We start from the raw sequence: 110,064 nt of genomic DNA, 5'->3' as shown, positions 1-110,064 counted from the left end.
TGCCGTGACGGCGTAAGCCCCGCCGCGGCGGCGCTCAGTCCCGCTCGAGGCGCGCGATCAGCGGGCGCGGCCTCAGCCGCGGCGAGAAGATCGGGCCCGCAATCAGCCGCTCGCGCCGCACGAGGTCGCCGGCGCGCGCCGCCCGGACCCCGATCACCCGCTCGCCCTTGGCGGCGAGGCGCTGCGGCAGACCCGCATGGGGTCGCCGCAGCCGGGCCAGCGCGACGTCGGGCCGCACGGTGCCGACGAACCGGTCGAGGCTGCGGATCCAGCCCTCGGCCGGCACGTCGCCCGCCTCGAGGCACAGGACCCAGTCCCGGCGCGCCACGCGCGCGCCCGCCGCCCAGGGGCTCGTCCCGCGCGGGCGCACCACCACGGCGGCGCCGGTCGCCTCCGCGACCGCCTCGATCGCCTCGCTGGCCGCGCCCGCCACGATCACGGCATCGCCCACGAGCCCGGCCGCCACGCCGGAGACGAGCGCGCTCAAGGTATCCGCGAGGCGATCGATCGCGTCCGGATCGGCCGGTCGCGCCACGTGGGTCAGGGCGGAGATCATGCGCGCCCTTAACCCATTTTTGTCGTGTTGGAACAGCCCATTGCGCCGCTTTCGCCGACGCCGGGCCGCGCGCCTTCGAACGCGTGGGGGGCAGGCCGCAACCTGCCCGGAATTTAGGCGCAGACACGGCGTTTGTTCCTGTTATGTTCGAAAGATCCAGTCCGCGATCCCGTCGAGCCCGAATGTCCGTGCGCAAGCAGGCCTCATCCGAATCAGCGCCGCGCCGGCTCGCCGCGACGACGCCCGCGGCCGAGGCCCGGCGCGGGCGCGGCGCGACGGCCAATCCGGCCGGCCGCTTCGAGGCGAGCCGGCGGGAAGCGTTCGACGACGGCTGGGAGCCGGGCGAGGTCCCGCCCCGCCGCACCGAGGTGAGCCCGGAGCGGACGCGCCGGATCCTGACCCGCAACGATTCCCCCGACATCCCCTTCGACCGCTCGATCAATCCTTATCGCGGCTGCGAGCATGGCTGCGTCTACTGCTTCGCGCGGCCGAACCATGCTTATGTGGGCCTGTCGCCCGGGCTCGATTTCGAGACGCGCCTGTTCACCAAGCCCGACGCGGCGCGGCTCCTGGCCCGCGAGCTCTCGGCGCCGGGCTACAGCCCGCGCACCATCGCGCTCGCCACCGCGACGGACCCGTACCAGCCGATCGAGCGCGAGCACCGTCTCACGCGGGCGCTGCTCGCGGTGCTCGCCCGCTTCCGCCACCCGGTCGGAATCGTGACGAAATCGAACCTCGTCACCCGCGACATCGACCTCCTGGCCGAGATGGCGCGGGACCGCCTCGTCAAGGTCGCGGTCTCGATCACCACCCTCGATCCTGTCCTGGCGCGGCGGATGGAGCCGCGCGCGCCGCATCCGCGCAAGCGCCTGGAGGCGATCCGGGCGCTCAGCCAGGCCGGCATCCCCGTCATGGTGATCGTGGCCCCGGTGATCCCCGCCCTCAACGATCACGAGATCGAGGCGATCCTCGCCGCGGCGCGGGCGCAAGGGGCGGGGGAGGCGAACCACGTCCTGCTGCGCCTGCCGCACGAGCTCGACGCGCTGGTCTCGGACTGGTTCGCCGAGCATTATCCGGGTCGCCGCGAGCACGCTTTCGCGCTGGTGCGTCAGGCGCGCGGCGGCAAGGCCTACGATGCCGCCTTCGGGCGCCGCATGGTGGGGGAGGGGGCCTATGCCGAGCTGATCGCGCAGCGCATGCGCCTCGCCAAGGCACGCCTCGGCTACGCCGCCGCGCGGGTCACCCTGAACACCGAGGCCTTCGCGCCTCCGGGCGCGCAACTCGCCCTGTTCTGAGTCCTCACGGCCCGAAGGCGCGGGTGAAGCTGACGCGGTGGTGGGGGCTGCGGCCGCGCCGGCTGAGGCCGGCGAGATGCGCGGCGGTGCCGTAGCCGACATTGCGCTCCCAGGCGTAATCCGGATGGCGGCGGGCCAGCGCCCGCATCAGCGCGTCCCGCAGGGTCTTGGCGACGATCGAGGCGGCGGCGATCTGGGGCACCAGCCGGTCGCCGCCGATGACGGCCCGGCAGGCCTGGCTCAGGCCCGGGATGGGATCGCGTCCGTCGACCAGCACGGGGGCGTCGAGCCCGAGCTTCAGGACGGCGCGCCGCATGGCGTCGAGGGTAGCGCCGCGCACGTTGAGCCGGTCCACGAGGGCGCGCGAGCCCGCCGCCACGGCGACGCGGGCATGAGTCCGGATCAGGGGCGTCAGCGCCTCGCGCAGGGGCTGCTTCAGGCGCTTGCTGTCGTCGAGGTGGGCCAGGAGATCGGCCGGCAGCGCGGTGGGGTCGAACCAGACGGCCGCCACCATCACGGGGCCGCACAGGGCCCCGCGGCCGACCTCGTCGCAGCCGATGACGGCGGGGTAGCTGGCGGCGCGGGCCGGGTCGAAGGGAGGCATGGGCGGGAGCGGGGCAGGAGGGAAGCCGGGCCCGCAGCCTTGGCAGCTTCGGCACCCCGCGTCACGGGCGCCGGCGACCGCATCCTCAGCCGAGTTCGATCTCGCGGCGCTCCGGCGCCCGAACGGCGTGGCGCGGCACCGGTCCCCGCGGCACTGGGCCCCGCGGCACCGGGCCCCGCGCGTGGGCGGCCGCGATATTGGCGTAGAACTGGCGCGCGCTCTCGGCCCAGGTATAGCGCAGGGCCTCGGCCCGGCAGCGCTCGCGCGGGATCGCGAGCGCCCCCAGGGCCGCCGCCCGCAGATCCCGGTCGAGCACGCCCGCCCCCGTCCCGGCGATGACGTCGAGGGGGCCGGTCACCGGATAGGCCGCCACCGGCAGGCCGCAGGCGAGGGCTTCGAGCAGCACGATCCCGAAGGTGTCGGTGAGGCTCGGGAACACGAAGGCGTCGGCGGCGGCGTAGATCCGGGCGAGCGCCGCGCCGGTCTGCGTGCCGAGGAAGCGCGCCTCCGGTGCCAGCGCCTGGAGCCGGGCCCTGTCCGGCCCGTCGCCGACCACCACCTTGGTGCCCGGCAGATCGAGGCTCAGGAAAGCCGCGACGTTCTTCTCGACCGCGAGCCGGCCGACGAACAGGAAGAGCGGCCGCGGCAACCCGGCGAGCGCGTCGGAATCCTGCGGCCGAAACAATTCGGTGTCGACGCCGCGGGTCCAGCGCATCAGGTTGGTGAAGCCCCGCCCCGCGAGGTCGCGTTCGAGGGAGGGCGTCGACACCATGGTGCCGCTCGACGCCCCGTGGAACCGGCGCAGCCAGGCATAGCTCCAGGCCTCCGGCACCGGCGCGCGGGCCGCGAGATATTCGGGGAAGCGGGTGTGGTAGCTCGTCGTGAAGGGCCGCCCCTGCGCCAGGCAGTAGCGCCGGGTCGCGTAGCCGACGCTCCCTTCCGTGGCGATGTGCACGTAGGTGGGGGCCAGGCCCGCCCAGCTTTCCGCGACCTTGCGCCTCGTGGCGTAGGCGAGCCGGATCTCGGGATAGCCGGGCAGGGGCACCGAGCGGAAATCCTGGTGGGTCAGGAAGACCGGGTCGAAACCGAGATCCCGCCCCGCCGCCGCCATGTGCTCGAGGGAGCGTACCACGCCGTTCACCTGCGGCGCCCAGGCGTCGGTGGCGATCAGAAGCCTCATGACACGCACCGAGCCCGCATGCGGCCGCCGGCGGGACGATCTGAGGCGCGGGTCCCCTCTCCCGTGCGGGAGAGGGACAGGGTGAGGGGTGCGCGCTGTCCGGAGAGGCCGCATCCCTCACCCGTTCCGCTATCGCGGATCCGACCACTCCCGGACGGGAGAGGTGATGCGCTCGGACGTCCGCTCCATGGCGTCGGTCCGAGAGCCGGCAGCCTCGGGATGATGCGGCGGGTGTCGGAACAGGTGCGGGCGGCACGACCGGCCCCCTCTCCCGTGCGGGAGAGGGTTGGGGTGAGGGGTGCGACTTGTCCGGAGAAGTTGCATCCCTCACCCGTTCCGCGATCGCGGATTCGACCACTTCCGGACGCGAGAGGTGGCAGGGCGGGCATCACGCGACCGCCCGCCGGCCGGCCTGGGCCGGCTCCGGGATCCGGGCGCTCTCCGCCTGAAGCGCCTGGCGGGCGCGCAGGATACTCGGGTAATGCAGCACCTCCATGGTGCCGTCGTAATGCTCGACGATGGCGGTGCAGGATTCCACCCAGTCGCCGGTGTTGAGGTAGCGCAGCCCCTCGATCTCGCGGTTGGCCGCGTGGTGGATGTGACCGCAGATCACCCCGTCGGCGCCGACGCGCCGCGCTTCCGCCGCGAGGAATTCCTCGAACTTGCCGATGAAGTTGACGGCGTTCTTGACCTTGAGCTTGGCCCAGGCCGAGAGCGACCAATAGGCGAGGCCGAGGCGGCGGCGGACCTTGTTCAGCCCCGTATTGATGAAGAGCGCGAAGGTGTAGGCGCCATCCCCGAGATGGGCGAGCCAGCGGGCGTGGCGCACCACCATGTCGAACTGGTCGCCGTGGATGACGAGGTAGCGGCGCCCGTCCGCCGCCTCGTGGATGCGGCTCTCGGCGATCTCGACGCCCCCGAAGGTGGTGCCGATATAATCGCGCAGGAACTCGTCGTGGTTGCCCGGCACGTAGATCAGGGTCGAGCCCTTGCGCACCTTGCGCAGGAGCTTCTGGACCACGTCGTTGTGGGCCTGCGGCCAGTACCAGCCCGAGCGGAGCTGCCAGCCATCCACGATGTCGCCGACGAGGTAGATCTCGTCCGCGTCGTAATCCTTGAGGAAATCCAGCAGCAGCCCCGCCTGGCAGCCCTTCGTACCCAGATGCATGTCGGACAGGAAGAGCGTCCGGACCCGGGTCGCCTTCTCCGCGTCTTCGGCCACGAGCATCTCCCGGCGGCTGCGAGGCCCCGAGCCAAACCGGATTCCCGTATCAGTTTGATGACGCCTTGCCGGCGCGGGATCCCGTGGTCACCGCATGAATGCGCGGCGACACATCTTGTTGCGTTGCAGCATTCATTGTGCAGTTGCACAGTCTAGGGTTACGTCCTCCGTCAATTTTTTTGAGGCATGCCAAAGTTTTTTCAGTTTTCCTTCGCTGGCGAAGGCAGTCATAATCGCCCGCAAGGAGACCGCCGGGCTTGCCCGGTGCCGGAAAACGGCCAAAGGGATCGCCGGCGACAGGAAGGAAGGTGTCCATGGACCGTCGGAGCGCTTGCATGCGCGGCCCGGCCGACGCATTGAGGCTCTGGCTATTCGGAGGCGACCGGCATGCAACCATGCCGCGAACGCGGGCGGTTTTTTCCGCCCTGCCGCTCCGCACAGCACCATGATCTGACCTGGGGGCGGACGACGTCGACGGAATGGAAAGCGGCCCTCGATCCTGGCCCGGCCTTTTCCACACGGCGAAATCCGCGAAGACCGGACCCTCCCGTCCGCGACCACCTTCGGGCCCTTCGGCCGGGGGACCCGCCTTCACGACGATCACGGCATCCACGAGCGACGCCGCTCACTGACATCATCCCTGGCGCCGGGCGGACGGTCCGGCCATCGAGTTAGGAAATCGGAGGAAACATCATGGCGGCAACCAGACGGCCGGGTCGTAATCATCTGTTCGTGCCGGGCCCGACGAACATCCCCGACCGCGTCCTGCGGGCGATGATGGTGCAATCCGAGGACCACCGCTCGGTCGATTTCCCGTCGCTGACGAAGCCCCTGTTCCAGGACACCAAGAAGGTCTTCGGCTCGACCGACGGCACCATCTTCCTGTTCCCGTCCTCCGGCACCGGCATCTGGGAATCGGCGCTGTGCAACACGCTGGCACGCGGCGACAAGGTGCTGTCCTCGCGCTTCGGCCAGTTCAGCCATCTCTGGATCGACATGGCCCAGCGCCTCGGCCTCGAGGTGATCGTCCAGGAGGAGACCTGGGGCACCGGCGCGAACCCGGCGCGGATCGAGGAGGCGCTGCGCGCCGACAAGAACCATGAGATCAAGGCCGTCATGGTGGTCCACAACGAGACCGCCACGGGCGTCACCAGCGATATCGGCGCCGTGCGCAAGGCGATCGACGCGGCCGGCCACCCGGCCCTGCTCTTCGTCGACGGCGTCTCCTCGATCGGCTCGCTGCCTTTCAAGGCCGACGAGTGGAAGGTCGACGCGGCCATCGCGGGCTCGCAGAAGGGCCTGATGCTGCCGGCCGGTCTCGGCGTCGCCTGCATCAGCCCGAAGGGGCTGCAGGCGGCCGAGAGCCAGGCGGGCAAGAACGACCGCCTCGCCAAGGTCTATTTCGACTATGCCGACCAGCTGAAGGCGAACCCGACGGGCTACTTCCCCTACACCCCGCCGCTGCCGCTGCTCTACGGCCTGCGCGAGGCCCTGGCCTGCCTGTTCGAGGAAGGCCTGGAGAACGTCTATCACCGCCATCACGTGCTCGGCGAGGCGACCCGCCAGGCCGTGGCGGCGTGGGGCCTCAAGACCTGCGCCAAGGATCCCAAGTGGAACTCCGACACCGTCACGGCGATCGTCGTGCCGGAGGGCGTCGACGCCGCCAAGATCATCAAGCACGCCTATGTCCGCTACAACCTCGCCCTCGGCGCAGGCCTGTCGGAAGTGGCCGGCAAGGTGTTCCGCATCGGCCATGTCGGCGACCTGAACGAGCTTCAGCTCCTGGCCGCCATCGCGGGTGCCGAGATGGCGATGCTCGACAACGGCGTGAAGGTGACCCCCGGCTCCGGCGTCGCCGCGGCCTCGAGCTACCTGCGCGAGAACCCCCTCTCGAAGGCGTAGTGGACAACCGGGACGGGGTCGCTGCGCGGCGGCCCCGTCCCGCTCATACACACGGACGAAGGCCGGGCGGACGCCACCCCCGGCCGCCCGGGTTCTGAAAGGGGTTCTCCATGACGCACAAGATCGTCTTCCTCGACCGCGAATCCCTCGACGCCACCGTGCGCGAATTCAACTTCCCGCACGAATACACGGAGTACGAGTCGACCTGGACGCCCGACGAGATCGTCGAGCGCCTGAAGGATGCCGACATCGCCCTGATCAACAAGGTGCCGATGCGGGCCGACACCCTGAAGCGCCTGCCCAAGCTCAAGCTGATCGCGGTGGCCGCCACCGGCACGGACGTGGTCGACAAGGCCCAGGCCAAACAGCAGGGCATCACGGTCGTCAACATCCGCAACTACGCCTTCAACACGGTGCCCGAGCACGTCATCGCGCTGATGTTCGCGCTGCGCCGGGCGATCGTCCCCTACGCCAATTCGGTGCGCCGCGGGGATTGGTCGAAATCGACCCAGTTCTGCTACTTCGACTACCCGATCTACGACATCGCCGGCTCGACGCTGGGCATCGTCGGCTACGGCGCCCTCGGCAAGTCGATCGGCAAGCGGGCCGAGGCGCTCGGCATGAAGGTCATCGCCTACGACGTCTTCCCGCAGGAGGGCCTCGTCGACCTCGAGACGATCCTGACCCAGTCCGACGTCATCACGCTGCACGCGCCGCTGACGCCCGAGACGAAGAACATGATCGGCCGCGCCGAGCTCGCGAAGATGAAGAGCAGCGCCATCCTGATCAACACGGCCCGCGGCGGGCTCGTGGACGAGGAGGCCCTCTTGGCCGCCCTGAAGGACGGCACCATCGGGGGCGCGGGCTTCGACGTGGTGGCGCAGGAGCCCCCGAAGGACGGCAACATCCTGGCCGATGCCGACCTGCCGAACCTCATCGTGACGCCGCATGTCGCCTGGGCCAGCAAGCAGGCGATGCAGATCCTCGCCGACCAGCTCGTCGACAATGTCGAGGCGTTCGTCGCCGGCAAGCCCCAGAACGTCGTCGAGGGCTGAGGACGCAGCCCCCGCCCGTCGCCTCAAGGTGAGGCACGGGCGGGATGCGGGCCCTCGGGCCCGTCCGACCCTGATCGAACAGAACCGGGTGCCTGCGCCCGTTCGGGAAACGCTGAACCGCGCCGTGACGCGGATTGAAGGGACAAGAAAATGAAGAAGCTGCTCTTCCTGTTCGACACGGATGCGGTGCCGAGCGTGTTCGACACGGTCGTCGGCTATGACGGCGGGGCCGACCACATCACCGGCTATGGCGGCGTGACGCCGGAGAATGTCGGCGCGCTGGTCGACGGCACGATCTACACCCGCGGCGGCTCGGAGAAGAAGTCGACGGCGATCTTCGTCGGCGGCGGCAACATGGCGGCCGGCGAGGCGGTGCTGGAGGCGGTCAAGAAGCGCTTCTTCGGCCCCTTCCGGGTCTCCACCATGCTGGACTCGAACGGCTCGAACACGACGGCGGCCGCGGGTGTCGCCCTCGTCGCCAAGGCGGCGGGCTCGCTCCAGGGTAAGAAGGCGGTCGTGCTCGCCGGCACCGGCCCGGTCGGCATGCGCTCGGCCGCGCTGCTGGCCAAGGAGGGCGCCGAGGTGATCCTGGCCGGCCGCTCCATGGACAAGGCCAAGGCCGCGGCCGATTCCATCAACAAGCGCTTCAACGTCCACGTCTCGGCGGCCGAGACGCCGGATTCGGGCTCGCGCGCCAAGCTCGTGCGCGGCCAGAACCTCGTGTTCTCGGCGGGCGCCATCGGGCTCGAATTGCTGCCCGAGGAAGCCTGGAAGGACGAGGCCAGCATCGAGTTCGTGGCCGATTACAACGCCCAGCCGCCGCTCGGCTTCGGCGGCATCGAGGCCATGGACAAGGGCAAGGAGCGCAACGGCAAGCGCGCCTTCGGGGCGCTGGGCATCGGCGGGCTGAAGCTCAAGCTCCACCGCGCCTGCGTCGGCCAGCTCTTCGACAACACCGAGCAGGTGCTCGATGCCGAGGAGATCTACGCGCTCGCCAAGAAGATGGCCTGAGGCGGAGGAGGGGATATGGCCGAGATCGAGACCATCCAGAACTTCCTCGACGGGCTGGCGAGCTCGGCCCCGACCCCCGGCGGCGGCGGTGCCGCCGCCATCTCGGGCGCCATGGGGGCGGCCCTGGTGGCGATGGTGTGCAACCTCACCATCGGCAAGAAGAAGTATGTCGAGGTCGAGGGTGAGCTGAAGGAGATCCTCGGCAAGTCCGAGGCGCTCCGGGCCGAGCTCACCGGCATGATCGCGGACGACGTGACGGCCTTCAACGCCGTCATGAGCGCCTACGGCCTGCCGAAGGAGACCGACGCCCAGAAGGCCGCCCGCGCCGAGGCGATCCAGGCGGCGCTCAAGACCGCCACCGACGTGCCGCTCGCCTGCTGCCGCGCCTGCCGCGCCGTCATCGACCTCGCCGAGACGGTGGCCCAGAAGGGCAACCTCAACGTCATCTCGGATGCGGGCGTCGCCGTGCTCTCGGCCTATGCGGGCCTGCGCAGCGCCGCCCTCAACGTCTACATCAACGCCAAGGGCCTGGATGACCGCAGCTTCGCGCAGGAGCGCCTGACCGCGCTGGAGACCCTGCTCGGCGAGGCCGGCGCACGCAACGAGGCGGTCTACGAGGTGGTGAAGGCCAAGGTGAACTGACACGGTGCACTGACAAGGTGAACTGAGCCGGCACAGCGATCTCGTCCCCGGCTGTTGCGGTCGGGGACGGGCAAGAACTGAATACAAAAGCATTCCGGCTGCCCTCAAGGCAGACTTAAACAGAATGCAAAAAAATATAAAAACAGGAGCACTTTCCGCGAAAACAAATTTGCGGGATGATCCTCCGACGGAAACGCCAAAAAGGAGGTCTCAGATGGACGTTCACGAGTATCAAGCCAAAGAGCTGCTCGCGGGCTTCGGCGTCGCCGTGCCCAAGGGGGCGGTGGCCTTCAGCCCGGACCAGGCGGTCTACGCGGCGACGGAACTCGGCGGCTCCTTCTGGGCGGTGAAGGCGCAGATCCATGCGGGCGCCCGCGGCAAGGCCGGCGGGATCAAGCTCTGCCGCACCTACAACGAGGTCCGCGACGCGGCCAAGGACCTCCTCGGCAAGCGCCTCGTCACGATCCAGACCGGCCCCGAGGGCAAGCCCGTCCAGCGCGTCTATGTCGAGACCGCCGACCCGTTCGAGCGCGAGCTCTATCTCGGCTACGTCCTCGACCGGAAGGCCGAGCGCGTCCGGGTGATCGCCTCCCAGCGCGGCGGCATGGATATCGAGGAGATCGCCGCCAGCGAGCCCGAGGCCCTGATCCAGGTGGTGGTCGAGCCGGCGGTCGGCCTGCAGCAGTTCCAGGCCCGCGAGATCGCCTTCCAGCTCGGCCTCAACATCAAGCAGGTCTCGGCGGCCGTGAAGACGATCATGAACGCCTACCGGGCCTTCCGCGATTGCGACGGCACCATGCTGGAGATCAACCCGCTCGTCGTCACCAAGGATGACCGGGTGCTGGCGCTCGACGCCAAGATGTCCTTCGACGACAACGCCATGTTCCGCCGCCGCAACATCGCGGACATGCACGACCCCTCCCAGGGCGACCCGCGCGAGGCGCAGGCCGCCGAGCACAATCTCAACTATATCGGGCTCGAGGGCGAGATTGGCTGCATCGTCAACGGCGCGGGCCTCGCCATGGCCACCATGGACATGATCAAGCACGCGGGCGGCGAGCCGGCGAACTTCCTGGATGTCGGCGGCGGTGCTTCGCCCGAGCGCGTCGCGACGGCCTTCCGCCTCGTCCTCTCCGACCGCAACGTGAAGGCGATCCTCGTCAACATCTTCGCGGGCATCAACCGCTGCGACTGGATCGCCGAGGGCGTGGTCAAGGCCGCCCGCGAGGTCCAGATCGACGTGCCGCTGATCGTGCGGCTCGCCGGCACGAACGTGGAGGCCGGCCAGAAGATCCTCTCCGAGAGCGGGCTCGACCTGATCACCGCCGACACCCTGACGGAAGCCGCCCGGAAGGCCGTCCAGGCCTGCAGCGCCGCCAAGAGCGGCCACTGACAGCGCGTCCACGGAACCGGCTTGAGCGGAGACATATCATGAGCATTCTGATCGACGAGAAGACCCCGATCCTCGTCCAGGGCATCACGGGCGACAAGGGCACCTTCCACGCGCGCGAGATGATCGAGTACGGCTCGAACATCGTCGGCGGCGTCACGCCCGGCAAGGGCGGCAAGACCCATGTGGGCGTGCCGGTGTTCAATACCGTCAAGGAGGCCGTGCGCGAGACCGGCGCCACCACCTCGATCACCTTCGTGGCGCCCCCCTTCGCGGCCGACGCCATCATGGAGGCGGCCGATGCCGGCATCCGGCTGATCTGCTCGATCACCGACGGCATCCCGGCCCAGGACATGATGCGGGTGAAGCGCTACCTGATGCGCTACCCCCGCGAGCGCCGCTCGATGGTGGTCGGCCCGAACTGCGCCGGCATCATCTCGCCCGGCAAATCGATGCTCGGCATCATGCCGGGCCACATCTACCTGCAGGGCAATGTCGGCATCATCTCGCGCTCGGGCACGCTCGGCTACGAGGCCGCCTCGCAGATGATGGCGCAGAATATCGGCATCTCGACCTCGGTCGGCATCGGCGGCGACCCGATCAACGGCTCGTCCTTCCTCGACCACCTCGCCCTGTTCGAGCAGGATCCCGACACCCACGCGGTGCTGATGATCGGCGAGATCGGCGGTCCCCAGGAGGCCGAGGCCTCGGCCTGGATCAAGGCGAACATGTCGAAGCCGGTGATCGGCTTCGTGGCCGGCCTCACGGCCCCGAAGGGCCGCCGCATGGGGCATGCGGGCGCCATCATCTCGGCCACCGGCGACAGCGCCGCCGAGAAGGCGGAGATCATGCGCTCCTACGGCCTCACCGTGGCGCCCGATCCCGGCTCCTTCGGGGTGACCGTCGCGCAGGTGATGAGCAAGCGCGCGGCCTGAGCGGCGCGAACGCGTTCCTTCCCCCTCGGGGAGGGGCAGGGATGGGGGTGGTGACGGCACCGACGAGCCCAAGCCGGCACGGCCCCCATTCCGATACCTCCCCACCCAGGCCGGGCCCGCCCAGGCTGGGTGAGGGGGGCTGCCGCCGCGCCGCCGCGCGGGACAGGCCCAGGAGACCAACCCGATGACCCAGACGCTGCACGCTTCGCCGGGCGCCGCCGTCGATCCGATCTTCGCCCCCCCGGTGATCACCGGCACCTCCTCCAAGGAGGCGCTCGACATCCTGTTCCACGCCCTCCTGGACGTCGCCCGTCGCCACGAGCCCGAGCTCGAGGCGGTGCTGCACGGCCACGCCAACATCTCGGAATTCACCCCCGAGATGCTCGCCCGCGCGCTCCAGGTGCAGGGGATCTGGTTCCAGCTGCTCTCCATCGCCGAGCAGAATGCCGCCATGCGCCGGCGCCGCCACATCGAGCGCAACGAGGGCCGCGAGGCGCTCGGCGGCAGCTTCAGCAAGATCCTGTGCGAGGCGGCCTCTGCCGGCATCCGGGCCGAGCAGATTCACGGGCTGCTGAAGGACCTGCGCATCCGCCCGACCATCACGGCGCACCCGACCGAGGGCAAGCGCGTCACCGTGCTGGAGAAGTTCCGCCGCATCTACCTGCTCTTGCGCGAGCTGGAGCTGCCGCGCTGGACCGAGCGCGAGCGCAACGGCCTGATGAACGACCTGCGCGACCAGATCGAGCTGGTCTGGATGACGGGCGAGTTGCATCTCGAGAAGCCGACCGTCGAGCGCGAGGTCGCCTGGGGCCTGCACTTCTTCGACGAGACCCTGTTCGAGATGCTGCCCGAGGTGCTCTACTCCCTGGAGGAGAGCCTGGCGCAATATTACCCGGACGAGAAGTTCGAGGTGCCGGCCTTCTTCCAGTTCGGTTCCTGGATCGGCGGCGACCGCGACGGCAACCCCTACGTCACCGCGAGCGTCACCCGCACCACCCTCCAGCGCAACGCGCTGGCGAGCCTGCGGCGCTACCGCGACGGCGTGAACGGGCTCGGCCGCATGCTCTCCCTGACCGAGCGGTCACTTCCGGTGCCGGAAAGCTTCCGGCGCGAGCTGTCGCATCTCCTCGCCGAGAGCGGGGACGGCAAGGCGATCGCGGGGCGCAACCCCGGCGAGGCCTTCCGCCAGTTCCTCACCTGCATCCTGCGCAAGCTCGAGGCGACGATCGCCCGCAACGAGGGCGCGAAGTCGACGGGCCCGGATTACCCGAGCGCCGACGGCCTCATCAACGACCTGCGCAGCCTGGAGCAGGGGCTGGCCGACGCGAAATGCACCTCGCTCGCGGTCGACCTCGTGCGGCCGGTGCGCCGCATGGTCGAGATCTTCCGGTTCTCCACCGTGCGGCTCGACCTGCGCGAGAACACCACCCGCACCACCAAGACGCTGCAGGCGCTCTGGCAGCAGCAATACGGTCCGAAGACGCCGCCGGACGTGGAGCACCCCGAGTGGAAGGCCTGGCTGCTCGCCGAGCTCGCCAAGCCGCGCAACCCCGACCGGTCCTTCGACGACCTGCCCGACGAGGCGCGCGAGACGCTGGAGACCTTCGCGCTGGTCGGCGAGATGCGCGAGCAGCTCGACCGCGAGGCCTTCGGGGCCTTCGTGCTCTCGATGACCCGCTCGGTGCCCGATATCCTGGGCGCCTACCTCCTGGCGAAGGAGGCCGGCATCTTCCTCGACACGGCGGGCACCGAGATCTGCCCGCTCCCGATCGTGCCCCTGTTCGAGACCATCGACGACCTGCGCGCCGCGCCCGTGATCATGAAGGAGCTCCTGAGCGTGCCGGTCGTGCGCCGCTCAACCCGCTGGCAGGGCGGGGTGCAGGAGGTGATGATCGGCTACTCGGATTCGAACAAGGACGGGGGCTTCGTCGCCTCGAACTGGGAGCTCTACAAAGCGCAGTCGAAGCTCACGACGCTGGGCCAGCATCTCGGCGTGCCGATCGCCTTCTTCCACGGCCGCGGCGGCTCGGTGAGCCGGGGCGGCGCCCCGACCGCGCGCGCCATCGCGGCCCAGCCGCCGGGCTCGATCAACGGGCGCTTCCGCACCACCGAGCAGGGCGAGGTGGTCTCGTTCAAATACGCCAACCGGGGCACCGCCGCCTACCAGATGGAGCTTCTCGCCTCATCGGTCTTCGCGCATGCCCTCAACTCGGAGCGCGAGGCCGCCTCCCTGCCGCGGGCCGAGTTCGACGACGTGCTGGAGGCGTTCTCGGGCGCCAGCCGGGCGGCCTACGTCAACCTGATCCAGCATCCCGACCTCGTCACCTATTTCGGCGCCGCGAGCCCGCTCGACGAGATCGCGCTCCTCAATATCGGCTCGCGGCCGGCCCGGCGCTTCGGCGCGCGCTCGCTCAGCGACCTGCGGGCGATCCCCTGGGTGTTCGCCTGGTCGCAGAACCGGCACGTCATCACCGGCTGGTACGGCGTCGGCTCGGGGCTGCGAAGCTTCCTCGACGTGCGCGGCGCGCAGGGCGAGGCGCAGCTGAGGCGGATGTTCCGGGATTCGCGGCTGTTCCGCCTGATCATGGACGAGGTCGAGAAGACGCTCCTGATGGTCGATCTCGAGATCGCCCGCGACTACGCGAGCCTCGTCCCCGACGGGGCGGCGCGCGAGAACATCTTCGCGATGATCGAGGCCGAGTACCGCCTCACCTGCGAGATGGCGTTGCGCGTCAGCGGGGACCGGGCGCTCGCCGAGCGCTTCCCCCTGTTCCGCGACCGGCTGAACGAGCGGCTGCCGACCATCAACCAGGTCAGCCGCGAGCAGGTCGAGCTCCTGCGCCGCTTCCGCGCCGAGGAGGACGAGGACCAGCGCGAGGCGGTGAAATCCGCCCTGCTCCTGTCGATCAACTGCATCGCGGTCGGCTTCGGCGCCACCGGATGAGCCGCGACGGATCCGGAACGATCCGGCGGCGCTGTCTCGCGGCCCGCCGGGTGGCGTGTTGAAAACCCACCGGCCCTCGCCCTAGCTGCGCGCCCGCAGGGAACCAGTTTCCACCGAGCCCAAGCTCCACAAGCCCAAGCTCTACAAGCCCAAGATCCACAAGGAGAGACCCATGAGCTTCACCCTGATCCAGCAGGCCACCCCGCGCCTGCACCGCTCCGAACTCGCGGTTCCGGGCTCCAACCCGACCTTCATGGAGAAGTCGGCGGCCTCGAAGGCGGACGTGATCTTCCTCGACCTCGAGGACGCGGTCGCCCCCGACGACAAGGAGAAGGCCCGCACCAACATCATCCAGGCGCTCAACGAGATCGACTGGGGCACCAAGACCATGATGATCCGCATCAACGGTCTCGACACCCACTACATGTACCGCGATGTCGTCGATATCGTTGAGGCCTGTCCGCGCCTCGACATGATCCTGATCCCCAAGGTCGGCGTCCCGGCCGACGTCTACGCCATCGACGTGCTGGTGACCCAGATCGAGCAGGCCAAGAAGCGCCAGAAGGCGATCGGCTTCGAGGTGCTGATCGAGACCGCGCTCGGCATGGCCAATGTCGAGGCGATCGCCCAATCCTCGAAGCGCCTCGAGGCGATGTCCTTCGGGGTGGCCGATTACGCGGCCTCGACGCGCGCCCGCTCGACCGTCATCGGCGGCGTGAACCAGGATTACAGCGTGCTCACCGACAAGGACGAGGCGGGCAACCGCCAGACCCATTGGCAGGACCCGTGGCTCTTCGCCCAGGCCCGCATGCTGGTGGCCTGCCGCGCCTACGGCCTGCGCCCGATCGACGGCCCCTTCGGCGACTTCTCGGATCCCGACGGCTACCTCTCGGCGGCCCGCCGCTGCGCCGCCCTCGGCTTCGAGGGCAAGTGGGCGATCCACCCGAGCCAGATCGACCTCGCCAACGACGTCTTCACCCCGTCCGAGGCCGAGGTCGGCAAGGCCCGCCGCATCCTCGAGGCCATGGAAGAGGCCGCCAAGGCCGGCCGCGGCGCCGTCTCCCTCGACGGCCGCCTCATCGACATCGCCTCGATCCGCATGGCCGAGGCGCTGATCGAGAAGGCCAACGCGATGTCGGCGAAGTAAGACGCCTTCCCCTCTCTCCCGGACCGGGAGAGGGGGCCCGTCGCGGCGGGTGTGCCGGTTCGCAGACCCGCCGCGAACGTCCGGGCCCGCTGCCGAGCGCCCCGGAGCAGGGGCGGATAGCGGAGCGCGTCGCATCTCCGGAACCGGAGACCGGCCCCGTCGCGCCGATCCGCCTCGATCCGTGCGGAGAGCCGGCCGCACCAGAGCGGAGGCAGAGGCCATGACCCTCCCGACCCCGGACCTCTCGATCCTGTCGGTCTCGAGCATCGATCCGCTGATCGCGATCGGCGTCGTCATCGCCACGGGCGTGACGGATGCGGCCTACGTCTTCTTCAACGCGGCCGTGGCGGCGCGCCACCGGATGCGCGCGGCGAACTGGAGTGCGATCTGGTACCTGCTCTCCGCGTTCGCGGTCATCAGCTACACGCAGAACGCGTTATACGTTCTGTTCGCGGCACTCGGTTCCTGGCTCGGAGCCTACGCCTCGGTGACCTGGCTCTCCCGTCGTCCCGATGACGGAACCGGCCGTCACATCCATCCATCCCGCTGAGGCCGCCCCGCGCGGCCACGCTTCGAGGAGACGAATCCATGCACGTGACGATTGAAGAAGCCCAGAAGGCGATCGAGGCCGCCCGCGCCAAGGCGGTGCAGCTCGATACCCAGATGTGTATCGCCGTCGTGGATTCGGGCGGCAACCTGAAGGCCTTCTACCGGATGGACGATGCCTGGGTCGGCTCCATCGACATCTCGCAGAAGAAGGCCAAGACCTCGCTGTTCTTCGGCATGCCGACCGGGGCCATCGGCCAGCTCTCGCAGCCCGGCGGGCCGCTCTTCGGCATCGAGCACTCGAATGACGGGCTCATCACCTTCCCGGGCGGCATCCCGATCGTCGACAAGGACGGGGTGATGTCGGGCGCCATCGGGGTCAGCGGCTCGACGGTCGAGAACGACCACGCGGTGGCCGAGGCCGGCGCCAGCGCGATCGGGGCGACCGAGCTGCCGGCGCATCCCTGGCGCACCTGAGCGGACCCCGCGCCGAACGGGGTGTCGGGCGCCTCCGGAAAACCTGCGGTTAAGCATGTGGCCCTATCACGGAGCCGAGAGCCAACCGCAGGAGAGACGGGGAGCGACGATGATGCGGGAACAGGTCGCCGACGCGCTGAGGCGGATCGTCGCCTCGCAGGTCGAGGACATCGAGCGCGCCGTCAAGGACGGTCACAAGACCATCGCGCTGAACGAGCTGGCGGACCTGAACCGCCAGCTCAAGGCCTTCGCGGCCGCCCTCAAGAAGGTCCCGCTGCGGGCCTGATCGCGGCGGCCCTGCCGCGGCGGCCCTCGGGCCTACCAGCGCGGTCCGCCCCAACGCCCCTCGGGGATCTCGCCCGGCGGGACCGGGTGGGGCGGCCCGTAGCCGCCGGCGGCGAGCGGGTCCGGCCCGAAGCGCGGGCCGCGGCCGAAGCCCGGCCGCTCGTCGCAGACGCGGACCCGGCGCACCACCTCATCCCCATAGGCATCGAAGCGACGCTTCACGAAGGTCCGGCATTCATCGGCCGGCGGTGGGTCGAAGCGCGGGCCGGCGCTGAAGCGCGGCCCGTGGAAGACGGGCTCCGGCGGCGGGGGAGGGGGGCGCCGCACCACCTCATCCTCGAGATCGGGGCGCGGCGGCGGATAGGGACCGTCGAAATCGGCGGCGAGCGCCGGCCCGGCCAGGAAGGCCAGGGCCGCGAGCCCGGCAAGGCGCGACAGGAACTGGGGCAACACGGGTCTTCAGCCTCCGCGAGGCGGGCCGGCGGGGTCGCGCGGCCCTGCGAAGCCAGGATCCTAGGGGCCGCTTCTTGAACGCTTCCGGATCTTTCGCGTGGGTTTCCGTTCAGATCGGACCGCGCACCCTTGACCGAACCACCCGGCCCGTGGCGTGTTCTTGTTCTGTTCGCCAGACAGGATCAGCGATGCCCCCGCGACCGAGCGCAGAAATCCCGCAATCGCCGACGATCGAGGCGATCGCCGCCGCCTATCTGGAGGCCGCGAAGGGAGATCCCGCCCTGGCCATGCGGCGCATCATCCAGGATGCCCTCACGGATCTCTGCGAGGCCGAGCGCCGGACCCTTCGCCGCGACCGGCTGATCTCGCACGGCTACGTGCGGGGCACCTTCGAGGCGCGACGCTAAGGAAACCCTCATCGATCCCGGCCGGAGGACGCCGCGTCCTCCATCTCCCGATTTTTCTCGGCGTCCTGGCTTTCCTCGATGTCCCGGTTCTCCTCCACCTGCGGGGCGACCTGCCCGTAATTGAGCACCGCGACCAGCGCGACGCCGCCGAAGACGTTGCCCAGGAGGGTCGGCACGAAGAACTTGCCGACATATTCGGCCATCGTGGCGGTGCCGCTCGCCACCAGGAAGAACGCCTCGACCGAGCCCGCCACGACGTGGGCGAGGCCGCACATCGAGACGAGCCAGGTCATCAGGAAGATCACGAACGGGGCCGCGGTGCCGGTGGCCGGCAGGATCCAGACCATCAGGGCGATGATCCACCCCGCGAAGATCGCCTTGATCAGCGTGGTGCCGAAGGGGAACGCCACGGCGTGGTGGCTGATCTCCGCGAAGGCGGCCGTGACCCCCGGCCCGAACGCGTCCGAGCGCGCCAGGACCGTCGCGATGGCGGCGGTCGCCAGGATGTTTCCGGACAGGACGATCGCCCACAGGCGCAGCAGCCGCAACGCCGTCTTGACCGACCGGTCGTGCAGCAGCGGCAGGACCGGCGTGATGGTGTTCTCGGTGAACAATTGCTGGCGCCCCAGCACCACCACTAGGAAGCCGACCGCGTAGCCCATGGTGGTGATGAGGGCGGTCCACTCGCCCGAGGGCAGGTGGGCCTTGAGCACGCCGGGCACGATCAGCGAGAGCGCGATGCTCAGCCCCGCCGCCACCGCCGAGAGGAACAGCGCCACGCCGTGGCGGCGGAGTTCCTCGTCTCCCTCGTGGCGGATCACCTCGTGCAGGATGTAGGCGTCCGGCCGGACCATCGCGTTCACGGCGTCGATCATCGCGTCGCGCTTGGCGGCCGCCTCGGCCCGGTCCTTCGTCATCGCTCCCGTTCCGCCCCGCCTGCCGGGCGCATCCCGCGCCGCCTGAAGTCGATGGCCCGGAGCGATGCTCGCCCCAGGCCCGCACCCGTTACGGCCGCAGGCGCGCGACCAGCGCCTCGATGGCGCCGCGTGCCCGCATGACGGCCTCCGCATCCTTGCTCCGCACCACGATGCGGTTGAGGAAGCCGCCCTGCGTCATCGACGGATAGGAACCGATCGACACGCCCGGATGCGCGGCCGCGACGGCGGCGAGGTCCGACGCGTAGGCGCCCTCCGGAAGATTGCCGACCTCGATGGTCTCCGAGACGACCTTCGCGCCGGTGGTCAGCGTCGGGCCGATATTGTCAAGCATCGCCTGCATGATGGCCGGCACGCCCGCCATCACGAACACGTTCTCGATGCGGAACCCCGGAGCCTTCGAGATCGGGTTCGCGATCAGGTCGGCGCCGGCCGGGATCCGCGCCATCCGGAGCCGCGCCGCGTTCAGGTCCTCGGGCTTGATCCGCTCCAGCAGCATGGCGCGCGCCCGGGGATCCACGTCGATCGACACGCCGAACGCCTCGGCCACGCAATCCGCCGTGATGTCGTCGTGGGTCGGGCCGATGCCGCCGGTGGTGAACAGGTAGGTGTGGCGCGCCCGCAGGGCGTTCACCGCCTCGACGATCATCGGCGCTTCGTCCGGGACGATCCGGACCTCCCGAAGCTCGATGCCGATCGCCGTCAGGTAATCCGCGATCGTGCCGATATTCTTGTCCTTGGTCCGGCCGGACAGGATCTCGTCGCCGATCACCAGGATGGCGGCGGTGACGGCGGGGGGCGTGTTGGTCATGGGATCCGGGCGGCGAGAGCGTTTGCCGGCTGGCAAGTAGTGCGCCGGGAACCGGCGGCCATATGCCCAGGCCGACGCCTGTTCAGAGCACGCTCCGGAGGCTACGCAGGCGCTCTCTCCGGGACGCTCCCGAGACTCTCCGGAAATCTTGAGAACGCCCGAGGCTCCGATGCGCTTTCCCGCGCCCCTGATCGAGGGGCGGCTCGTCCAGCGCTACAAGCGCTTCCTCGCCGACATAACCTTGCCGGATGGGCGCGTGGTCACGGCGCATTGCGCCAATCCGGGGGCCATGCTCGGCCTGAACCTTCCGGACTCCCGGGATCTGCTCTCGGAATCCACCAACCCGGCGCGAAAGCTGGGCTATTCCTGGGAGCTCGTGGAGGCGGACCTGCCGGGCGGCCCGCAATGGGTCGGGGTGAACACGCTGCGCCCCAATGCCCTCGTGGCCGAGGCCTTCCACGCCGGACACTTCGCGCCGCTCGGCGGCTACACGCTGCTGAAGCCGGAGGTCCGCTACGGGCGCGCGAGCCGCGTCGATTTCGTGGCCGGGGGCGAGGGCCTGCCGCCCTGCTACGTCGAGGTGAAGAACTGCCAGCTGATGCGCCGTCCGGCCCTCGCGGAATTTCCCGATTGCGTCGCGGCGCGCAGCGCCCGCCACATGGCGGACCTCGCCGGGATCGTCGCGGCGGGCGGGCGCGCGGTTGTGATCATCGTCGTGCAGATGCGGGCCGAGGCCTTCGACGTCGCCCGCGATCTCGATCCGGCCTTCGACCGCGCCTTCCGGGATGCCCGCGCCATCGGCGTCGAGACCTACGCGTATCGCTGCCGCATCGATCCGGAGGACGTCACGGTGGCGGACGAGATCCCGATCGTGACGCCGCCCTGATCCGTCAGGCCGCCCTGACCCGTCAGGCCGCTCTTATCCGTCAGGCAGCACTCGCGCCGGCGCGCTCGAACACGAGATTGAGGCGCGTGCGGGCGACCACCCGGTAGCCGTGCGTGCCGAGGAGGCGCGGCAGGTCGAGCTGCCACTGGTCGATCCCGTTCTCGACGAGCAGAAGCTTCGGCAGCAGCGATTCCGGCGCTTCGCGCAGGAAAGGCTCCAGGACGAGGTCCTCGGCGCCCTCGACATCGAGCTTGACCGCGTCGATCCGGGTGATGCCCTCGGCCTGGACGAGCCCGAGGAGCGTCACCGCCGGCACCTTGATCTGGGCACCCTCGTTGGTGCCGACGATCTTCAGGCTCGATTCGCCCCGGTTTCGCGGATCGATGAACAGGGTGAGCTCGCCCGCCTTGTCGGCCACCGCGCAGGCGATCGCCTTCACGGTGCCGAACGGGTTCTGGGCGATGTTGTAGGTGAGCCGGTCGAACACGTCGGGCTGGGGCTCGACCGCGAGGACGCGCGCGCGGGGCCCCGCGAAGGCCGCGACGAAGAGCGCGTAGGCCCCGATATTCGAGCCGATATCGAGGAAGACGCAATCGGCCGGCAGGCGCGCCTTCAGGATCGCGCGCTCTTCCGGATCGAAGAATTGCGGCGTGAAGAGCACCTTCTTCTCGCAATTGTTGTTGTAGGGATGCAGCCGCATCCGGGCCCCGTAGCGCTCGACGTCGAGGGGCTGCCCGCGCAGGAGCGAGATCGCGATCCGGCGCAGGAACAGGGCGAGCCTGCGCCCGGTCCAGGTGCCGGCGGGAATCCGGCCGGTGCGCTCCGCGATCCGGGCGACGAGCCCCGCGGGCGCGTAGGTTCCGTAAGGTTGCATGTCTTTCATCGGCAGGCGTGATGCCAGCCCCCTTGTTCGGCTGCAAGCCGTACCCGCATTGCCCAGGCCGGCCGTGCTGCTCTATTCGGGCAGGACACCGCTGAGACGAGGCCGAGACACGATGCAGACCTTCGATTCCGACGGCGTGGCGATCGCCTTCATCGACGTGCCGGCGGTCGGCGGCAGCGGCGACCCGATCCTGCTGATCCACGGCTTCGCTTCGAACCACGCGGTGAACTGGGTCAACACGCTCTGGGTCAAGACGCTGGCCCAAGCGGGCTACCGGGTGATCGCCCTCGACAATCGCGGCCATGGCGAGAGCCAGAAGCTCTACGACCCGGCCCTCTACAGCTCCGAGGCGATGGCGGGGGATGCGGTGCGCCTGCTCGATCATCTCGGCATCGCCCGGGCCGACGTGATGGGCTACTCGATGGGGGCGCGCATCACCGCCCATCTCGCCCTCGACCATGCGGGCCGCCTCCGCTCGGCCCTCCTCGGAGGCCTCGGGATGCACCTCGTCGAGGGGCGCGGCCTGCCGGGCGGCATCGCCGAGGCGCTGGAGGCGCCCGCCGGCACGCCGGCCCCGAACCCGACCGCGCAGGCCTTCCGCATCTTCGCCGAGCAGACGAAGAGCGATTTGCGCGCGCTCGCCGCCTGCATGCGCGGCTCGCGCCAGACCCTGTCGCGGGCCGAGGTGGCGCAGATCGCGCTGCCGACCCTGGTCTCGGTCGGCACCCTCGACACGGTGGCGGGCTCCGCCTCCGGCCTCGCCGCCCTGATCCCGAATGCCCGCGCCCTCGAGATCCAGGACCGCGACCACAGCAGCGCGGTCGGCGCGAAGGCGCACCGGGACGGCGTCCTGGCCTTCCTGGCCGCGCGGCCCTGATCCGACGGCCTCAGCTCTTCAGCCGGTAGCCGGTGCGAAAGATCCAGGTGACGAGGCCGAGGCAGATCGCCAGGAACAGGCAGGTCATGCCGACGCTGATGCCGAGGCTGACATCGGCCTTGCCGAAGAAGCTCCAGCGGAAGCCGCTGATCAGGTAGACCACCGGGTTGAACAGGCTCAGGGCGCGCCAGAACGGCGGCAGCATCTCGATGGCGTAGAAGCTGCCGCCGAGGAACGTCAGCGGCGTCACGATGAGGAGCGGCACCAGCTGCAGCTTCTCGAAGCCGTCGGCCCAGAGCCCGATGACGAAGCCGAACAGGCTAAAGGTGACGGCGGTCAGCACCAAGAAAGCCAGCATCCAGACCGGGTGCTCGATGCGCAGGGGCACGAACAGCGCCGAGGTGGCCAGGATGATCAGCCCGATCAGCATCGATTTCGAGGCCGCCGCGCCGACATAGCCGATCACCACCTCGACCGGCGAGATCGGGGCGGACAGGATCTCGTAGATCGTGCCCGCGAAGCGCGGGAAGTAGATGCCGAAGGAGGCGTTGGCGATGCTCTGCGTCAGCAGCGCCAGCATGATCAGCCCCGGCACGATGAACAGCCCGTAGGGCACGCCGTCGACCGCGGTGACGCGCGAGCCGATCGCCGCGCCGAAGACCACGAAGTAGAGCGAGGTGGAGATGACCGGCGCCAGGATGCTCTGCATCGCCGTGCGCCAGAAGCGCGCCATCTCGAATCCGTAGATGGCGCGGACCGCGTGCCAGTTCATGCGCGCTCCTTCACGAGGTCGACGAAGATGTCTTCCAGCGAGCTCTGGCTGGTCCGCAGGTCGCTGAAGCGGATGCCGGCCGCCGAGAGCGCCGTGAGCAGCCCGGTGATCCCGGTCCGCTCGCCCTTCGTGTCGTAGGTGTAGATCAGCTCGTGCCCGTCGCTCGCGAGTTCGAGGCCGTGCTCGGCGAGCGCCGGGGGGACGGCGGGGAGCGGCGCCTGGAGCTGGAGCGTGAGCTGCTTGCGCCCGAGCTTGCGCATCAGCTCGGCCTTGTCCTCGACCAGGATGATCGCCCCGCCCCGGATCACCCCGATCCGGTCGGCCATCTCCTCGGCCTCCTCGATGTAATGCGTCGTCAGGATCACGGTGACGCCCTGCTCGCGCAGGCGGCGCACCAGGCGCCACATGTCCTGGCGCAGCGCCACGTCGACGCCGGCCGTCGGCTCGTCGAGGAACAGGATCTGCGGCTCGTGGCTCAGCGCCTTGGCGATCAGCACCCGGCGCTTCATGCCGCCCGAGAGCGCCATGATGCGGCTGTCGCGCTTCTCCCAGAGCGAGAGGTCGCGCAGCACCCGCTCGATATGGGCGGGGTCCTTGGGCAGGCCGAACAGCCCGCGGGTGAAGCTCACGGTGTTCCAGACGGTCTCGAACGCGTCGGTCGTGAGCTCCTGCGGCACGAGGCCGATCTTGCGCCGGGCTGCCCGGTAATCGGTCAGGATGTCGTGGCCGTCCGCCGTCACGCGCCCGGAGCTCGGCGTGACGATGCCGCAGACGATGTTGATCAGCGTCGACTTGCCGGCGCCGTTGGGGCCGAGCAGCGCGAAGATCTCGCCGCGCTCGATCGCGAGGCTCACGTCCTTGAGGGCGACGAGACCGGAGGCGTAGACCTTCGACAGGTTCGAGATCGAGATGATCGCCAAAGAATCGGCCTCGCTGGGCGGGAGGACGGGAGGGGCCGGTGCGCGGATCGCGCGCCCCTCTCAGAAAAAAAGCCGCCCGGAGGCGGCTTTGGTCGGCTCAGGTCCGGCGCGATCAGGCCCGGAGGCGGTTCCGGACCTCGCCGAGGCTGAGCCGGACGAGGTCCTGCGCGGCCTCGCCCTGCATCCGCTCGCGCAGGATCGTCTCGGAGACCTTGACGGCGGCGTCGGCTGCGGCGGCCCGGACCTGGGCGGTCGCCTGGGCCTCGGCCTGGGCGATCTTCGTCTCGGCGGCCTTCGTCCGGCGCGCCAGGAACTCGTTCATCCGGGCATGGCCCTCCTCGGCGGCCCGCTCGGCCTCCTGGCGGGCGCTGGCCACGATGGCCTCGGCCTCGCGCTCGGCCTCGGTGCGGCGGCGCTTGTAATCGGCCAGGACGGCGGCGGCCTCCTCGCGCAGGCGGCGCGCCTCGTCGAGCTCGGCACGGACGCGCTTGGCCCGGCCGTCGAGCCCCTTGGTCATCATGCCGAAGCCGCCGACCTTCCAGACGATCGCCATGAAGATGACGAAGGCGACCGCGACCCAGAACTCTGCTGTCAGCAACATGTGCGTCGATCCCGTATCAGTGCGCGGTGACGGCGCGGTCGAGGGCCCGGTCGAGGGCGGTCTGGTCCGGGGCCTGGCCGGTCAGGCGCTCGACGATGGCGGAGGCGGTCTCGCCGGCGATGCCGCGGACATTGCCCATCGCCTCGGTGGTGCGCGTGCGGATGGTGGCCTCGGAGGCGGCGAGCTTCTGGTTCAGCTCGGCCTCGAGCGCCTTGCGCTTGGTCTCGGCCTCGGCCGCGAGGGTGTTGCGGGTGCCCTGCGCGATGTCGCGGGCCTTCGCCTGCGCGTCGCTCAGCGACTTCTCGTAGGCGGCGCCGGCCGTGTCGGCCTCGGCCTTCATCCGCTGCGCCTCGTCGAGATCCGACGACAGCCGGTTCGAGCGCTCGTGCAGGATGGCCTGGATGCGCGGCAGCGCGATCTTGTCCATCAGGTAGTAGAGGAGGCCGAACGCGATCGCGAGCCAGATCAGCTGCGACAGGAAGGTATGCGTCTCGAAGGGCGGAAAGGCGGCGCCGTGCGGCGCAGGATGCTCGGTGTGAGCGCCCAGCTGCGTGTCGGCGTTGGGCGAGGGATGCGTAAGGGGGTTTGGCTGCGCCATGACCTCGTCCGTGATCTTGCTACACGTGATCTGGCTTCACGTGACCTTGGAAAGAACGAGCGCTCCGCGTGTTCGGAGCGCTCTCCCTTGAGCCGGCCGGCGTTCCCGCCGGCCTCCGCGGCTTCGCCGCGGAGGCCATGTCTCGACCGTCTGTCTCGACCGTCTCAGACGGCGAAGAGCAGGAGGAGCGCGATCAGCAGCGAGAAGATGCCGAGCGCTTCCGTGAGGGCGAAGCCCAGGAGCAGCGTCGCGCGCTGGCCGTCGGCCGCGGAGGGGTTGCGAAGCGCGCCGGCAAGGAACTGACCGAACAGGTTGCCGAGACCGATACCCGCACCCGCCATGCCGAGGCAGGCGAGGCCGGCGCCGATGTACTTCGCAGCGACGGGATCCATGAGTAACTCCTGATAGGTTTTGAAGAACGAGAGTTCGTTTTCGGCGGGAGGAGCCGACCGTCAGTGGCCGGGGTGAAGGGCGTCGTTGAGGTAGATCGCGGTCAACGTCGCGAAGACGTAGGCCTGCAGCGCCGCAACGAGGAACTCGAGGGCCGTCAGCGCGATCGTGAGGGCGAGCGGGAGGGGCGATAGCACGCTCCAGGCCCCCGCGGAAAGCAGGGCGGCGACGAAGAACGCGAAGATCTTCATCGCGATGTGGCCCGCCAGCACGTTCGCGAAGAGACGAACCGAGAGGCTGATCGGCCGCGACACGAAGGAGATGATCTCGATCGGCACGAGGATCGCCAGGAGAGGCTTCGGCACGCCCGACGGCACGAACAGGCCGAAGAAGTGGCTGCCATGCTTCATCACGCCGTAGCCGATGACGACGCCGATCACGAGGGCGGCCAGCCCGAAGGTGATGATCAGGTGGCTGGTGACCGCGAAGGCGTAGGGGATCATCCCGAACAGGTTCAGGATGAGGACGAACATGAACAGCGAGAAGACGAGCGGCATGAACTTCTTGCCGCCGTCGCCGGTCGCCTGGTGCAGCGTATCGGCGATGAATTCGTAGAAGATCTCGGCAAGCGACTGCATCCGCCCCGGCACCACCGAGCGGCTGGCCGTGGCCGCGATGGTGATCAGCGCGATGACGCCGACGGCGGCGAACATGTAGAGCGCCGATTGCGTGAAGGCGATCTCCTGGCTGCCGATGTGCCCGAGAGACACGAGCGGCTTCAGCTCGAACTGGTGGATCGGGTCTACATTGACCGCCATGCCCGCTTCCGTCCCTTGCCTGTCTGCGGGCACCTCCGGGGATCATCCCGCGGCGGCCACCCGTGAAGCCCTTTGGTCGCTCACGATCCCTTGCGGTCGTCCGGCCCGGAGCGCGATCCGCTGAAGCCGGATGTGCGCATCACGTTGTAGACGCCCGTCACGAAGCCCAGCATCAGGAATACGATCATCCCCCAGGGTTTCGTCCCGAGAAAACGATCGAAGATCCAGCCGAGGATGCCCCCTGCGATCACGCCCGCGATGAACTCCGTGGAGAGTTGCATCGCGCGCCCGAGCGGGGATGGCCCATCGGACGACCCGGAGCGCGACGAAGGATCGGGAGAGGCCGACGGCCGCTTCCGTTCAATCTGCGTCTCGAGACGTTTGAGCCTCGCGGAGAGATCGCTGTCCGGTGCCGTTCCCCGCCCCTTGTCGCCCTCGTCCTTTGCGTCGTTGCCGCTCACGGCGAAAACTCACATTGGCAAGAGCGAGAGGAACCGGCTGGAACGCCCCTTCAAGCGCGGCGCACCATAGTTTCGCCCACCTTGGGTGTCAAGGCGAGCGAAATGCAATTCAAGCCATTGATTTATATCAAGAATTGCGGTTTCGGCCCTGCCGCGCCGAAACCTTCATGCGCGGGACGCCGCCGCGGGTTCGCGGGCGTCGCGCGGCCCCCGGCGGGCGCCGCGCGGCGGATCAGGCGCCGAGGATCGGCTTGATCACCTTCTCCAGGCCGTCGATCGAGATCTCGCCCTTGTAGCGCTCGCCGTTGATGAAGAAGGTCGGGGTGGAATCGACCTTGAAGGTGTCGAGCCCGCGCTGCTTCACCGCGTTCACGGCGCTGTAGATCTTCTGGTCCTTGAGGCAGGCCTCGAACTTCTCCTTCGAGAATCCGGCCTGACGCAGCATCTGCTCGAGGGCGTCGACGGGCGATTGCGGCTTCTGGACGAAGGCCCAGGCGGCCTGCTGGTCGAAGAGCAGGTCGGTGATCGGGTAGTACTTCGCGTCCCCGTCGCAGCGCGCCAGCATGAAGGCGGCGGTGGCCAGGGGGTCGAGGGGGAACTCGCGCAGGGTGAAGCGCACCTTGCCGGTGTCGATGTAGCGCGCCTTCAACTCGGGCCAGGTCTGGCGGTGGAACGCCGCGCAATGGGAGCAGGTCATCGAGGCGTACTCGATGATCGTGACCTTGGCGTCCTTGGGCCCGAGCCAGACGTCCCCGAGCGGGCCGGGCTGCATCAGCGCGGCCACGTTCTCGCTCTGCGCGAAGGCCGAGAGCGAGAGCTTCGGCAGGAGGATGGCCGCGCCGACCGCAAGGCCGGTCGCTTTGATGGCGTCGCGCCGGGTGATCATGATCGTGACGAGCTCCGGTGACTGGGTGCGGGTGGATGATCGGGCTGCGGTAGAATCTCGCGCGGGCCCTGGCAAGGCGCCGTGCCGTCGCTACCCCGCCTGGCCTCGCGGCCGCGTCATCGTTTCGGGCCCGCCGCCACGACGGCGGTGCCGAGGCGGTCGAGGGCATCGCGCAGGCCCTCGTCGCCGATCTGCGACACCGCGAGCGCGACCTCGCCCCGGCGGGCCGGGTCGATGGACGGGGCCGCATGGCGCCGCGCGCCCCGGTCGATCCGGCCCTGCTGCATCACGATCTTGCCGATGCAGGCCCAGCCGTAATGCGCGTTGATCCGCTCGATCACGACGGGGGCGAGATGCTGGAGCTCGATCGCGAACACCCCCTCGACCCGCACCACCAGGGTGCCGGATTCCGGGCGCCCGTCCTCGTCCTTGCGGCGGCGCCTGGGCCATTCGAGCCTGGAGGGCTGGCAGTGGCGGGCGAGGCGCGGGCCGACGATGTCGGGCCAGGCCGCCAGGATGTCGGTCGAGGCGAAGCCTTGCGCCGCGAAGGCGGGCCCGATGCAGGCCTCGAGGAGTTCAGCAAGCGGTTTGACGCGCGCCATGGGATGGACTTGCCCTCGGGGGCTCCTGGCCTCGGGACCCGGAGAGCCGCGATGATACGCCAAGCCGGGCCGCGACGGGAGCGCTTTGATCGGCCCGCCGGCCCGGCTATGCACGGAACCGCATGTCAGCGCCCGATGCGACGATTCCGGGGCCTCGGGCCGCCGACCTCCTCTGCTGGTACGACCGGCATCGCCGGGTCCTGCCCTGGCGGGCGCTGGCGGGCGAGCGCCCCGACCCCTACCGCGTCTGGCTCTCGGAGGTGATGCTGCAGCAGACCACGATCGCGGCGGTGAAGCCCTATTTCCAGCGGTTCTTGGAGCGCTTCCCGACCGTCGAGGCCCTGGCGGAGGCGCCCGAGGAGGCCGTGATGGCCGCCTGGGCCGGCCTCGGCTACTATTCCCGGGCGCGCAACCTCCATGCCTGCGCCAAGGTGGTGGCGGCCGCCGGGCGCTTCCCCGACACGGCCGAGGCGCTGCGCAGGCTCCCGGGGATCGGCGCCTACACGGCGGGCGCCATCGCGGCGATCGCCTTCGACCGCCAGGAAGCCGCCGTCGACGGCAATGTCGAGCGCGTGATGACCCGGCTCTGCGCGATCGAGACGCCGCTGCCCGCGTCCCGGCCCGAGATCCGCCGGATCACCCAGGCCCTCGTCCCCGCCGACAGGCCCGGCGACTTCGCCCAGGCCGTGATGGATCTCGGCGCGACGATCTGCACGCCCAAGCGCCCGGCCTGCGCCCTCTGCCCCTGGCTCGGACCCTGCCGCGCCCGGGTCTTGGGCCTGCAGGAGACCTTTCCCCGCAAGGTGAAGGTCGTGAAGGGCACGCTGCGGCGGGGGGCCGCCTTCGTGGTCGTGCGCGGCGGCGACGAGGCCGTCCTGCTGCGCACGCGCCCGGCGACCGGCCTGCTCGGGGCCATGGCGGAGCCGCCGATGAGCCCCTGGGAGCCGGATTACGACCCGGCCCGGGCCCTGCTCGACGCGCCCCTCGATGCCCGCTGGAAGCGCCTGCCTGGCCTCGTGCGGCACGGCTTTACGCATTTTCCCCTGGAATTGACGGTGTTCCACGCCCGCGTCGGGCTGGCGACGCCGGCCCCGGAGGGAATGCGCTTCACACCCCGGCGCGACCTCGACGCGGAGCCCTTGCCCGGGGTGATGAAGAAGGTCCTGGCCCACGCGCTCAATCCGCCGGCCGAGCCCGCGCCGGCGCGGGCGGCAAAGCCGAAGCGGGAGCCGGCGCCGGCGCCGCTCCTCGCCGCAGCCGAAGTGACGATTCCCGAGCCCGAGCCGCTGCCGACCATCCGCTCGGTGCCCAAGCCGAGGCCGCGCGAGGCTCGGCCCGAGCTTGCCCGGACAGAGGCCGACGACGGACCCATGGATTTCGCCGATGACGCGATGGCGGCGGAGGAGGGGGCGCTCGCCCGGCCGGCCGCGCGCCCGAAGCCCGCGCGGGGCCGGCCCCGCGCATCGAAGCGCTGAGGCCGCCCGGCAGCGATCAGGCGGTGGCGCCCATCTGCGTGCGCATCTTGGCCCGGAAGGTGTCGATGACGACGCGCTGGCCGTTCCGCTCGGCGTGCCAGAAATCCCAGCCGTTGCAGGCGGGCAATCCCTGCACGAGGGCGCCGATCTTGTGGATCGAGCCGCTGACCGGGCCGACCATCACGGTGCCGTCCGGGCGCACCACCGCCTTGAAGCGCCCGCGGGCGTCGCTGAGCGTCTCGCCGGCCCGGACATGGCCGGCCTCGATCACGCTGAGGAAGGGCACCCGCGGCTCGGCCCGCTTGGCCGGCGCGAGGGCGAGGGTCGCCTGCGACAGGGGCTCGACCGCCGCGATCCGCTCGCGGGCGGCATCCGCGTAGACCGTCTCGCGCTCGATGCCGATGAAGCGCCGGCCGAGGCGCTTGGCGACTGCGCCCGTCGTGCCGGTGCCGAAGAACGGGTCGAGCACCACGTCGCCGGGGTTCGTCGCCGAGAGCAGCGTCCGGGCGAGGAGCGCCTCTGGCTTCTGGGTCGGGTGGACCTTCCGGCCGGCGGCGTCCTTCAGGCGCTCATCCCCGGTGCAGAGGGGGATGAACCAGTCGGAGCGCATCTGAAGGTCCTCGTTGCCCCCCTTCAGCGCCTCGTAATGGAAGGTGTACTTCGCGTTCGGGTCGCGGGAGGCCCAGATCAGGGTCTCGTGCGCGTTGGTGAAGCGCTTGCCGCGGAAATTCGGCATCGGGTTGGCCTTGCGCCAGACGATGTCGTTGAGAATCCAGAAACCAAGATCCTGCAGCGCGCTGCCGACCCGGAAGATGTTGTGGTAGGACCCGATCACCCAGAGCGAAGCATTGGGCTTCATCACGCGGCGGCAGGCGGTGAGCCAGGCGCGGGTGAAGCTGTCGTACTGCGCGAGGCTCGAGAACTTGTCCCAATCGTCGTCGACGGCGTCGACGCGGCTCTGGTCGGGGCGCAGCAGCGCGCCCTCGCCGAGCTGGAGATTGTAGGGCGGGTCCGCGAACACGCAATCGACGCTGGCAGCCGGCAGGCTGTCCATGGCGGCGATGCAGTCGCCGATGAGGATTTCGTCGAGGGGAAGACGCTGGACGGAGGGTACGAGACCCATCCGTGGCGCCGACGCGGCCCGCCCGGTACGCGAGACTTGTTTCCGGGCGGCGGCGCCGGCGACCACGGTACGCGGGGAGGCCATGGCAAACACCGGTTACGCGACTGACCGGGGGACCATGCGGCCGTTAGGGTAAAGGTCGGGTTGCCACCCGGAACCCCTTCCGTCTCGATTTGGGGCTGCAGAATTTGCCGGGTTGCCTGGCGATGCTGTCGTTTTAACCCGGACCATCCGGAGAAGCCCGGGCCTTTGACTGTCCGCGACCCGTGGCGGCCGGACGGCGCCCGCTCGCATCCCCGAGATTCCGGATTCCGCACGCGAGCGCCGCGTGAAATGCGGGCAAACGCGCGGCCGTCATATGATTTGTTCCATCGCAAAACGAGGGGCAGGGCTTCGCTGAGCGCAGGCCTCCGGCGTTCGCCGCCAGATCATCCGTGACTTCGCGATCACTTCAGAGCGAAGTCGTTCGATGTATCGCGACGCTCGCTCGAAGAAAAAATCATGAAATCAAATCTATCGCGATACTTGGCGCAAAAACTGCTCAGCCTGCGTGGAGATTTAGCCTGGAGGACGTCTCGCCGCGTCGCGAAGATCGCGTCTCATTTTGGCCCCGATCGGCTTCATTTTCCCCGCCATCGCAAACAACAAAGGGAATGCGAATGCACATGAAGCCTGTTCGTTGGTCCGCAGCTGCTCTCCTGGGTACCCTCGTCTCCCTCGCCGCGCTGAATCCAGCCACGGCCCAGAGCGGAGCCGCCTCCTGGTACGGCAGCGGGCACCAAACCGCGAATGGTGAGCGCTTCAATCCGAATGGAATGACCGCCGCTCATCGCAGCCTGCCGTTCGGCACGCGTGTTCGCGTCGAGAACAAGCAGACGGGGCGCTCCGTGGTGGTGCGCATCAACGATCGCGGGCCCTTCGTCCGCGGCCGGATCATCGATCTGTCCCGCGGTTCGGCGCGCGCGCTCGGCATGGGCGGCACGAGCTACGTCTCGCTGCACGTCGTCGATTGAGCATCCCTCCGGCCGGCGTTGCCTGAACCGTCGGTCGGCCCCATCTGACGTGCCGCAGCACGAAGGATGGTACTTCTCGGATGACTAAGCCCCTGATCGTCGAAATTCCGCATGAGCTCGGTCGCGACGAGGCGCGGCGCCGGATCGAGACCGGCGTCGAGCAGGGGCGAGCCCTCTTGGGCAAGAGCGGCGTCACCATCGGCAATCTCACCTGGACCGGGGACCGCCTCGATTTCGCGCTGTCCGCGCTGACGCAGAGCGTCGACGGTCAGATCGATGTCGGCCCCGAAAGCGTGCGCGTGGAGGTGCGGCTTCCCCTCCTGCTCGCGTTGTTTGCCGAGAAGATCCGCAAGTCACTCGGCAAGGAAGGCAATCTCCTCCTCACCAAGAAGTAGGTCGCGGCGGAACCCGCCCGGGGCGGGGTCGTTGCCGACGACACGTCATGCTGGCTCAGGAGGAGCGACCGCTCATGTCGAATCCAGGTCCGATCCCCGAGGCGCCCGTCCCGGATACGCCCTACGAGCCGCCGCAGGTCCCGCAACCGAGCCCCGGGCCGGAAATCCCCGGCGAGACGCCGACGGAAGCCCCCGGCGATCGTCCGGCCGAGATACCGATCAACGATCCGGGCACCTCGCCGCAGATCACGCCGGATCCCTCACCCACAGGCCCTGCCAACCCAACGGCATGAAGCGGGCACGAGAGCCGCGCCGGGGCTGACCCGGAAGCAGCATTTGTTTGCGGGCACGCGCGCTGTCATAAGCCCGCCCATGGCCGCACCACCTCTCCTTACGCTCCAGGACGTCGCGCTCACATTCGGTGGTACGCCGCTGATCGAGCGCGCGGACCTCGCCATCTCGCCCGGTGAACGCACCTGCCTCGTCGGGCGCAACGGGTCGGGCAAGTCGACGCTCATGCGCATCGCTGCCGGCTTCGTCGAGCCGGATCGCGGCGTGCGCTTTCTGCAGCCTGGAACGACGGTTCGGTATCTCGCCCAGGAGCCTGACTTCTCAGGGTACGAGACGACCCTCGACTTCGTCGAGGCTGGGTTGGCGCCGGGCGACGAGCACCACCGGGCTCGCTATCTTCTCGAGAGCCTCGGGCTGACCGGCACCGAGAATCCTGCCCGCCTCTCCGGCGGCGAGGGACGCCGTGCCGCCCTGGCCCAGGCCCTCGCGCCCGAGCCCGACATCCTGCTCCTCGACGAACCGACGAATCATCTCGATCTGCCGGCGATCGAGTGGCTCGAAGGCGAGTTGAAGAGAACCCGCGCGGCCCTCGTGCTGATCAGTCACGATCGTCGCTTTCTCTCCGCGCTCTCGCGCACCACCGTCTGGCTCGATCGCGGCATCACGCGACGGATCGAGCAGGGTTTCTCGACCTTCGAGGCGTGGCGCGACGCGTTCTTCGAGGAGGAGGAACGCGACCGGCACAAGCTGGACCGCAAGATCGCGGCCGAGGAGGATTGGCTTCGCTACGGGGTGACGGCCCGCCGCAAGCGCAATGTTCGGCGCCTTGGCAACCTCCACGACCTGCGCAAGCAGCGACGCGAGGACCGCCGTCCCGTCGGGACCGCGAACATAACCTCGAGCGAGGCGGAAGCCTCCGGCACTCTCGTGGTCGAGGCGTGTGACATCGCGAAATCCTACGGGGACCGCCGCATCGTCGACGACCTGTCGCTGCGAATCATGCGGGGCGATCGCCTCGGCATCGTCGGCGCGAATGGTGCGGGCAAGACGACCCTCATCAATCTCCTGACTGGGGCGCTCGCGCCGGATTCCGGCAGCGTGCAACTCGGGTCCAATTTGAAAATGATGCTGCTCGACCAAGCGCGAGCCGTGCTTGAGCCGAATCAGACCGTGACGGAAGTCCTCACCGGCGGGCGCGGTGACACCGTCACGGTGGGGGGGCAATCCCGCCATGTCATCGGCTATCTCAAGGACTTCCTGTTCGCGCCTGAGCAGGCCCGCACGCCGGTGAGCGTTCTGTCGGGTGGCGAGCGCAATCGCCTCCTCATCGCACGTGCGCTGGCACAGCCCGCCAATCTTCTCGTTCTCGACGAGCCGACGAACGATCTCGATCTTGAGACACTCGACCTGCTGCAGGAAATGCTCGCCGATTATGCCGGCACCCTGATCCTCGTCAGCCACGATCGCGACTTCCTCGATCGTGTCGTCGGCAGCGTCCTGGTGAGCGAAGGGGAAGGGCGCTGGATCGAGTACGCCGGCGGCTACACCGACATGGTCGCGCAACGCGGCGAGGGTGTTCAGGCACGCATGGTGGCGCCGTCCGCGAAGACAGAGCCACGCGAGCGAAATCCGGCGGCCGCTGCCGCTGCGGCAGCCGCGACCCGAGCAAAGCTCGGGTTCAAGGAGCAGCATGAGCTGAAGACGCTTCCGGCACGCATCGAGAAACTTGAGGCTGCGATTGCGCAGCTTCGCGACATTCTGGCGGACGCCACCCTCTATGCACGCGATCCTGCCCGGTTCGAGAAGGCCTCGGCGATGCTGGCCGACGCGGAGACCGGACTCGCTGCGGCCGAAGATCGTTGGCTCGCCCTCGAAATGCTGCGGGAGGCGCAGGGCGCGTAAGGGCCGCACCCCGCTCTTGGGTCGAGTCTATCGCGCACCCGCACGCGGCCTTTATCTGAGATCGAGCCGCGTTTGTGGGCATCGGATTGCGCGCGATCTTGTGAAGACGGCAAAACATGTTCGCTGCGGCGCGAAGCGTTGGATTTGGGCACGATGCTCCAAATTTAAACGTTGCGGGCCTGCAACAGCCTCGTTCAAAGGCGATCTGCAACCGTTGCGGCTCACGAAACCGTGTTGCCCGCTGCGCGCCCCTCGCTCATGGTGACTTGGAGACAGGGAGAAACATCCCGTCTCAAGGTTAGGCCAGTGCCCGTGCGGGGAGGGCCCTACCTCCAAGGGATACAAGGATTGCGGCGACAGGCGCTCTCACGAAGAGGAGCCGATGCCGTGGATAAAGTCCGGTCCCACGGGTCTCGAAACTTTTGGAGGTTTCACAATGAAGCTCGTGAAGAGCCTACTTCTGGGATCGGCGACGGGGCTGACCGTCGTCGCTGGTGCGCAGGCTGCCGATCTCCCCGTCAAGAAGGCCATCCCGGTCGAGTACGTCCGTGTCTGCTCGGCCTACGGCGCAGGCTTCTTCTACATCCCCGGCACCGACACCTGCCTGCGCGTCTCGGGCCGCGCCCGCTTCGAGGCCGGCTACGTCCCGGGCTACAACCGGAACACCACGACCGGGGACACCACGCAATATCGTGGCCTGGCCCGCTTCAACCTCGACGCCCGCACGCAGACCGCCTACGGCACCCTGCGCGCCTTCACGCGTCTTGAGGTGGCGAGCCGGACCGGTCAGCACATGACCTCGGGCACGCAGCAGCGTTATGGCAATGCCTTCCCGGCGCTCGGCCCCGACACGTTCGGTCGCGCTCAGCAATACGTGAACGTCGACAAGGCCTTCGTGCAGTTCGCCGGCCTCACCGCCGGTCGCGCCTCCTCGTTCTTCGACTTCTACGCCCACGACTTCGAGATCATCGCCCTCTCGGGCGGCTCGGACACGCCTTCCACGAACCTGCTCGCCTACACGGCGAAGTTCGGCGAGGGCTGGTCGGCCACGATCTCGATGGAAGACCCGACTTTCCGCTTCCAGCCGATCTTCGCGGGCTACGCGGCGAACACCGCCGGCATCAACAGCGTCGTCAACGTCGCTCCTGGCGGAACCGCTGGAAATTCCGGCTTCAACATCTTCGCGAACGCGACGGCTTTCTCGCCGGTCTTCATCACCAACGCGGCCGGCGTGCCGGTGGCTCTCGCGAACTTCGACGTCACGCAGAAGAACCGCACGCCTGACTTCGTCGGCGCTCTGCGCTACGACGCGGCCTGGGGTTCTTTCCAGCTCTCGGCGGCTGTTCACGAGGTGGGTATCGGTAGCGCCCTGAACCTGACGGGCGTCGGCGGCGGTGCTGCGCCGACAATCGCGAACGTCGCGCGTCCGAGCAATGTCTACGGCTGGGCTGTGCAGGGTGGCGTCAAGCTGAACCTGCCGTTCATCGCTCCGGGCGACACCCTCTACCTGCAGGGCGCCTATGCCGACGGCGCGATGGCCTACTCGGGCTTCAACTCGACGGTGGCCGGCGAACTGATCGCCTCCTCGATCATCCCGATCGTCGGCGGCGTCCAGCCCTACATGTCCGACGCGGTTCTGAACCCGGGCACCGGCCGTCTCGAGACGTCGCAGAGCTGGACGGTCACGGCCTCCTACCTGCACTACTGGTCGCCCGAATGGCGTTCGGCCTTCTTCGGCTCCTACGGTGAGGCCTACCAGCCGCAGGGCGCGCGCACCCAGCTCGCTCGCATCGGCTTCGCTGGGCTCCCGAACATCGGTACGGGGACGGCGACGGCCTTCAACCAGCTCGCCTTCAGCAACATCCTGCGCGACACCAACATTTCCTACGCTGGTGCGAGCTTGATCTGGTCGCCGGTGAAGGACCTCGATATCGGTGCGGAAGGCGCCTACCTGCGCTACGGCCTCAACAATGGCCGCATCGCGGATGGCAATCGCCCGGGCTTCACCGCTGCCGGTGCGACGACAGTTGCTGGCGTTCCTGTCCGGACGGTCTCGTCGACCGACGGCTTCTACGCTCGCTTCCGCGTTCAGCGCGATTTCTGAGGCGTAGGGCCGGCCGCATCGAGCTGGCCCCATATCTCAGATCCGCTCAGCCTCTTCTCAGAGCCCCGGCCCTCTCGCCGGGGCTCTCCTCGTTTTTCCGCATGTCGAAGCCGGACCAAAGAGGCGCCCGGCCTTCAAGATGCCGTGAAGGTGCGCTGAGATCGCGCGGTTCCTGCGGCTTTTCCTGTGTCGGGGCCCGTCGTGCCATCGTTCCGCTTGCAACACCTTGGTCGGCATCGCGCCGGCTGGCTGCTTGGATTGCCCGCCTTGGTCCTGCTCTGGGGCGCAACGGTCCACTGGGGGGAGCCGCGCTTCGAGAATTCCCTCGCCGCGGCCGCTGATCGGGTCGTGGAGACGACCGGAGCCATTGGATCGGAGCCTTGGCTGCGGGTGGAGGCGCGGGGACGCGACCTCATCGCCAAGGGCGAGGCACCGGCCGCAGACATGCGCGACAGCGCGCTCGAACGACTCACCGAGATCTCGGGCGTGCGCCGCGTAGTGTCGGGAATCGGGATCGTGCAGGAGGCATCGCCCTTCGCCTGGACTGCGACCCGGGCAGAGCAAGATCGGATCGCTCTCACGGGGAGCCGGCCGGTCGAGATCGGGCGCGCGTCGCTGGCCGGCAGCCTCAAGGCGGACCTTCCGGATACCTTGATCCTTACGGACGAGGCCAAGGCTGCCCGGGGGGCACCGCCGGACTTCCTGGCTGCCGCGAGCTACGCCGTCGCGCGCCTGCGCCAACTCGCCCGCGGCGCGGTCGCGACCGTGAAGGACACGACCCTCTCATTCGAGGGCGAGGCCGTCGGCGTCGCGGAATACGATGCCTTGCGCACCGCCTTCGCCAACCCGCCGCAAGGCTACAGCATCGGGCATGTCGACATCCTGCCCCCGGTCGTCTCGGACTTTCGCTTCGCGGTTGAGCGTGCGAGCGCGGGCGGCCTCGTGCTGACGGGCTACGTCTCGTCGGAAGCCGAGCGCGTGCGGATGCGGGACCTCGCGGCGGATACGGCCAATGGCACCTTCGTGGACGATCGCCTGCAGACTGCGCGCGGCCTTCCTGCCGGCCTCGACGGGCCCGCTCTGATCCGCCTTGCCTTCGCGGTCACGGCACTCCTGCAGGAGGGAGCCGTTCGCTTCGAGACGGATGCGCTCAGTGTGTCCGGCAACGCGCTCGACGCGCAGGCGGTCGGTGAGATCGAGGCACTGATCCGGGATCAGAGGCCGACGGGCGTTACCGCGGGTCGGGTCAGCCTGCATGTCCTGCCGCTCACCTCCTATCGCCTCACGATTCGACGCGAAGCGGAAAGCGTCACGATCACGGGTCATTTGCCGGATGTTGCCGCGCGCGAGCGCCTCCTCGCCGCCCTGCGGCCCCGATTCTTCCGCGAACGCATTGTCGACAAGACCCGGCTCGCCCAGGGCGCACCTGATGGTCTCGTCCGTGCCCTGGAGGTTGCGATGCCGAGCCTCGCCACCCTTGCATCGGGGGAACTGGCTGTGAACAATCGCAATCTCGGGCTGACGGGCGAGAGCCTCTACACCGAAAGTGCCCGCCGCATCGCCGCGACGCTTCCGCAGATCATGCCGTCGGGCTGGACCGCGCAGGCCAATGTTCAAGCCCGAAATCCCACCGAGCACCGCGCGGCCGAGACCTGCCGGTCCCAGTTCGCGTCGGATGCGGCCACGCCGCGCCTGCGGTTTGAACCGGGCAGCAGTGCCTTGCGGCCGGAATTCTACCCGGTTCTGGATGATCTTGCGGCCCTGGCAAAGGCCTGTCCCGATCTGCGCATCACGGTCACGGGGCATGTCGACCCGGCGCCGCCCCCGAACGCGCCGAAGCCGGCGGCCGCGGAGGCAAAGCCTCCAGAGCCCGCGCCCATGACGAACGCCGCACTTCCGCCCGCAGGCAAGGCGAAGGAGCAGCCGAAATCGGCGAAGAATCCCGGAAAGGATCAGGCCAAGACGGCCGGCAAATCGACCAAGCCCGCGAACGCCGCTAAGTCCGAGGATCAGCCGAAGGACGAGGAGCCGCCACCGGATCTGCCGCGGCTCCGTGCCCTGGTCATCGTCGAGTACCTGCTCCAGGCAGGCATGGCGCCGGATCAGATCACGGCCGTCGCGCCTGAGCCGACGGCCGCGCGGCGTTTCGACGTGAGCTTCGCCCTTCGCTGAGGGTTAGGGCTCGGGTGGGTTGCGCGAGCCTTGAATGAGCCAAAGCCCGGTTCCAGTCCTGCGCTGCGGCTCGCCACCAGCGTCCTGCGCTTGCCTCCATCCGGAGATCACGTCAGGACAGCTGGCCGCCACCCTATCCCAGATCGAGGGCTGCGCCCCGTTCCCGCCAAGTCGAGGTTTTATCCGTGATCGCGCTGCTGTCGGCCCTCTGGCCGGGCCTTGCCGGAGCGTTCGTGCTCGGCCTCGCCGTCGGCGGCCTGACCGGCTTTCCGAAGCGCCGCGCCATTCCGCTCGGACTCCTGGGCGTGGCCGTCCTGCTTGCCGTGATGGCGCAATCCGGCTTCCTGACCGGAGATGCCGGCCTGTCGGTCGAGACCGCGGCCGTGATGCTTCCAGCCTATCTGGGTGGCTGCCTGGGCGGTGCCTTCCTGTCGAGCCTCCGGCAAGGCAGCGCCGAGAAGTCTCGCGGCTGACCCCTACTGCCGGGCGCCCCGATGCAGGTCGCCCTCGATCAGGAGCGCGCTCTTGCCGTCTAGCCGGCTGCGGTAGACCTGCAGATTCTCCATCACCCGCTGCACGTAGTTGCGGGTCTCCGTGAAGGGAATCCGTTCGACCCAATCGACAGGATCCACCTGGCCCTTGCGTGGATCGCCGTAGGCATCGATCCATTTCTTCACATTGCCGCCGCCCGCATTGTAGGAGGCGAAGGCCAGGATGTAGGAGCCGCGCCAATCCTCCATCAACTCGCCGAGATGGGCTTGGCCGAGGCGGGCATTGTAGGCCGGATCGCTGGTGAGACGGTCCTGATCATAGGCGGCGGCGACCCGGCGCGCCGTCCGCTGGGCGGTGGCTGGCATCATCTGCATCAGCCCCCGCGCGCCGACGCCGGACTGTGCCCGCGGATCGAACTGGCTCTCCTGGCGCGCGATGGCGAACACCATTGCCTTCTCCACGAGCGGCACCGCCGAGAATGCCTCGTAGCTCGGGATCCCGATTGTCGGGTAGGCATGGGCATCGAGGGGGAGGCCGCGCTGCACGGCGAGCTTGCCGATGGCCACGAGGGCACGCGCGTCCTTCATCTCGACCGCGAGATCGCCGAGCGCCTGCAAATCGCTCGGGTCCGTCAGCTTCTGCGCCGTGTCGATGTAGAGCGGGAGCGCCAATTCCTTGAGCGACGCCGCGCCGAGGAGACGCAGGGCCCGGATGCAGAGCCGATCCTCGAAGGCTGTCCGCGCCGCAGAATCGTGGTCGCTCGGGGCCCGGAGGGGCAGGCTGGTCTGGCCGAGCTTCGCCCGGGCGAGCTGCCCGTAATAGGCGATCGGCTGCAAAGCCGCCTTCTCGTAGAACGCCCTGGCCTGGGCAGGTTCCTGTTGCGCCTCGGCGGCGCGGCCCTGCCAATAGGCTGTCCGGGCCAGCGAGATCGGTGTTTCCGCGATACGGGCGGCCTGCGCGAAGTGGCGCGCCGCCGTCGCAGGATCGTTGCCGAAGCGCAGCGCGATCCAGCCCGCATGAAACTCAGCCTCGATCCGCTTCTCCACCGTGCGGGCGCTGTGCCCGCTGGCCACGCTGTAGGCGGTCTTGGCGTCACCGAGATCGAGGAGCTTGCGGGCCACGATCCGGCGCTCGACCCACCATTCGTCACCGTCGACCAGCACGTCGGGATTGGTCGGCGCCGTGGCGAGCACGGCCGCGGCCTCCGCAGGCTTGTCGGCCCGGCGCAGATACTGCGCCCGCGACAGGATGAAGGACGCGTCGTTGCGCAGAGAGGGCGGAACGGCGTTCAGGGCGGCCGGTGCGCCTGAACTCTTGTCCTCGACGGCCCGGCGTGCCCGCACGAGGCTCGCGTAGGATCCGCCCGCATAGCCTGCAGCTCGGCCCGCAGCCTCCCAATCTTCCTTCAGGAGGGCGCGCTCCATGCGGTAACGGTGGTCGACCCGCGTGAGCACGCCCGGAAAGGCATCCAGCACCTTCGCTTCCAGCGATCGGCCGAATGTTTCCTCGCGCCACATTTCACGCACGAGGATAGCCGCGTCCGCATCGAGGGAATCGGCCTTGAAGGCGAGGGCAAGGGCGAACTTGCCGGGGGCGCTCGCGGGTCTTGCCGTCGCGAAGAAGGCGCGCGTCGCCGCCGGGCTCTTGCGCTCGGAGAGCAGCGACTCCTCCGCCCGGCGCCGCAGCAGGGGACCGGCCGGCCAGGCGGGATGGGCGCGGGTGAAGGAGACCGTGCGCTCGAATCCGATGCCCGCCCCGGCACGGATCGCCGTCCATTCCAGCAGGGTGCGGGTCGCGGGATCCGTGAAGCCGTCGCGCAGGCGGTCGCCCTCCGCCACCTTGCCCTTGCGGTAGGAATCGATCGCCTGCCGCAGAAGCGTGACGTCGGTGTCGCCGCTCCGCGCCGCGCGGTTCGGATCCGGCACCTCCGGCACTGGCGCTGCCGGCGTGAGGCCGGCATCCGGCAGCGGGAAGGCGATCGGCGTATCGGGATCGGCCGAGGCATAGGCTGCCGCGGCGGCCGGGATTGCCTTGTCGGCGTCCGACGCCTTCGGCTCGATCTTCAGGGCGTCGGCGGCGGCGGCGTCGAGGGGCGGCTGCGCGTCCTGGATCTGGCTCGACGGCGCAACGGCGTCGCTCGCGGGCGGCGTCGGCTGGGACGCCGCCTCGCCACCGTCGGAGCCGGCTCGGGCCGCCAGCACGGTGAGGGCGACGCTGGCGGTCAGAGCGAAGGCAAGGGACGTGAGGCGCGAGCGTGTGAGAGAGGCCATGGCTCCGATCAGTCCCCGACGCGAGCGGACGAAGCACATGCTCGCCCCGGTCCTCTAAAGAAGTCATTAACTGCGTTCGCAGAGCGTTTGCGCGGGCGTGTCGGAAGGCCTATGTCTGCGCCGCCGCATGAGGCGGGAGGCCGGGTATCCGGCGCAGGAAACGACCGGCCGGGAACGCCAGGATGACCGCTACCAATGCCCGACGCCTGAAGGGCTCCATGACTGCGCTCGCGACGCCGTTCCGGGAGGGGGCCTTCGACGAAGTTGCTTGCCGCGCCTTCGTGAGCTGGCAGATCGCGCAGGGCACCCACGGCCTCGTGCCCGTGGGAACCACCGGCGAGACCCCGACCCTGAGCCATGCCGAGCATGATCGCGTGGTCGAGGCCTGCATCGACGAGGCGGCCGGCCGCGTGCCCGTCGTGGCCGGCGCGGGCTCCAATTCGACCGCGGAAGCCGTCGAGCGCGCGCGTCATGCGGAGAAGGCCGGGGCGGACGCGGTCCTCATCGTCACGCCCTACTACAACAAGCCGACGCAGGCGGGGATGTACGCCCACTTCAAGGCCGTCAACGACGCCATCGGTATCCCGATCATCATCTACAACATCCCGGGCCGCTCCGTGGTCGACATGAGTGTCGACACCATGAAGCGCCTGTTCGAGCTCAAGAACATCGCCGGCGTGAAGGATGCCACGGCCAAGCTCGACCGAGTCAGCCTGCAGCGCCAAGCCATGGGCGAAGATTTCGTCCAGCTTTCTGGCGAAGATGCGACGGCGATCGGCTTCAATGCCCATGGCGGCTGTGGATGCATCTCCGTGGTGTCGAATGTGGCCCCGCGCCTCTGCGCCGATCTGCAGGAGGCGACGCTCGCTGGTGATTATGCCAAGGCCTTGCAGATTCAGGACAAGTTGCTGCCGTTGCACACCAGCCTGTTCCTCGAGACGAACCCGTCGCCGGTGAAGTATGCGCTGGCGAAGCTCGGCCACATGGCGGAGGATGTACGCCTTCCACTCTTGCCGGTGGGCGAGGACACGCGCCGCATCGTCGATGCCGCGCTTCGTCATGCTGGTCTTCTCGAGGTCTGAGACGCTCGAACCTCGCTGACCGCGCATCGACGCCCCATATAAACGCGCTCGGCCACACGATGCGGCCGACCTGACCCTGCGATGAGATGGCTCCGAAACCCGATCCCGCCCGCCGCGTCGTCGCCGACAATCGCGCCGCTCGCTTTCATTACGCGATCTTGGAGACCCTTGAAGCCGGCATCTCGCTCACCGGCACCGAGGTGAAATCCCTGCGCAACGGCAAGGCAACGATCGGTGAGGCTTATGCGGGGCCTTCCGGTACCGACTTGATGCTGTTCAACGCCTACATCCCGGAATACCTGGAGGCGAACCGCTTCAATCACGACACCAAGAGGCCGCGCCGACTGCTCCTGCATCGCCGTCAAATCGACAAGCTCATCGGCGCGACGCAGCGTCAGGGCTATACGGTGGTTCCGCTGAAGATCTACTTCAACGATCAGGGACGCGCGAAGGTTGAGCTCGGCCTCGGCAAGGGCAAGCAGCTCCACGATAAGCGCGAGACCTCGAAGCAGCGCGACTGGGAGCGCGATCGCGCCCGCCTGTTGCGCGACCGGGGCTGATCCTCCCGCAACGCGCGGCGGCAGTGACCTTTCGCGTCGGGATGGCTCCCTGGAACTGCCGTCGCCGATCGACGATGGCGCATGTCGCTGTCTTGTTCGATAATGGCCGCCGGACGAATTTGAGTTTGCGTCCGAGCGGCCTTGCCGTCACGCCGCGGGTTCGCAGGCGCGTTGGCGCTTATTCCTCGACCGGTTCCTCGCCTGCGGCACCCTGCCGGATGCCGTAGCGGGTCTCGAGGCCGGGATTGCCGCGACCGGAGCGGTCTCCGAAATCCCGCGGCGCGCGGCCATTCTCGCTCGACGGACGCGCCGACCGCTCTCCGGGATCGCGGCCGACCTTGGCGATCAGGTGCACGAGATCCAAGAACTCATCGGCCTGCCGGCGGAGATCGTCGGCGATCATCGCGGGCTGGGTCTGGATCGTCGACACGACCGTAACCTTGACGCCGCGCCGCTGCATGGCCTCGACGAGGGAGCGAAAATCGCCGTCGCCCGAGAACAGCACCATGTGCTCGATATAGGGAGCGAGTTCGAGCGCATCGATCGCGAGCTCGATGTCCATGTTGCCCTTGAACTTGCGGCGTCCCATCGAATCCGTGAACTCCTTCACGGGCTTGGTGACGACGCGATAGCCGTTATAGTCGAGCCAGTCGATCAACGGCCGGATCGAAGAATATTCCTGGTCCTCAATCATAGCCGTATAGTAGAAGGCGCGGATCAGATTGTCTCGGCTCTGAAATTCCTTCAGCAAGCGCTTGTAGTCGATGTCGAATCCGAGCGCCTTGGTGGTCGCGTAAAGATTCGCCCCATCAATGAAGAGGGCGCTGCGCTGCAATGTGCTCATGGCACGATCCGTTCATGAACGAGGGCAATCAAGAGACGAATGCCGGCACCACACCAGCTCGGTGCCTTGGCGGGTTATTGTCGTATCGCCGGACGCTGACCTTCGAAAAAATGCGGCTCTCGCCCTGTGCGTTGAACACCCAAGTGAAAAATTTTCGCATCAAGGAAAAATGCGGCCCGCGCATCCGAAAATCTTCTTCGCACCAGCAAAAGTGCGTAGATCAGCGCGAAACAGCTTTGAAAGCCGGGAGGCTTTCTGTCAAGCGATAGTGTCGGGAAATGCGTCTCGGCTACGCGGAATACGCTGTTGCGCCCACGCAAAGGTGTAAATCCAAGGTAAAAAACACTAGGCGAATCTGGGTCCATGACCGTGAAAGACACGGTCAAACGCCATCACTCGATGCCCGTCAGGCTTTCCGCTGGGCCCGGCTGCCGGGCTTGACGGCCGGGAGAGCGGCGAGTTCCGGCGGCAGCGCATCGGCCGGGTAGGCTGGGATATCCAGGGTGACGAGCGACAGGAGCGGTCGTCCGATCTCGCCGCGTCCACCGGACCGATCGATGAGGCAGGCGGCGCCCACGATCTCTCCGGACTCTCCCTGCAGAGAAGCCAAGCATTCGCGGGCCGACAATCCGGTCGTGACGATATCCTCGACGATGATGGCGCGCGTGCCGCTCGGGATGCTGAAGCCACGCCGCAGCGTGAACGGACCGCCAGGATCGCGTTCGACGAAGATGGCCCGCGCCCCGAGATGGCGGGCCGTCTCGTATCCGGGAACGATTCCGCCGATCGCGGGCGATACCACGATGTCGATCGCACCGAACCGCGCTTGAATCGCCTCGGCCAGGGCTCGGCACAGGCGGTCGGTCCGCGGCGGCTCGGAGAAGATGGCCATCTTCTGCAGGAATACGCCGGAATGCAGCCCCGAGCTCAAGATGAAATGCCCTTCGAGCAAGGCCCCGGCGTCGCGGAACTCTTCGAGCACCTGCTCTGGGGTCATGGCGTCTGGGCTCCGCGGCGGGTGATGAGGCGGCACGCTTGTGACAGCGGCGGTCCGATCAGGCAAGCGAGACGGGGCGCTTACCCGTTGACGCGATCGACGCGACTGACCGCGCGCTTGCCGCGCAGTTCCGCGACGATCGCGTTGAGGTGCTTCAGATCCCAGACCGAGAGGTCGATGACGATGTCGGTGAAGTCCTGGGTCCGCCGCTTCATCGACAGGTTGTCGATGTTGCCGTCGTGATCGGCGATGACTTGGGCGATCTGGGCGAGGACGCCGGGCTCGTTGATCGATTGCAGGGCGATACGGGCGGGAAAGCGCTCGCTCGATCCCGCCTCCACATCCCAGCGAACGTCGAGCCAGCGTGCCGGCTCGTTGTCGAAGGCGGCCAGGGCAGCCGATTGGATCGGGTAGATCGTCACGCCGACCCCCGGCGTCAGGATGCCGACGATACGGTCTCCGGGCACCGCGCCGCCATTCGGCGCGAAGCTGACCGGAAGGTCGCCGGCGAGACCGCGGATCGGGATCGCGTCGGTCTGGCCGAGATCGCCGGTCCCATCCGGGAAGGTCAGACGCATGGTCTGATCCTTCGAGCGCGTCAGCCGACCCGCGCCATTCGCCGGCGGCTGCGCGACGGGCGCCGCTCCGGCGCGGCGCTCATCCTTGTAATCGGGGTAGACCGCCTTCACGACATCCCCCGAGAACATCTCGCCACGGCCGACCGCGGCGAAGACATCCTCGGTCGAGCCGCGGGCGAGGCGGGGCAGGGCGCCGCGGAGCTTGTCCTCGGAGAAGCTCTTGCCAGCCCGCTCGAAGGCGCGGTCGAGGATCTGACGGCCGAGGCCCGCATATTGCCGCCGGACCGCGGAGCGCGTCGCGCGTCGGATCGCGGCCCGCGCCTTCCCGGTGACGACGAGGGATTCCCAGGCCGCCGGCGGTGAGGCCCCGTCGGAGCGGGCGATCTCGACCTCGTCGCCGTTCGCGAGCTCGTGCAGCAGCGGCGCCATGCGGCCGTTGATCTTGGCGCCCACCGCCGTGTTGCCGACATCCGTGTGGACCGCATAGGCGAAGTCGATCGGCGTCGCGCCCCGCGGGAGAGCGATCAGGCGGCCCTTCGGGGTGAAGCAGAACACCTGATCCTGGAACAGTTCGAGCTTTGTATGTTCGAGGAACTCCTCCGGGCTGTCGCCCTCGGCCAGGAGCTCGATGGTCCGGCGCAGCCATTGGTAGGCGCCGCTCTCGGTCGCAAGGCGGGGATGGATGCCGCCGTCGTCCTTGCCGCTGGCTTCCTTGTAATGGGCATGCGCCGCGATGCCGTACTCGGCGATCTCGTCCATGGCCGCCGTGCGGATCTGCAACTCCACCCGCTGGCTCTTCGGGCCGATCACGGTCGTGTGGATGGAGCGGTAATCGTTCTGTTTCGGGGTCGAGATGTAGTCCTTGTAGCGGCCCGGGACCATCGGCCAGCTGGTATGGACGACCCCGAGCGCGCCGTAGCAATCGGCGAGGGTCTCGACCACGACCCGGAAGCCGAAGATGTCGGAGAGCTGCTCGAAGGCGACCGATTTGCGCTCCATCTTCGACCAGATTGAGTAGGGCCGCTTCTGCCGTCCGGTCACGGAGGCCGCGATACCGCGCGCGGCGAGCTTGGCGGTGAGATCCTGCTCGATGCTCTCGACGAGGCGCTCGGATTTCGTCGAAAGATCGCTGAGGCGCTGCGTGATCGTCGCGTAGATCTCGGGCTTGAGATTGCGGAAGGCGAGATCTTCCAACTCGTCGCGCAACTCCTGCATACCCATGCGGCCGGCCAGCGGCGCGTAGATGTCGAGGGTCTCCTCCGCGATCCTCACCCGCTTCTCGGGCGGCATGTGGTGCAGGGTCCGCATGTTGTGCAGGCGGTCGGCGAGCTTGACCAGCAGCACCCGCACATCCGCCGCCACGGCGAGCAGGAGCTTGCGGAAATTCTCGCCCTGCGCCGCCCGTTTCGAGACGAGGTCGAGCCGCTTCAGCTTGGTCAGGCCGTCGACGAGGGCGCCGATCTCGGGGCTGAAGATCTCCCGGATCTCGTCCAAGGTCGCGGCGGTGTCCTCGACGGTGTCGTGCAGCACCGCTGCCACGATGGTGGCGTCGTCGAGCCGGAGATCGGTGAGGATCGCGGCGACTTCGAGGGGATGGGCGAAGAAGGGATCGCCAGAGGCCCGCTTCTGCGTGCCGTGGGCTCGCATGGCGTAGACGTAGGCGCGGTTGAGCAAGGCCTCGTTCGCGGCGGGATTGTAGCGCTTGACTCGCTCCACGAGTTCATACTGGCGCATCATCCGCCGGCGGACCCTTCCCAAGGCTGTGGTGTTCGGGCGTTCCCGGTCGAACTGTCCCGCATTGCACGCGGACGCGCCAGACCTGACGGCGTCGCAGCATCGGTTTTCGCGACAGGAGTGCCCGCCAAGACGCGAAAACCCGGCCGTGGGGCCGGGTTCGTGCGGGGGCGGTGGTGGGCTCGCGGATCGCTCGCGCGAGCGGGCGGCTCAGTCGCCCTCGTCGTCGGTCTCGACCGGGGGCGCGAGGTTCTCGAGGCCGCGCAGGAGGTCTTCCTCGCTCATGCGGTCGAATTGCACGGCGCCGTCGTCGCTCGAGGATTGGGGCGCGACGGCGGCGGCGGCCGGCGAGGAGGAGAGCAGCGGCACCGTCTCGGCCTCGGGCTCGTCGACCTCGACGTATTTCTGCATCGAGTGGATGAGCTGTTCCTTGAGGTCGTCGGCCGTGATGGTCTCGTCGCCGATCTCCCGGAGGGCGACGACGGGGTTCTTGTCGCGGTCGCGGTCGAGGGTCAGGGGTGCGCCGGCGGCGAGGAGGCGGGCGCGGTGGCTCGCCAGCAGGACGAGCTCGAAGCGGTTCTCGACCTTGTCGATGCAGTCTTCAACGGTGACGCGAGCCATGGGCGGCGGCTCCTTCCTGAACCTGAAATGCCGGATTTTCGATGATGAACCGGCGTCTTACACCGGATGACGCCCTGCAACAAGCCGAGGCCGCCCGGCGTTCGGGGTTGTGCGATGCATTGTTGACACAGGGCGCCCGGCGGTGCGACTGCGCCGCGCTTCCCCAGGACCGAAGCGGAACAAATCATGAGCGATTCACTCATTTTCCCCGGCCAGGGCAGTCAGGTCGTCGGCATGGGCCGTGCCCTCGCCGAGGCCCACCCGCAAGCCCGCGCGGTGTTCGAGGAGGTCGATGCCGCGCTCGGCCAGAACCTGTCGCGGCTGATGTTCGAGGGGCCGGGCGAGGAGCTGACCCTGACGGCGAATGCCCAGCCGGCCCTGATGGCCGCGAGCCTCGCGGTGTTCCGGGTGCTCGAGGCCGAGCGCGGCCTCGATCTCGCGGGGGGCGTGCAGTGCGTCGCCGGCCACTCGCTCGGCGAGTATTCGGCCCTGGCCGCCGCCGGCACCGTCTCGATCACCGACGCGGCCAAGCTCCTGCGCATCCGCGGCGAGGCAATGCAGCGGGCGGTGGCACCGGGCGCCGGCGCCATGGCGGCCCTGATCGGGGCCGAGCCGGCGCAAGCCGCCGAGATCGCCGCCGAGATCGCCGCCGAGGCGGCCGGGGCCGAGATCTGCGACGTCGCCAACGACAATGGCGGCGGCCAGGTGGTGCTGTCGGGCGACAGGGCGGCGGTGGAGCGGGCGGTCGCGATCGCGCAGGGGCGCGGCATCAAGCGCGCCGTGATGCTCAACGTCTCGGCCCCCTTCCATTGCCGGCTGATGCAGCCCGCCGCCGAGGCGATGCGGGCGGCCCTGGCCGAGGTGGCGCTGAACGCCCCCGTGGTCCCGGTCTACGCCAATGTCACGGCGGCGCCGGTGACGAGCCCGGAGGCGATTCGCGACGCCCTGGTGCGGCAGGTCACCGGCACGGTGCGCTGGCGCGAGAGCGTCACGGCGATGGCAGGGGCCGGCGTCACCCGCTTCCTCGAACTCGGGGCCGGCAAGGTCCTGACCGGCCTCGTCAAGCGCATCGCCCCGCAGGCGACGGGGGCCGCCATCGGCACGCCCGACGACGTCGCCGCCTTCTCCAGAGCCTGAATCCGGAAGGACGTTCCATGTTCGATCTCACCGGCCGCAAGGCCCTCGTCACCGGCGCCACCGGCGGCCTCGGCGGCGCCATCGCGCGGGCGCTCCACCGCCAGGGCGCCACCGTGGCGCTCTCGGGCACCCGCCAGGAGGCCCTGGAGGCGCTGGCGCAGGATCTCGGCGGCGAGCGGGTCCATGTCAGCCCGACGAACCTCGCGGACGCCGCCGCGGTCGAGGCCCTGGTGCCGGCGGCCGAGGCAGCGATGGGCGGGCTCGACATCCTGGTCAACAATGCCGGCATCACCCGCGACAACCTCTTCATGCGGATGAAGGACGACGAGTGGGACGCCGTCATCGCGGTGAACCTCACGGCGGCCTTCCGGCTCTCGCGCGCGGCCGTGAAGGGCATGATGCGCCGGCGCCACGGGCGCATCGTCAATATCGGCTCGGTGGTGGGCGCCACCGGCAATCCCGGCCAGGGCAATTACGCGGCCGCCAAGGCCGGGCTCGTCGGCATGACCAAGGCGCTCGCCGCCGAGGTCGCCTCGCGCAACATCACGGTCAACTGCATCGCCCCGGGCTTCATCGCCTCGCCGATGACGGACGAGCTCAACGAAAAGCAGCGCGAGGGCATCCTCGGCCGCGTCCCGATGGGGCGGCTCGGCAGCGGCGACGAGGTCGCGGCCGCCACCATCTACCTCGCCTCGCAGGAGGCGGCCTACGTCACCGGCCACACGCTCCACGTGAATGGCGGCATGGCGATGTTCTGAGGCGGGGCGGGGGCCGCGCAGCCCGCGACGGTTGCACCGCCCCCTCCCTGGCAATCGGTGGAAAATGCCCGGAAAACCACAGGGATGAACGGTTCGTGAACCGGCTCTCGCCAGCGCCGGAACCCTGTGTTAACACCCCGGCAGCCGTGCAAGGGGGGTTGACGGTTCAGCGGGTTGCAAGTCCAAGACGACACGCGATCGGAGACCGGCCGCTTCCAATGTTCAGGGCCCGGCAGCGGCCGAAGCGGCCACGGCGCCATTCACCATCACGACTGACACACGAGGACCAACAACGATGAGCGATATCGCTGAGCGCGTGAAGAAGATCGTCGTCGAGCACCTGGGCGTCGAGCCCGAGAAGGTGGTCGAGGGCGCGAACTTCATCGACGATCTCGGCGCCGACAGCCTCGACACCGTCGAGCTCGTGATGGCGTTCGAGGAGGAGTTCAACGTCGAGATCCCCGACGACGCGGCCGAGACGATCCAGACGGTCGGCGACGCGGTGAAGTTCCTCGAGAAGAACTCCGCTTAAAACTTTTTCGACGGCGCGGACGGGGCCGAAACGCCCCGCGCGCCGTTTATGGTCAGACGAAAACGGTTTCGGGAATTCACGATGCGTCGGGTCGTCGTCACGGGTCTGGGTATGGTCACGCCGCTGGGCAGCGGGGTCGAGCACACCTGGAGCCGCCTGATCGCGGGAGATAGCGGTGCCTCGAAGGTCACGGCCTTCGAGACCGAGGATCTGGCCTGCCGCATCGCCTGCTCGATCCCGCTCGGCGACGGCAGCGAGGGCACCTTCAACCCCGACCGGTGGATGGAGCCCAAGGAGCAGCGCAAGGTCGATCCCTTCATCGTCTACGCGATGGCGGCGGCCGGCGAGGCCCTGGAGGATGCCGGCTGGGCGCCGAAGACCGACGCGGACCAGCACGCCACCGGCGTGCTGATCGGCTCCGGCATCGGCGGCATCGGGGGCATCTACGACGCCTCCGTGACGTTGCACGAGAAGGGGCCGCGCCGGATCTCGCCCTTCTTCATCCCCGGCCGCATCATCAACCTCGCCTCCGGCCAAGTCTCGATCGCGCATGGGCTGAAGGGCCCGAACCACGCGGTGGTCACCGCCTGCTCCACCGGCGCGCACGCTATCGGCGACGCCGCCCGGCTGATCATGCTGGGCGATGCCGACGTGATGGTGGCGGGCGGGGCCGAATCACCGGTGAACCGCCTCGCGCTCGCGGGCTTCGCCGCCTGCCGCGCCCTCTCGACCGGCTTCAACGCCGAGCCGACCCGGGCCTCCCGCCCCTATGACAAGGCGCGCGACGGCTTCGTCATGGGCGAGGGCGCCGGCATCGTGGTGCTGGAAGAATACGAGCACGCCAAGGCCCGCGGCGCCAAGATCTACGCGGAGGTGGTCGGCTACGGCCTCTCGGGCGACGCCTACCACATCACCTCGCCCTCGCCGGACGGCGACGGCGCCTATCGCTGCATGAGCGCCGCCGTGAAGCGCGCCGGCATCGACCCCTCCGAGATCGACTACATCAACGCCCACGGCACCTCGACCCCGATGGGCGACGAGCTGGAGCTGAAGGCCGTCGAGCGCGTCCTCGGCCCCGCCGCCGCCAAGGCCTCGATGTCCTCCACCAAGTCGGCCATCGGCCATCTGCTGGGCGCTGCCGGCTCCGTCGAGGCGATCTTCTCGGTGCTCGCCATCCGGGACGGCGTCCTGCCCCCGACCCTCAACCTCGACAATCCCAGCGTCGAGACCGCCATCGACCTCGTGCCGCACGAGGCGAAGCGCAAGCGGGTCGACGTGGTGCTGTCGAATTCGTTTGGGTTTGGCGGGACGAACGCGTCGCTAGTGATGCGGCGAGTTTGACGATCACGCGTCTCAAATGGATAATTAGCAGTTAATCAACAACTTAAGGCTGATCATCTTTAGTGATGATCAGCCTGAATTTTTTCAATACTTTTCAGCGGTACCGTGCGCTAATTTCCAAGCTAGGCCTTACTTGAACCGCTCAGTGTTTCGGTTCTTTCAGACTCCTTTGCCGAAATTTCTATGATGGGAGCGCTCGCAACATAATCTCGCTGCGCTGCGACAAACAAATTCACCCATCTCTTGATGGATTTTTTATAATCTTTTAAATATTGTGAATCGCTATTGATCAAAACGACAGCACTCTTGTCGTTCTCATGGTTCATAGCGATTCCTCCTCCGACACCGTCTTGGTAACAAAGCTTTAACGAAGGGTAAAGGGACCCGTTCCGAGATGGCCGAACTTATCAAAAGAATTGTTGAGCCTGAGTTATTTTTTGGAATAGTCGCGCCAATAGGCGCGGATGTCGAGATCACGATTAAAAATCTTTCGGATAGTCTAAAGGATTTCGGATATAGAGTTGTTGTAATTAAGATTACTGACATATTTAAGAAATTACACGAAAAATTGAAGCTTGCCGATAAACTTCATGAGGAGCCTCTCGAGCGCCGATACAAGTCATATATTGATTTTGGAGATAAGCTGAGAAAGCATTTCGCGGACGATACGCTGCTAGCTCAAATAGCGATCGCGCAAATCGGAGATGCCAGGGCGCAATTATTTCCGCCCGAGAATGAAGAGGTGCCGCATAAGGTGGCGTATATAGTAAGGCAATTTAAGCGCAAAGAAGAAGTTGACTTATTTCGTATTGTGTACGGGAAGCTGTTCTTTCAAATCTCCGTCTATTCCCAAAGAAGTATAAGAGTTGAAAATCTTGCAAGAAAAATAGCAAATTCTCACAATTTAGCTGACCCAAATCGCTATAGAGATGCCGCTGAGAACTTGGTAAAAATAGATGAAAAAGAAATCGATAATGACCATGGTCAACGTGTCGGTGACATATTTCATGAGGCCGATTTTATAGTAAGTGCTGACGTCCCAAGCTACACGCCTAAAGCTCAAATATTACGGTTTATCGATCTTCTGTTTGGTTGTAACTCGATTTCGCCAACAAAGATCGAATATGGCATGTATATCGCCAGTCTGCTTCTTTAAGAACGATCGACCTGTCGAGACAGGTGGGGGCTGCGATATTTAGTGAGGAAGGAGAGGTTATATCGCTTGGCACCAATGAGGTTCCTAAAGCTGGCGACGGAACATACTGGACGAATGATGTTCACGATGACCGCGATTATAAAAGGGGTAAAGATTCGAACGACAAGCGCAAGAAAAAAATCTTATACGAGCTCATGCGTGCTTTCGACGAAAACGTTAAAATAGAAGAATTATTGAATATTACAAGAATAAAAAAATCCCAATTCATGGATGCGTTGGAGTACGGACGAATAATTCACGCTGAGATGTCAGCAATCTGCGATGGCGCCCGTACTGGACGGCTACTAAAGAATTCAATTCTTTATTGCACAACTTTTCCATGTCATATGTGCGCGAAGCATATTGTTGCTGCTGGTGTCTCAGAAGTGATTTTTCTTGAGCCATATCCCAAAAGTCTCGCTTCCGAACTGCATGGTGATGCAATCGAAATAGAAGGGCAGCCTCGAGGTATTTACAGTTCTTATCCCAAAACACTGTTTCGGCATTTTTACGGCGTTTCTCCGAAACGATATCGAGATCTATTCGAGAAGCACAAAAGAAAAGACGAAAACGGACAATTCTTACTTTGGGGCGAGGGTTCTAAGGCCCCTATCATTGATATACGAGTTCATCCGCAGCATTTTCATTTCGAGCCAATAGTTGTTAAGGAAACACTAGAAGTTCAGCTAGACAAATTTAGTATTCCTATCGAAATCGTCAAAATCGATCAGCTAGATCTTCGCTAAATCTTTCGTTGGGGTCGCCGCACAGCTACCACCCCCGCCGCTCCTGCTCCCCCGGCACGCGCCCATGCGGCGTCAATTGCGAAATCACCTCCGGCAGGACCTGCGCGAGCTGGGAGAGCAGCGCGTTGCGGTCGAGGCCGGTCTGGTGCTCCAGGGTGTCGAGAGTGTCGGGGCCGAGGGCGTCGGCGAGCTGGTTCGGCTGGACCGGGCGGTTCTGGCCGTGGCCGATCCAGGATTCGACGAGGTCGCCGAGGCCGCCGCGCTGGAAGCGCTCGATCAGGCCGTCGAGGCCGCCGAGATCGCCGCCCCCTGCCGGACCCCAGCCGCCGGCTTCGCCGCCACCTTGGCCGCCAATTCGGCCGCTATCCTGGGGCTCCCGGTCGAGATGGGCGTAGGGGCCGGCGCCGGGATCGCGGCCTGAGGCGCCGCCGTCGCCGGGGCCGTCGAGCATGCCGGAAAGGTCGCCGTAATCGCCGGGGGGCAGGGGCGCATCGCGGCGCCCGCCCTCGGGATCGTAGCCGCCGGGCTGGCCGAAGCCGCCGAGATCGCCGTGATCGCGTCCATAGGGGCCGGCCCCGCCGGAGCGGTCATCCTCCGGGCCGGGCTCGCGCGCGCCGCCGCCGGCGCGCCCGAAGATGTCGCCGAAGCCGCCGCTCGCGCCCTTGGCCAGCAGCAGCATCAGCAGGGCCTTCACCAGGGGCGACATTCCGGCGGAGGACCCGCCGGAGGAGGGGGCGCCGCGCCCGCCGCCGAAGACCTGGCCGAGAACGCCGCCGATGACCGAATCGAGGAGACCCATGATGCGCACTCCGTTGCCGGCCCCGTCGCCGCGCGGCGTCAACGGCCGAGCCCGGCACCGGGTTGCGCCGGAGGACGGGTCCTACTCGCCCGGCGCGCGCTGGTTCCTGGGCAGATGGTCGAGGGGGTTGGTGACGTTGCGCTTGGCGCCCCTGTCCGAGGCGACCACCGCGGTGGTGTTCCGGATGGCGCTCGGCGGCGCCACGTCGCCGGTGGGGCGGTTCGCCGCCGCGTTCCCCCGCAGCGTCGGCGTGCCGGACGGGAGGGTGCCGGCACTCGGCTGATCGTTCGGGTTGGCGGCCGATTGCGCCACGGCCGGCTCGCCCATCGGGGCGACCAGGATCGCGGCGGCGCCCGAGACCGCGAGGGCGCCGAGGAACAGGGCGGTGGCGGCGCCGCCGGCGCGGGGACGCAGGGGCGAGGCTTTCGGTATCCGGGCCTGGGGCATGACGGGGTCTCCCGATCGTCGCGAGAAGTGGGCGAGCCGCGCGGCTCTTCTGCCGGAGCTAAGACCGGATCGGGCTCCGGGTTCCGTCAGGCGCCGCCCGCGCGGCCCCAGCCCTGCCCGGAGGGCCGCGGCGCCCGCTAGAGCTGTTCCCGATCGCGGTGCGACGGGACCGTCGGCCGCGGCCGTGCCGAAGCGGGCGCGGATCCCCTCTCCCGTGCGGGAGAGGGACAGGGTGAGGGTCGAGACCTTTCAGAACGAGGTGCGCCCGATCGGCGCCCAGCCGGCGATACGACCGCATGCTCCATCCTGAAGGCGCTCATCCCTCACCCCAACCCTCTCCCGCACGGGAGAAGGGGCCCGCCGCGCTGCCCGCGCCGTCATCCCGAGACCGCGAAACGGAGCCCTGGAATGACGCTGTGCTTCACCTCTCCCGTCCGGGAGAGGTCGAGTCGGCGCGAGCCGACCGGGTGAGGGGTGCGACTTCTCCGGACAACGCGCACCCCTCACCCCAACCCTCTCCCGCACGGGAGAGGGGGGCCGTCGCGCCGAACCGGACCGGGGCTGCCGATTTTCCAGCCCGTTGCAACGCGATCAGGCGCGGCTCTAGCGCTTGCCGCCGCGGCCCTTGTATTTCGGGCGCTGGCCGCCGAGCCCTTGCGTCGAGCGGGGCTTCGGGCGCTCCTGGAACGGCAGGGCGCCGCCGAGAGGCAATTCGCGGTCGGTGCCCGGGCCCATATTGTCGAGGCTCGGCTTGGCGATGCGCGAGCCCTTGCGCCCGTACTTGCCGGCCTCGCGCTCCACGTCGGATTGGCGCGCCATCGGGTCGTCGGCGACGAGGAGCTCGGTGGCCTGCAGGCGCTTGAGCTCGTCGCGCAGCCGCGCGGCCTCCTCGAAATCGAGATCGGCCGCGGCCCCGCGCATGCGCTTCTCGAGATCCGCCATGACGGCCTTGAGGTTGTGGCCGACCGTGATGGCGTCCTTGGCCAGCCCCGTATCCACCTTCACGTGGTCGCGCTCGAACACGCTGTCGAGGATGTCGGCGATGCCGCGCTTGACCGATTGCGGGGTGATGCCGTGCTCGGCATTGTAGGCGAGCTGTTTCTGGCGCCGCCGCTCGGTCTCCGCCATCGCCCGCTCCATCGAGCCGGTGATCTGGTCGCCGTAGAGGATGCAGCGGGCATCGGCGTTGCGGGCCGCGCGGCCGATGGTCTGCACCAGCGAGGTCTCGGAGCGCAGGAAGCCTTCCTTGTCCGCGTCCAGGATCGCCACCAGGGCGCATTCGGGGATGTCGAGGCCCTCGCGCAGCAGGTTGATGCCGATCAAGACGTCGAAGGCGCCGAGGCGCAGGTCCCGGATGATCTCGATCCGCTCCAGGGTGTCGATGTCCGAGTGCATGTAGCGGACCCGGACATTGTTCTCGTGCAGGTACTCGGTGAGGTCCTCGGCCATGCGCTTCGTCAGCGTGGTGACGAGCGTGCGGTAGCCGGCCTGCGCCACCTCGCGCACCTCGCCGAGCAGGTCGTCCACCTGGCTCCGGGCCGGGCGCACCTCGATCACCGGGTCGACGAGGCCGGTCGGGCGGATCACCTGCTCGGCGAAGACGCCGTCGGTGCGCTCCATCTCCCACTTGCCGGGCGTGGCCGAGACATGGACCGATTGCGGGCGCATCGCGTCCCATTCCTCGAAGCGCAGCGGCCGGTTGTCGAGGCAGGAGGGCAGCCGGAAGCCGTATTCGGCGAGCGTCGCCTTGCGGCGGAAATCGCCCCGGTACATGCCGCCGATCTGCGGCACCGTGACGTGGCTCTCGTCGGTGAACACGAGGGCGTTGTCGGGCAGGTACTCGAACAGGGTCGGGGGCGGCTCGCCGGGCTTGCGGCCCGTGAGGTAGCGCGAGTAGTTCTCGATGCCGTTGCAGGCGCCGGTGGCCTCGATCATCTCGATGTCGAAGGTGCAGCGCTGCTCGATGCGCTGCGCCTCGATCAGCCGGCCCATCCGGGTCAGCTCCTCGACGCGGCCGTTGAGCTCGGTCTTGATGCCCTTGATCGCCTGCTGCAGCGTCGGGCGCGGCGTGACGTAGTGGGAATTCGCGTAGACCTTGACGAATTTCAGCTCGTTGATCTTCCGGCCGGTCAGCGGGTCGAACTCGACGATCGACTCGATCTCGTCGCCGAAGAGCCCGATGCGCCAGCCGCGATCCTCCAGGTGGGCGGGCCACAATTCGATCACGTCGCCGCGCACCCGGAAGGTGCCGCGGGCGAAATCCGACTGGATGCGCTTGTACTGGAGCGCCACCAGGTCGGCGATGAGCTGGCGCTGCTCGATCTTCTCGCCGAGGCTGACCGTGAACGACATCGCCGTGTAGGTCTCGACCGAGCCGATGCCGTAGATGCACGAGACCGAGGCGACGATGATGACGTCGTCGCGCTCGAGCAGCGCCCGGGTGGCCGAGTGGCGCATCCGGTCGATCTGCTCGTTGATCGAGCTCTCCTTCTCGATGAAGGTGTCCGAGCGCGGCACGTAGGCCTCGGGCTGGTAATAATCGTAGTAGGAGACGAAGTACTCCACCGCGTTGTCGGGGAAGAAGCTCTTGAACTCGCCGTAGAGCTGCGCCGCCAGAGTCTTGTTGGGCGCCAGGATCAGGGCCGGGCGCTGCGTCGCCTCGATCACCTTCGCCATCGTGAAGGTCTTGCCCGAGCCGGTGACGCCGAGCAGCACCTGGTCGCGCTCCTGCGCGTTCACGCCCGCGACCAGCTCCGCGATGGCGCGCGGCTGGTCGCCCGCCGGGGAGAATTCGGAGGCCAGCCGAAAGGGCACGCCGCCTTCCGATTTCTGCGGCCGCTCGGGCCGGTGGGGCACCCAGGTCTGCCCGTCCTTGAACAGCGGGTTGCCCTCGGTGAGGAGCTTCGAGAGCGCGTCGACCGTGGCCGAGACGCCGTCGGCGGCGAGCGAGGTCTCCTGCGCCTCCACGGCGCCCTCGGGGGCCGGCCCGTCCGCGCCGTCGCGCAGGCCCAGCGCCTGGGCGAGGCGCGGGTCGAGATCGGCCGCCCCGCCATGCGCGAAGGTGGCCTGCGGCGCCTCGCCGAAGCCCGTCGCGGGCGCGTCGGGCTTGCGCGCCCGGCCTTTCCGCTTCGGCTCGGGGAGGGCGGCCGGCCGCGGCGGGGTGTTGCTCACCTCGGGCAGGCGGTTGCGGTTGAGGGCCGGGTTCAGCAGCTCGGCCAGGAACGGGTCGAGGGGCTGCAGCTCGGGCTTCGACGCCTTGCCGGAGGCAGGGCGGGGCTTCTTCGGACTCGGCATGGTTCGAATATGGCGGTTCGGGACCGAACCGGAAAGGGCAGCCTCAGGCGACCGCGACCGCGATGGTCGCGCCGTCCATGAGCGAGAAGCGGATGCCGGCCGCGCGCAACGCCGCGACGGCCGCGTGGCGGGAGCGCTCCGCCCCCTCCGCGCCGTCCTCCAGCCGGCGGATGGTGGAGAAGGAGAGCCCGCTCACCGTGGCCAGATCCGTCATCGACCAGTCGAGGAGCGCCCGCGCGGCGCGCATGTGATGGCCGGTGACGCGCTCCTCCAGGCTGCGCCGCAGGTCATCCGAGGGCGGCGGCAGCGGCCGGTCCACCGGTCCGATGAAGTTCGTCCAGCTCTCGACAGACCCGAGGGCATTGCGCATCGGCACCATGACGAAGCGGAACCGCGCCCGCTCGCCGCCCGCCAGCGTGATGCGCGGGGTGACGTGCACGATCTGCTCGCTGAGGTAGAGCTCGCGCCCGTAGCTGCGCCAGTGCTGGCGCTCGTCGGCGACGACCGGGCGGGTCGGCTCCTCCAGCAGCGCCGCCTTCGGCAGCCCGGTCAGCGCCAGGTACTCGGCGGAGAAATCCGTGAACGGGTAGCACAGGGTCGAGGAGACGTAGCAGCGGGTCTGCTGGAACAGGGCCCAGCGGCGCCGCTTCTCGGCGGCCTGCGCCCGGGCGAGCCGCTCCTGCTCGGTGACGTCGAGGAGGAAGCCCGCGGCCGCGCGCGGGCGCCCGTCCGGCGAGAAGCTCACCTCGCCGCGGCTCTGGAGCATCCGCTCGCTCCCGTCCGGGCGGATCACCCGGAAGCTGTGGTTGCCCAGGATGCCGTCCCGCATCACCCGCCCGCCGGTCTCGAGCCTCTGGCGGTCCTCCGGATGGACACGGGAGAGCAGCAGCGCGTAGCTCGGCCTGACGCTGTCGGGTTCGAGGCCGAGCAGCCGGTACAGGCCCGGCGACCAGACCTGCAGGTTCGTCGCGAAGGTCCAGCCCCAATTGCCGGTCAGGCCGTAGCTCTCCACCAGCCGCAGGAACTCGCGCGACGAGAAGACGAGGGAGGCGGCGCTGGGGGGCGGGTTCATCATGGGCCTCAGAGCTTGGCGACCGCGATGGTGTTGCCGTCGAGGAGCGAGAAGCGGATGCCGGCCGCCCGCAAGGCGGCGGCGGCGGCGTGGCGGGAGCGGGATGCGGTGGCCTCGCCGTTATCCTCGAGGCGCCGGACCGTCGAGAAGGACAGGCCGCTGGCTTGCGCGAGCTCCATCATCGACCAGCCGAGCAGCGCCCGCGCCGCGCGCAGGTGCCCGCCGTCGAGATTCTGCTCCAGGCCCTGCTGGAGCTCGCCGCCGGAGGCGGCCATGTGCGTCTCCATGGGCGTGATGGCGGCCGTCCAGCTGGAGAGCGACCCGTCCGACTCGTAGACCGGCACCACCGTGTAGCGGAACCGCGCACGCTCCCCGTCGACGAGCTTCAGGGTGGGCCGGGTGATGAAGGGCTTGCCGGTGCCGAGGAGGCGCGGGGTCTCCTCGAGCCAGCGCGACCATTCCTCCGGGACGACATGGGCCAGCCAGTTGTCCAGCAGGTCCTGCCGCGTCAAACCGGCCAGGGACACGAGGTCGGCCGGATACTCGACGAAGGGCACGACCCGGTTCGAGCAGGTGAAGATGCGGGCCTGCTGCGCCAGCGCGTGCTCGCGCTGCTTCTCGATCATGCTGATCCGGCTGAGCGTCTCGCGCTCGCTCACGTCCATGATCATGCCGGCCGCGTTCCGTGGCTGTCCCTCCGGCGTGACATAGACCTCGCCGCGGCTCGACAGAATCCGCATCGTTCCGTCCGGGCGGATCACCCGGAAGACGTGGCTGCGCAAGGTGCCGTCCTGCCGAACCTGGTCGGGCGTATCGAGGCTCGCCCGGTCATCGGGATGGACGAGGCTCAGGAGCAGCGCGTAGCTCGGCCTGACGCTGTCGGGTTGCAGGCCGAGCAGGCGGTAGAGGCCCGGCGACCAGACCTGCGCGTTCGTCGCAAAGGTCCAGCCCCAGGTGCCGCTCAGCCCGTAATTCTCGATCAGCCGCAGGAATTCCTGCGACGAGAAGGCCGGGAGGGCGGTGTTCGGGAAAGCGATCACGGCTGGCCTCAGATCCGGGCCACGGCGAGGAGGTCCCCGTCGATGAGCGAGAAGAGGATGCCGGCCGCCCGCAGCGCGGCGACGGCCCGGTGGCGGGAGCGGGCGGCCGTGGATTCGCCGTCCTCCTCGAGGCGCCGGACCGTCGAGAAGGACAGGCCGCTGGCTTGCGCGAGGTCCATCATCGTCCAGCCGAGAAGATTCCGCGCCGCGCGCAGATGGCGCCCCTCCACCATCGTCTCCAGGGCCTGGCGGCCCTGGCCGGTGGCGCGCAGGGCCCGGCCGACCGCCGGCCGCACGAACAGGATCCATTCCTCGATGAGCCCGTCCCGATCGCGGATCGGGACCGGGCTGGTTCGGAAATCGGCTCTCTGCCCGCCAACCAGGATGAAGGGATGGACCTGCGTGAAGGGTTGGCCGCGGGCATACCCGACCTCGAAATTCTCGCGCGACGCCTCCCGCGCGTCAATCGGCATCACCCGGAAGGAATCCTCGGCCATATGCTCGTAAGGCAGGCCGGTCAGGATCACGGCCTCGGGCGGCGGGGCGAAGGGATCGGTGGCCTCCGGCGCGGGCGAGAAGCTGCGCCGGAACGAGAAGATGCGGGCTTCCTCGAACAAGGCGCGGCCGATCGCCCGCTCGCGTGCCAGGACCTGATTGAGGCGCTCCTGGTCCGTCACGTCGAGGAGCAGACCGCGCGCCGCGCGCGGGCGACCGTCCGGACCGACGAAGACCTCGCTTCGGCACTCCACGATCCGCACGCTTCCGTCGGGCCGGACGATCCGCACGGTGTGGTTGCGCGGCAGCCCGTCCCACTTGATCTCGGCTTCGGTGTCCAGGATGTTCCGGTCCTCCGGGTGCACGAGGCTGCAGAGCAGCGCGTAGCTCGGGTGAACGAAGCCCGGCTCCAACCCGAGGATGTGGAAGACGCCCGGCGACCAGACGTGTTCGTGCGTGGCGAACGTCCATCCCCAGGTTCCGGTCAGGCCGATCCGCTCGATCAGGCGCAGGAACTCGCGGGACGAGAAGGCAAGCGTCTCGGCGCTCAGTCGCATTCCCACGGATGCGCCTCACACCTTCGCGACTGCGACCGCGACGGTCGCGCCGTCGATCTGCGAGAACCGGATCCCGGCCGCCCGCAGGGCCGCGATCGCCGCGCTTCGCGAGCGGTCGGCGGCGCCGTTCGGGTTCTCTTCGAGGCGCCGGACCGTCGAGAACGAGAGGTGGCTCGCCTCGGCCAGATCCGTCATCGACCAATCGAGAAGGCCGCGCGCCGCGCGCAGGTGATGGCCCTCGATCGTCGCGTCGAGGTCGCTTACCTCCCGGCGGGCGTCGCCGGAATCCTCGTCGATCGGCTCGGCGAGGCCGATCCATTCCGTGATGACCCCGTCGGGCCGCCGCATCGGCACCAGCGTCATCTCGAACGATCCGTGGCCGCCCTCCCGGCGGGCGAGCAGCCCGGTCGCCGTGAAGCTGCGGCCGGTCTCGAACCCCGCCGTCAGATTCGCCCGCCAGCGCGCCCGCTCGTCCGGCGGGAGGTCCACGAGCAGGGCCCATTCCGGCGCATCCTGCCCGCCATGCCCGGGTGTGAAGACGTGCAGGGTGACGCCGGCCTCGTCGCGCAAGGCCTGCCTGCCCTTCAGGGCGACGCTCTGGGCCCGCTCGCGCTGCTTCTCGCCCGTGACGTCGAGGACGATGCCGGCTGCGGCGAAGGGCCGGCCATCGGCGGTGCGGTAGGTCTCGCCGCGGCTCGACAGGATGCGCATCGATCCGTCCGGGCGGATCACCCGGAAGCTGTGGCTGCGCAAGGTGCCGTCCTGCCGGATCCGGTCGGGCGTATCGAGGCCGGCCCGGTCATCGGGATGAACGAGGCTCAGGAGCAGCGCGTAGCTCGGATCCACGATGTCGGGTTGCAGGCCGAGCAGGCGGTACAGGCCCGGCGACCAGACCTACGTGTTCGTCGCGAAGCTCCAGCCCCAGGTGCCGGTCAGCCCGTAATTCTCGATCAGCCGCAGGAACTCCCGCGACGAGAAGGGCGGATCAGGGGTGACGTGGGGGTAATTCACGGGCGCGTCGTCCTGCATGAACGCTCACGACGTTCCGGGTCTGCGCGTTTCAGAATCGTGCTGACGGCGATATTCGCGCAGCAAATTCCGGTCGATCCAGCATTGGCGATTCCGCACGATCCGTAAACAGTCGTACATTCTCGAAGCTTGGCGGGACCATCGGGGCAAGTTCTGAAAATTTCGGTTCCGACGCCGTGACCACAAAAAGTGAACACGACCCGTAATCTTAGGAAACTAACATAGGATAATCATGGATTCTTCGAGGTTTCAAGGGGCCTGGAATCGCTTGTGTTCACGTCTGCGTCGGTCCGTCACCGCCCTGATCTCGTGAAGCGGCCGGGCGAAGGGCCGGCGCGCCGGGCTGGACAGAACCCGGCCTTGGCGCCAGATGCGCGGGATCGCTCTCCGCACGAGGCCCCGATGGACACCCCCCCGAAATCGCCGCCCGCCCTCGACGACGCGACCCTCGCCTTCGCGGGCCGCGTCTTCCAGCACGCCCGGATGGGCCATGCCGAGGAACTGGCGGAGCTGTTCGGCCAGGGCCTTCCGGCGAACCTGCGCAACGACAAGGGCGACAGCCTGCTGATGCTCGCGGCCTATAACGGCCAGCCGGACGCCACCCGGGTCATCCTGGAGGCCGGGGGCGACCCGGAACTCGCCAATGACCGGGGCCAGACGCCGCTCGTGGGCGCCGCCTTCAAGGGCGAGATCGAGATCGCCCGCCTGCTCCTCGCCCACGGCGCCGCCGTCGATGGCGGCGGCCGCACCGCGCTGATGACGGCGGCGATGTTCAACCGCGTCGAGATGGTCGACCTTCTCCTCGCCCACGGGGCCGATCCCGACCGCCGCGATCCGGGCGGCCAGACCGCCGCCGAGATGGCCCAGGCCATGGGGGCGGCCGACACTCCGGCCCAGCTGGCGCGGGCGCCCCGGCCGGGCGCCTGAGCCGCCACGCCGATCCGAACACGACATCACGCCGAACGAACCCTAGGGAGGAACCGACCCCGCATGAGCCGCCTCGCTTTCCGCCCGCGCGCCGCCGCCCTCGCCGCCGCCCTGGTGCTCCTCGCGCCGGCCGCCCGCGCCCAGGAGGGGGCCGCGGATTGGCCGATGTTCGGGGGCGGCCACGACAACCGGCACTACGCGCCGCTGGCGGCGATCGACCGGGGCAATGTCGGGCGCCTGCGCCCGGCCTGGATCTTCCAGACCGGCGTGACCGGCTATTTCCAGGCCGAGCCCGTGGTGGTGGACGGGGTGATGTACGTCTCCACCACCGGCAACCACGTGGCGGCGCTCGAGGCGAAGTCGGGCCGGGTGCTCTGGACCTACACCCACAAGGCCCGCACCGAGAAGATCTTCGGGCCGCCCTCGAACCGGGGCGTCGCGGTCTCGGGCGGCCTCGTCTACGAGGCCACCATGGACGGGCGCGTCATCGCCCTCGACGCGCGGACCGGCAAGGTCGTGTGGGACCACGAGGCGGTGCGCCCCGAGGAGGGCGAGACCGAGACGGCCTCGGCGCTGGCGGCGCAACTCGGCGACAAGCCGATTCAGGGATCGAGCCGCCTCGGCTTCAAGATGCCGCCCCTCGTCGCCGACGGGCTCGTGATCGTGGGCGTGGCCGGCGCCGGCTACGGGCTCCATGTCGAGGACGACAAGGGCGGCCTCGACGGCGGCTCGGTGGTGGGGATCGAGGGCGGCTACGGCCGGCGCGGCTGGCTCGCGGCCTACGACGCGAAGACCGGCGCCGAGCGCTGGCGCTGGTACGTCACCAAGGCGGATGGCTGGGAGGGCGGCTTCGTCGCGACGACCGCGGACGGCGAGCCGCTCCACCGCGACATCGCGGCCGAGCGGGCCGCCGCGCCGCAGAACCGCGAGGCCTGGCGGGTGGGCGGCGGCTCCCTCTGGATGACGCCGGCCTTCGACCCCGATCTCGGCCTGATCTTCCTCGGCACCGGCAATCCGGCGCCGCAGAATTTCGGCCTGACCCGGCCGGGCGACAACCTCTACACGATGAGCCTCGTGGCCCTCGACGTGAAGTCCGGGGCGTTGCGCTGGCACTTCCAGCAGGTGCCCCACGACGAGTGGGGCTACGACGTGGCGAGCCCGCCCTTCCTGCTCGACTACCCGACGCCGCAGGGGCCCGTGAAGGCGGTGGCGCAAGGCTCCAAGACCGGCTGGCTCTACGTCCACGACCGGGCCACCGGCAAGCTCCTGGCCCGTTCCGAGCCGCTGATCCGGCACAAGAACCTCTACGCACCGCCCACGCCCGAGGGCACGATCGTCAGCCCCGGGCCCCTCGGGGCGATCTCCTGGCACCCGGTCGCCTACGACGCGGCGACGGGGCTCGCCTACGCGCAGATCCGCCACGGGGCGGCGACCTACACGGTGAAGACCGTGCCGGCCGCGCCGGGGCGCCCGGAGATCCGCTACACCGAGACCAGCGAGGCGCGGGGCGAGCCGTCCTTCAGCACCCTCACGGCCGTCGACCTCGCTCAGGGGGGCGCGATCGCGTGGTCGCAGAAGGCCGGGAGCCGGCTCTCCGGCGGCACCCTCGCGACCGCCGGCGGCCTCGTTTTCTCCGGCGAGGAGGACGGGCATCTCGACGCCCACGACGCGCGGACGGGCGAGATCCTGTGGCGCTTCCAGTGCGGCGCCGGCATCGGCGGCCCGCCCGTGAGCTTCGCCGTGGACGGGCGCCAATACGTGGCGGTGGCGGCGGGCGGCGCCTCCTTCACCAAGGGCTCCGGCTTCGGCACGGGCGACGCGCTGGTGGTGTTCGCGCTGCCGGATTGAGGCGGGAGGGCGCCGTCAGCCCGCGATCATCCGGTGCGAGGCGCGCAGGCGCAGGCCGAACACCGCCATCATCATCATGCAGCAGGTGGCGTTGTTGCCGTTCAGGAGCACCGATTCGAACGAGGCCGAGATCACCGCGAAGAACCACAGGCGCAGGAACAGCATCGTGGCCGGGTCGATGCCCTGTCCGGCGGTGATCCGCTGCAGGTCGCGCACGGGCGCGATCAGGTAGGCGAGAAGGACGAGCGCGAGCCCCGGCATCCCGAGCATCAGGGCCGCGTCGATATAGGCGTTGTGGCCGTGGCGGGCCGTGTTCACCCAGGTCTGGATGTCGCCGGTCGCGTACATGGTGCGCTCGGTCATCCAGAAGGCGCCGTAGCCCCAGCCCTGGAGCGGCCGCAGCAGGATGTTCTCCACGGCGAATTCCCAGATCTCGCTGCGGCCGGTGAACGAGGCGTCGCTCAGCACCACGTCGAGGAGGTCCTTCACCGGCGGGAGGAAGACCGAGCCGATCGAGACCAGGGCGAAGCCCGCGACCGGGCCGAGCAGCAGGAGCGTGCGCAGGAAACCGCCCCGGAAGACGCGGCAGAGCGTCGTCACCGCGAAGACCACCGGCAGCGTCGCCAGCGCGGTCTTGGAATTGGTGCCGATCAGGAAGGCCGCGGCGAGGAGCACGAGCAGCCAGCCGTAGAGGCGGCTCGCGCTGGCCGCGACGTAGAACCCGACGAAGATGAGGATCACCATCACGGCGCCCGCCTCGTTCTTGAACGGGAAGATGCCGCGCCAGAGCCCGGCATGGCTCGGATCGGCCTGGACGTCGAAGGGCGAGTGCACCGCGAGATGCGGCACCAGGGCGACCCCCAGGAAGGACGGGATCAGGATCACCAGGGCGGCGGCCGCCAGGGTCAGGGCGAATTGCCGGGCGGAGCGGGCCACCACCAGGATCCCGGCCGACAGCATGGCGGCGATGACGAGCAGGATCGCCCGGCGGACCGACAGCAGCGGCTCGACCGAGGTGAAGATCGTGATCGCCAGCCAGGTCGCCAGGGCGAGGAGCGGCCAACTCGCCAGGGGCCGGAGCCGCTCGAGGCCGAGGCGCCAGAGGGCTCCCGCCATGGCGAGGCCGAGACCGAGGAACAGGAGCTGCGTCACCAGGCTGCCGTCCTCGGCGGCCGCCAGCAGGGTGCGGTCGCTGAGATCGCTGAACCAGAGGTGGTTCCAGAGCACGACCAGCGTGGTGCCGTTCAGGGCGACCCGCTGCCAATCCGGGAGATCGCGGGCGGGGCGCGCGCCGGCAGCCGGCTCGAGGGCGTCGATCTCAGCTGCCGAAGACACGGGCGGCGCGGCCTCATCGCGTGGGACGAGCGTCGGGAGAGGCTCGAAGATCCATCCTAGCCCGGAAACCCCGGGGCCGGGGCGCCGGCTGCGCCGTCATGCCCAGCTATCGCCCCGTAAGGTTGACGGCACCGGGCGCCTCAGCGGACGCGCGCCGCCGTCAGCGGGCGGGGCGCCGTCTGGCCTTGCAGGAAGGCCGCCATCTCGGCGAGCTCGGGCGCCTTCGAGCGGAAGGTCACGGAGAGCGCCAGCAGGGTGTCGGCATGGTCGAGGCCCGGATAGACCCGCTCCTGCACCGGCACGTGGGCGGCGCGCAGCTTGGCCGCGAGGCTCTGGGTGTTGCGCGGGCGCACGACCGTGTCGCCGTCGCCCGTGGCCAGGAAGGCGGGCGGCGAGTGCGGCCCCGCGAAGCTGATCGGCTGGGTCGCGGCCGGGTCCGGCGCCTCGCCGAACACCTGGGCGGCGGTGCCCTTGTCGAAGGGCAGGAAGTCGTAGGGGCCGGAGAGCCCCGCCACCGCCCGCACCACCTTCGGGTCGACGCCCGCCGCCCGCAGGTAGCGCGGATCGAGCCCGAGCATCACGGCGTTGTAGGCGCCCGCCGAGTGGCCGGCGAGGACGATCCGGCGCGGGTCGCCGCCATAGGCCGCGATGTTGTCGCGCACCCAGGCGATGGCGGCCGCCCCGTCCTCCAGGAATCCGGGGAAGCGCACCTCCGGATAGAGGCGGTAATCCGGCAGCACGGTGACGAAGCCCTGGGCGGCCAAGGCCTGCCCGACGAAGGCGTAATCCTCCTTGGTGCCGCTCTTCCACGAGCCGCCGTAGAAGAACACCAGGACCGGCGCGTTCGTCGCCCCGGCCACCGGCACGAACACGTCGAGGCTCTGGCGGGGGTGGTTGCCGAAGGGCTGGTTCTTCAGGGCCTGGCGGCCGCCGCTGTCGCGCGGGCCGATGGCGTCGAACAGCGCCAGCGGCGAGCAGGCGCTGATGCCGAGCGCCGCGAGGGCGAGGCAGGCAAGGCTGACGATGGCGGTGAAGGCTCTGATCATGAATCTCTCGGCTGGCCCCCCCTGATCGCATGCCGGTTCGGGCGGATTCATGACCAAGGTAGGATTTCGGACGATGGCGGCGCCGCGCTCACGTCCTCAGGACGATGCAGGCGCCCCCGACCTGGCGGATCCGGCCGCAGAGGCCGTCGGCCGCCTGCCGGCTCTGGGCCGGGATGCGGATGCGGTAGAAGGCCCGGGTGCCGCGGTTGCGCAGGCGCGTGCCGATGATCATCGGCCGCACCTCGCCGATCACCTGCGCGTAGGCCGAGCGCGCCCGCGAGAAACTCTGCAGCGCGAGCGATTTCGAGAAGTTCCCGGCAAGCTGGATCCCCCAGGGCGCCGCCGGCCCCTCGTTGAGCCCGGGCGCGAAGCGGTCCCCCCGCGAGGGGATGCGGAGCGCCGCGGTGACCTGGAGGCAGGTCTGCGGCGCCTCGGCGCGCGTCTCGGCAACGGCCCGCTTCTCTGCCCTGGCCTTGTCCGAATGCGCCTCCGCGTCCTTTCCGGATTCTTCGCCGCTGCCCGAACCCTTGCCTTGAGCGGATTCTTTGTCCCTGGCGGAATCCTTGTTCTTGGCGGGATCCTTGTTCCTGGCGGAATCCTGACCCTCGGGCGGTCCCATCTCGACGGCGCTGCCGGCACCGCGCCAATCCTCCGCGGGCTGGCCCGTGATGGCGTAGACGTAGGAGCGGGTCTCGGCGGGCAGCCCGCCCGAGCCCGCGAGCCAGTTCGTGACCCGGCCCGGGCCGCCGTTATAGGCCGCCGCCGCGAGGCCGAGATTGCCGAACTGGCGCCTCAGATCCGCCAGCAGGTGGGCCGCATGCGGGATCGCCTGTTCGGGGTCGAAGGGATCGAGGAGGCCGCGCTCCCGCGCGGTGCCGGGCATGAACTGCGCCACCCCTTGCGCCCCCACCGGGCTGACGACGCCGACCCGGAAGCTGCTCTCGCGCCAGATCAGCCGCGTCAGGAACGGCACGGGCAGGCCCCGCGCCTTGGCGGACCCCTCGATCAGGCGGCAGAGGGCTTGCTCCACGGTCTCGGTCGCGCCCTCCGAGGGCGCGGCGGCGGCGGGAGCGGCGAGCAGGAGGGCGCCGAGCAGGGCGGCCGGCATCCGGAGCGAGGGCATGTTCACCGCGCCGGTTCTAGCGTGAACCGGCTCAGGTTCAATCCGCCGCGCCGCCCGCACGGCGTCGCGGTTCGCCCTGGCGCCGCCGCCGCGCTATAACCGCCGGACCCCGCCAGAGCCCCGCTCCCGAGGCAGCCCCGATCCCCATGACCGAACCGCTCCTGTCCGTCGAAGACCTCTCGGTCGCCTTCCGTACGCGGGAGGGGGAGACGCGGGCGGTCGACCGGGTCAGCTTCACGATCGCGCCGGGCGAGACCCTGGCGCTCGTGGGCGAATCGGGTTCCGGCAAGTCGGTGACGGCGCTCTCGATCCTGCGCCTCCTCGACGGCGCCGCGCATCATCCGGGCGGGCGCATCGTCTTCAAGGGTCGGGACTTGCTGGCGCTGCCCGAGCGCGCCATGCGCGACGTGCGCGGCGCCGACATCACGATGGTGTTCCAGGAGCCGATGACCTCCCTCAACCCGCTGCACTCGATCCAGCGGCAGATCGGCGAGGTCCTGGCCCTGCATCGCGGCCTCACGGGCCGAAAGGCCCGCGCCCGCATCCTCGAACTGCTCGAACTCGTCGGCCTGCGCGACGCGGAGCGGCGCATGGGCGCCTACCCGCATGAATTGTCGGGCGGGCAGCGCCAGCGCGTGATGATCGCGATGGCGCTGGCCTGCGAGCCGGACCTCCTGGTCGCCGACGAGCCGACCACCGCCCTCGACGTCACCGTTCAGGCGCAGATCCTGTCGCTGCTTGCCGACCTGCAGAAGCGCCTCGGCATGGCGATGCTGTTCATCACCCACGATCTCGGCATCGTGCAGCGGATCGCCAGCCGCGTCTGCGTGATGCTGCAGGGCGCGATCGTGGAGGCGGGGCCTGTCGCGGAGGTCTTCTCGAGGCCCCAGCACGCCTATACCCAGCGCCTGATCGCCTCCGAGCCGAAGGGTCGGGCGAACCCGGTGCCGCCGCAGGCGCCCTTCCTGATCGAGGCCGGGCCGCTCAAGGTCTGGTTCCCGATCCGGGAGGGCCTCCTCCGGCGCACCACAGGCCACATCAAGGCGGTGGACGGGGTGCAACTCCTCGTGCGCGAGGGCGAGACCGTGGGGGTCGTCGGCGAATCGGGCTCCGGCAAGACGACGCTCGGGCTCGCGCTCCTGCGGCTGACGGGCTCGGAAGGCCCCATCGTCTTCCTGGGCAAGCCGATCGACGAGCTCGGCGTCGGCGCGATGCGGCCCCTGCGGCGGGACATGCAGGTGGTCTTCCAGGATCCCTACGGCTCCCTCTCGCCCCGGATGTCGGTGGCCGACATCGTGGCCGAGGGGCTGGTGGTGCAGGGCGAGATCCGCACGGGCGCCGAGCGTCGGGCGGTGGTGGCGCAGGCGCTCACCGATGTCGGGCTCGATCCCGCCGCGATGGACCGCTACCCGCACGAATTCTCCGGCGGCCAGCGCCAGCGCATCGCCATCGCGCGCGCGATGGTGCTGAAGCCCCGCTTCGTCGTCCTCGACGAGCCGACCTCGGCCCTTGACCGCTCCGTGCAATCGCAGATCGTCACCCTGTTGCGGGACCTGCAGCGGGAGCGAAAGCTCGCCTACCTGTTCATCAGCCACGACCTGAAGGTGGTGCGGGCGCTGGCCAATTACGTGCTGGTGATGCAGCACGGCCGCGTGGTCGAGGAAGGTCCGGCCGACGAGATCTTCGCCAGGCCCAGGACCGAGTACACCCGCACCCTGTTCTCCGCCGCCTTCGCGATGGAGAGCGCGACCGTGGCGGATACCGAGACCGTCTGAGCCGATGCCCCGCGCCCTCCTGATCGTGCTCGATTCCGTCGGCATCGGCGGCGCGCCGGATGCCGACCGCTACGGCGATGCCGGGGCCGACACGGTCGGGCATATCGCGGAGGCCTGCGCCGCCGGCCGGGGCGACCGGGACGGGCTGCGCCGGGGCCCCCTGGCCCTGCCGCACCTGAGCGCCCTCGGGCTCGGCCTCGCGGCGCGAGGGGCCACGGGCCGCGTCCCGCCGGGCCTGGAGCCGGTGGCGCCCGTGCGGGGCCTCTACGGACACGCGGTCGAGACGGCGGCCGGCAAGGATACGCCCTCCGGCCATTGGGAGATCGCGGGCCTGCCCGTCACGGAGGATTGGGGGCATTTCCCCGACGCGCATCCGGCCTTCCCGGCGGCGCTGACCGAGGCGCTGATCGCGCGCGGTGGGCTCCCGGGCATCCTCGGGGACGCGCATGCCTCGGGCACCGCCATCATCGACGCGCTCGGGCCCGAGCATGTCCGGACCGGCAAGCCGATCTGCTACACCTCCGCCGACAGCGTCTTCCAGATCGCCGCCCACGAGGAGACGTTCGGCCTGCAGCGCCTCTACGAACTTTGCGCCCTCGCGCGCGAACTCTGCGACCCCTACCGGATCGGGCGCGTCATCGCCCGGCCCTTCGCGGGCACGCCGGAGGCGGGGTTCCGGCGCACGCCGAACCGCAAGGATCTCGCCGTCGCGCCGCCCGGCGCCACCCTGCTCGACGCGCTGGCGGAGGCCGGACGGAGCGTGGTCAGCGTCGGCAAGATCGGCGACATCTTCGCCCACCGCGCCACCGGCCGCGAGATCAAGCCCGGCGGCAACGCCGCCTGCCTCGATGCCGCCCTGGCGGCGTTCCGGGCCCTGCCGGAGGGCGGCTTCGTCTTCCTCAACCTCGTGGATTTCGACACCGAGTACGGCCATCGCCGCGACGTGCCGGGCTACGCGGCCGAGCTCGAGGCCTTCGATGCGCGCCTCCCCGGGATCGACGCGGTGCTGGGGCCGGGGGATCTCTGCCTCGTCACCGCCGACCACGGCAACGACCCGACCTGGCACGGAACCGAGCACACCCGCGAGCAGGTCCCGATCCTCGGCTTCGGGCCCGGCATCATTCCCCGCGACGTCGGCCTGCGCGCGAGCTTCGCCGATATCGGCGCCGAAATCGCCCGGCATCTCGGCTTGCCGGCCCCGGGGGCGGGGCGCGCCTGGGGCTAGGGCCGGGCTCAGGGCGGGGGCGGTTCCGCCTCCTCGGCGGCCAGCGCCCGGATGTCGGCCTCGGTCGCCGCCTCGGGCGGCTTGCGCAGGCGCAGCGCCCGGGTGGGCCGGCCCGCCCGCATCACGAGCACGATCGTCTCGGTGTCGGGGCAGCCCGGATCGGGGCAGGCCATGGCGTTGACGTGGAGCGCGTCCTCGGGCCCGAGCGCGAGGCCGGCGACGAGATCCGCCTTCAGGCGCGCGCAGGCGGCGGCCTGCGCCGCCGAGCGCGCCCGCCACGCCTTGATGCCCAAGATCGGCATGGCGGTTCAGGCCCCCGGCATCGTCGGGCTGGCCCCGCGGCAGGGCCGGCCGGCGGGTCGATCGCGATCGGGTCGCGGCATGGGTTCGGGCTCCAGGCTGTAACAGTGTTTCATTGCGGTGATCCGTGCCTGTCAAGCCGCACCTGTGCAGCAACCGCTCTCCGGCGCGCCGACGGTGTCGAAAAACCGCATCCGCGTGTTAGGGGAAGACACGAGCCTGAAACGAAACGCCCACGGCCCCCTCGCGACGGGGCCGCGTGCGAGGAGGACCCCTTGCGACCCTGGCGCGAAGGACCGGGTGACCGGCGCAGCTACCACCACGGCAACCTCAAGGAGGCCCTGATCGAGGCGGCGCGCCGGTTCATCGCCGAGCGCGGCGTCGGCGGCTTCACCCTGGTGGATGCGGCCCGCCTCGTCGGCGTCACCCCGGCCGCGCTCTATCGGCATTTCCGCGGGCGCGAGGCCCTGCTCGAGGAGGTGGCGGGCCGCGGCTTCACCGACCTCGCCGAGCGCCTCGCCCGGGCGCTGACCTCGCGCGGCACCCCGCTGGAGCGCTTCACCCGCATGGGCGAGGCCTATCTCGCCTTCGCGGAGGAGGAGCCCGGCTATTACGCGGCGATCTTCGAGACCCGCGGCGGCCATCTCGGGCCGCAGGCCGCCGAGCGCCCGAGCCCGTTCGACCTGCTGGTCGAGGCCCTGCAATCGACCTTCCCGGACGGCTTCGGGGGCGTCGACCCGCGCTTCATCGCCCTCGAGGTCTGGGCGCTCTCCCACGGCCTCGCCACCCTCTCGGCCGCCGGCCAGCTGCCGCGGAGCCAGGGCGTGCCGGACAAGTACGAATTGCTGCGCGCCGGCGTGCTCGCGCTGGTGCACGGGGCCGGCGCGGCGAGATCCGGCTGAGGACCGCCACGGGCGCCTGCCTGAGACTGACGCCCGACGCTTCGGGAAATCTCCGGCGCCCAGCCCTTGAAACCGCCGAGGCGCACCCGCATGTGAATGTGGTTCACATTAACATTGGAGCCGTGAACCGTGAGCTTTTCCTCGACCTCCCCCTGGGCCAGCGGCAAAGCCTGCCGCAGCGGCCCCTTTCCCCGCCGCTCCCTCGAGATCGGCGCCATCGTGGTGAGCTTCATCTATTGGTGGCCGCTCGCCGTCGCCTACGTGGCCTGGAAGATCGCCGGCTACCCGGCCCTCGGCGAGATGCGCGACCTCGCCCGCCGCGGCGTGTCCTCGTGGAATTCGGGCACCCGCCCGGCCTCCCGCTTCGCCCGCGCCTTCGAGGCGGCCAATGCCGGCCCGAAGACGGGCAACTGGGCCTTCGACGAGTACCGCAACGCGGAGCTCGACCGGCTCGACGCGCAGCGCCGCGCCCTCCAGGAGGAGAGCCGGGCCTTCGCCGAGTTCGTCGAGGAGCTGAAGCGGGCCAAGGACCGCGAGCAGTTCGACGCCTTCATGGCCAAGCGCCGGGCGCCGGGCAACGACGGCGCGACGAACGTCTGATCCGCGCCGGCGCCGCCGGGCAACGCTCAATCACCAGGGCTCTCCGCACCGCGCGGGGAGCCTTTTTCGCGTGTCGATCCGGAGCCCAGGAATCCGCGCCTTGCCGGTGGCCGACGCGGCCGCTTTCGTGCATGCCTTCGCGGGGACCGGCCCCGGTCCCGACCGGCCCCGGTCCCGGGGCTTCCGCGTGGGAGGATCGGCGATGCAGGGTCAGACGGCGTCCGTGACGGTGGTGGACCACCCCCTGGTGCAGCACAAGCTGAGCCTGATGCGCGACCGGAACCGCTCGACGCAAGGCTTCCGCCGCCTGCTCAACGAGATCGGCATGCTGCTCGCCTACGAGGTCACCCGCGACCTGCCCCTCGAACCCGTCACCATCGAGACGCCGCTCCAGGTGATGGAGGGACGGCAGATCCAGGGCAAGAAGCTCGTCCTGGCGCCGATCCTGCGCGCCGGCGTCGGCTTCCTCGACGGGATGCTGTCGCTGCTGCCCTCGGCGCGGGTGGCGCATGTGGGCCTCTACCGCGATCCCGAGACGCTCGAGGCAGTCGAGTACTACTTCAAGGCCCCGTCCGACCTCGCCGACCGCACCGTGCTGGTGCTCGACCCCATGCTCGCGACAGCCAATTCCGCGGTGGCCGCCCTCCAGCGCCTGAAGGAGCGCGGCGCGCAGGATCTGCGCTTCGTCTGCCTGCTCGCGGCGCCCGAGGGGATCGCCCGGCTGCAAGCGCTCCATCCGGACGTGCCGATCTGGACCGCGGCCATCGACAGCCACCTCAACGATCACAGCTACATCGTGCCGGGCCTGGGCGATGCGGGCGACCGGATGTACGGCACGCGCTGAGGGCCGCATCCCCAGGCCCCGCCGGGCCGAATGCGCCCGAGAGTGCCTTCGCCCTTGCCAAGGCGCGCCCGGACCGCAACTAGGGGGGCACCTGAGGAGAGCCCGCATGCCAGCCACGCCGTCCCTGCCCGACACCATGCGCCAGATCCGCTTCGACGGCGCGGGCGGGCCCGAGGTTCTGACGCTCGACACGGCGCCGCTGCCCCAGCCCGGTCCCGGCCAGGTGCTGATCGAGGTCGTGGCGGCGGGGGTCAACCGGCCGGACGTGATGCAGCGCCTCGGCCATTACCCGCCCCCGAAGGGCGCCACCGAGATCCCGGGCCTCGAGGTCGCGGGCCGCGTCGTCGCCCTCGGGGAGGGCGTGCAGGGGCTGTCGCCGGGTCAGGAGGTCTGCGCCCTGACGATCAGCGGCGGCTACGCCGAATTCGCGGTGGCGGAGGCCGCCCAATGCCTGCCGAAGCCCGGGCCCCTGTCGCTCGTCGAGGCCGGCGGCCTGCCCGAGACCTTCTTCACGGTCTACGCGAACGTGATCATGCGGGGGCGCCTGAAGCCCGGCGAGATCTTCCTCGTCCATGGCGGGTCGAGCGGCATCGGCACCACGGCGATCCAGATCGCCAAGCAGCTCGGCGCCCATGTCTTCACCACCGCGGGCTCGGCCGAGAAATGCCGCTTCTGCGAGGAGCTCGGCGCGGATGCGGCCATCAATTACCGCGAGGCGGATTTCGCCGAGGAGGTGAAGCGCCTCACCGACGGCAAGGGCGTCGACGTGATCCTCGACATGATCGGGGCGAGCTACCTTCAGAAGAACCTCGCCTCGCTGGCGATCGAGGGACGCCTCGTGCTGATCGCCCTGATGGGCGGCTACAAGGCCGAGGGGCTCAACATCACGCCGATCATGCTCAAGCGCCTCACCTTCACGGGCGCCACGCTGCGGCCCCGGCCCAAGGCCGACAAGGCCGCGATCGCCGAGGGCCTGCGCCGCGACATCTGGCCGGAGCTCGAGGCCGGCACGATCAAGCCGGTGATCCACGCGACCTTCCCGCTGGAGAAGGCCGGCGAGGCCCATGCCTTGATGGAATCGAGCGCCCATCTCGGCAAGATCATGCTGGTGACCGGGCGCTGAGGCGCCCGCTCCCGCCTCCCGCCGATCACATCGGCGCGAGGAACTTGCAACCGCAACGCCGCGTTTCCGGCCGTCACACGGTTTCGGTTTGAACGACGGATCGCCCCGCGGGGGCGGACAGGCGAGGTTGCAAATGGTGGAACGACTTCCCGAGCAGAACGCGCGTCAGGGCTCCCGGGGCAAGCCCGTCCTGTACGTGCTGATCGCGAGTCTGGTGCTTCTCGCGATCGCGACGGTGGGTCTGCTGACGTGGAACGGCGCCAATTCCCCGAAGGATTACGCGAGCCAGAGCCAGGACGCCTCCCGCAAGGAAGTCACCGGCTCGGTGAGCGGCCAGTCCAACGCGCCGTCCTCGTCGAATTCCGGCAACGTCCCGGCCGCGAACCCTGCCTATCCGCAGCCGGCCCAGCCGAGCGCGAACGGCAACCAGCCCAAGCCATAATCGGGGATCTGCCCGGGTCTGAACGATCCGGCCGCACCCTCAATTCCCGCCGCGTCGCCCTTCCGGGCGGGGCGGCTTTCGCGTCTCAGCGGGTGGGCACCGGGTGCTCGCCGCGGTAATCGTAGAAGCCGCGCTTGGTCTTGCGGCCGAGCCAGCCCGCCTCGACATATTTCACCAGAAGCGGGCAGGGGCGGTACTTCGAATCCGCCAAGCCCTCGTAGAGGACCTGCATCACCGACAGGCAGGTGTCGAGGCCGATGAAGTCGGCGAGCTGCAGCGGGCCCATCGGGTGGTTCGCGCCGAGCCGCATCGCCGTATCGATGGATTCCACCGAGCCGACCCCCTCATAGAGGGTGTAGATCGCCTCGTTGATCATCGGCAGCAGGATGCGGTTGACGATGAAGGCCGGAAAATCCTCCGACATCGTCGAGGTCTTGCCGAGCTTGGCGATGAAGGCCTTGGCCGATTCGTAGGTCGGGTCCTCGGTGGCGATGCCGCGGATCAGCTCCACGAGCTGCATCACCGGCACCGGGTTCATGAAGTGGATGCCGATGAAGCGCTCCGGCCGGTCGGTCGATGCGGCGAGCCGGGTGATCGAGATCGACGAGGTGTTCGTCGCCACGATCGTGTCGGGGCCGAGCGACGGGCACAGGCTGGAGAAAATCTGGCGCTTGGTGGCCTCGTCCTCGGTGGCGGCCTCGATGACGAGGTCGCAGGCGGCGAGATCCTGGAAGCTCGCGGCCGGCGCGATGCGCTCGCGGGCTCTGCGGCGCAGAGCCTCGTCGAGATGCCCCTTGGCGACCTGGCGCGCGAGGTTGCCGTCGATGGTGGCGAGGCCCGACTCGACCCGCGTCCCCTCGCGGTCGTTCAGCAGGACATCGAGGCCCGCCACCGCGCAGACTTGGGCGATGCCGCTGCCCATCTGACCCGCACCGATGATCCCGACCCGCTTGATTTCGATGCCCATGTCGTCAACACGCCCCCGACGCGCGGCCGGACGGCCGCCCCAGAAATCCTGCTCAAACATCCAGCCGACGCGGGGGCGATCGAGGTTCGCCGCGGGCGCGTCGCTTCAAGTCTTTAGAACATTCCCGCGCGGGGGTGGAGCCCATTGCGGCGCGGGAATGCGCGATAGTCCGGCCGGCGCTCGGATCTCGCCCGCGCGCCGACCATTCCGACCGGGGCTGTTCTGATCAGCCCTTGGCCTTGGTGATCTCGGCCTGCAGCTCCGGCACGATCTGGAACAGGTCGCCGACCAGGCCGTAATCGGCCACCTGGAAGATCGGCGCGTCCTCGTCCTTGTTGATCGCCACGATGACCTTGGAATCCTTCATGCCGGCCAGGTGCTGGATCGCCCCCGAGATGCCGACCGCGACGTAGAGATCGGGCGCCACGACCTTGCCGGTCTGGCCCACCTGCCAGTCGTTCGGCGCGTAGCCCGCATCCACCGCCGCGCGCGAGGCGCCGACCGCGGCCCCGAGGCTGTCGGCCAGCGGCTCGATCAGTTCCTTGAACTTCTCGGCCGAGCCGAGCGAGCGCCCACCCGAGACGATGATGCGCGCGGCCGCCAGCTCCGGACGGTCGGACTTGGCGATCTCCTCGCCCTTGAAGGTCGAGCCGCCCGCCTCGGGGGCCGCTGCCGAGACGGCCTCGACGCCGGCGCTGCCGCCTTCGCCCGCCGCCTTGAAGGCGGCCGTGCGCACCGTGATCACCTTCTTGCCGGAGCCGGCCTGCACGGTCTGAATCGCGTTGCCGGCATAGATCGGGCGCTCGAAGGTGTCGGGCGAGACCACCGTGATGATGTCGGAGATCTGCGCCACGTCGAGGAGCGCGGCGACCCGCGGCAGCACGTTCTTGCCGGTGGTCGAGGCCGCCGCCAGGATGGTGTCGTAGGGCTCGGCGATCGTCGCGATCAGGGCGGCGGTCGGCTCGGCCAGCGCGTGGTCGTAGACCGCGTCCTCGGAATTCAGGACCTTCTCGAGCCCTTCGAGCTTGGCGGCGGCCTCGGCCGCGGCCTTCGAGCCCGAGCCCAGCACCAGGGCGTGGATCGGGCCGCCGATCGCCTGGGCCGCGGTCAGGGCCTTGAGGCTCGCATCGCGGATCGTGCCGTTCTCGTGCTCGAGAAACAGGAGGGTGGCCATGACTTCGTCCTCGAAGAATGGGCCCGCGGCGCCGTGCGGCGGCCGGCGGGCCGGAATGGAACGGGCTGGAGGGCGGGCATCCCCCTCCAGGGTGCGGGCTTGATCCTCTAGAGGACGCCCGCCTCGACCTTCAGCTTCTCCACGAGATCCGCCGCGGACGCGACCTTGACGCCGGCCTTGCGGCCCGCGGGCTCGACGGTCTTGAGCACCGTCAGGCGCGGGGTCACGTCGACCCCGAGGGCGTCGGGGGCGAGCTCATCGAGGGGCTTCTTCTTCGCCTTCATGATGTTCGGGAGCGAGGCGTAGCGCGGCTCGTTGAGGCGCAGATCCGTCGTCACGATGGCGGGCAGCGTGAGGCTCACCGTCTGCAGGCCGCCATCGACCTCACGCGTCACGTCGAGGCTGCCGTCCCCGAAGGCGATCCGGAAGGCGAAGGTGCCCTGCGGCCAGCCGAGCAGCGCGGCCAGCATCTGGCCGGTCTGGTTCGAATCGTCATCGATCGCCTGCTTGCCGAGGATGACGAGCTGAGGCGCCTCCTTCTCGACCACGGCCTTCAGGAGCTTGGCGACCGCCAGCGGCTCGCAATTCACGTCGGTCTTGATCAGGATCGCCCGGTCGGCGCCCATGGCGAGCGCCGTGCGCAGGGTCTCCTGGGCTTGCTGCGGGCCGATCGAGACCGCGACGATCTCCGTGACCTTGCCCTGCTCCTTGAGACGGATCGCCTCCTCGACGGCGATCTCGTCGAAGGGATTCATCGACATCTTGACGTTCGACAGCTCCACGCCCGAGCCGTCCGGCCGGACCCGGATCTTGACGTTGTAGTCGACGACCCGCTTGACGGGCACCAGTACCTTCATGGCGGTCACAATCCTTCGACACGGAAACAGTCACGCGAGCCGACGCGTCTGGCGGCGCAGCTTCGCGGGCGATCGCAAGGGATCAGGCCCCGTTCGCGCAGGGCGGCGGACCGTAACGGCCACATTTCCGCCTTGTCAACGCGCAGGCGGAGGCAAGCCCCCGGATTGGAGCGAACAGGGCTGCGGCAATGTTTTTAAGGAGGCGGTACGGCGGCGGGCGTCTTAGGCGGCGCCCCCGCGCGGTGAGCTCAGCGGTTCTTGCCCGGCACCCACAGCACGTCGTCGGCCCCGTTCGCGTTCGCGGTACGGCTGGCAACGAAGAGGAAGTCGGACAGGCGGTTCAGGTATTGCAGGGATTCGGCGGAGATGATCTCGCCCTCCACCATCGTGAGTTGCACCGCCAGGCGCTCGGCCCGGCGGCAGACCGTGCGGGCGAGGTGGAGCGCCGCCGAGGCCGGCGAGCCGCCCGGGAGCACGAAGGATTTCAGCGGCGCGAGGTCGGCGTTGAGGGTGTCGATGTCGAATTCGAGGCGCTTCACCTGCTGGGGCACGATCCGCAGGGGCTCGTAGGCCGGCGGCGTCTCGCTCGGGGGCGTGGCGAGGTCGGCGCCGAGGTCGAACAGGTCGTTCTGGATCGCCGCCAGCATCGCGTCGAGGCGCGGCTCCGCGTGAAGGCGCGCGAGGCCGATGCAGGCATTGGTCTCGTCGACGGTGCCGTAGGTCTCGATCCGCAGATCGGCCTTCGAGCGGCGCTCGCCGTTGGCGAGCGCTGTGGTGCCCTTGTCACCCGTGCGTGTGTAGATGCGGTTGAGCGTGACCAAGGGCGACCGGACCGTTTCTCTATTAGAACGTGTAGCCGAGCTTGCCGCCGAAATTCGTCAGGCCGCGGTTGTTGGCGCAGAGGCCCGCGTTCGACATGTGCTCGACGGTGGCCATGATGCTCCAATGCTCGGTCAGGCGGAAGCCCAGGGCCGCCGCCTCGCGGAACAGCGGGTTGCAGCCGAGCGCGTTGAAGCCCGGCGGCGTGATCGCCTTGATGCCGGTGGCGCCGTCGTGGAAGCCGACGCCGAAGAAGCCCTCGACGAAGACGATGTTGCGCAGGGTCTGCGGGAACAGGTCCACCGTCCAGGTACCGCCGAGATAGCCGTAGCTCGTCTTGCCGCCGAAATTATAGCTGCCGCCGGCGGTCGGGCGCGGCACGAAGGCCTGCCAGAACGGATCGAGGCTGACGAGCGGCTTGGCGAACAGGATCTCGCCGTTGATGTTCTGGGTGTTGCGCTCGGCGCTGCCGGGGTCCTGCACCGAGCCGCCGATGCGGACCTCGGAGACGATGCTCATCGGCTGGGCCGGCGGCGCGTAGGCGGCCCGTGGCGGGGCGTAGCCGAGATCGGCGGCCTCGACACCGTGGGCGGCCGTGAGGACGGCGGCGCCGGTCAGGATGCGGATGAGCTTGGACATCATGCAGGACGAATCCGGTTGAACCGGATGTGCGTATCACGCCGGCCGGATGCCCGGCAGGCGCCGGCCGCGCCGACTGGGCGAATTCATCCGGCCCGGGTCACGATAGAGCAACGGTGCGGCCTCCTCGCCACACCAGGGCGGCGGGCGTTGGCCGCTCAGGCGGAGCGCCACCAGACGACGCCCATGATGATCACGATGGCGACGAATTGCAGGAGGACGCGCAGGCGCATCAGGCGCTGGGAGAGATTGGCGCTGCCGCCGCGCATCATGTTGGCGAGGCCGAGCAGCAGCACGAGCGCCACCGCGAGGCAGGCGAGGAGGACGAGGGTGTTGGCGGACATCGTTGGAGCAATCTCGGGGTCGCGCGTCGCGGATCGGGATCCGCAACATAGGCCTTCGGACCCGCCCCCGGCAGGGGCGGCCGATCAATTCCGACGCAGCAGGCGCTCGAAGTAATCGAGTTCCTCGCGCGGGCGGGTCGGGTCGCCGAGCTTGCGGCGCAGTTCCTCCATGATCCGGCGGGCGCGCTGCACCGCGGATTCGTCGGCGGTCGGCACCCGCACCCGCCCGTCCGACATGTCGCGGCCGCGGGTCGGCCGGCCGAGGGGGTCGTCGTCGCGCGCGCCGGCCTGGCCCTGCGGGCCCGGCTGCTGGCCGCCCTCCTGCTCGCCTTGGCCCTGGCCCTCGCCCTTGGCCTCGGCCATGTCCTGCATCTGCTGGGCCATGCCCTCGGCGCCGCGCTTCAGCCCGTCGAGGGCGCGCCCCTGCGCGTCGACGGCCTCGCCGTCCTTGCCCTGGCGGAGGGCGTTCTCGGCCTGCCGCATGGCGTCCTCGGCATCGGAGAGGCCTTCCTCCCCCTGCATGCCGTTCTCCTTCATGCGGCGCTGGAGATCCTCCAGGCGCTGGCGCAGCGCCTGCTGGCGCTCGCCGACGCCGCCCTCGCCCTGCTGGCCGCGCTGACCCTGGCCGCGCTGACCCTGCTGACCTTGCTGACTTGGCTGCCCGGGTTCCTGCCCCTGGGGCTGGCCGCCCTGCTGCCCTTGCTGGCCTTGCTGACGCTGGCCCTGAGGCGGCTGGCCGCGCGGCTGCGGCCGCTGCCCGCGCTGGCCCTGCTCGGAGCCGCGCTTCTCCTGGCCGTCCCGGAAGGTCTCGTCCCGCAGGTCCTGCTGCTCGCGGGCCATCTGGTCGAGATCCTTCATCTGCTTCTGCATCTCGCGCGCGGTGGGGTCCGACTTGCCGCCCTGCTCGGCGGTCTGCAGGTTCTCCAGGATGTTGCGCAGCTGCTCCATCAGGCGCTGCGCCTCGGCGGTGTCGCCGCGCTTCATCGCCTCGGCCATGTCCTTCAGCATCTTGTCGAGGTCGTCCGGGGTGACGCTCTTGCCCGATGGCTGGTTCTGGCTCTTCTGCGAGGGGTCGCGCGGCTCCTTGCGCTGCTTCTCGGCCATCTCCTTCATGAACTTGTCGAGGGCCTGCTTCAGGTCCTGGGTCAGGCGCTGGATCTCGTCGTCGGGCGCGTTGCGCTCGATCGCCTCCTTGAGCCGGTCCTGGGCCTGGCGGAGCTGCTTCTCGGCATCCGAGAGGTCGCCATCCTCGATCTTGAGGGCCATCTCCCAGAGAAGGTCGGCCACCTCGGTCAGGTTCTCGTCGGTCTCGGCCCGGCGCAGGCGCCGGCTCGCGGTCTTCAGCCCGAGGAACACGCTCGGCTGCGGGGTGAACAGGTTCGGGGCGATCAGCAGCGCGTCGAGGGCGCCCTGCACCCGGACCCGGCCCTCGTCGGGGCTCGTGACGAGGCGGCGCCGCTCCTCCGCGAGGGAGCGGGCGAGAGGATCCTTGAAGGGGCGCGCCGGCAGGGTCATCTCGGCCGTCGCGGTTCGGCCCTCCTGCCCGGCCTCGTCCTTCACCACGATGGTGAAGCGCACCCGCGCGCCGGACCAGGGATTGTCGGTGAGGTCCACGAGGGTCTTGGTGTCGGCCTCGCCGCTGGCATCGGCCGGCAGGGCCAGCGCGATGCGCGGCGGCGCCACCAGCGCGCGCCCGGGCCGGAGGGGCTCGACCACCCCCTCGGCCGAGGCGATGCCGTAATCGTCCTTGGCCCGGTAGGTGAGGTTGAAGGTGCCGCGCCCGTTCACCTCGGGGCCGCCGACGCTCCGGACCTCGGGCGGGTTGTCGGGAATCGATTCGATCACGAGCCGCTGGGTCTGCGCGCCCGTCGCGATGGCGAGCTCGGCCAGGGGACCGGTGACCTGGAAGCGGTCCTCGCGCAGGTCCGGGCGCGCGGGCTTGCCGGGGAGGGGCTTCAGGCCGGGATTGGGCGTCAGCCTCGCCTCACCCTCTCCCGCGATCCGCACCACGAGCTGCGAATTGACCGGCGCGCGCAGGCGCTGCTCGGCGCCGCTCATGGTCACGATGAGCGGCGGCAGCCGGGTGTAGAGCGGCGGGTCGATCCAGCCGTCGACGCGGAAATTCGGGCCCGGCGCCGTGGGCTCGTGCCAGTCGAAGGCGCTGCCGATGCGCGCGCGCCACTCGGGCCCCGCCACGAACAGGCTCGCCACCGCGCACACCACCAGGGCGGCCCGCAGGGCGTAGGGATCGTGGCGCGGCATCATCGGCCGGGGCGGGCCGACCCGGAGCTTGGCGATTGCCGCCGCGGCGCGGCGCTGATGCAGGGCCCAGAGCACCCGCGTCGCCGGATCCTGCGCGCCGAGCGCGAGGGTGTCCTCGATGGCGGAGGCCGGGTTGTGCAGCGGCGTGCCGGCCGCTTCCCCCGTGCGGGCGGACCCCGCGCGGGCGGCGGCGTCCCGGTCGATCCGGGCCAGGGCCTCGCGCCGGCCGAGCCGGGACATTGCCAGGAGCGGCACCAGCGCGGCCGCGAGGGCGAGGGCGAAGAGGCCGAGGCCGACCATGCGCCAGGCGGGCGAAAGATCCAGCCAGAACCCGAGCCAGGAGGCCGCCAGGAAGGCCAGCATCACCCCGATGCCGCGCCAGAGCACGGGCCAGGCCCGTTCCCACAGGCCGGCGGCGCGGGCCTGCGCCACGAGCCGGTCGAGCCGCGCCTGCACGGCCGTCTCGACCGTTCTCGGAGGATCCTTGCTCACGCGCGTCGTGGTCCCGTCCCCGTCCCCGTTCACCGCAGAAGACCCCGCTCGCCGAACGGCGCCCGGCATGCACGGTTCCTTAGGCTAGCATGGTGCTCAAGGCGGGCCAGCGGGTCAAATGCGCTCAGGGGCCGGCCGCGCCGGAAGCACCATGGCTGTTCAAAATCGCTTGAAGGCGCTACCGGACATGTTGCGCCGGCAACCAAGCCGCCGCGGGATCTACGCGAGCCGAGCCAGGGCCATGCCGACCTACCACCTCCGCGTCGCCTGGCGGGAGAATAGCGGGATCGTCCGGCCGCCCGTCTGCGACGACCCGATCGAGGCGCCGAGCCTGCGCGACGCCATCGCGGTGGCGCTGACGCGCTCGCAGAGCCTGCTCAGCGCGGGCACGAACCTCGCCTGGCTCGTGGATCCCGACGGCCACGTCGCCTGGACGCTGGAGATGGACGAGGACAGCGCGGTCGCGGTCTGACGGGCCGGGCTGATCTCGACGGCGCGGCGGAGGCCTGTAGTCTCGCCGGGCGCCGCACAAGGCAGTCGAGGGGCCTGAACGGATGACGAGCGACGACGCGCAGCAATTCGCGAGCGACAATTATTCCGGGATCTGCCCGGAGGCCTGGGCCGCGATGGAGGCGGCCAATCGCGGCCACGCCCCGGCCTACGGGGAGGATGCCTGGACGAACCGCGCCGCGGACGCCTTCCGGGCCCTGTTCGAGACGCCCTGCCAGGTGTTCTTCGCCTTCAACGGCACCGCCGCCAACGCCCTGGCGCTCGCTTCCCTCTGCCAATCCTACCACAGCGTCATCTGCGCGGACTCGGCGCATGTGGAGACGGACGAGTGCGGCGCGCCGGAATTCTTCTCCAACGGCTCCAAGCTCCTCAGCGTGCGCACGGCGAGCGGCAAGCTGACCCCGGAGGCGATCCGCGCCACCGCGACGAACCGCACCGACATCCACTTCCCGAAGCCCCGCGTGGTGACGCTCACCCAGCCGACCGAGACCGGGCAGGTCTACGACCTCGCCGAGTTGCGGGCGATCTCGAGCGTCTGCCGGGAACTCGGCCTGAGCCTGCACATGGATGGCGCGCGCTTCGCCAATGCCTGCGCGAGCCTCGGCTGCAGCCCGGCCGAGATGACCTGGCAGGCCGGGATCGACGTGCTCTGCTTCGGCGGCACCAAGAACGGCATGCATGCGGGCGAGGCGGTCTTGTTCTTCAATGCCGCCCTGGCGGAGGATTTCGGCTATCGCTGCAAGCAGGCCGGGCAGCTCGCCTCGAAGATGCGTTTCCTGGCGGCGCCCTGGGTCGGCATGCTGGAATCCGGGGCCTGGCTCAGCCATGCCCGGCACGCGAATGCGTGCGCGCGCGGCTTCGCGGCGGCGATCACGGACCTGCCCGAGGTGGAGCTGATGTTCCCGGTCCAGGCGAACGGGGTGTTCCTGCGCATGCCGCCCGACCGGATGGAGGCCTTGCGGCGGCGGGGCTGGCGCTTCTACACCTTCATCGGCGGCGGCGCCCGGTTCATGTTCGCCTGGGATGCCGACCCGGCCCGGGTGGAGGCCCTCATCCGCGACCTGAGGGCGGTCGCCCGCGATCGCGCCGCCTGAGGGCCGGGGCGGGCCGTCGAGCTCTGGTCGAGCGCCTCGGCACCCACGACAAGCCCGAGGCGGCGCCGGCGGGCGCGGGGCACTGAGCCCGGCGGCTCAATCCAGCCAGTCGGGCACCCGGTCGAGGGCGATCAGCTCCTCGTAGCTCTGGCGCGGGCGCACCAGGGCCGCTGCGTCTCCCCGCACCAGCACCTCGGGCACGAGGCGGCGGGTGTTGTAGGTGCCGGCCTGGACGGCGCCGTAGGCGCCCGCCGTCATCACGGCGATGAGGTCGCCGGGCGCGACCTCCGGCATCTCGCGGTTGAGCGCCAGATAATCGCCGGTCTCGCAGACCGGGCCGACCACGTCCGCGACGATGCGGGGCGTGTCCGCGGCGGGTTCGACCACCGGGCGCAGGGCGTGGAAGGCCTCGTAGAGGGTCGGGCGGATCAGGTCGTTCATCGCGCCGTCGACGATCACGAAGGTGCGGCCCTCCGAATGCTTCACGTAGATCACGCGGGTGACCAGGATGCCGGCATTGCCGGCGATCATCCGGCCGATCTCGAAGACGGGCCGCAGGTTCAGCGGCGCGAAATGCGGGCGCAGCACCGCAGCGAGCGCCATCGGGTCGGGCGGGGGCGCGTTGTCGTCGCGATAGGGGATGCCGAGGCCGCCGCCGAAATCGATGTGGTGGAGTTCGTGGCCCGCGGCCAGCAGGTCGCGGGCGAGGCCGGCGAGCAGCCGCGCCGCGTTGTCGAAGGGCGCCAGATCGGTGATTTGGCTGCCGATATGCATGTCGATGCCCGCGACCTTCAGCCCCGGCAGCGCGGCGGCCTGCGCGTAGACGCCGGGCGCCCGGGTGATCGGGATGCCGAACTTGTTCTCGTACTTGCCGGTCGAGATCTTGGCATGCGTGCCCGCATCCACGTCCGGGTTGACCCGGATCGAGACCGGGGCGGTGAGCCCGAGGCTCTGGGCCACTTCCGAGAGCACGACGAGCTCGGGCTCGCTCTCGACGTTGAAGCAGAAGATGTTGGCCTTGAGGGCCGCGGCCATCTCGGCGCGGGTCTTGCCGACGCCCGAGAACACGATCCGCTGCGCATCGACCCCGGCCGCGAGGGCGCGCCGCAACTCGCCCTCCGAGACGATGTCCATGCCGGCGCCCTGGCGCGCGAGCGTGCGCAGCACCGCCTGGTTCGAGTTCGCCTTCATGGCGAAGCACACGAGGGCGTCGTCGCCCGCGAAGGCCTCGGCGAAAACCCGGTAATGCCGCTCGAGGGTGGCGGTGGAGTAGCAGTAGAACGGCGTGCCGACATCCTCGGCGAGGCGCGTCAGGTCGACGTCCTCGGCCTGCAGGCGGCCGTCACGGTAGTGAAAATGATGCATCGGCGGACGGCTGAAACCCTACAGGATGGGATCGAGGAAGAAGGGCTGCTTGGGCACGGTGTAGCCGCGCTTCGCGCCGCGCTCGGTCAGGACCGGCGCTTCGGTTCCGGAGGGCGGGATCGCCGAGAGGGGCAGCTCGTCGCCCGCCTGGACCGCCGCCGGGTCGGGCGCGGCGGAGCCGCCGCCGAGGCCGACGCTGGTGGGAAGGGTGCGCCCTCCCGCGGCGGCGACCGTCGCGCCCCCGATCGCGCTTCCCGTGCCGGAGGCGCGCACACCGGCGCGCGGGCCCGCATCGGCGCGGGTGTCGGGCGGCTCCAGGGAGCCGCGCCGCCCGCAGGCCGAGACCGCCAGGGCGACGAGGCCGGCCGCGGCGAGGAGCTTCAGGAAACGGGGAGGCAGCATCGACGCGGGTCCGGCACGCATTCGGGGTGCCCGTGACGGGCGCTCCACCTTAGCGCCTGCCGATACCCGAGGCGAGCGCAGGCGCGCAACAGCCAAGCTGCGCGCCTATTTCCTGGAACCGACGCCCTCAGCCCCGCTTGCGGCTCGGGGAGGCCTGGTAGGCGTCGATGGCGCGGCGGCAATTCTCGGAGAGCTTCTGCCAGTTTTTCTCGAAACAGGCATCCATGGCCGGATCGTCGGGCGAGAGGTTGCCGCAATAGGTGAGGTAATCACCGGTGCAGTACTTCTTCAGGGTCTCGTTGCCCCGCTTGGTCTGGGGTGCCGGGTCGGCCGAGGCCGGGGCAGCGAGCGACACGGCGATGCCGAGCGCAAGGCCAAGGGACGTCAGCTTCAGAGCCATGAAATCGCGTTCCGTCTTCTGTGAAGGGAGAATGGTGCCCGGATGATGCCTTTGCGTGGTCGAAACAAGGCACACCGGAGGTAACGGCGCCGTGAATGCGCCTTTCGTCCGGACCGTGGCGCGGACCCGCCGCACAGAGCCCGCGATCCGTCGGGCCTCGATTCCTCAGTTCCTGGCCTGGAGCGCGTAGGCGTCGACCGCCGGAAGGCGCTCGCGCCGGGTCAGGGCATCCGCGACCTCGGTGATGCGGTGGCGCAGATCGGCATTCTCGCGGTGCAGGTCCTCGCCCCGGTGGGTGAGTGCCTGCGCCAGCGCATCCTCGGCGGCCGCGAGGCTCGCCCGCAGGGTGTCGCGCTCGGTCACCAGGGCGGCCTGCTGGGCGGCGTGATCCGTCGGCGCGGTCGAGGACTCGGAGAGCCGGGCGGCGTCGCGCTCGCGGCGGGTGGCGATCAGGGTTTCCAGGAGGTCGCCATGCGCCTCCTCCAGCGCCTGCAGGGTGGCGAGCCCAGCGCTACCCTCCTCGCGAGTCGCGCCGAGCTCGTCCTCGATCCGGGCGAGATTGGCCTGCATGCCGGCGATCTCGGCGGCGCGGTCGGCCAGATTCCGGTCCCGCGTCTCCACGTCGCGCGCGAGCGCCGCGGCTTCCATGCTGCGGGCGCCGATCTCGGCCATGTCGGCGTGGCGCTTGGCCCGCACCGCCTCGACCTTCCGCTCGAGCCGCCGCTGCTGAACGGCGAACTGGGCGCGCAGGTAATCCTTCTCCGCCGCGATCTCCCCGTAGGAGAGCGGGAACATGCCCTCGACCCGCCGCCGGGCGAGACGCGCCGCGCGCTTGTTCACGGCCGGCAGGATCAGCAGGGCGACCAAGCTCGCGGCCAGGAAGCCGAGGGCGAAGATCATGATGGTTTCGATCACGCGGGCACGCTCATCCACCGAGCCTGACGGGACGTGGCCGGACGGGTCCGCTCGCGCGGCGCCGCTCTCGGCCGGATCCCGTCATTAGCCCATCTTCGGGCCTTGAGGGCAAATTTTGCGCTCGGGCTGCCCTGGGCACCCGGCTCAGAAGGGGTTCCAGGTCGGGCGGCTGGTGAATTTCAGGTAGCCGACATTGATCCCGAGACGCGCCCCGACGCCGGTGCGGATCGGCACCACCACGATGCCGTCCGCGGTCGCGGCGGTCATCCCGAAGCCGCCGACCAGGTAGGCCGAGCCGTCGACGCCGCCGAAGCGGCGGTAGAGATCCTCGACCGCACTCAGGTTGTAGACGAGCATCATCGTGCGGGCGCCCTCGCCGCCGACGTCGAAGCCGACGGTCGGCCCCTGCCAATAGACCCGCCGCTGCCCGGCATTGCGGGTGTAGAGCGTCCCCTCGCCGTAGCGCAGGCCGCCCACGATGGCGCCCGAGGCTTCCTGGCCCAGGATGTAGCCGTTGGGCTCGCCCCAGCGCCGGGTCGCCTCCTGCACGGTAAGCGCGAGGCCGCGCGAGACCGAGCCGAAGAAGCGATGGCCGGAATCGACGACTTCGGAGGCCCGGAACGAATCCGGGTTGCCCGGATCGTCGCCGGGCCGGGCGAGCGAGGCGCTCCCGCCCCCGCAGGCGAGGGCCAGCAGGAGCGCGAGGCCGATTGCGCGCACGGCCGGACGCAGGGGCGCGCGCTTGTCCGAGACCGCGCTGCGCCGGAATCCGGCGCGGTGGAGACCTTGAAACCTCGACATCGTTCCTCCTCGCCCGCAATGGGGCTCTCCGAGGCGATCGGGCGATCCGTCCGGACCTCGCATCCGGGCCGGACCAGGATGGCGCCGGGGCGCCAGGCCGGAGGTCCGGGATTTCGGCCGCCGCGTCGGTGGCGGCTGCGATCCCGGGATTGCATCGAACCCCGGGGTGCTCTCGAAGGCGGACTTGCCGGGCCAGCCTCGCCGCGCCCGCGATTCGGCAAGGTTTGCGCGGATTCTCGGAAGATGTGGTTAACGTTGCGGCAACGAACCGTGATCGGCCTCGCAATCGGCCTTGCGTCCGGTACCGCTCCAGGGCGGCTTCCGGCCGCTCTCTCCGCCGAGGCGGGCGCCCCGGCCGAGCCGGGCCGCGGCGCCGTCAGACCCGAAACGCTGCCCGCCGTCGATCTCCTGGCCCTGCGTGGCTTCGACGCGGTGAGCGACTTCCTGCCCGGCGGGCCGGTGGCCGGGTGCCCGGCCTTCGAGGTGACGTGGCGCGGGCGGGTCTGGCGCTTTGACGGCGCGGCGAACCGGGATGCGTTCCGCCGCGACCCCGAGGCCTATGCTCCGCGCCTCGGCGGCTACGATCCGGTCGGCGTGGTGGAAGGGCGCCCGGTCGATGCCGATCCGCTGGTCTTCGCGCGCGTCGCCATGCGGCTCTACCTGTTCCGCGACGCCGGGCGGCGGGCGCTCGCCGGCCCGGATCTCGCGGCCCGGGCCGAGGCCCGCTGGCCCGGCCTGCGCGCCCTCACGGATTCGACGCCGCCGGACTGAGCCCGGATCCGGCTCCCGCGGCGTCCGCGTCCAGCGGGCGTGTCTGCGGGCCCCGGTCCGGCAGGCCGAGGCGGTCCGCGTAAGCCGGGTCGCCGAGCGCCGCGAACGGGCCGTTGCGGTAGGAGAGGGCGTGGCGTCCGTAGATCATCGGCCGGCCGGTCGGCGCGACGACGCAGCCCCCCGCCGCCGTCAGCACGTGGTCGCCCGCGGCGGTATCCCATTCCATGGTCGGGCCGCAGCGCACGTAGATGTCGGCCTCGCCCGAGGCGATCAGGCAGAATTTCAGGGCCGAGGCCGCGCCGCGCCGCGATTCGATCGGCAGGGCGGCGAGGCAGGCCTCGGTCTCGCTGTCGCCGTGCCGGCGGCTGACCAGGGCGACGAGCCCGGCGGCGGGGGCCGGGCGGGCATGGACCGGGCGGGCGGCGTCGGGCCGGCCGGCGCGGATCGGCGCCTCGAAGGCGCTCGTGCCGGCAAACCAGACCCGGCCGAGGCCGGGGGCCGCGAGGGCGGCGGCCACGGGCCGGTTCCCCTCCACGAGGCCGATATTGACCGAGTATTCCGGGTTGCCGGCCAGGAAGTCGCGGGTGCCGTCGAGGGGATCGACCAGGAAGAACAGGTCGGCGGGCGGCACGTTGTGGCAGGTTTCCTCGGCCACCACCGGGATGCCCGGGCAGGCCTTGGCGAGCGCCGCGAGGATCAGCGTCTCGGCCTCAAGATCGGCGGCGCTCGAGGGCGACCCGTCGGGTTTCAGGACATGCGGGCAATCGCCGCCATGATGCGCGCGCAGGATCTCACCGGCCTCGCAGGCGATCACGGCCAGGGCCGCGGCGAGGCGATCGCGCTGCGTCTCCGAGAGTGTCATCCGGCCGTCATGCCCGACCCCTCCGGGATTGTCGACCCGGAGACGGAACGGTCCCGAAAGCTTTTCAAAGCAGAACGCGGCGTCTATCCGTGCCGGGACGGCCGTCGCGGATGCGGCCAACCGACCGATCCGATGAACCTCGCGCGGAGCGCGCCATGACCACCGTGACCCTCGACGGCCTCGATCTCTCCGCCCTGCTGTGCTCCCGCGTCTGCCACGACGTGATCAGCCCGGTGGGCGCGATCGTGAACGGACTCGAGGTGCTGGAGGACGACAACGACGCCTCCATGCGCGAATTCGCCCTCGACCTGATCCGCAAGAGCGCGCGGCAGGCCTCGGCGCGCCTGCAATTCGCCCGCATCGCCTTCGGGGCGGCGGGCTCGGCGGGCGCCTCGATCGATCTCGCCGATGCCGAGAAGGTCTCGCGCGGCATGTTCGCCGACGACAAGACCCAGCTGACCTGGAGCGCGCCCCAGGCCCTGTTCCCGAAGAACAAGGTCAAGCTCCTCCTGAACCTCGTGATGATCGCCACGAGCGCCATTCCCCGCGGCGGCCTCATCGACGTGAAGGTGACGGGCGACGGCGAGGCGCCGCTCCTGATCCTCACCGCCAAGGGCTCGCATGCGCGGATCCCGGCCCATGTGGTGGACCTCCTGGCCGGCACCCCGGAGGGCGGCTCGGTCGACGCCCACGGCATCCTGGCCTATTACGCCGGCCTCGTGGCCCGGGCCGCCGCCATGGATGTGCGCCTCACGATCGAGGGCGACGAGGTCACGATCCGGGCCGAGCCCACCGCCGCCGCGGCCGAGCCGCCTGCGCCTGCGGCCGACGCGCCGGAAGCCGTCGAGGAGGCCCGCCCCTCCGACAGCGAGCCGAGCGACACCGCGCTCGCCTGACGGCCCACGGGCCCGGCTTTGCGGCCTCCGGCTGAGCGGATTCGGCTCATGCCGGCGGCGCGGCCCGTTCCGGCCAGGCCGAAGGGGTTTCCGCAGGCGGATGCCCTCGGCCGAAGCGCCCGCGACCGCGTTTCGGGATGCCAATATGGACGCCAATTGCCCAACGTCCGACTTGGTAAACACGTAGAAGCGCTCTCGAAAGTCCTGTATTTTCAGGTTCGGGAATATCCGGCGGCAACGGTTCCCTAACCGATCCCGTTCAAGGTTGGATCAGCACGGACTTTGTGCGGATCTGGACCGAGAACCTGTCATGGACGACTTGCTGCGTGAGTTCCTGACCGAGAGCAGTGAGCATCTCGACACTGTCGATACCGAGCTGGTGCGGTTCGAGCAGGAGCCGAACAACCAGCAGATCCTGCGCAACATCTTCCGTCTGGTGCACACCATCAAGGGCACCTGCGGCTTCCTCGGCCTGCCGCGCCTCGAAGCGCTGGCGCATGCGGCCGAGACCCTGATGGGCCAGTTCCGCGACGGCCTGCCGGTCAGCGGTCCCTCCGTCACCCTGATCCTGTCCACCCTCGACCGGCTCAAGGCGATCCTGGCCGATCTCGAAGCCTCGGGCTCCGAGCCCGCGGGCTCCGACGACGACCTGATCGGCGCCCTCGAGCGCATGGCCGCGGCCCCCGTGGAGGCGCCGCCCGCTCCAGCCCCGATCCTGACCCTGCCCGAGCCCGTCTCCCGCGAGCTGAAGCCCGGCGAGGTCTCCCTCGACGATCTCGAGGCCGCCTTCCTGGCCGCGCCCGGCCCCGACGAGATCATGCCCGCTCCGGCGCCCGCCGCCGTCGCGCTTCCCGAGCGCGTCGCGATGCCGGAGCCCGTCGAGGCGCCCGCGCCCGCGCCCGCTCCTGCACCGGTTCCTGCGCCCGCCGCGAGGGCGTCCGACGCGCCGGCCCCGGAGGGCGAGGCGGCCATCGCGAAGGTCCAGACCATCCGGGTGAATGTCGACACCCTCGAGCATCTGATGACGATGGTCTCCGAGCTGGTGCTCACCCGCAACCAGCTCCTGGAGATCGCGCGGCGCCACGACGACACCAGCTACAAGGTGCCGCTGCAGCGCCTCTCCCACGTCACCGCCGAGCTGCAGGAGGGCGTCATGAAGACGCGCATGCAGCCCATCGGCAACGCCTGGCAGAAGCTGCCGCGCGTGGTGCGCGACCTCTCCTCCGAACTCGGCAAGCAGATCGAGCTGATCATGCAGGGCGCCGAGACCGAGCTCGACCGCCAGGTGCTCGAGGTCATCAAGGACCCGCTCACCCACATGGTCCGCAATTCGGCCGACCACGGCATCGAATCGACCGCCGAGCGCAAGGCTGCCGGCAAGCCGGCCCGCGGCACCATCCGCCTCGCCGCCTACCATGAGGGCGGCACCATCACGATCGAGATCGCCGACGACGGCAAGGGCCTCGACCTCTCCGCGATCCGCCGCAAGGCGGTCGAGCGCGGCGTGGCGAGCCAGGCCGAGATCGAGAGGATGACCGACGCCCAGGTCGCCAAGTTCATCTTCCACGCCGGCTTCTCCACCGCCAAGGCCGTGACCTCGGTCTCGGGCCGGGGCGTCGGCATGGACGTGGTCAAGACCAATATCGAGACCATCGGCGGCGTCATCGACATCAACACCCAGCTCGGGCGCGGCACCACCTTCACGATCAAAATCCCGCTCACCCTCGCGATCGTGGCGGCCCTGATCGTCAAGGCCGGCGACCAGCGCTTCGCGGTGCCCCAGGTGGCGGTGCTGGAACTGGTGCGGGTCGACAAGACCACGGGCCAGCGTGTCGAGCGCATCAACGGCTCGCCGGTCCTGCGCCTGCGCGAGCGGCTCCTGCCGATCGTGACGCTGACGGGCCTGCTCGGCCAGCATGACGGCACGGAGGCCGAGACCGGCTTCGTGGTCGTGGCCCAGGTCGGGCGCCAGCGCTTCGGCATCCTGGTGGACGAGGTCTTCCACACCGAGGAGATCGTCGTGAAGCCGATGTCCTCGAAGCTGCGCCACATCCCGCTCTTTGCCGGCAACACCATCCTGGGCGACGGCGCCGTCGTGCTGATCGTCGACCCGAACGGCGTCGCGCGTCAGGTCAGCCAGGGCTCGCAGGCCGGCTCCATCCCGATGGATGTCGAGGTCGAGGAGACCGAGAGCCAGGATGCCAAGGCGACGCTCCTCGTCTTCAAGGGCGGCAACAACACCTTCAAGGCGGTGCCGCTCTCCCTCGTCACCCGGCTCGAGGAGATCGACGCCTCCAAGGTCGAGTGGCTCGGCGGCCGCCCCCTGATCCAGTATCGCGGCCGCCTGATGCCGCTGGTGCCGGCCGACGAGGCCATCACCATCCGGACCGAGGGCACGCAGGCCCTCGTGGTGTTCTCCGACGGCGAGCGCGCCATGGGCCTCGTGGTCGACGAGATCGTCGACATCGTCGAGGACCGCCTCGACATCGAGATCACGGCGGAGCGCTCGGACCTGATCGGCTCGGCGGTCCTGCGGGGACGCGCCACCGACATCATCAACATCGCCCACTTCCTGCCGCTCGCCTACGACGACTGGGCGCGGGGCCCGCGCAAGACCGAGAAACGCAGCGCCACGCTGCTCCTCGTCGACGACTCGGCCTTCTTCCGCGACATGCTGACCCCCGTCCTCAAGGCGGCGGGCTACGCGGTGATCGCGGCGTCGAGCGCCGAGCAGGCGCTGGCCGCCCTGCAATCGAACCCCCGCATCGACGTCGTCGTCACCGATCTCGAGATGCCGGGCCGCAGCGGTTTCGACCTCGTGGCCGCCATGCGGGGCGCCGACCAGCGCCTTGCCCGGCTCCCCGTCGTCGCGATGTCGGGCTCGATCGGGGCCGACGCCGTGGACCGGGCCCGCGCCCTCGCGATCAACGACCTCGTCGCCAAGTTCGATCGCAGCGGGCTCGTCGCGGCGCTCGCCGAGATCAACACCATCACCCTCGCCGAAGCCGCCTGACCGCCGCCTGATCCCACGGAGCCACACCATGATGCAGGCCGCCAACAGCAACGCCACCGCGGAGGCGGGCACCACCTCCGACTTCGTCACCGTCTTCGTCGGCGACACCATGTTCGGCCTGGCGATCAACCGGGTGCACGACGTGTTCATCCCGGCGGGCGTCACCCCGGTGCCGCTCTCGCCGCCGGAGATCGTCGGCCTCCTGAACCTGCGCGGACGGGTCGTCACCGCGCTCTGCCTCCGCCGCCGCCTCGGCCTGCCCCCCGCCGAGGGCGAGGGCAGCAAGATGGCGATCGGGCTGGAGCAGGGCGGCGAGACCTTCGCGCTCGTGGTCGACGGCGTCGGCGAGGTCCTCAAGCTCGGGGCCGACACCCACGAGGCGGTTCCGATCAACCTCGATTCCCGCTGGCGCGAACTCGCCCTCGGCGTGCACCGCCTCGACGGACGCCTCCTCGTCATCCTCGACGTCGATTCGCTGCTGGCCTTCGGGGCCGGGCGCCTCGGCGCCAATGCGGCCTGACCGGCAGCGGATCAGACACCATGAAGACCTGCCTCATCGTCGACGATTCCGCCGTCATCAGGAAGGTGGCGCGCCGCATCCTGGAGAACCTCGACCTCGACGTCAGCGAGGCCGAGGACGGCGCCAAGGCCATGGAGCAATGCTCCGCGGCGATGCCGGACGTGATCCTGCTCGACTGGAACATGCCCAACATGGACGGCTACGCCTTCCTGCGGGCCCTGCGCCAGGCGCCGGGCGGCGGCATTCCGAAGGTCCTGTTCTGCACCACCGAGAACGATGTCGGCGCCATCGCCCGCGCGCTCCATGCGGGGGCGAACGAGTACATCATGAAGCCCTTCGACCGCGACATCCTCACCGCCAAGCTCGAACAGGTCGGGCTGGCCGAGGCGAACGCGGCCTGAGCCACCGCGCCGGGGGGCCGTGCGTCCCGGCCGGGACGAACCGAGACAGGAGAGCGGCCTTCGCCCGCGGCAGCACCGGCCGCTCCCCGGGGGAAGTTCACAAAAACCCAGACCGTTGAGGCGGCGTCGGAGGCTCGAACCGGGCTAACGCCGCGTCGGTGACGCGTATTCGAGGCGTAAGAAACATGCTGGCAGCGACCGTCACCAATCCGGCCCCGGCCGCCGCCGGCGCGCCGGGGCGCATCAAGGTCCTCATCGCCGACGATTCCGCGGTGGTGCGCGGCCTCGTCGCCCGCTGGATCGGCGAGGCCGGCTTCAACGTCGTCGGCACTGCCGCCAACGGCCGCATCGCCCTCGAGATGATGGGCCGGCACGACCCCGACGTGGTGCTCCTCGATATCGACATGCCCGAGCTCGACGGCACGCAGGCGCTCCCCCTGATGCTCGCCCGCTCGCCCGGCCTCCAGGTCGTGATGATGTCGACGCTCACGACGCGCAACGCCGACATCTCCCTCAAATGCCTGGCGCTCGGCGCCGTCGATTACCTCACCAAGCCCGAGAGCAACCGCGGCGTCACCACCTCGGACGCGTTCCGGGCCGAGCTCGTCGAGCGCGTCCGCGTCTTCGGCGCGGCGCGCGCCCGCCGCCGGGGGCCGGTGCCCGCCCTGCCGGGCATCGCCGCCGCCCCGGCCCCGCCTCCGGCCCGGCCCGCCGCGCCCGTGACCCTGCGGCCGAAGGCGCGCAGCGCCACGCCGCCCCGCGTCCTCCTGATCGGCTCCTCGACGGGCGGCCCCCGGGCGGTCGGCGAGGTCCTGGAGAAGATCGGCGCGCCGACGCTGCGCCGGCTCCCGGTGCTGATCGTCCAGCACATGCCGCCGGTCTTCACGGCGGTCTTCGCCGAGCATCTGGGAAGCCGCACCGGCATCCCGGCCGCCGAGGGCAAGATGGACGAGCCCGTCCTGCCCGGCCGCATCTACGTCGCGCCCGGGGGGCGCCACATGCGCCTTGCCGGCGCGGCCGGGCGCGACCTCGCGATCCGCCTCGACGACGGCCCGGCCGTGAATTTCTGCCGCCCCGCCGTCGACGTGCTGTTCCAGGATGCCGCCGCGCTCTACGGGGCGGCCACGCTCTCGGTGATCCTCACCGGCATGGGCTCGGACGGCACCAACGGCGCCCGCGCCCTCGTGGAGGCCGGCGGCGCCGTCCTCGCCCAGGACGAGGCCACCAGCACCGTCTGGGGCATGCCGGGCAGCGTCGCGAAAGCGGGCCTCGCCCAGGCCATCCTGCCGCTCCCCGAGATCGGGCCGGCCCTGCGAACCCTCATTATGGGGCTCGGCGCATGACCGATCTCGATTTCGATTTCCTCCGCACCTACCTGAAGCAGCGCTCCGGCCTCGCCTTGACGGCCGAGAAGCGCTACCTCGTCGAGAGTCGGCTCGGGCCCGTCTGCCGCCGGTTCGGCATCGCCTCACTGCGCGACCTCGTGGGGGCCCTCAAGGTCTCCCGCGACACCGGCATCGAGCGCGCGGTCGTCGAGGCGATGACCACCAACGAGACCTTCTTCTTCCGCGACCGCGCTCCCTTCGACCTGTTCCGCGACGTGCTGCTGCCGCAGGTCATCGCGCGCCGGGCGAGCCAGCGCCGCCTCCGGATCTGGTGCGCGGCCTCCTCCACCGGCCAGGAGCCCTACTCGCTCGCCATGCTGCTGCAGGAGGCGGGATCGCGCCTGGCCGGCTGGCATGTCGACATCGTCGCCACCGATCTCTCGACCGAGGTCATCGAGAAGGCGAAGCTCGGCCTCTACAGCCATTTCGAGGTGCAGCGCGGCCTGCCGGTGCAGATGCTCCTCAAGCACTTCACCCAGGTCGGGGAGCAGTGGCACATCGCCCCGAGCATCCGCCAGATGGTGGATTATCGCCAGCTGAACCTGCTGAACGGCTTCGAGTCGCTCGGGCAGTTCGACATCATCTATTGCCGCAACGTGCTGATCTATTTCGACGCGCCGACCAAGGCGGACGTGCTCGCGCGCCTCGCCGCGAGCCTCTCGCACGACGGGGCGATCCTGCTCGGCGCCGCCGAGACCGTGATCGGCCTCACCGACAAGCTCGCGCCCAACCCTGAGCATCGCGGCCTCTACGGGCATCCCCCGGAGGCTGGGCGCAGCGCCGCGCCCCGGCCGCTGCGCGTCGCGGCCCTCCGGTAGGCCGCGGGCCGGGCGCCCGCCGCGGGTCTCTTTCGGCCTTGCGGCCGGCGCGAGACCCGCCGGGGCCGATCACCCCTGTCATCCAGGGACCCGCCCGGGTTCGCCATGCTGGCGAGCCCGGGCGGTCTCGTTTGCGCCGAGCGGCGGCGGCCGCCGGGAGGCGAGGCGCCGATAGCGCAAAAAAGAAAAGCCCCGCCGAAGCGGGGCCTGTTCGCGCGGGGGAGGGGGGCCGGTCAGACGGCGATCCGCTCCTCGCCGTCCACGGGCTCGCGCAGCACGTAGCCGCGGCCCCAGACGGTCTCGATGTAGTTCTTGCCCGAGGAGGCGTTGGCGAGCTTCTTGCGCAGCTTGCAGATGAAGACGTCGATGATCTTCAGCTCGGGCTCGTCCATGCCGCCGTAGAGATGGTTGAGGAACATCTCCTTGGTGAGGGTCGTGCCCTTCCGCAACGAGAGGAGTTCCAGCATCTGGTACTCCTTGCCGGTGAGATGCACCCGCGAGCCCGAGACCTCGACGGTCTTCTGGTCGAGGTTCACGATCAGGTCGCCGGTGGTGATGACCGACTGGGCGTGGCCCTTCGAGCGGCGCACGATCGCGTGGATGCGGGCGACGAGCTCGTCCTTGTGGAAGGGCTTGGTCAGGTAATCGTCGGCGCCGAAGCCGAGGCCCTTCACCTTGTCCTCGATGCCGGCCATGCCCGACAGGATCAGGATCGGGGTCTTCACCTTGGCGACCCGGAGCGAGCGCAGCACCTCGTAGCCGGACATGTCCGGGAGGTTCAGGTCGAGCAGGATGATGTCGTAATCGTAGAGCTTGCCGAGATCGACGCCCTCCTCACCGAGATCGGTGGTGTAGGTGTTGAAGTTCTCGGACTTGAGCATCAACTCGATGCTCTGCGCCGTGGCGCTGTCGTCCTCGATCAGAAGTACCCGCATCGTCGGTCCCCAGCCCAGCACGGCCGTTTCAGCGTTCGGACACGTCCCCGCCATACGCCCGCCACCGGCCTGTGGACGGACGCACCCTCGTCATTGACGTGAAACGCTATTCGTTAATCGTTAACAAAACCTGATTCTCGCTTGCAAGCGTCCGTTTGGTGTTCACGCGGTCCGAAGCGAAAAATCGTCGACGCTGTGTTCTCGTCGCGACCACCGCTCTGCTCGTCCGGCGTGTTCACATCCCCAGCCAAGTGCTTCGCCCAACACGGTTCGATGCGTTCTGTGACCCTGAAGTCACGGCCGCTCGCCCGTTGGATGCTGCGCGCCGCGCTTCACCCAAGATGTGAACGGCTCGCTACAAGCCCGATGACCGCAGTGTTAAGGAGGGAGGTAAATGAAGCGTGAAGGGGGCGCGGATGGCGGATGATCTGCGCGGAACGGGGCGCGCCACGCTGGCGGCCGCCCGCGCGGCCCTCGAGCGAATCGAATCACTCGAGACCTACGGGCGGGTCGTGGCGATTCGCGGCCTCCTGGTCGAGGTGGCGGGGCCGGTCGCGGCGATGCGGCTCGGGGGCCGCCTCGACATCGAGGGGGCCGGGCGCTCGGGGCTGATCCCCTGCGAGATCATCGGCTTCCAGGGCGACCGGGCGCTCGCCATGCCGTTCGGCTCGCTCGAGGGCGTGCGCCGGGGCTGCCCGGCCTATGTCCGCGACGAGGCGGCGGGCGCGATCAGGCCCTCGGGGGCCTGGCTCGGCCGGGTCGTGGACGCGCTCGGGCGCCCCGTGGACGGCCTCGGGCCGCTGCCGCCGGGCCCGGAGATCTACCCCTTGCGCGCCGACCCGCCCCCCGCCCACGCGCGCCGCCGGGTCGGCCGGCCCCTCGATCTCGGAATCCGCTGCATCAACACCTTCCTGACCATGTGCGCCGGCCAGCGCATGGGCATCTTCGCGGGCTCTGGCGTCGGCAAGTCGGTGCTGCTCTCGATGCTCGCCCGCTACACCGCGGCCGATGTCGCGGTGATCGGCCTCGTGGGCGAGCGCGGGCGCGAGGTGCAGGAATTCCTGCAGGACGACCTCGGCCCCGAGGGCCTTGCCCGCTCGGTCGTCGTGGTGGCGACCTCCGACGAGCCGGCCCTGATGCGCCGGAACGCCGCCTACGTCACCCTGGCGCTGGCGGAGCATTTTCGCGATGCCGGCGCCAAGGTCCTGTGCATGATCGACTCGATCACGCGCTTCGCCATGGCTCAGCGCGACATCGGGCTGGCGGCCGGGGAGCCCCCCACCGCCAAGGGCTACACCCCGACCGTGTTCAGCGAGCTGCCGCGCCTCCTCGAACGGGCCGGGCCGGGGGTGGGGGAGGGGACGATCTCGGCCTTGTTCACGGTGCTGGTCGAGGGCGACGACCACAACGAGCCCGTGGCGGACGCGGTCCGGGGCATCCTCGACGGGCACATCGTGATGGAGCGCGGGATCGCCGAGCGCGGCCGCTACCCCGCCATCAACGTGCTGCGCTCGGTCTCCCGCACCATGCCGCGCGCCTGCGACCCGGCCTTCCTGCCGGTGGTGCGCCGGGCGCGGCGGGTGCTCTCGACCTATGCCGACATGGAGGAGCTGATCCGCCTCGGCGCCTACCGCGCCGGCTCCTCGCAGGAGGTCGACGAGGCGGTGGCGCTCATGCCCGACCTTGAGGCTTTTCTGGGGCAGGGTAAGGAAGAAGCAACCTCCATCGGCGATGGTTACGCACGGCTGGCTCAGATCGTGGGCGGGCCGTGAGAGGCGGTTCGGGTGCTGTTCGCCGAGCGCGCCCAGAGACGTTGCGTGGAGTGAGCGTTCCCATGAAATCGCGTGACACGCTGATCCGTCTGCGTCGCTTCCAGGTCGACGAGAAGCGTCGGCGCGTGACCCAGATCGAGATGATGATGGCCGATTTCCTCCGGATGGCGACCGAGCTCGACCGCGAGGTCGCCCATGAGGAAGGCCGCGCCGGCATCTCCGACACGGCCCATTTCGCCTACCCGACCTATGCCCGCGCGGCGGCCGGCCGTCGCGACAACATGCGCCAGTCCGCCGCCGCCCTCGAAGGGCAGCTCGCCGAGGCCAAGGCCGAGCTTGGCGAGGCCTTCGAGGAGCTGAAGAAGGTCGAGATCCTGGAGGATCGCGAGCGCAGCGCCGAGCGCGCGGCCGAGGCCCTGCGCGATCAGGCGGCCATGGACGGGATCGGCCTGTCGCGGGCGCGCGCCTGAGCTTTCACGCACGCCGGCACGAAACCGTCACGATCCGGTGACATCACGCATCGCCCCGCTGGGCCGAGAGGCCTCGCTTGCGGTGCGTCCGATCCTGGCGCATCAGGGGCCGTCTGCCTAGGGGTGCGTCCGGTTCTCATGAAGAAGATCAGCGAATTCATCTGGCCGATCATCGGGATCGGGGCGCTCGTGGTGTCGGGTTGGCTCCTCTACCGGGAACTCAAGGACATCTCGATCTCCGATATCGAGGCGAGCCTCGCGGCGATCCCGGTCCATCGCTTCCTTCTCGCCGGCCTCTCCACCCTCGTGGCCTACGCGGCGCTCGCCTGGTACGACCGGATCGCGCTGCTCCATCTCGGCGTGCGCCACATCTCCTGGCTCTTCGTCTCGGTCTGCTCCTTCACCACCTACGCGCTCTCGCACAATATCGGCGCCTCGGTCTTCTCGGGCGCGGTGGTGCGCTACCGGGCCTACACCGCCAAGGGCCTCTCGGCCGCGCAGGTGGCGGTGCTGGTGGCCCTCTGCTCCTTCACCTTCGGGCTCGGCACCCTGCTCCTCGGCGGCGCGGTCCTGACCCTGAAGCCCGATCTGCTGGAGCGCCTCGAAGGCCACCTGCCGAACCTTCTGACGAATCCCACCACCGCCTTCCTCCTCGGCCTCGCCCTGCTGGGCGCCGTGGCGCTCTACGTCGTGGGCTCGCTCCTCCACCTGAAGCCCCTGCATATCCGGGCCTTCAAGCTCCAATATCCGCGCCCGAACATCATGGGGCGCCAGCTCGTGGCGGCGCCGCTGGAGCTCCTCGGCGCGGCCGGCATCATCTATTTCGCGCTTCCCGAGGCCGGCAATCCCGGCTTCCTCGTGGTGCTGGCGGTGTTCCTGGCCTCGTTCTCGGCGGCCCTCGTCTCGCACGCGCCGGGCGGCCTCGGCGTGTTCGAGCTGATCTTCGTGCTGGCCATGCCGGAGGTGGCCCGTCCGCAGGTCATCGCGGCGCTCCTGGTCTTCCGGATCTTCTATTTCTGGCTGCCCTTCGCCCTCTCGGTCATCGTCGTCGTCCTCTACGAGCGCTCCCGCCTCGCCGAGGCCTGGAAGCGGCGCGGCGAGAGCCCCGCCGAGCCCCCGCCGGAGCCCCCCCTGGTGGCGCCGGGCCTCGATTCCCACAAGATCGAGCACCGGCTGGAGAAGAAGGCGGTCTGAGCGCGGGCCAGCGCGAGGAACCCTTTCTGCGGCGCGGCACCGTTGGCCTGCCGCCGTCGCGCGGTCGAGCCCTTGAGACCGGACCCACTCTTCCGCCCTTCGCCAGCGTCCCGACGCGTTCTCCGGGGCCGTTCGAGCGGTCGGCCCGAAGCCCTCCCGGGGCGCTCCCGCCTCAGACCGACCCGACGGTCCGCAGCCGGGCCCGCGGGTGGATCTCGGCCTGGCTCATCACCGGGGTCTCGCGGCGGAAGCGCTCGATGATCGAGCGCACGAAGGGCCGCGCCTGCACCGAGGTGACGAGGACCGGCATCTCGCCCATGCGGGCGGCGGTCTCGAACCGGTCCCGCACCGTGTTGACGAATTCCGACAGCTTCGAGGGCTGCATCGCGAGGTAGCGCTCCTCGCGCTCGCCCACGATCGATTCCAGGAAGGCCTGCTCCCAGGCGGGCGACAGGGTGATGATCGGCAGCATCCCGTCCGGACCCTGGTACTGGGCGCAGATCTGGCGGCCGAGCCGGGCGCGGACATGCTCGACGATGTCGCGCGGGTTCTTCACGCCGCCCGCCACCTCGGCGATGCCCTCCACGATCGAGCCGAGGTCGCGGATCGAGACCCGCTCGGCCAGGAGGAATTGCAGCACGCGCTGGATGCCGGTGGTCGAGATCTGGCTCGGGGCCACCTCCTTGAGCAGCTCCGCGTGTTCCTTCGAGAGCTCCTTCAGGAGCTTCTGGACCTCCACATGGTTCAGGAGCTCGGAGACATGCGCCTTGATGATCTCGGTCAGGTGCGTCGACACCACGGTCGCGGCATCCACCACCGTGTAGCCCTTGATCTGGGCCTGATCGCGCAGGGAGGCGTCGATCCAGGTCGCGGGCAGCCCGAAGGTCGGCTCCAGCATGTGCTGGCCGGGCAGCTGCACCTGGCCGCCCATCGGGTCCATCGCCATGAACTGGCCCGGGAAGATCTGGCCGGTGCCGGCCTCGATCTCCTTCACCCGCACCACGTAGGCGTTGGCATCGAGCTGGACGTTGTCGAGGATGCGCACCGAGGGCATCACGAAGCCGAGCTCGGCCGCGAGCTGGCGGCGCAGGGCCTTGATCTGGTCGGTGAGCCGGTCGCCCGCCTCGCCGTTGACGAGGGCGAGGAGCGCGTAGCCCATCTCGAGCTTGAGGTCGTCGAGCTTGAGGAGGTCGGTGACCGTCTCCTCCTTGGCCGCGCTCGCGGCCGCGGCATCGATCGGCGCGCCGTCCGCATCCACCGGCGGCGCCTCCCGGGCGGTCTTGGCGATGCGCCACGCGGCGTAGCCCGAGGCGCCCCCGAGCGCCAGGAAGGGCAGCATCGGCATGCCCGGCAGGAGCGCGATCAGCACCATGACGCCCGCCGACATGCCCAGCGCCTTCGGGTAATTGGCGAGCTGCTTGCCGAGCGCCTTGTCGGCCGAGCCCTTCACGCCGGCCTTCGAGACCAGGATGCCGGCCGCCGTCGAGACGATCAGGGCCGGCACCTGCGAGGCGAGGCCGTCGCCGATGGTCAGGAGCGTGTAGCTCTTGGCGGCGCCGAGGAAGGGCATGCCCTGCTGCGCGACCCCGATGATGATGCCGCCGATCACGTTGATGAAGGTGATCAGGAGGGCCGCGATCGCGTCGCCGCGCACGAATTTCGAGGCGCCGTCCATGGCGCCGAAGAAGGAGGATTCCTCCTCGAGCGCCGCGCGCCGGGCCTTGGCGGCCTTCTCGTCGATGAGGCCGGCCGAGAGATCGGCGTCGATCGCCATCTGCTTGCCCGGCATCGCGTCGAGGGTGAAGCGGGCCGCGACCTCGGCGATGCGCCCCGAGCCCTTCGTGATGACCACGAAGTTCACGATGATCAGGATCGCGAAGACGATGATCCCGATGACGAAATTGCCCCCCATCACGAAGTTGCCGAAGGCCTCGATGACGTGGCCCGCCGCCGCCGTGCCCTCGTGCCCGTGGCCGAGGATGAGGCGCGTCGAGGCGAGGTTCAGCGCCAGCCGCAGCATGGTGGCGATCAGCAGGAGCGTCGGGAAGACCGTGAACTCGAGCGGATTGTCGATGAACAGGCCCGTCATCATGATCAGGACGGACAGGATGATCGAGACCGCGAGCAGCAGGTCGAGCAGGATCGCGGGCAGCGGGAAGATGAGCACCGTCAGGATGCCCATCACCGCGGTGGCGAAGAACAGGTCGGTGCGCTTGGTCAGCGCCTCGAGGTTGCCGCGCGTGGGCAGCGACAAACCCCCGAAGCTCGCAAGCCCGGACGTCGTCGTGGCCGGCGCCGTCGCCGTATCGCTCATGGGCCTCGCATCCCGCCCGCGCAGACGCGGACCCGGCAAGATTTGCCGGGCATAGGGTTAGCGCCGCGTTAACGCGGGGCCGTCCGGGCTCCGCTCAAGCTGGAACCCGCATCCGGCCCGGTTGCTTGAAGGGAACACGACCCGCAACCGCTCCGAGGCATCTCCATGCGCACGTCCCTGGCACTCGCCGCCGCCCTGACCCTCGCGGGGACCGGGATCGCGGCTGCCCAGACCAGCCCTGCCGCCCCCGGGACCAAGACCGAGACGAACGTCAAGGCCGATCCCCATTCGGACGGCACGCCGCATGGCAGCGTCGGCCAGACGCTCGAATCCGGTGCCAACAGCTTCACCGAAGGCCAGGTGAAGAAGCGCTTCGCCAAGATGGGCTTCGGCGAGGTCAAGGATCTCAAGAAGGACGATCAAGGCATCTGGCGCGGCATGGCCACCCATGCGGGCAAGCCGGTCAGCATCGGCATGGACTACAAGGGCAACGTCGCCGCGCAATAGCCCCTGGAACCCGAACGATTGGAGACACGCACCATGGCGACACGAGCCATCACGGCCCTGTTCGACGATTACGACGATGCCGCCCGCGCCGTCGACAAGCTCGAAGCCGAGGGCATCCCGCACGGCGACATCAGCATCGTGGCCAGCAACGAGGGCGAGCGCCACGCCGCGCGCCTGCCCGGCGCGCCCCGGCGCGATCCGGGCGAGGAGAGCGACGCGGCGGACGGTGCCGGCACGGGCGCGACCCTCGGGACCGTGCTCGGGGGCGGCGCGGGCCTCCTCGCCGGCCTCGGCCTCCTGGCGATCCCGGGCGTCGGGCCGGTCGTGGCGGCGGGCTGGCTCGTCGCCACGGTCACGGGCGCCGGCGTCGGCGCGGCCACCGGCGGGCTCCTGGGCGGGCTGACGGGGGCCGGCCTCAGCGAGCACGAGGCCGAGACCTACGCGGAGGGTGTGCGCCGCGGCGGCACCCTGGTGACGGTCCGGGCCGACGAGGCCCGGTCCGACCGCGTCCTGGCGATCCTCGACCAGCACGGCTCGATCGACCTCGACGAGCGTGCGGAGAACTGGCGCTCGCAAGGCTGGACCGGCGGCACCGCCCGTCCGGCCACCGAGGAGATCGGATCGACCGCCATCGGGGCGGCCGCCTCGACCACCACGGGCCTCGACACCGAGAGCGGGCACACCCTGTTCCCGGCCGACCAGGGCCGCGTGCCCGGCACGCCGCCGGGCGCCGGCACGCAGGCGGGTATCGGGACCCAACCCGGTGCCGGAACGCAGCCGGGCCCAGGACCGAAGCAGATCCTCGACCCGACCGGGCGCTGACGAGGCCGGGGCGGGCGCCCGGCGCCCGCCCTCAGGACATCTGCTTGCGGGCGAAGAGGGCGCCGGCGAAGAGCACGGCGGCGCCGGCCGCGATCAGGCTGATCATCAGGAGCGCGCGGGGCTGCTGGGCCGATTGCGCCTGGACCGGCTGGACCACGAGGCTGAAGAACTCGATCTGGCGTGCCGCGATGATGCGGGCGCGCTCGCTCGCGGCCAGAACCTTGGCGTAATATTTCTCGGCGTCCTTGCGCTCGTTCTCCAGGGCCTCGAAGCGCGTGAGGGCATCGGAGAGGAGCCGCTTCTGCTCCGGGTCCTGGCTCGCCGCCTGCCGCTCGATCCGGGCGATGTTGTCGTCGAGATCCTTGATCTGGGTCTTCAGGTCGAGGATCCGGCGCGATTCCGGCCCGAGATCGCGCTGGCCGAGCGTCAGCTGCACCGAGAGGTTGATGCGCGCGGAGCGAAGCTCGCTGATGACCTTGAGATTGGCTTCGTTCGTCTTCTGGGCGTCGAGCACGCCCTCGCGATTGCGCAGGTCGCGCGTGGCAACCCGGATCTTGGTCAGGCGCTCCTCGGCGAGCTTCAATTCCCGGTTGCTCTCGGCCAGGGCGTCGTTGCGGGCCGTCGTGCTGAGGGCGTTCACCATCCGCTCGCTCTCGCGCAGGATCGCCTGCGTGATCGCCAGGGACTCGGCGGGATCGAAGGCGTTCACGGTCAGGGTCATGATGCCCGACCCCTGCTCGATCTCGATATCGACGCGATGGCGCCAGTATTTCAGGAATTTCTCGATCGGCTTCTCGGGATCGAACCGCGACAGGTAATCGATCTCGGGCCGGGTGAACATGTCCCGCAGCGGCATCTCGCTCGCGATCGCCTCGATCATCGGCCGGCTGAGGATGTAGTTGTAGGTGATCAGGGTGTCCTGGGCGACCATCGCGTGGGGCACGCCGCTGTTGGTGCCGACCGAATCCGGGCTCGCCTTCTCGACCGAGCCGATGGCCGGGCGGAGCGCGAAACGCGCCTCGGTGACGTAGCGGTCGGTGGCGATGAGGCCGTAATAGACCGCGCCGACCAGCGTCGGCAGCACGAAGCAGAGGGCGAAGAGGAGCGGCACCCACGGGTCGCTCTTCACGTGGCTCGGATAGGAGCGGATGCCCTTCTTGCGGTCGGCGAAGCGGGAGAGGCGCGCGATCTGGCGCAGCGAGTCGGCGACGGCGGCCGACCGGTCCGCGGTGGTGAGCGGCTGTCCCTGCGGGTTGCGGATCTCGACGGTCATCGCTTCTGGTGATTCCGATGCCTGCCGGGCAGGCCCCTGTTCCGTCCTGTCGCACCGCCGCGCGGCAAAACCGTGGCCACGCTCAGACGCCCGCGGGCCGAAGCTCAGGCGTTCAGGCGCCTGTAGACCTCGATCGCGTCGTTGACATCCTCGTAGATGATGGCGCGCCCGTTCAACAGGACGATGCCCTGACTGCACCAGGCGCGGATCGTCTCCATGTCGTGCGAGACCATGATGACGTCGGCATGCTCGCGCCTCGCCGCGAAGACCTCGGTGCAGCGCTTGGCGAAGCGCGCATCGCCCACCGCCGTCACCTCGTCGATCAGGTAGCAATCGAAGGGGATCGCCATGCTCATCCCGAAGGCGAGCCGGGCGCCCATGCCGGAGGAATAGGTCCGGATCGGCACGTCGAGATAGCTGCCGAGCTCGGCGAAATCCTCGACGAATTCGAGGACGCGGCGGGGGTCCTCCCCGTAGATGCGGGCGACGAAGATGACGTTGTCCCGGCCCGTCATCTGCGGATGGAAGCCGCCGCCGAACCCGAGCGGCCAGGAGACGCGCAAGCCCCGCTTGATCCGCCCGCTCGTCGGCTCTTCCGTGCCGCCGATGAGGCGCATCGTGGTGGATTTGCCGGCGCCGTTGATCCCCAGGATGCCGTAGCTGATGCCGGGCTTCAGCGTCAGCGAGACCCGCTCCAGGATGGTGCGGCGATGGCCGTCCGTCCGGTAGATCTTGGTCACGTTCTCGAAGCGGATCACGGGCGGAGGTCACTCACAGTCGCGCGATCGATCATCGCGGCGCGGATGAGATCCGCGCCGGAGGACGCCGATCATCGGCCCAATGCCGGCGGAAAGCGGCGAATCTGAGGATGATGCGCGCCGGACCCCCGGGTGCGGTGACGACGCCCGGCACGCTCGCCCGCGGCGCGCGCCTCCCGACGAACCCGCCGGCGCGCCTCAATGCTCGTTGAAGGAGCGGCCCATAGCCTCGAAGAAGGGCGAGACCATGTAGCTGAGCGCGGTGCGCTCGCCCGTGGTGATCACCACCTCGGCGGGCATGCCCGCCACGAGGCGGTCGCGCATCAGGTCGGGAATCTCCAGCTTGCTGATCTCGACGATGCCGAGGAAATAGGGCTGGCGGGTCGTCTCGTCGATCAGGCGGTCGCGCGAGACGGTCGAGAGGTTCCCCAGGATGGCCGGGATCCGGCGCGAGTGGAAGGTCGGGAACTTGATCTCGGCGGGCATGCCCGCATGGACGGTCTCGAGGTCGTTTGGCGAGAACTGCACGTGCACCACGAGCTTGTCGTCGTTCGGAACGATCTCCATCAGGGCCTCGCCGGAGCGGATGACCTGCCCGACCGTGTAGACCTTCAGGCTCTGGACCACGCCCGAGCGGGGCGCCTTGACGTCGAGCCGCTTCAGGACGTCCTGCGCCACCGAGAATTTCTCGCGGAGCTCGGAGACCTTCTGGCGCGCCTCGAGGAGCTGCCCCGCCACGTCCTCCTGGAATTTCTGCTTGATCTGGGTGATCTGCAGGCCGGCCTCGCCGATGCCGTTCTCGGCCTTGGCCGCATCGGCCGTGGAGCGTCCGATCACGCCCTCGAGGCGGGTGCGCTCGCGCTCCATCACGAGGAGACGCGAGAGCGGAATCAGGTTCTTCTCCCGCAGCGACCGCAGGCCGGTCAGCTCCTGGTTAATGAAGCCGACCTGCTCCTCGACGGAGGTCTTCTCGACGGCAAGACCCTTGATCTCGGTCTTGAGCTGGGTGATGCGCGCCTCGAGGAGCTCGATCTGGCCCTTGAGCGAGGCCTGCCGCTCCCTGAACTGATTGGTCTGGTCGCTGATCACCCGCGCGACCAGGGGCTCGGCGCGGCGGGCGACGATCTCCTGCGGCAGCTCCGGGGCGGAAGCGCCGTCCCGCTCCGCCATCAGGCGCGCCTCGAGGACGAGGGTCGCGTCGAGCTGGCCCCGGAAGAGGTCGACGCTCGCGCGCGACTGGACCGGATCGAGGCGCAGCAGCACCTCGCCCTGCTCGACGGTCTGTCCTTCCTTGACGAGGATCTCGCGGACCATGCCGCCCTCGTAATGCTGCACCAGCTTGCGGCTGTTCTCCACCGTGATGGTGCCGGGGCTGACCACGGCCCGGTCGAGCCGCGCCACGGCGGCCCAGGCGCCCATCACCCCGAAGGTCGAGAAGATCAGCACGTAGCCCGCGATGGCGTGGTGCTTCCAGGTCGTGGTCCGGCGCGGATGGCGCAGGGCCTCCGCGACGGCGGGCGAGGCGTTGGCGGCCTCGTCGCTCGGCACCCCGATCCGGTCGATCGCGGTCTTGAGGGTCGCGACCGTAGGAAGGGAAATCTTGGCCGGGAGCTTGATCTTCATGGCCTTCAACCTGCAGCCCGCTGCGCTTCCATGCCGAGGCGCGGCGCCGGTGCGCCGGCGACCGCCGCGGCGGGATTCGGCACCACCCGCGGACCGGCCACGCGGCCGAGGATCTCCTCCCGCGGGCCATAGGCCTGCACGGTGCCGCTGTTCATCACCAGGACGGTGTCGACCGCCGTCAGGATGTTCACCTTGTGGGTCACGATCATGATCGTGGTGCCCAGGCGCTTCAGCTCCTGAACGGCCTGCATCAGGGCTTCCTCACCCGCCGCGTCGAGGCTGGCATTTGGCTCGTCGAGGACGATGAAGCTCGGATTCCCGTACATGGCGCGGGCGAGCGCGATCCGCTGGCGCTGGCCGCCCGAGAGCGCCTGGCCGCCATTGCCGATCTGGGTGTTGTAGCCCTCGGGGAGCGACTGGATCAGCTCGTGGCAGCCCGCCTTCTGGGCGACCGAGATCACCGCCTCCTCGTCGATCTCCTCGAAGCGGGCGATGTTCTGCGCGACCGTTCCGGCGAAGAGCTCCACGTCCTGGGGCAGGTAGCCGATATGGCGGCCGAGGACCTGCGGATCCCAATGCGAGAGGTCGGACCCGTCGATCCGGAGCGATCCGC

The 110,064-nt window shown here is 69.4% G+C and carries 110 protein-coding genes and 1 pseudogene (1 of these 111 cut by a window edge); 55 read left to right on the top strand and 56 right to left on the bottom strand.

What is annotated here, in order from left to right; translation table 11 throughout:
• Positions 1-34 precede the first annotated feature (34 nt).
• Entirely contained in the window at positions 35-556 is a 522-nt protein-coding gene (locus F6X53_RS03170) for a hypothetical protein (protein ID WP_150997150.1), read from the bottom strand.
• Between the two features lie 182 nt (positions 557-738).
• Between F6X53_RS03170 and F6X53_RS03165 the strand changes: the two genes are divergently transcribed.
• Positions 739-1,851 carry a PA0069 family radical SAM protein gene (locus F6X53_RS03165; protein ID WP_150997147.1) on the top strand — a complete coding sequence of 371 codons (1,113 nt, stop codon included), beginning with the start codon at positions 739-741 and terminating at the stop codon, positions 1,849-1,851.
• 4 nt (positions 1,852-1,855) lie between these two features.
• On the opposite strand, the gene F6X53_RS03160 is transcribed toward F6X53_RS03165, so the two are convergent.
• The 4 genes from F6X53_RS03160 to F6X53_RS03145 form a co-directional block, all read right to left on the bottom strand.
• Entirely contained in the window at positions 1,856-2,455 is a 600-nt protein-coding gene (locus F6X53_RS03160) for a ribonuclease HII (RefSeq protein WP_150997145.1), read from the bottom strand.
• A gap of 85 nt (positions 2,456-2,540) precedes the next feature.
• Positions 2,541-3,635: a glycosyltransferase family 4 protein gene (locus F6X53_RS03155; RefSeq protein ID WP_150997143.1), complete on the bottom strand. Its 1,095-nt coding sequence runs from the start codon at positions 3,633-3,635 to the stop codon at positions 2,541-2,543.
• A 388-nt stretch (positions 3,636-4,023) separates the two neighbouring features.
• The gene (locus F6X53_RS03150; protein WP_150997141.1) at positions 4,024-4,857 is read right to left on the bottom strand and encodes a UDP-2,3-diacylglucosamine diphosphatase; all 834 of its coding nucleotides are present in this window, start codon (positions 4,855-4,857) and stop codon (positions 4,024-4,026) included.
• Positions 4,858-4,906: 49 nt separating this feature from the next.
• Positions 4,907-5,173, bottom strand: coding sequence for a hypothetical protein (locus F6X53_RS03145; protein WP_150997139.1), 267 nt, complete (start codon positions 5,171-5,173; stop codon positions 4,907-4,909).
• A 377-nt stretch (positions 5,174-5,550) separates the two neighbouring features.
• Between F6X53_RS03145 and F6X53_RS03140 the strand changes: the two genes are divergently transcribed.
• The 11 genes from F6X53_RS03140 to F6X53_RS32075 all read left to right on the top strand — a co-directional run bounded on the left by F6X53_RS03140 (position 5,551) and on the right by F6X53_RS32075 (position 17,192).
• A complete protein-coding gene (locus tag F6X53_RS03140; protein WP_150997137.1) occupies positions 5,551-6,759 on the top strand; it encodes an aminotransferase class V-fold PLP-dependent enzyme in 1,209 nt (402 codons plus the stop codon).
• A 110-nt stretch (positions 6,760-6,869) separates the two neighbouring features.
• Positions 6,870-7,814, top strand: coding sequence for a D-2-hydroxyacid dehydrogenase (locus F6X53_RS03135; protein ID WP_150997135.1), 945 nt, complete (start codon positions 6,870-6,872; stop codon positions 7,812-7,814).
• A 150-nt stretch (positions 7,815-7,964) separates the two neighbouring features.
• Positions 7,965-8,825: an NADP-dependent methylenetetrahydromethanopterin/methylenetetrahydrofolate dehydrogenase gene (locus F6X53_RS03130; protein ID WP_150997134.1), complete on the top strand. Its 861-nt coding sequence runs from the start codon at positions 7,965-7,967 to the stop codon at positions 8,823-8,825.
• Between the two features lie 15 nt (positions 8,826-8,840).
• Positions 8,841-9,467 carry a methenyltetrahydrofolate cyclohydrolase gene (gene fchA, locus F6X53_RS03125; RefSeq protein ID WP_150997131.1) on the top strand — a complete coding sequence of 209 codons (627 nt, stop codon included), beginning with the start codon at positions 8,841-8,843 and terminating at the stop codon, positions 9,465-9,467.
• Positions 9,468-9,681: 214 nt separating this feature from the next.
• Complete coding sequence (locus tag F6X53_RS03120; RefSeq protein WP_150997129.1) at positions 9,682-10,860, top strand: malate--CoA ligase subunit beta; 1,179 nt, start codon at positions 9,682-9,684, stop codon at positions 10,858-10,860.
• Positions 10,861-10,898: 38 nt separating this feature from the next.
• On the top strand, positions 10,899-11,792 hold the full coding sequence (gene sucD / locus F6X53_RS03115) for a succinate--CoA ligase subunit alpha (RefSeq protein ID WP_150997127.1): 894 nt from the start codon (positions 10,899-10,901) through the stop codon (positions 11,790-11,792).
• Between the two features lie 184 nt (positions 11,793-11,976).
• Positions 11,977-14,736, top strand: coding sequence for a phosphoenolpyruvate carboxylase (locus F6X53_RS03110; protein WP_150997125.1), 2,760 nt, complete (start codon positions 11,977-11,979; stop codon positions 14,734-14,736).
• Positions 14,737-14,908: 172 nt separating this feature from the next.
• Positions 14,909-15,883 carry an HpcH/HpaI aldolase/citrate lyase family protein gene (locus F6X53_RS03105; protein WP_150997123.1) on the top strand — a complete coding sequence of 325 codons (975 nt, stop codon included), beginning with the start codon at positions 14,909-14,911 and terminating at the stop codon, positions 15,881-15,883.
• A 220-nt stretch (positions 15,884-16,103) separates the two neighbouring features.
• The gene (locus tag F6X53_RS03100; RefSeq protein WP_150997121.1) at positions 16,104-16,433 is read left to right on the top strand and encodes a hypothetical protein; all 330 of its coding nucleotides are present in this window, start codon (positions 16,104-16,106) and stop codon (positions 16,431-16,433) included.
• A gap of 38 nt (positions 16,434-16,471) precedes the next feature.
• On the top strand, positions 16,472-16,906 hold the full coding sequence (locus tag F6X53_RS03095; protein ID WP_150997119.1) for a GlcG/HbpS family heme-binding protein: 435 nt from the start codon (positions 16,472-16,474) through the stop codon (positions 16,904-16,906).
• Positions 16,907-17,015: 109 nt separating this feature from the next.
• Complete coding sequence (locus F6X53_RS32075) at positions 17,016-17,192, top strand: hypothetical protein (RefSeq protein WP_191970669.1); 177 nt, start codon at positions 17,016-17,018, stop codon at positions 17,190-17,192.
• A gap of 32 nt (positions 17,193-17,224) precedes the next feature.
• On the opposite strand, the gene F6X53_RS03090 is transcribed toward F6X53_RS32075, so the two are convergent.
• Positions 17,225-17,644, bottom strand: a complete 420-nt coding sequence (locus F6X53_RS03090; RefSeq protein ID WP_150997117.1) for a hypothetical protein — start codon at positions 17,642-17,644, stop codon at positions 17,225-17,227.
• Between the two features lie 188 nt (positions 17,645-17,832).
• Between F6X53_RS03090 and F6X53_RS03085 the strand changes: the two genes are divergently transcribed.
• Positions 17,833-18,051 carry a hypothetical protein gene (locus F6X53_RS03085; protein WP_150997113.1) on the top strand — a complete coding sequence of 73 codons (219 nt, stop codon included), beginning with the start codon at positions 17,833-17,835 and terminating at the stop codon, positions 18,049-18,051.
• An 8-nt stretch (positions 18,052-18,059) separates the two neighbouring features.
• Here F6X53_RS03085 and F6X53_RS03080 read toward each other — a convergent pair whose 3' ends face one another.
• Both F6X53_RS03080 and F6X53_RS03075 read right to left on the bottom strand, forming a co-directional pair.
• On the bottom strand, positions 18,060-18,968 hold the full coding sequence (locus F6X53_RS03080) for a formate/nitrite transporter family protein (protein WP_150997110.1): 909 nt from the start codon (positions 18,966-18,968) through the stop codon (positions 18,060-18,062).
• Positions 18,969-19,056: 88 nt separating this feature from the next.
• Positions 19,057-19,797, bottom strand: coding sequence for a competence/damage-inducible protein A (locus F6X53_RS03075; protein WP_150997108.1), 741 nt, complete (start codon positions 19,795-19,797; stop codon positions 19,057-19,059).
• Between the two features lie 169 nt (positions 19,798-19,966).
• On the opposite strand from F6X53_RS03075, the gene sfsA reads away from it, so the two are divergent.
• Positions 19,967-20,683: a DNA/RNA nuclease SfsA gene (gene sfsA / locus F6X53_RS03070; protein ID WP_150997106.1), complete on the top strand. Its 717-nt coding sequence runs from the start codon at positions 19,967-19,969 to the stop codon at positions 20,681-20,683.
• A gap of 40 nt (positions 20,684-20,723) precedes the next feature.
• On the opposite strand, the gene F6X53_RS03065 is transcribed toward sfsA, so the two are convergent.
• The gene (locus F6X53_RS03065) at positions 20,724-21,566 is read right to left on the bottom strand and encodes an FkbM family methyltransferase (protein ID WP_150997104.1); all 843 of its coding nucleotides are present in this window, start codon (positions 21,564-21,566) and stop codon (positions 20,724-20,726) included.
• A gap of 112 nt (positions 21,567-21,678) precedes the next feature.
• Between F6X53_RS03065 and F6X53_RS03060 the strand changes: the two genes are divergently transcribed.
• Positions 21,679-22,443 (top strand): alpha/beta fold hydrolase, encoded by a 765-nt coding sequence (locus F6X53_RS03060; RefSeq protein ID WP_150997102.1) that lies wholly within the window; start codon positions 21,679-21,681, stop codon positions 22,441-22,443.
• 10 nt (positions 22,444-22,453) lie between these two features.
• On the opposite strand, the gene F6X53_RS03055 is transcribed toward F6X53_RS03060, so the two are convergent.
• The 9 genes from F6X53_RS03055 to F6X53_RS03015 form a co-directional block, all read right to left on the bottom strand.
• Complete coding sequence (locus F6X53_RS03055) at positions 22,454-23,215, bottom strand: ABC transporter permease (RefSeq protein WP_150997100.1); 762 nt, start codon at positions 23,213-23,215, stop codon at positions 22,454-22,456.
• Positions 23,212-24,135: an ABC transporter ATP-binding protein gene (locus F6X53_RS03050; RefSeq protein ID WP_150997098.1), complete on the bottom strand. Its 924-nt coding sequence runs from the start codon at positions 24,133-24,135 to the stop codon at positions 23,212-23,214. Before F6X53_RS03050 ends, F6X53_RS03055 begins: the two co-directional genes overlap by 4 nt.
• Positions 24,136-24,247: 112 nt before the next feature.
• Positions 24,248-24,733, bottom strand: a complete 486-nt coding sequence (locus F6X53_RS03045) for a F0F1 ATP synthase subunit B family protein (RefSeq protein ID WP_191970676.1) — start codon at positions 24,731-24,733, stop codon at positions 24,248-24,250.
• Between the two features lie 19 nt (positions 24,734-24,752).
• Entirely contained in the window at positions 24,753-25,334 is a 582-nt protein-coding gene (locus F6X53_RS03040; protein ID WP_150997094.1) for a F0F1 ATP synthase subunit B family protein, read from the bottom strand.
• Between the two features lie 164 nt (positions 25,335-25,498).
• The gene (locus F6X53_RS03035) at positions 25,499-25,726 is read right to left on the bottom strand and encodes a F0F1 ATP synthase subunit C (RefSeq protein WP_007566773.1); all 228 of its coding nucleotides are present in this window, start codon (positions 25,724-25,726) and stop codon (positions 25,499-25,501) included.
• Positions 25,727-25,786: 60 nt separating this feature from the next.
• Positions 25,787-26,542, bottom strand: a complete 756-nt coding sequence (locus F6X53_RS03030; protein ID WP_150997092.1) for a F0F1 ATP synthase subunit A — start codon at positions 26,540-26,542, stop codon at positions 25,787-25,789.
• Between the two features lie 80 nt (positions 26,543-26,622).
• Positions 26,623-27,003: an AtpZ/AtpI family protein gene (locus tag F6X53_RS03025; RefSeq protein ID WP_150997090.1), complete on the bottom strand. Its 381-nt coding sequence runs from the start codon at positions 27,001-27,003 to the stop codon at positions 26,623-26,625.
• A 232-nt stretch (positions 27,004-27,235) separates the two neighbouring features.
• Positions 27,236-27,889, bottom strand: coding sequence for a DsbA family protein (locus tag F6X53_RS03020; protein ID WP_150997087.1), 654 nt, complete (start codon positions 27,887-27,889; stop codon positions 27,236-27,238).
• Between the two features lie 116 nt (positions 27,890-28,005).
• A complete protein-coding gene (locus tag F6X53_RS03015; RefSeq protein ID WP_150997085.1) occupies positions 28,006-28,491 on the bottom strand; it encodes a DUF721 domain-containing protein in 486 nt (161 codons plus the stop codon).
• A gap of 122 nt (positions 28,492-28,613) precedes the next feature.
• On the opposite strand from F6X53_RS03015, the gene mutY reads away from it, so the two are divergent.
• Entirely contained in the window at positions 28,614-29,966 is a 1,353-nt protein-coding gene (mutY, locus tag F6X53_RS03010) for an A/G-specific adenine glycosylase (protein WP_150997083.1), read from the top strand.
• Between the two features lie 16 nt (positions 29,967-29,982).
• Here mutY and F6X53_RS03005 read toward each other — a convergent pair whose 3' ends face one another.
• On the bottom strand, positions 29,983-31,173 hold the full coding sequence (locus F6X53_RS03005) for a site-specific DNA-methyltransferase (protein WP_150997081.1): 1,191 nt from the start codon (positions 31,171-31,173) through the stop codon (positions 29,983-29,985).
• Positions 31,174-31,754: 581 nt separating this feature from the next.
• Here F6X53_RS03005 and F6X53_RS03000 point away from each other — a divergent pair.
• From F6X53_RS03000 to F6X53_RS02970, 7 genes are all read left to right on the top strand, one after another.
• On the top strand, positions 31,755-32,102 hold the full coding sequence (locus F6X53_RS03000) for a septal ring lytic transglycosylase RlpA family protein (RefSeq protein WP_150997079.1): 348 nt from the start codon (positions 31,755-31,757) through the stop codon (positions 32,100-32,102).
• Between the two features lie 80 nt (positions 32,103-32,182).
• Entirely contained in the window at positions 32,183-32,497 is a 315-nt protein-coding gene (locus F6X53_RS02995; RefSeq protein WP_150997077.1) for a polyhydroxyalkanoic acid system family protein, read from the top strand.
• A gap of 74 nt (positions 32,498-32,571) precedes the next feature.
• Entirely contained in the window at positions 32,572-32,790 is a 219-nt protein-coding gene (locus tag F6X53_RS02990) for a hypothetical protein (RefSeq protein ID WP_150997075.1), read from the top strand.
• 79 nt (positions 32,791-32,869) lie between these two features.
• On the top strand, positions 32,870-34,690 hold the full coding sequence (locus F6X53_RS02985) for an ATP-binding cassette domain-containing protein (protein ID WP_150997072.1): 1,821 nt from the start codon (positions 32,870-32,872) through the stop codon (positions 34,688-34,690).
• A gap of 436 nt (positions 34,691-35,126) precedes the next feature.
• Positions 35,127-36,794 (top strand): porin, encoded by a 1,668-nt coding sequence (locus F6X53_RS02980; protein WP_150997070.1) that lies wholly within the window; start codon positions 35,127-35,129, stop codon positions 36,792-36,794.
• Positions 36,795-37,061: 267 nt separating this feature from the next.
• Positions 37,062-38,966 carry an OmpA family protein gene (locus F6X53_RS02975; RefSeq protein ID WP_238298070.1) on the top strand — a complete coding sequence of 635 codons (1,905 nt, stop codon included), beginning with the start codon at positions 37,062-37,064 and terminating at the stop codon, positions 38,964-38,966.
• Between the two features lie 185 nt (positions 38,967-39,151).
• Positions 39,152-39,439: a hypothetical protein gene (locus F6X53_RS02970; RefSeq protein WP_150997066.1), complete on the top strand. Its 288-nt coding sequence runs from the start codon at positions 39,152-39,154 to the stop codon at positions 39,437-39,439.
• A 3-nt stretch (positions 39,440-39,442) separates the two neighbouring features.
• Here F6X53_RS02970 and F6X53_RS02965 read toward each other — a convergent pair whose 3' ends face one another.
• The gene (locus F6X53_RS02965; RefSeq protein WP_150997064.1) at positions 39,443-41,728 is read right to left on the bottom strand and encodes a lytic transglycosylase domain-containing protein; all 2,286 of its coding nucleotides are present in this window, start codon (positions 41,726-41,728) and stop codon (positions 39,443-39,445) included.
• A gap of 182 nt (positions 41,729-41,910) precedes the next feature.
• On the opposite strand from F6X53_RS02965, the gene dapA reads away from it, so the two are divergent.
• Together dapA and smpB are read left to right on the top strand one after the other, a co-directional pair.
• Positions 41,911-42,810 carry a 4-hydroxy-tetrahydrodipicolinate synthase gene (gene dapA, locus F6X53_RS02960; protein ID WP_150997062.1) on the top strand — a complete coding sequence of 300 codons (900 nt, stop codon included), beginning with the start codon at positions 41,911-41,913 and terminating at the stop codon, positions 42,808-42,810.
• Between the two features lie 86 nt (positions 42,811-42,896).
• Positions 42,897-43,370, top strand: a complete 474-nt coding sequence (gene smpB, locus F6X53_RS02955; RefSeq protein ID WP_150997060.1) for an SsrA-binding protein SmpB — start codon at positions 42,897-42,899, stop codon at positions 43,368-43,370.
• A 178-nt stretch (positions 43,371-43,548) separates the two neighbouring features.
• Here smpB and F6X53_RS02950 read toward each other — a convergent pair whose 3' ends face one another.
• Positions 43,549-44,214, bottom strand: coding sequence for a LabA-like NYN domain-containing protein (locus F6X53_RS02950; protein ID WP_150997058.1), 666 nt, complete (start codon positions 44,212-44,214; stop codon positions 43,549-43,551).
• A gap of 14 nt (positions 44,215-44,228) precedes the next feature.
• Between F6X53_RS02950 and F6X53_RS02945 the strand changes: the two genes are divergently transcribed.
• Positions 44,229-44,483 carry a hypothetical protein gene (locus tag F6X53_RS02945; protein WP_150997056.1) on the top strand — a complete coding sequence of 85 codons (255 nt, stop codon included), beginning with the start codon at positions 44,229-44,231 and terminating at the stop codon, positions 44,481-44,483.
• 137 nt (positions 44,484-44,620) lie between these two features.
• Here F6X53_RS02945 and pyrE read toward each other — a convergent pair whose 3' ends face one another.
• From pyrE to rpoZ, 3 genes are all read right to left on the bottom strand, one after another.
• Positions 44,621-45,211 carry an orotate phosphoribosyltransferase gene (pyrE, locus tag F6X53_RS02940; RefSeq protein ID WP_150997054.1) on the bottom strand — a complete coding sequence of 197 codons (591 nt, stop codon included), beginning with the start codon at positions 45,209-45,211 and terminating at the stop codon, positions 44,621-44,623.
• Positions 45,212-45,291: 80 nt separating this feature from the next.
• On the bottom strand, positions 45,292-47,526 hold the full coding sequence (locus F6X53_RS02935) for a RelA/SpoT family protein (RefSeq protein WP_150997051.1): 2,235 nt from the start codon (positions 47,524-47,526) through the stop codon (positions 45,292-45,294).
• Between the two features lie 207 nt (positions 47,527-47,733).
• On the bottom strand, positions 47,734-48,144 hold the full coding sequence (rpoZ, locus tag F6X53_RS02930; RefSeq protein ID WP_150997049.1) for a DNA-directed RNA polymerase subunit omega: 411 nt from the start codon (positions 48,142-48,144) through the stop codon (positions 47,734-47,736).
• Between the two features lie 186 nt (positions 48,145-48,330).
• Here rpoZ and fabD point away from each other — a divergent pair, with 186 nt between their 5' ends.
• From fabD to fabF, 4 genes are all read left to right on the top strand, one after another.
• Entirely contained in the window at positions 48,331-49,281 is a 951-nt protein-coding gene (fabD, locus tag F6X53_RS02925; RefSeq protein ID WP_150997047.1) for an ACP S-malonyltransferase, read from the top strand.
• A gap of 17 nt (positions 49,282-49,298) precedes the next feature.
• Positions 49,299-50,039, top strand: coding sequence for a 3-oxoacyl-[acyl-carrier-protein] reductase (gene fabG / locus F6X53_RS02920; protein WP_150997045.1), 741 nt, complete (start codon positions 49,299-49,301; stop codon positions 50,037-50,039).
• A gap of 295 nt (positions 50,040-50,334) precedes the next feature.
• A complete protein-coding gene (locus F6X53_RS02915; protein WP_018044468.1) occupies positions 50,335-50,571 on the top strand; it encodes an acyl carrier protein in 237 nt (78 codons plus the stop codon).
• Positions 50,572-50,652: 81 nt separating this feature from the next.
• The gene (fabF, locus tag F6X53_RS02910) at positions 50,653-51,912 is read left to right on the top strand and encodes a beta-ketoacyl-ACP synthase II (RefSeq protein WP_150997043.1); all 1,260 of its coding nucleotides are present in this window, start codon (positions 50,653-50,655) and stop codon (positions 51,910-51,912) included.
• 122 nt (positions 51,913-52,034) lie between these two features.
• Here the strand turns inward: fabF and F6X53_RS02905 are convergent, their stop codons facing one another.
• Complete coding sequence (locus F6X53_RS02905) at positions 52,035-52,238, bottom strand: hypothetical protein (RefSeq protein ID WP_150997041.1); 204 nt, start codon at positions 52,236-52,238, stop codon at positions 52,035-52,037.
• 68 nt (positions 52,239-52,306) lie between these two features.
• Here F6X53_RS02905 and F6X53_RS02900 point away from each other — a divergent pair, with 68 nt between their 5' ends.
• Both F6X53_RS02900 and F6X53_RS02895 read left to right on the top strand, forming a co-directional pair.
• Complete coding sequence (locus tag F6X53_RS02900) at positions 52,307-53,068, top strand: hypothetical protein (protein WP_150997039.1); 762 nt, start codon at positions 52,307-52,309, stop codon at positions 53,066-53,068.
• Positions 53,069-53,091: 23 nt separating this feature from the next.
• Complete coding sequence (locus F6X53_RS02895) at positions 53,092-53,853, top strand: deaminase (RefSeq protein ID WP_191970668.1); 762 nt, start codon at positions 53,092-53,094, stop codon at positions 53,851-53,853.
• A gap of 25 nt (positions 53,854-53,878) precedes the next feature.
• On the opposite strand, the gene F6X53_RS02890 is transcribed toward F6X53_RS02895, so the two are convergent.
• From F6X53_RS02890 to F6X53_RS33585, 8 genes are all read right to left on the bottom strand, one after another.
• Positions 53,879-54,652, bottom strand: coding sequence for a YidB family protein (locus tag F6X53_RS02890; RefSeq protein WP_150997035.1), 774 nt, complete (start codon positions 54,650-54,652; stop codon positions 53,879-53,881).
• Positions 54,653-54,733: 81 nt separating this feature from the next.
• Positions 54,734-55,099, bottom strand: a complete 366-nt coding sequence (locus tag F6X53_RS02885; RefSeq protein WP_244965511.1) for a hypothetical protein — start codon at positions 55,097-55,099, stop codon at positions 54,734-54,736.
• 603 nt (positions 55,100-55,702) lie between these two features.
• Positions 55,703-58,393, bottom strand: coding sequence for an excinuclease ABC subunit UvrB (gene uvrB, locus F6X53_RS02880; protein WP_150997033.1), 2,691 nt, complete (start codon positions 58,391-58,393; stop codon positions 55,703-55,705).
• A gap of 43 nt (positions 58,394-58,436) precedes the next feature.
• Entirely contained in the window at positions 58,437-59,468 is a 1,032-nt protein-coding gene (locus F6X53_RS02875) for a PAS domain-containing protein (protein ID WP_244965510.1), read from the bottom strand.
• 5 nt (positions 59,469-59,473) lie between these two features.
• Positions 59,474-60,505 carry a PAS domain-containing protein gene (locus F6X53_RS02870; RefSeq protein ID WP_191970667.1) on the bottom strand — a complete coding sequence of 344 codons (1,032 nt, stop codon included), beginning with the start codon at positions 60,503-60,505 and terminating at the stop codon, positions 59,474-59,476.
• An 8-nt stretch (positions 60,506-60,513) separates the two neighbouring features.
• A complete protein-coding gene (locus F6X53_RS02865) occupies positions 60,514-61,557 on the bottom strand; it encodes a PAS domain-containing protein (RefSeq protein ID WP_150997029.1) in 1,044 nt (347 codons plus the stop codon).
• 15 nt (positions 61,558-61,572) lie between these two features.
• Positions 61,573-62,436, bottom strand: a complete 864-nt coding sequence (locus F6X53_RS02860; protein WP_150997027.1) for a PAS domain-containing protein — start codon at positions 62,434-62,436, stop codon at positions 61,573-61,575.
• Between the two features lie 15 nt (positions 62,437-62,451).
• Positions 62,452-62,586, bottom strand: coding sequence for a hypothetical protein (locus tag F6X53_RS33585; protein ID WP_280525989.1), 135 nt, complete (start codon positions 62,584-62,586; stop codon positions 62,452-62,454).
• A gap of 402 nt (positions 62,587-62,988) precedes the next feature.
• On the opposite strand from F6X53_RS33585, the gene F6X53_RS02855 reads away from it, so the two are divergent.
• Both F6X53_RS02855 and F6X53_RS02850 read left to right on the top strand, forming a co-directional pair.
• Positions 62,989-63,513 carry an ankyrin repeat domain-containing protein gene (locus F6X53_RS02855; RefSeq protein ID WP_150997025.1) on the top strand — a complete coding sequence of 175 codons (525 nt, stop codon included), beginning with the start codon at positions 62,989-62,991 and terminating at the stop codon, positions 63,511-63,513.
• Positions 63,514-63,576: 63 nt separating this feature from the next.
• Positions 63,577-65,361, top strand: a complete 1,785-nt coding sequence (locus F6X53_RS02850) for a pyrroloquinoline quinone-dependent dehydrogenase (protein ID WP_150997023.1) — start codon at positions 63,577-63,579, stop codon at positions 65,359-65,361.
• A 15-nt stretch (positions 65,362-65,376) separates the two neighbouring features.
• On the opposite strand, the gene F6X53_RS02845 is transcribed toward F6X53_RS02850, so the two are convergent.
• The 3 genes from F6X53_RS02845 to F6X53_RS02835 all read right to left on the bottom strand — a co-directional run bounded on the left by F6X53_RS02845 (position 65,377) and on the right by F6X53_RS02835 (position 68,865).
• Positions 65,377-66,696, bottom strand: coding sequence for an O-antigen ligase family protein (locus F6X53_RS02845; protein WP_150997021.1), 1,320 nt, complete (start codon positions 66,694-66,696; stop codon positions 65,377-65,379).
• 140 nt (positions 66,697-66,836) lie between these two features.
• Positions 66,837-67,742: an alpha/beta hydrolase gene (locus F6X53_RS02840; RefSeq protein ID WP_150997019.1), complete on the bottom strand. Its 906-nt coding sequence runs from the start codon at positions 67,740-67,742 to the stop codon at positions 66,837-66,839.
• 88 nt (positions 67,743-67,830) lie between these two features.
• Complete coding sequence (locus F6X53_RS02835; RefSeq protein WP_191970666.1) at positions 67,831-68,865, bottom strand: lytic transglycosylase domain-containing protein; 1,035 nt, start codon at positions 68,863-68,865, stop codon at positions 67,831-67,833.
• A gap of 146 nt (positions 68,866-69,011) precedes the next feature.
• On the opposite strand from F6X53_RS02835, the gene F6X53_RS02830 reads away from it, so the two are divergent.
• Together F6X53_RS02830 and F6X53_RS02825 are read left to right on the top strand one after the other, a co-directional pair.
• Positions 69,012-70,640, top strand: a complete 1,629-nt coding sequence (locus F6X53_RS02830; RefSeq protein WP_150997015.1) for an ABC transporter ATP-binding protein — start codon at positions 69,012-69,014, stop codon at positions 70,638-70,640.
• Positions 70,641-70,644: 4 nt separating this feature from the next.
• The gene (locus F6X53_RS02825) at positions 70,645-71,865 is read left to right on the top strand and encodes a phosphopentomutase (protein WP_150997013.1); all 1,221 of its coding nucleotides are present in this window, start codon (positions 70,645-70,647) and stop codon (positions 71,863-71,865) included.
• An 8-nt stretch (positions 71,866-71,873) separates the two neighbouring features.
• Here the strand turns inward: F6X53_RS02825 and F6X53_RS02820 are convergent, their stop codons facing one another.
• The gene (locus tag F6X53_RS02820) at positions 71,874-72,167 is read right to left on the bottom strand and encodes a hypothetical protein (protein WP_150997011.1); all 294 of its coding nucleotides are present in this window, start codon (positions 72,165-72,167) and stop codon (positions 71,874-71,876) included.
• A gap of 273 nt (positions 72,168-72,440) precedes the next feature.
• Between F6X53_RS02820 and F6X53_RS02815 the strand changes: the two genes are divergently transcribed.
• The 5 genes from F6X53_RS02815 (at position 72,441) to F6X53_RS02795 (ending at position 76,076) form a co-directional block, all read left to right on the top strand.
• A complete protein-coding gene (locus F6X53_RS02815) occupies positions 72,441-73,067 on the top strand; it encodes a TetR/AcrR family transcriptional regulator (protein WP_150997009.1) in 627 nt (208 codons plus the stop codon).
• 129 nt (positions 73,068-73,196) lie between these two features.
• Positions 73,197-73,667 carry a DUF2852 domain-containing protein gene (locus F6X53_RS02810; protein ID WP_150997007.1) on the top strand — a complete coding sequence of 157 codons (471 nt, stop codon included), beginning with the start codon at positions 73,197-73,199 and terminating at the stop codon, positions 73,665-73,667.
• Positions 73,668-73,869: 202 nt separating this feature from the next.
• Positions 73,870-74,511 (top strand): uracil phosphoribosyltransferase, encoded by a 642-nt coding sequence (gene upp / locus F6X53_RS02805; RefSeq protein WP_150997005.1) that lies wholly within the window; start codon positions 73,870-73,872, stop codon positions 74,509-74,511.
• A 106-nt stretch (positions 74,512-74,617) separates the two neighbouring features.
• Positions 74,618-75,634, top strand: coding sequence for an NAD(P)H-quinone oxidoreductase (locus tag F6X53_RS02800; protein WP_150997003.1), 1,017 nt, complete (start codon positions 74,618-74,620; stop codon positions 75,632-75,634).
• A gap of 133 nt (positions 75,635-75,767) precedes the next feature.
• Positions 75,768-76,076: a hypothetical protein gene (locus F6X53_RS02795; protein ID WP_150997000.1), complete on the top strand. Its 309-nt coding sequence runs from the start codon at positions 75,768-75,770 to the stop codon at positions 76,074-76,076.
• 85 nt (positions 76,077-76,161) lie between these two features.
• On the opposite strand, the gene F6X53_RS02790 is transcribed toward F6X53_RS02795, so the two are convergent.
• From F6X53_RS02790 to F6X53_RS02760, 7 genes are all read right to left on the bottom strand, one after another.
• Positions 76,162-77,043 carry a 3-hydroxybutyryl-CoA dehydrogenase gene (locus F6X53_RS02790; RefSeq protein WP_150996998.1) on the bottom strand — a complete coding sequence of 294 codons (882 nt, stop codon included), beginning with the start codon at positions 77,041-77,043 and terminating at the stop codon, positions 76,162-76,164.
• Between the two features lie 226 nt (positions 77,044-77,269).
• Positions 77,270-78,217, bottom strand: coding sequence for an electron transfer flavoprotein subunit alpha/FixB family protein (locus F6X53_RS02785; protein ID WP_150996996.1), 948 nt, complete (start codon positions 78,215-78,217; stop codon positions 77,270-77,272).
• A gap of 107 nt (positions 78,218-78,324) precedes the next feature.
• On the bottom strand, positions 78,325-79,074 hold the full coding sequence (locus F6X53_RS02780) for an electron transfer flavoprotein subunit beta/FixA family protein (protein ID WP_150996994.1): 750 nt from the start codon (positions 79,072-79,074) through the stop codon (positions 78,325-78,327).
• A gap of 248 nt (positions 79,075-79,322) precedes the next feature.
• Positions 79,323-79,895 (bottom strand): cob(I)yrinic acid a,c-diamide adenosyltransferase, encoded by a 573-nt coding sequence (locus F6X53_RS02775; RefSeq protein WP_150996992.1) that lies wholly within the window; start codon positions 79,893-79,895, stop codon positions 79,323-79,325.
• Positions 79,896-79,917: 22 nt separating this feature from the next.
• Positions 79,918-80,535, bottom strand: a complete 618-nt coding sequence (locus F6X53_RS02770; RefSeq protein WP_150996989.1) for an acyloxyacyl hydrolase — start codon at positions 80,533-80,535, stop codon at positions 79,918-79,920.
• Between the two features lie 155 nt (positions 80,536-80,690).
• On the bottom strand, positions 80,691-80,876 hold the full coding sequence (locus tag F6X53_RS02765; RefSeq protein WP_150961999.1) for a twin transmembrane helix small protein: 186 nt from the start codon (positions 80,874-80,876) through the stop codon (positions 80,691-80,693).
• A gap of 84 nt (positions 80,877-80,960) precedes the next feature.
• Positions 80,961-83,699: a TIGR02302 family protein gene (locus F6X53_RS02760; RefSeq protein WP_150996987.1), complete on the bottom strand. Its 2,739-nt coding sequence runs from the start codon at positions 83,697-83,699 to the stop codon at positions 80,961-80,963.
• 172 nt (positions 83,700-83,871) lie between these two features.
• Here F6X53_RS02760 and F6X53_RS02755 point away from each other — a divergent pair, with 172 nt between their 5' ends.
• Together F6X53_RS02755 and F6X53_RS02750 are read left to right on the top strand one after the other, a co-directional pair.
• A complete protein-coding gene (locus F6X53_RS02755) occupies positions 83,872-84,102 on the top strand; it encodes a hypothetical protein (RefSeq protein WP_150996985.1) in 231 nt (76 codons plus the stop codon).
• An 82-nt stretch (positions 84,103-84,184) separates the two neighbouring features.
• Entirely contained in the window at positions 84,185-85,234 is a 1,050-nt protein-coding gene (locus tag F6X53_RS02750) for a threonine aldolase family protein (RefSeq protein ID WP_150996983.1), read from the top strand.
• A gap of 96 nt (positions 85,235-85,330) precedes the next feature.
• Here the strand turns inward: F6X53_RS02750 and lysA are convergent, their stop codons facing one another.
• From lysA to F6X53_RS02725, 5 genes are all read right to left on the bottom strand, one after another.
• Positions 85,331-86,599 carry a diaminopimelate decarboxylase gene (gene lysA / locus F6X53_RS02745; protein WP_150996981.1) on the bottom strand — a complete coding sequence of 423 codons (1,269 nt, stop codon included), beginning with the start codon at positions 86,597-86,599 and terminating at the stop codon, positions 85,331-85,333.
• Between the two features lie 18 nt (positions 86,600-86,617).
• Positions 86,618-87,001, bottom strand: coding sequence for an LPS translocon maturation chaperone LptM (gene lptM, locus F6X53_RS02740; RefSeq protein WP_150996979.1), 384 nt, complete (start codon positions 86,999-87,001; stop codon positions 86,618-86,620).
• Between the two features lie 127 nt (positions 87,002-87,128).
• Positions 87,129-87,401: a 3',5'-cyclic-nucleotide phosphodiesterase gene (locus F6X53_RS02735; protein ID WP_150996977.1), complete on the bottom strand. Its 273-nt coding sequence runs from the start codon at positions 87,399-87,401 to the stop codon at positions 87,129-87,131.
• Positions 87,402-87,566: 165 nt separating this feature from the next.
• Positions 87,567-88,316, bottom strand: a complete 750-nt coding sequence (locus F6X53_RS02730; protein ID WP_244965509.1) for a hypothetical protein — start codon at positions 88,314-88,316, stop codon at positions 87,567-87,569.
• A gap of 144 nt (positions 88,317-88,460) precedes the next feature.
• Positions 88,461-89,117 (bottom strand): DUF1134 domain-containing protein, encoded by a 657-nt coding sequence (locus F6X53_RS02725; RefSeq protein WP_150996975.1) that lies wholly within the window; start codon positions 89,115-89,117, stop codon positions 88,461-88,463.
• Between the two features lie 270 nt (positions 89,118-89,387).
• On the opposite strand from F6X53_RS02725, the gene F6X53_RS02720 reads away from it, so the two are divergent.
• Complete coding sequence (locus F6X53_RS02720) at positions 89,388-89,888, top strand: eL24 family ribosomal protein (RefSeq protein ID WP_150996972.1); 501 nt, start codon at positions 89,388-89,390, stop codon at positions 89,886-89,888.
• On the opposite strand, the gene F6X53_RS02715 is transcribed toward F6X53_RS02720, so the two are convergent.
• Positions 89,863-90,750: a 3'(2'),5'-bisphosphate nucleotidase CysQ family protein gene (locus tag F6X53_RS02715; RefSeq protein ID WP_150996970.1), complete on the bottom strand. Its 888-nt coding sequence runs from the start codon at positions 90,748-90,750 to the stop codon at positions 89,863-89,865. The two genes, F6X53_RS02720 and F6X53_RS02715, sit on opposite strands and share 26 nt — an antisense overlap.
• A 155-nt stretch (positions 90,751-90,905) precedes the next feature.
• Between F6X53_RS02715 and chpT the strand changes: the two genes are divergently transcribed.
• The 6 genes from chpT (at position 90,906) to F6X53_RS02685 (ending at position 97,783) form a co-directional block, all read left to right on the top strand.
• Complete coding sequence (gene chpT, locus F6X53_RS02710; protein ID WP_150996968.1) at positions 90,906-91,646, top strand: histidine phosphotransferase ChpT; 741 nt, start codon at positions 90,906-90,908, stop codon at positions 91,644-91,646.
• A 310-nt stretch (positions 91,647-91,956) separates the two neighbouring features.
• Positions 91,957-94,659: a hybrid sensor histidine kinase/response regulator gene (locus F6X53_RS02705; RefSeq protein WP_150996965.1), complete on the top strand. Its 2,703-nt coding sequence runs from the start codon at positions 91,957-91,959 to the stop codon at positions 94,657-94,659.
• 31 nt (positions 94,660-94,690) lie between these two features.
• Positions 94,691-95,179, top strand: coding sequence for a chemotaxis protein CheW (locus F6X53_RS02700; protein WP_191970674.1), 489 nt, complete (start codon positions 94,691-94,693; stop codon positions 95,177-95,179).
• Positions 95,180-95,199: 20 nt separating this feature from the next.
• A complete protein-coding gene (locus tag F6X53_RS02695; RefSeq protein WP_150996961.1) occupies positions 95,200-95,580 on the top strand; it encodes a response regulator in 381 nt (126 codons plus the stop codon).
• A 185-nt stretch (positions 95,581-95,765) separates the two neighbouring features.
• Positions 95,766-96,923 (top strand): protein-glutamate methylesterase/protein-glutamine glutaminase, encoded by a 1,158-nt coding sequence (locus F6X53_RS02690; RefSeq protein ID WP_150996959.1) that lies wholly within the window; start codon positions 95,766-95,768, stop codon positions 96,921-96,923.
• The gene (locus tag F6X53_RS02685; protein WP_150996957.1) at positions 96,920-97,783 is read left to right on the top strand and encodes a CheR family methyltransferase; all 864 of its coding nucleotides are present in this window, start codon (positions 96,920-96,922) and stop codon (positions 97,781-97,783) included. Before F6X53_RS02690 ends, F6X53_RS02685 begins: the two co-directional genes overlap by 4 nt.
• Positions 97,784-98,016: 233 nt before the next feature.
• Here the strand turns inward: F6X53_RS02685 and ctrA are convergent, their stop codons facing one another.
• Positions 98,017-98,718 (bottom strand): response regulator transcription factor CtrA, encoded by a 702-nt coding sequence (gene ctrA / locus F6X53_RS02680; protein WP_150961984.1) that lies wholly within the window; start codon positions 98,716-98,718, stop codon positions 98,017-98,019.
• A gap of 416 nt (positions 98,719-99,134) precedes the next feature.
• Between ctrA and fliI the strand changes: the two genes are divergently transcribed.
• From fliI to F6X53_RS02665, 3 genes are all read left to right on the top strand, one after another.
• Positions 99,135-100,490 (top strand): flagellar protein export ATPase FliI, encoded by a 1,356-nt coding sequence (gene fliI / locus F6X53_RS02675; RefSeq protein WP_150996954.1) that lies wholly within the window; start codon positions 99,135-99,137, stop codon positions 100,488-100,490.
• Between the two features lie 62 nt (positions 100,491-100,552).
• Entirely contained in the window at positions 100,553-100,960 is a 408-nt protein-coding gene (gene fliJ, locus F6X53_RS02670; protein WP_150996953.1) for a flagellar export protein FliJ, read from the top strand.
• 138 nt (positions 100,961-101,098) lie between these two features.
• Positions 101,099-102,154, top strand: a complete 1,056-nt coding sequence (locus F6X53_RS02665; RefSeq protein WP_150996951.1) for a lysylphosphatidylglycerol synthase domain-containing protein — start codon at positions 101,099-101,101, stop codon at positions 102,152-102,154.
• A 172-nt stretch (positions 102,155-102,326) separates the two neighbouring features.
• Here F6X53_RS02665 and flhA read toward each other — a convergent pair whose 3' ends face one another.
• On the bottom strand, positions 102,327-104,468 hold the full coding sequence (gene flhA, locus F6X53_RS02660) for a flagellar biosynthesis protein FlhA (protein WP_150996949.1): 2,142 nt from the start codon (positions 104,466-104,468) through the stop codon (positions 102,327-102,329).
• Between the two features lie 165 nt (positions 104,469-104,633).
• Between flhA and F6X53_RS02655 the strand changes: the two genes are divergently transcribed.
• Positions 104,634-104,975 carry a hypothetical protein gene (locus tag F6X53_RS02655; RefSeq protein WP_150996947.1) on the top strand — a complete coding sequence of 114 codons (342 nt, stop codon included), beginning with the start codon at positions 104,634-104,636 and terminating at the stop codon, positions 104,973-104,975.
• Positions 104,976-105,008: 33 nt separating this feature from the next.
• Positions 105,009-105,599 (top strand): annotated as a pseudogene (locus F6X53_RS02650) (hypothetical protein); the annotation flags it as partial.
• Between the two features lie 229 nt (positions 105,600-105,828).
• Here the strand turns inward: F6X53_RS02650 and F6X53_RS02645 are convergent.
• From F6X53_RS02645 to F6X53_RS02630, 4 genes are all read right to left on the bottom strand, one after another.
• Complete coding sequence (locus F6X53_RS02645; RefSeq protein ID WP_150996945.1) at positions 105,829-107,070, bottom strand: KpsE/RkpR family capsule polysaccharide export protein; 1,242 nt, start codon at positions 107,068-107,070, stop codon at positions 105,829-105,831.
• Between the two features lie 104 nt (positions 107,071-107,174).
• A complete protein-coding gene (locus tag F6X53_RS02640; RefSeq protein WP_150996943.1) occupies positions 107,175-107,828 on the bottom strand; it encodes an ABC transporter ATP-binding protein in 654 nt (217 codons plus the stop codon).
• Between the two features lie 198 nt (positions 107,829-108,026).
• Positions 108,027-109,451, bottom strand: coding sequence for an HlyD family type I secretion periplasmic adaptor subunit (locus tag F6X53_RS02635; RefSeq protein ID WP_150996941.1), 1,425 nt, complete (start codon positions 109,449-109,451; stop codon positions 108,027-108,029).
• 5 nt (positions 109,452-109,456) lie between these two features.
• Positions 109,457-110,064 carry the end of a type I secretion system permease/ATPase gene (locus F6X53_RS02630; RefSeq protein ID WP_150996939.1) on the bottom strand. 1,147 nt of this gene lie beyond the right edge of the window, so 608 of the gene's 1,755 nt are visible here — the last part of the coding sequence; the start codon falls outside the window, past its right edge; it ends in the stop codon at positions 109,457-109,459.

It is taken from the genome of Methylobacterium soli (genome assembly GCF_008806385.1).
GTDB lineage: Bacteria > Pseudomonadota > Alphaproteobacteria > Rhizobiales > Beijerinckiaceae > Methylobacterium > Methylobacterium soli.
The sequence above is the reverse complement of the archived record's forward strand: the minus strand, read 5'-3'. Positions and strand labels throughout refer to the sequence as shown.

Bases quoted from the DNA above. Each gene is read 5' to 3' on its own strand.
- F6X53_RS02735 (WP_150996977.1), bottom strand. From the start codon at position 87,401: ATGGCTCTGAAGCTGACGTCCCTTGGCCTTGCGCTCGGCATCGCCGTG.
- F6X53_RS03035 (WP_007566773.1), bottom strand. From the start codon at position 25,726: ATGGATCCCGTCGCTGCGAAGTACATCGGCGCCGGCCTCGCCTGCCTC.
- F6X53_RS03130 (WP_150997134.1), top strand. From the start codon at position 7,965: ATGAAGAAGCTGCTCTTCCTGTTCGACACGGATGCGGTGCCGAGCGTG.
- F6X53_RS03100 (WP_150997121.1), top strand. From the start codon at position 16,104: ATGACCCTCCCGACCCCGGACCTCTCGATCCTGTCGGTCTCGAGCATC.
- F6X53_RS02840 (WP_150997019.1), bottom strand. From the start codon at position 67,742: ATGATCAGAGCCTTCACCGCCATCGTCAGCCTTGCCTGCCTCGCCCTC.
- F6X53_RS02645 (WP_150996945.1), bottom strand. From the start codon at position 107,070: ATGACCGTCGAGATCCGCAACCCGCAGGGACAGCCGCTCACCACCGCG.
- F6X53_RS03015 (WP_150997085.1), bottom strand. From the start codon at position 28,491: ATGGCGCGCGTCAAACCGCTTGCTGAACTCCTCGAGGCCTGCATCGGG.
- F6X53_RS02900 (WP_150997039.1), top strand. From the start codon at position 52,307: ATGGCCGAACTTATCAAAAGAATTGTTGAGCCTGAGTTATTTTTTGGA.
- F6X53_RS02950 (WP_150997058.1), bottom strand. From the start codon at position 44,214: ATGAGCACATTGCAGCGCAGCGCCCTCTTCATTGATGGGGCGAATCTT.
- F6X53_RS02855 (WP_150997025.1), top strand. From the start codon at position 62,989: ATGGACACCCCCCCGAAATCGCCGCCCGCCCTCGACGACGCGACCCTC.
- F6X53_RS02750 (WP_150996983.1), top strand. From the start codon at position 84,185: ATGACGAGCGACGACGCGCAGCAATTCGCGAGCGACAATTATTCCGGG.
- F6X53_RS02685 (WP_150996957.1), top strand. From the start codon at position 96,920: ATGACCGATCTCGATTTCGATTTCCTCCGCACCTACCTGAAGCAGCGC.
- F6X53_RS02865 (WP_150997029.1), bottom strand. From the start codon at position 61,557: ATGCGACTGAGCGCCGAGACGCTTGCCTTCTCGTCCCGCGAGTTCCTG.
- F6X53_RS03095 (WP_150997119.1), top strand. From the start codon at position 16,472: ATGCACGTGACGATTGAAGAAGCCCAGAAGGCGATCGAGGCCGCCCGC.
- F6X53_RS02800 (WP_150997003.1), top strand. From the start codon at position 74,618: ATGCCAGCCACGCCGTCCCTGCCCGACACCATGCGCCAGATCCGCTTC.
- flhA (WP_150996949.1), bottom strand. From the start codon at position 104,468: ATGAGCGATACGGCGACGGCGCCGGCCACGACGACGTCCGGGCTTGCG.
- F6X53_RS02820 (WP_150997011.1), bottom strand. From the start codon at position 72,167: ATGCCGATCTTGGGCATCAAGGCGTGGCGGGCGCGCTCGGCGGCGCAG.
- F6X53_RS02780 (WP_150996994.1), bottom strand. From the start codon at position 79,074: ATGAAGGTACTGGTGCCCGTCAAGCGGGTCGTCGACTACAACGTCAAG.
- F6X53_RS03030 (WP_150997092.1), bottom strand. From the start codon at position 26,542: ATGGCGGTCAATGTAGACCCGATCCACCAGTTCGAGCTGAAGCCGCTC.
- F6X53_RS03165 (WP_150997147.1), top strand. From the start codon at position 739: ATGTCCGTGCGCAAGCAGGCCTCATCCGAATCAGCGCCGCGCCGGCTC.
- F6X53_RS03060 (WP_150997102.1), top strand. From the start codon at position 21,679: ATGCAGACCTTCGATTCCGACGGCGTGGCGATCGCCTTCATCGACGTG.
- F6X53_RS03135 (WP_150997135.1), top strand. From the start codon at position 6,870: ATGACGCACAAGATCGTCTTCCTCGACCGCGAATCCCTCGACGCCACC.
- sfsA (WP_150997106.1), top strand. From the start codon at position 19,967: ATGCGCTTTCCCGCGCCCCTGATCGAGGGGCGGCTCGTCCAGCGCTAC.
- F6X53_RS02785 (WP_150996996.1), bottom strand. From the start codon at position 78,217: ATGGCCACCCTCCTGTTTCTCGAGCACGAGAACGGCACGATCCGCGAT.
- pyrE (WP_150997054.1), bottom strand. From the start codon at position 45,211: ATGACCCCAGAGCAGGTGCTCGAAGAGTTCCGCGACGCCGGGGCCTTG.
- uvrB (WP_150997033.1), bottom strand. From the start codon at position 58,393: ATGCCGAGTCCGAAGAAGCCCCGCCCTGCCTCCGGCAAGGCGTCGAAG.
- F6X53_RS02990 (WP_150997075.1), top strand. From the start codon at position 32,572: ATGTCGAATCCAGGTCCGATCCCCGAGGCGCCCGTCCCGGATACGCCC.
- F6X53_RS02830 (WP_150997015.1), top strand. From the start codon at position 69,012: ATGACCGAACCGCTCCTGTCCGTCGAAGACCTCTCGGTCGCCTTCCGT.
- F6X53_RS03120 (WP_150997129.1), top strand. From the start codon at position 9,682: ATGGACGTTCACGAGTATCAAGCCAAAGAGCTGCTCGCGGGCTTCGGC.
- F6X53_RS02995 (WP_150997077.1), top strand. From the start codon at position 32,183: ATGACTAAGCCCCTGATCGTCGAAATTCCGCATGAGCTCGGTCGCGAC.
- F6X53_RS02875 (WP_244965510.1), bottom strand. From the start codon at position 59,468: ATGATGAACCCGCCCCCCAGCGCCGCCTCCCTCGTCTTCTCGTCGCGC.
- fabF (WP_150997043.1), top strand. From the start codon at position 50,653: ATGCGTCGGGTCGTCGTCACGGGTCTGGGTATGGTCACGCCGCTGGGC.
- F6X53_RS03170 (WP_150997150.1), bottom strand. From the start codon at position 556: ATGATCTCCGCCCTGACCCACGTGGCGCGACCGGCCGATCCGGACGCG.
- fliI (WP_150996954.1), top strand. From the start codon at position 99,135: ATGGCGGATGATCTGCGCGGAACGGGGCGCGCCACGCTGGCGGCCGCC.
- F6X53_RS02690 (WP_150996959.1), top strand. From the start codon at position 95,766: ATGCTGGCAGCGACCGTCACCAATCCGGCCCCGGCCGCCGCCGGCGCG.
- F6X53_RS03140 (WP_150997137.1), top strand. From the start codon at position 5,551: ATGGCGGCAACCAGACGGCCGGGTCGTAATCATCTGTTCGTGCCGGGC.
- fliJ (WP_150996953.1), top strand. From the start codon at position 100,553: ATGAAATCGCGTGACACGCTGATCCGTCTGCGTCGCTTCCAGGTCGAC.
- F6X53_RS02665 (WP_150996951.1), top strand. From the start codon at position 101,099: ATGAAGAAGATCAGCGAATTCATCTGGCCGATCATCGGGATCGGGGCG.
- F6X53_RS03110 (WP_150997125.1), top strand. From the start codon at position 11,977: ATGACCCAGACGCTGCACGCTTCGCCGGGCGCCGCCGTCGATCCGATC.
- F6X53_RS03145 (WP_150997139.1), bottom strand. From the start codon at position 5,173: ATGGACACCTTCCTTCCTGTCGCCGGCGATCCCTTTGGCCGTTTTCCG.
- F6X53_RS02795 (WP_150997000.1), top strand. From the start codon at position 75,768: ATGGTGGAACGACTTCCCGAGCAGAACGCGCGTCAGGGCTCCCGGGGC.
- F6X53_RS02935 (WP_150997051.1), bottom strand. From the start codon at position 47,526: ATGATGCGCCAGTATGAACTCGTGGAGCGAGTCAAGCGCTACAATCCC.
- F6X53_RS02695 (WP_150996961.1), top strand. From the start codon at position 95,200: ATGAAGACCTGCCTCATCGTCGACGATTCCGCCGTCATCAGGAAGGTG.
- F6X53_RS02965 (WP_150997064.1), bottom strand. From the start codon at position 41,728: ATGGCCTCTCTCACACGCTCGCGCCTCACGTCCCTTGCCTTCGCTCTG.
- F6X53_RS03085 (WP_150997113.1), top strand. From the start codon at position 17,833: ATGCCCCCGCGACCGAGCGCAGAAATCCCGCAATCGCCGACGATCGAG.
- F6X53_RS02760 (WP_150996987.1), bottom strand. From the start codon at position 83,699: ATGCCGGGCGCCGTTCGGCGAGCGGGGTCTTCTGCGGTGAACGGGGAC.
- fabD (WP_150997047.1), top strand. From the start codon at position 48,331: ATGAGCGATTCACTCATTTTCCCCGGCCAGGGCAGTCAGGTCGTCGGC.
- F6X53_RS03000 (WP_150997079.1), top strand. From the start codon at position 31,755: ATGAAGCCTGTTCGTTGGTCCGCAGCTGCTCTCCTGGGTACCCTCGTC.
- sucD (WP_150997127.1), top strand. From the start codon at position 10,899: ATGAGCATTCTGATCGACGAGAAGACCCCGATCCTCGTCCAGGGCATC.
- F6X53_RS02850 (WP_150997023.1), top strand. From the start codon at position 63,577: ATGAGCCGCCTCGCTTTCCGCCCGCGCGCCGCCGCCCTCGCCGCCGCC.
- F6X53_RS03055 (WP_150997100.1), bottom strand. From the start codon at position 23,215: ATGAACTGGCACGCGGTCCGCGCCATCTACGGATTCGAGATGGCGCGC.
- F6X53_RS03080 (WP_150997110.1), bottom strand. From the start codon at position 18,968: ATGACGAAGGACCGGGCCGAGGCGGCCGCCAAGCGCGACGCGATGATC.
- lptM (WP_150996979.1), bottom strand. From the start codon at position 87,001: ATGCTGCCTCCCCGTTTCCTGAAGCTCCTCGCCGCGGCCGGCCTCGTC.
- F6X53_RS03040 (WP_150997094.1), bottom strand. From the start codon at position 25,334: ATGGCGCAGCCAAACCCCCTTACGCATCCCTCGCCCAACGCCGACACG.
- F6X53_RS02905 (WP_150997041.1), bottom strand. From the start codon at position 52,238: ATGAACCATGAGAACGACAAGAGTGCTGTCGTTTTGATCAATAGCGAT.
- F6X53_RS02755 (WP_150996985.1), top strand. From the start codon at position 83,872: ATGCCGACCTACCACCTCCGCGTCGCCTGGCGGGAGAATAGCGGGATC.
- F6X53_RS03105 (WP_150997123.1), top strand. From the start codon at position 14,909: ATGAGCTTCACCCTGATCCAGCAGGCCACCCCGCGCCTGCACCGCTCC.
- F6X53_RS02770 (WP_150996989.1), bottom strand. From the start codon at position 80,535: ATGATGTCCAAGCTCATCCGCATCCTGACCGGCGCCGCCGTCCTCACG.
- F6X53_RS02980 (WP_150997070.1), top strand. From the start codon at position 35,127: ATGAAGCTCGTGAAGAGCCTACTTCTGGGATCGGCGACGGGGCTGACC.
- F6X53_RS02885 (WP_244965511.1), bottom strand. From the start codon at position 55,099: ATGCCCCAGGCCCGGATACCGAAAGCCTCGCCCCTGCGTCCCCGCGCC.
- F6X53_RS02835 (WP_191970666.1), bottom strand. From the start codon at position 68,865: ATGCCCTCGCTCCGGATGCCGGCCGCCCTGCTCGGCGCCCTCCTGCTC.
- F6X53_RS03075 (WP_150997108.1), bottom strand. From the start codon at position 19,797: ATGACCAACACGCCCCCCGCCGTCACCGCCGCCATCCTGGTGATCGGC.
- F6X53_RS02890 (WP_150997035.1), bottom strand. From the start codon at position 54,652: ATGGGTCTCCTCGATTCGGTCATCGGCGGCGTTCTCGGCCAGGTCTTC.
- F6X53_RS33585 (WP_280525989.1), bottom strand. From the start codon at position 62,586: ATGCAGGACGACGCGCCCGTGAATTACCCCCACGTCACCCCTGATCCG.
- F6X53_RS02825 (WP_150997013.1), top strand. From the start codon at position 70,645: ATGCCCCGCGCCCTCCTGATCGTGCTCGATTCCGTCGGCATCGGCGGC.
- upp (WP_150997005.1), top strand. From the start codon at position 73,870: ATGCAGGGTCAGACGGCGTCCGTGACGGTGGTGGACCACCCCCTGGTG.
- F6X53_RS02700 (WP_191970674.1), top strand. From the start codon at position 94,691: ATGCAGGCCGCCAACAGCAACGCCACCGCGGAGGCGGGCACCACCTCC.
- F6X53_RS02655 (WP_150996947.1), top strand. From the start codon at position 104,634: ATGCGCACGTCCCTGGCACTCGCCGCCGCCCTGACCCTCGCGGGGACC.
- lysA (WP_150996981.1), bottom strand. From the start codon at position 86,599: ATGCATCATTTTCACTACCGTGACGGCCGCCTGCAGGCCGAGGACGTC.
- F6X53_RS02705 (WP_150996965.1), top strand. From the start codon at position 91,957: ATGGACGACTTGCTGCGTGAGTTCCTGACCGAGAGCAGTGAGCATCTC.
- ctrA (WP_150961984.1), bottom strand. From the start codon at position 98,718: ATGCGGGTACTTCTGATCGAGGACGACAGCGCCACGGCGCAGAGCATC.
- rpoZ (WP_150997049.1), bottom strand. From the start codon at position 48,144: ATGGCTCGCGTCACCGTTGAAGACTGCATCGACAAGGTCGAGAACCGC.
- chpT (WP_150996968.1), top strand. From the start codon at position 90,906: ATGACCACCGTGACCCTCGACGGCCTCGATCTCTCCGCCCTGCTGTGC.
- F6X53_RS02790 (WP_150996998.1), bottom strand. From the start codon at position 77,043: ATGGGCATCGAAATCAAGCGGGTCGGGATCATCGGTGCGGGTCAGATG.
- F6X53_RS02635 (WP_150996941.1), bottom strand. From the start codon at position 109,451: ATGAAGATCAAGCTCCCGGCCAAGATTTCCCTTCCTACGGTCGCGACC.
- F6X53_RS03020 (WP_150997087.1), bottom strand. From the start codon at position 27,889: ATGATCACCCGGCGCGACGCCATCAAAGCGACCGGCCTTGCGGTCGGC.
- F6X53_RS02765 (WP_150961999.1), bottom strand. From the start codon at position 80,876: ATGTCCGCCAACACCCTCGTCCTCCTCGCCTGCCTCGCGGTGGCGCTC.
- F6X53_RS03065 (WP_150997104.1), bottom strand. From the start codon at position 21,566: ATGAAAGACATGCAACCTTACGGAACCTACGCGCCCGCGGGGCTCGTC.
- F6X53_RS32075 (WP_191970669.1), top strand. From the start codon at position 17,016: ATGATGCGGGAACAGGTCGCCGACGCGCTGAGGCGGATCGTCGCCTCG.
- smpB (WP_150997060.1), top strand. From the start codon at position 42,897: ATGGCTCCGAAACCCGATCCCGCCCGCCGCGTCGTCGCCGACAATCGC.
- F6X53_RS03005 (WP_150997081.1), bottom strand. From the start codon at position 31,173: ATGGCCTCCCCGCGTACCGTGGTCGCCGGCGCCGCCGCCCGGAAACAA.
- F6X53_RS02725 (WP_150996975.1), bottom strand. From the start codon at position 89,117: ATGTCGAGGTTTCAAGGTCTCCACCGCGCCGGATTCCGGCGCAGCGCG.
- mutY (WP_150997083.1), top strand. From the start codon at position 28,614: ATGTCAGCGCCCGATGCGACGATTCCGGGGCCTCGGGCCGCCGACCTC.
- F6X53_RS03160 (WP_150997145.1), bottom strand. From the start codon at position 2,455: ATGCCTCCCTTCGACCCGGCCCGCGCCGCCAGCTACCCCGCCGTCATC.
- dapA (WP_150997062.1), top strand. From the start codon at position 41,911: ATGACCGCTACCAATGCCCGACGCCTGAAGGGCTCCATGACTGCGCTC.
- F6X53_RS03155 (WP_150997143.1), bottom strand. From the start codon at position 3,635: ATGAGGCTTCTGATCGCCACCGACGCCTGGGCGCCGCAGGTGAACGGC.
- F6X53_RS02715 (WP_150996970.1), bottom strand. From the start codon at position 90,750: ATGACACTCTCGGAGACGCAGCGCGATCGCCTCGCCGCGGCCCTGGCC.
- fabG (WP_150997045.1), top strand. From the start codon at position 49,299: ATGTTCGATCTCACCGGCCGCAAGGCCCTCGTCACCGGCGCCACCGGC.
- F6X53_RS02945 (WP_150997056.1), top strand. From the start codon at position 44,229: ATGAACGAGGGCAATCAAGAGACGAATGCCGGCACCACACCAGCTCGG.
- F6X53_RS02985 (WP_150997072.1), top strand. From the start codon at position 32,870: ATGGCCGCACCACCTCTCCTTACGCTCCAGGACGTCGCGCTCACATTC.
- F6X53_RS02915 (WP_018044468.1), top strand. From the start codon at position 50,335: ATGAGCGATATCGCTGAGCGCGTGAAGAAGATCGTCGTCGAGCACCTG.
- fchA (WP_150997131.1), top strand. From the start codon at position 8,841: ATGGCCGAGATCGAGACCATCCAGAACTTCCTCGACGGGCTGGCGAGC.